This is a genomic window from Vagococcus teuberi (assembly GCF_001870205.1).
In the GTDB taxonomy this organism is placed as follows: Bacteria; Bacillota; Bacilli; order Lactobacillales; family Vagococcaceae; genus Vagococcus; species Vagococcus teuberi.
In genome coordinates this window covers 112,501-227,843 of sequence record NZ_CP017267.1, presented here as the reverse complement: position 1 = coordinate 227,843, position 115,343 = coordinate 112,501, and the positions used below count along the sequence as shown (strand labels likewise).

94 protein-coding genes and 7 pseudogenes (1 of these 101 running past the window's edge) are annotated in these 115,343 nt (G+C 34.1%); 10 read left to right on the top strand and 91 right to left on the bottom strand.

Annotation, left to right across the window (positions count from 1 at the left end; genetic code table 11):
- Nucleotides 1–82: 82 nt before the first annotated feature.
- Complete coding sequence (locus tag BHY08_RS01065) at nt 83–547, top strand: DUF1694 domain-containing protein (protein ID WP_071456105.1); 465 nt, start codon at nt 83–85, stop codon at nt 545–547.
- 32 nt (nt 548–579) lie between these two features.
- Here BHY08_RS01065 and BHY08_RS01060 read toward each other — a convergent pair whose 3' ends face one another.
- From BHY08_RS01060 to BHY08_RS00980, 17 genes and pseudogenes are all read right to left on the bottom strand, one after another.
- Nucleotides 580–1,956 carry an aldehyde dehydrogenase gene (locus tag BHY08_RS01060; protein ID WP_071456104.1) on the bottom strand — a complete coding sequence of 459 codons (1,377 nt, stop codon included), beginning with the start codon at nt 1,954–1,956 and terminating at the stop codon, nt 580–582.
- Between the two features lie 99 nt (nt 1,957–2,055).
- Nucleotides 2,056–2,898, bottom strand: coding sequence for a Cof-type HAD-IIB family hydrolase (locus BHY08_RS01055; protein ID WP_071456103.1), 843 nt, complete (start codon nt 2,896–2,898; stop codon nt 2,056–2,058).
- 82 nt (nt 2,899–2,980) lie between these two features.
- Nucleotides 2,981–4,456: a glycoside hydrolase family 1 protein gene (locus BHY08_RS01050; protein ID WP_071456102.1), complete on the bottom strand. Its 1,476-nt coding sequence runs from the start codon at nt 4,454–4,456 to the stop codon at nt 2,981–2,983.
- Nucleotides 4,457–4,499: 43 nt separating this feature from the next.
- Nucleotides 4,500–6,386, bottom strand: coding sequence for a beta-glucoside-specific PTS transporter subunit IIABC (locus BHY08_RS01045; RefSeq protein ID WP_071456101.1), 1,887 nt, complete (start codon nt 6,384–6,386; stop codon nt 4,500–4,502).
- Between the two features lie 130 nt (nt 6,387–6,516).
- Complete coding sequence (locus tag BHY08_RS01040) at nt 6,517–7,356, bottom strand: PRD domain-containing protein (protein ID WP_276325583.1); 840 nt, start codon at nt 7,354–7,356, stop codon at nt 6,517–6,519.
- 205 nt (nt 7,357–7,561) lie between these two features.
- Nucleotides 7,562–9,844, bottom strand: coding sequence for a bifunctional glutamate--cysteine ligase GshA/glutathione synthetase GshB (gshAB, locus tag BHY08_RS01035; RefSeq protein ID WP_071456099.1), 2,283 nt, complete (start codon nt 9,842–9,844; stop codon nt 7,562–7,564).
- Between the two features lie 125 nt (nt 9,845–9,969).
- The gene (locus BHY08_RS01030) at nt 9,970–11,916 is read right to left on the bottom strand and encodes a PTS fructose transporter subunit IIABC (RefSeq protein ID WP_071456098.1); all 1,947 of its coding nucleotides are present in this window, start codon (nt 11,914–11,916) and stop codon (nt 9,970–9,972) included.
- A gap of 11 nt (nt 11,917–11,927) precedes the next feature.
- On the bottom strand, nt 11,928–12,848 hold the full coding sequence (gene pfkB, locus BHY08_RS01025) for a 1-phosphofructokinase (RefSeq protein WP_071456097.1): 921 nt from the start codon (nt 12,846–12,848) through the stop codon (nt 11,928–11,930).
- Complete coding sequence (locus BHY08_RS01020; protein WP_071456096.1) at nt 12,845–13,597, bottom strand: DeoR/GlpR family DNA-binding transcription regulator; 753 nt, start codon at nt 13,595–13,597, stop codon at nt 12,845–12,847. The genes pfkB and BHY08_RS01020 overlap by 4 nt, the downstream gene beginning before the upstream one ends.
- A gap of 103 nt (nt 13,598–13,700) precedes the next feature.
- Entirely contained in the window at nt 13,701–15,395 is a 1,695-nt protein-coding gene (argS, locus tag BHY08_RS01015) for an arginine--tRNA ligase (RefSeq protein ID WP_071456095.1), read from the bottom strand.
- Between the two features lie 227 nt (nt 15,396–15,622).
- A pseudogene (locus BHY08_RS01010) lies at nt 15,623–16,496 on the bottom strand (ornithine carbamoyltransferase).
- Between the two features lie 102 nt (nt 16,497–16,598).
- Nucleotides 16,599–17,081 (bottom strand): arginine repressor, encoded by a 483-nt coding sequence (locus tag BHY08_RS01005; protein WP_084657143.1) that lies wholly within the window; start codon nt 17,079–17,081, stop codon nt 16,599–16,601.
- 86 nt (nt 17,082–17,167) lie between these two features.
- Nucleotides 17,168–18,679 (bottom strand): phosphohexomutase domain-containing protein, encoded by a 1,512-nt coding sequence (locus BHY08_RS01000; RefSeq protein ID WP_071456094.1) that lies wholly within the window; start codon nt 18,677–18,679, stop codon nt 17,168–17,170.
- 247 nt (nt 18,680–18,926) lie between these two features.
- Nucleotides 18,927–19,862 carry a hexose kinase gene (locus tag BHY08_RS00995; RefSeq protein WP_071456093.1) on the bottom strand — a complete coding sequence of 312 codons (936 nt, stop codon included), beginning with the start codon at nt 19,860–19,862 and terminating at the stop codon, nt 18,927–18,929.
- An 11-nt stretch (nt 19,863–19,873) separates the two neighbouring features.
- Nucleotides 19,874–20,866, bottom strand: coding sequence for a tagatose-bisphosphate aldolase (lacD, locus tag BHY08_RS00990; RefSeq protein WP_071456092.1), 993 nt, complete (start codon nt 20,864–20,866; stop codon nt 19,874–19,876).
- A gap of 21 nt (nt 20,867–20,887) precedes the next feature.
- Nucleotides 20,888–22,048 carry an SIS domain-containing protein gene (locus BHY08_RS00985; protein ID WP_071456091.1) on the bottom strand — a complete coding sequence of 387 codons (1,161 nt, stop codon included), beginning with the start codon at nt 22,046–22,048 and terminating at the stop codon, nt 20,888–20,890.
- A 19-nt stretch (nt 22,049–22,067) separates the two neighbouring features.
- On the bottom strand, nt 22,068–22,790 hold the full coding sequence (locus BHY08_RS00980) for a GntR family transcriptional regulator (protein WP_071456090.1): 723 nt from the start codon (nt 22,788–22,790) through the stop codon (nt 22,068–22,070).
- Nucleotides 22,791–22,961: 171 nt separating this feature from the next.
- Between BHY08_RS00980 and BHY08_RS00975 the strand changes: the two genes are divergently transcribed.
- A complete protein-coding gene (locus BHY08_RS00975; RefSeq protein ID WP_071456089.1) occupies nt 22,962–23,999 on the top strand; it encodes an FUSC family protein in 1,038 nt (345 codons plus the stop codon).
- A 48-nt stretch (nt 24,000–24,047) separates the two neighbouring features.
- Here BHY08_RS00975 and BHY08_RS00970 read toward each other — a convergent pair whose 3' ends face one another.
- The 17 genes and pseudogenes from BHY08_RS00970 to BHY08_RS00895 all read right to left on the bottom strand — a co-directional run bounded on the left by BHY08_RS00970 (nt 24,048) and on the right by BHY08_RS00895 (nt 40,644).
- Nucleotides 24,048–25,973 (bottom strand): heparinase II/III domain-containing protein, encoded by a 1,926-nt coding sequence (locus BHY08_RS00970; RefSeq protein ID WP_071456088.1) that lies wholly within the window; start codon nt 25,971–25,973, stop codon nt 24,048–24,050.
- Nucleotides 25,974–26,045: 72 nt separating this feature from the next.
- Nucleotides 26,046–26,321, bottom strand: coding sequence for a preprotein translocase subunit YajC (gene yajC, locus BHY08_RS00965; protein WP_071456087.1), 276 nt, complete (start codon nt 26,319–26,321; stop codon nt 26,046–26,048).
- Between the two features lie 3 nt (nt 26,322–26,324).
- Nucleotides 26,325–26,777: a PTS sugar transporter subunit IIA gene (locus BHY08_RS00960; RefSeq protein WP_071456086.1), complete on the bottom strand. Its 453-nt coding sequence runs from the start codon at nt 26,775–26,777 to the stop codon at nt 26,325–26,327.
- Nucleotides 26,778–26,792: 15 nt separating this feature from the next.
- Complete coding sequence (locus tag BHY08_RS00955) at nt 26,793–27,608, bottom strand: PTS system mannose/fructose/sorbose family transporter subunit IID (protein ID WP_071456085.1); 816 nt, start codon at nt 27,606–27,608, stop codon at nt 26,793–26,795.
- Nucleotides 27,598–28,377, bottom strand: a complete 780-nt coding sequence (locus BHY08_RS00950) for a PTS mannose/fructose/sorbose/N-acetylgalactosamine transporter subunit IIC (protein ID WP_071456084.1) — start codon at nt 28,375–28,377, stop codon at nt 27,598–27,600. Before BHY08_RS00950 ends, BHY08_RS00955 begins: the two co-directional genes overlap by 11 nt.
- An 18-nt stretch (nt 28,378–28,395) precedes the next feature.
- Nucleotides 28,396–28,896, bottom strand: a complete 501-nt coding sequence (locus tag BHY08_RS00945; RefSeq protein ID WP_071456083.1) for a PTS sugar transporter subunit IIB — start codon at nt 28,894–28,896, stop codon at nt 28,396–28,398.
- A 12-nt stretch (nt 28,897–28,908) separates the two neighbouring features.
- Entirely contained in the window at nt 28,909–30,087 is a 1,179-nt protein-coding gene (locus BHY08_RS00940; protein ID WP_071456082.1) for a glycoside hydrolase family 88 protein, read from the bottom strand.
- Between the two features lie 131 nt (nt 30,088–30,218).
- Entirely contained in the window at nt 30,219–32,867 is a 2,649-nt protein-coding gene (locus BHY08_RS00935; RefSeq protein ID WP_071456081.1) for a sigma 54-interacting transcriptional regulator, read from the bottom strand.
- A 21-nt stretch (nt 32,868–32,888) separates the two neighbouring features.
- A complete protein-coding gene (locus BHY08_RS10880; RefSeq protein ID WP_157093614.1) occupies nt 32,889–33,032 on the bottom strand; it encodes a hypothetical protein in 144 nt (47 codons plus the stop codon).
- Nucleotides 33,033–33,141: 109 nt separating this feature from the next.
- Nucleotides 33,142–33,834, bottom strand: coding sequence for a hypothetical protein (locus BHY08_RS00930; RefSeq protein ID WP_245729983.1), 693 nt, complete (start codon nt 33,832–33,834; stop codon nt 33,142–33,144).
- A gap of 130 nt (nt 33,835–33,964) precedes the next feature.
- Nucleotides 33,965–34,978, bottom strand: coding sequence for a sugar kinase (locus BHY08_RS00925; RefSeq protein WP_071456079.1), 1,014 nt, complete (start codon nt 34,976–34,978; stop codon nt 33,965–33,967).
- Nucleotide 34,979: 1 nt separating this feature from the next.
- Nucleotides 34,980–35,627: a bifunctional 4-hydroxy-2-oxoglutarate aldolase/2-dehydro-3-deoxy-phosphogluconate aldolase gene (locus BHY08_RS00920; protein ID WP_071456078.1), complete on the bottom strand. Its 648-nt coding sequence runs from the start codon at nt 35,625–35,627 to the stop codon at nt 34,980–34,982.
- A complete protein-coding gene (locus tag BHY08_RS00915; protein WP_071456077.1) occupies nt 35,627–36,814 on the bottom strand; it encodes an MFS transporter in 1,188 nt (395 codons plus the stop codon). Before BHY08_RS00915 ends, BHY08_RS00920 begins: the two co-directional genes overlap by 1 nt.
- 69 nt (nt 36,815–36,883) lie before the next feature.
- Nucleotides 36,884–37,675 (bottom strand): gluconate 5-dehydrogenase, encoded by a 792-nt coding sequence (locus BHY08_RS00910; RefSeq protein WP_071456076.1) that lies wholly within the window; start codon nt 37,673–37,675, stop codon nt 36,884–36,886.
- A 14-nt stretch (nt 37,676–37,689) separates the two neighbouring features.
- Nucleotides 37,690–38,520, bottom strand: a complete 831-nt coding sequence (gene kduI, locus BHY08_RS00905; RefSeq protein WP_118251024.1) for a 5-dehydro-4-deoxy-D-glucuronate isomerase — start codon at nt 38,518–38,520, stop codon at nt 37,690–37,692.
- A 1,036-nt stretch (nt 38,521–39,556) separates the two neighbouring features.
- A pseudogene (locus BHY08_RS00900) lies at nt 39,557–40,189 on the bottom strand (DUF421 domain-containing protein).
- A gap of 14 nt (nt 40,190–40,203) precedes the next feature.
- Nucleotides 40,204–40,644, bottom strand: coding sequence for a DUF3290 family protein (locus BHY08_RS00895; RefSeq protein WP_071456074.1), 441 nt, complete (start codon nt 40,642–40,644; stop codon nt 40,204–40,206).
- Between the two features lie 809 nt (nt 40,645–41,453).
- On the opposite strand from BHY08_RS00895, the pseudogene BHY08_RS11135 reads away from it, so the two are divergent.
- A pseudogene (locus BHY08_RS11135) lies at nt 41,454–41,549 on the top strand (IS6 family transposase); the annotation flags it as partial.
- Nucleotides 41,550–41,661: 112 nt separating this feature from the next.
- Here the strand turns inward: BHY08_RS11135 and BHY08_RS00890 are convergent.
- From BHY08_RS00890 to amaP, 4 genes are all read right to left on the bottom strand, one after another.
- Complete coding sequence (locus BHY08_RS00890) at nt 41,662–41,859, bottom strand: CsbD family protein (RefSeq protein WP_071456073.1); 198 nt, start codon at nt 41,857–41,859, stop codon at nt 41,662–41,664.
- Nucleotides 41,860–41,935: 76 nt separating this feature from the next.
- The gene (locus BHY08_RS00885; protein WP_071456072.1) at nt 41,936–42,517 is read right to left on the bottom strand and encodes an Asp23/Gls24 family envelope stress response protein; all 582 of its coding nucleotides are present in this window, start codon (nt 42,515–42,517) and stop codon (nt 41,936–41,938) included.
- A 40-nt stretch (nt 42,518–42,557) separates the two neighbouring features.
- A complete protein-coding gene (locus tag BHY08_RS10635; RefSeq protein ID WP_233541947.1) occupies nt 42,558–42,713 on the bottom strand; it encodes a DUF2273 domain-containing protein in 156 nt (51 codons plus the stop codon).
- A gap of 30 nt (nt 42,714–42,743) precedes the next feature.
- Nucleotides 42,744–43,304, bottom strand: coding sequence for an alkaline shock response membrane anchor protein AmaP (gene amaP, locus BHY08_RS00880; protein ID WP_071456071.1), 561 nt, complete (start codon nt 43,302–43,304; stop codon nt 42,744–42,746).
- A gap of 173 nt (nt 43,305–43,477) precedes the next feature.
- Between amaP and BHY08_RS11200 the strand changes: the two are divergent.
- Nucleotides 43,478–44,001: pseudogene (locus tag BHY08_RS11200) on the top strand (DDE-type integrase/transposase/recombinase); the annotation flags it as partial.
- A gap of 261 nt (nt 44,002–44,262) precedes the next feature.
- Here BHY08_RS11200 and BHY08_RS00870 read toward each other — a convergent pair.
- The 10 genes and pseudogenes from BHY08_RS00870 to BHY08_RS00820 form a co-directional block, all read right to left on the bottom strand.
- On the bottom strand, nt 44,263–44,988 hold the full coding sequence (locus tag BHY08_RS00870; RefSeq protein WP_233541946.1) for a TraX family protein: 726 nt from the start codon (nt 44,986–44,988) through the stop codon (nt 44,263–44,265).
- 198 nt (nt 44,989–45,186) lie between these two features.
- Entirely contained in the window at nt 45,187–45,576 is a 390-nt protein-coding gene (locus BHY08_RS00865; RefSeq protein ID WP_071456068.1) for a DUF1093 domain-containing protein, read from the bottom strand.
- A gap of 336 nt (nt 45,577–45,912) precedes the next feature.
- Nucleotides 45,913–47,721: an FtsX-like permease family protein gene (locus BHY08_RS00855; protein ID WP_071456066.1), complete on the bottom strand. Its 1,809-nt coding sequence runs from the start codon at nt 47,719–47,721 to the stop codon at nt 45,913–45,915.
- Nucleotides 47,722–47,738: 17 nt separating this feature from the next.
- The gene (locus tag BHY08_RS00850) at nt 47,739–48,491 is read right to left on the bottom strand and encodes an ABC transporter ATP-binding protein (protein WP_071456065.1); all 753 of its coding nucleotides are present in this window, start codon (nt 48,489–48,491) and stop codon (nt 47,739–47,741) included.
- Nucleotides 48,492–48,757: 266 nt separating this feature from the next.
- Nucleotides 48,758–49,123 (bottom strand): annotated as a pseudogene (locus tag BHY08_RS00845) (IS30 family transposase); the annotation flags it as partial.
- Between the two features lie 447 nt (nt 49,124–49,570).
- Entirely contained in the window at nt 49,571–54,253 is a 4,683-nt protein-coding gene (locus BHY08_RS00840; protein WP_084657141.1) for an Ig-like domain-containing protein, read from the bottom strand.
- A 444-nt stretch (nt 54,254–54,697) separates the two neighbouring features.
- A pseudogene (locus BHY08_RS10630) lies at nt 54,698–55,141 on the bottom strand (IS30 family transposase); the annotation flags it as partial.
- Nucleotides 55,142–55,601: 460 nt separating this feature from the next.
- Nucleotides 55,602–56,138, bottom strand: coding sequence for a hypothetical protein (locus BHY08_RS00830; protein ID WP_071456062.1), 537 nt, complete (start codon nt 56,136–56,138; stop codon nt 55,602–55,604).
- 74 nt (nt 56,139–56,212) lie between these two features.
- Nucleotides 56,213–56,500, bottom strand: coding sequence for a nucleotide pyrophosphohydrolase (locus BHY08_RS00825; RefSeq protein ID WP_071456061.1), 288 nt, complete (start codon nt 56,498–56,500; stop codon nt 56,213–56,215).
- Between the two features lie 80 nt (nt 56,501–56,580).
- Nucleotides 56,581–56,865, bottom strand: a complete 285-nt coding sequence (locus BHY08_RS00820) for a hypothetical protein (protein WP_071456060.1) — start codon at nt 56,863–56,865, stop codon at nt 56,581–56,583.
- A 184-nt stretch (nt 56,866–57,049) separates the two neighbouring features.
- Here BHY08_RS00820 and BHY08_RS00815 point away from each other — a divergent pair, with 184 nt between their 5' ends.
- A complete protein-coding gene (locus tag BHY08_RS00815; protein WP_071456059.1) occupies nt 57,050–58,015 on the top strand; it encodes an IS30 family transposase in 966 nt (321 codons plus the stop codon).
- A gap of 272 nt (nt 58,016–58,287) precedes the next feature.
- Here BHY08_RS00815 and acpP read toward each other — a convergent pair whose 3' ends face one another.
- The 5 genes from acpP to BHY08_RS00790 form a co-directional block, all read right to left on the bottom strand.
- Complete coding sequence (acpP, locus tag BHY08_RS00810) at nt 58,288–58,527, bottom strand: acyl carrier protein (RefSeq protein WP_071456058.1); 240 nt, start codon at nt 58,525–58,527, stop codon at nt 58,288–58,290.
- A gap of 66 nt (nt 58,528–58,593) precedes the next feature.
- Nucleotides 58,594–59,598 carry a phosphate acyltransferase PlsX gene (gene plsX, locus BHY08_RS00805; RefSeq protein ID WP_071456057.1) on the bottom strand — a complete coding sequence of 335 codons (1,005 nt, stop codon included), beginning with the start codon at nt 59,596–59,598 and terminating at the stop codon, nt 58,594–58,596.
- A 45-nt stretch (nt 59,599–59,643) separates the two neighbouring features.
- Nucleotides 59,644–61,683, bottom strand: coding sequence for an ATP-dependent DNA helicase RecG (recG, locus tag BHY08_RS00800; protein WP_071456056.1), 2,040 nt, complete (start codon nt 61,681–61,683; stop codon nt 59,644–59,646).
- 57 nt (nt 61,684–61,740) lie between these two features.
- Complete coding sequence (locus tag BHY08_RS00795; protein WP_071456055.1) at nt 61,741–63,417, bottom strand: DAK2 domain-containing protein; 1,677 nt, start codon at nt 63,415–63,417, stop codon at nt 61,741–61,743.
- A gap of 45 nt (nt 63,418–63,462) precedes the next feature.
- Complete coding sequence (locus BHY08_RS00790) at nt 63,463–63,825, bottom strand: Asp23/Gls24 family envelope stress response protein (RefSeq protein WP_071456054.1); 363 nt, start codon at nt 63,823–63,825, stop codon at nt 63,463–63,465.
- 218 nt (nt 63,826–64,043) lie between these two features.
- On the opposite strand from BHY08_RS00790, the gene rpmB reads away from it, so the two are divergent.
- Nucleotides 64,044–64,232, top strand: a complete 189-nt coding sequence (rpmB, locus tag BHY08_RS00785; RefSeq protein ID WP_071456053.1) for a 50S ribosomal protein L28 — start codon at nt 64,044–64,046, stop codon at nt 64,230–64,232.
- 44 nt (nt 64,233–64,276) lie between these two features.
- Here the strand turns inward: rpmB and BHY08_RS00780 are convergent, their stop codons facing one another.
- The 14 genes from BHY08_RS00780 to BHY08_RS00715 form a co-directional block, all read right to left on the bottom strand.
- The gene (locus tag BHY08_RS00780; protein ID WP_071456052.1) at nt 64,277–64,927 is read right to left on the bottom strand and encodes a thiamine diphosphokinase; all 651 of its coding nucleotides are present in this window, start codon (nt 64,925–64,927) and stop codon (nt 64,277–64,279) included.
- Nucleotides 64,927–65,580, bottom strand: a complete 654-nt coding sequence (gene rpe, locus BHY08_RS00775) for a ribulose-phosphate 3-epimerase (RefSeq protein ID WP_071456051.1) — start codon at nt 65,578–65,580, stop codon at nt 64,927–64,929. The genes BHY08_RS00780 and rpe overlap by 1 nt, the downstream gene beginning before the upstream one ends.
- 15 nt (nt 65,581–65,595) lie before the next feature.
- Entirely contained in the window at nt 65,596–66,480 is an 885-nt protein-coding gene (gene rsgA / locus BHY08_RS00770; RefSeq protein ID WP_071456050.1) for a ribosome small subunit-dependent GTPase A, read from the bottom strand.
- Nucleotides 66,481–66,657: 177 nt separating this feature from the next.
- Entirely contained in the window at nt 66,658–68,550 is a 1,893-nt protein-coding gene (pknB, locus tag BHY08_RS00765; protein ID WP_071456049.1) for a Stk1 family PASTA domain-containing Ser/Thr kinase, read from the bottom strand.
- Complete coding sequence (locus BHY08_RS00760; protein ID WP_071456048.1) at nt 68,547–69,299, bottom strand: Stp1/IreP family PP2C-type Ser/Thr phosphatase; 753 nt, start codon at nt 69,297–69,299, stop codon at nt 68,547–68,549. Before BHY08_RS00760 ends, pknB begins: the two co-directional genes overlap by 4 nt.
- 17 nt (nt 69,300–69,316) lie before the next feature.
- Nucleotides 69,317–70,687, bottom strand: a complete 1,371-nt coding sequence (gene rsmB, locus BHY08_RS00755; protein WP_071456047.1) for a 16S rRNA (cytosine(967)-C(5))-methyltransferase RsmB — start codon at nt 70,685–70,687, stop codon at nt 69,317–69,319.
- Complete coding sequence (gene fmt / locus BHY08_RS00750) at nt 70,680–71,624, bottom strand: methionyl-tRNA formyltransferase (protein ID WP_071456046.1); 945 nt, start codon at nt 71,622–71,624, stop codon at nt 70,680–70,682. Before fmt ends, rsmB begins: the two co-directional genes overlap by 8 nt.
- On the bottom strand, nt 71,617–72,108 hold the full coding sequence (def, locus tag BHY08_RS00745; RefSeq protein ID WP_071456045.1) for a peptide deformylase: 492 nt from the start codon (nt 72,106–72,108) through the stop codon (nt 71,617–71,619). The genes fmt and def overlap by 8 nt, the downstream gene beginning before the upstream one ends.
- Before the next feature lie 23 nt (nt 72,109–72,131).
- On the bottom strand, nt 72,132–74,558 hold the full coding sequence (gene priA / locus BHY08_RS00740; RefSeq protein ID WP_071456044.1) for a primosomal protein N': 2,427 nt from the start codon (nt 74,556–74,558) through the stop codon (nt 72,132–72,134).
- A gap of 57 nt (nt 74,559–74,615) precedes the next feature.
- Nucleotides 74,616–74,924 (bottom strand): DNA-directed RNA polymerase subunit omega, encoded by a 309-nt coding sequence (gene rpoZ / locus BHY08_RS00735; protein WP_071456043.1) that lies wholly within the window; start codon nt 74,922–74,924, stop codon nt 74,616–74,618.
- Between the two features lie 3 nt (nt 74,925–74,927).
- Entirely contained in the window at nt 74,928–75,542 is a 615-nt protein-coding gene (gene gmk, locus BHY08_RS00730) for a guanylate kinase (RefSeq protein WP_071456042.1), read from the bottom strand.
- A 93-nt stretch (nt 75,543–75,635) separates the two neighbouring features.
- A complete protein-coding gene (locus BHY08_RS00725) occupies nt 75,636–76,523 on the bottom strand; it encodes a YicC/YloC family endoribonuclease (RefSeq protein WP_071456041.1) in 888 nt (295 codons plus the stop codon).
- Between the two features lie 9 nt (nt 76,524–76,532).
- The gene (locus BHY08_RS00720) at nt 76,533–76,751 is read right to left on the bottom strand and encodes a YdbC family protein (RefSeq protein WP_071456040.1); all 219 of its coding nucleotides are present in this window, start codon (nt 76,749–76,751) and stop codon (nt 76,533–76,535) included.
- Complete coding sequence (locus BHY08_RS00715; RefSeq protein WP_071456039.1) at nt 76,748–78,427, bottom strand: patatin-like phospholipase family protein; 1,680 nt, start codon at nt 78,425–78,427, stop codon at nt 76,748–76,750. Before BHY08_RS00715 ends, BHY08_RS00720 begins: the two co-directional genes overlap by 4 nt.
- A 124-nt stretch (nt 78,428–78,551) precedes the next feature.
- Between BHY08_RS00715 and BHY08_RS00710 the strand changes: the two genes are divergently transcribed.
- Complete coding sequence (locus BHY08_RS00710) at nt 78,552–78,935, top strand: hypothetical protein (RefSeq protein WP_071456038.1); 384 nt, start codon at nt 78,552–78,554, stop codon at nt 78,933–78,935.
- 29 nt (nt 78,936–78,964) lie between these two features.
- Here BHY08_RS00710 and acpS read toward each other — a convergent pair whose 3' ends face one another.
- The 5 genes from acpS to BHY08_RS00685 form a co-directional block, all read right to left on the bottom strand.
- Nucleotides 78,965–79,315, bottom strand: coding sequence for a holo-ACP synthase (gene acpS / locus BHY08_RS00705; protein WP_071456037.1), 351 nt, complete (start codon nt 79,313–79,315; stop codon nt 78,965–78,967).
- A 119-nt stretch (nt 79,316–79,434) separates the two neighbouring features.
- Complete coding sequence (gene cshA / locus BHY08_RS00700) at nt 79,435–80,979, bottom strand: degradosome RNA helicase CshA (RefSeq protein WP_071456036.1); 1,545 nt, start codon at nt 80,977–80,979, stop codon at nt 79,435–79,437.
- 121 nt (nt 80,980–81,100) lie between these two features.
- Complete coding sequence (locus BHY08_RS00695; protein WP_071456035.1) at nt 81,101–82,474, bottom strand: UDP-N-acetylmuramoyl-tripeptide--D-alanyl-D-alanine ligase; 1,374 nt, start codon at nt 82,472–82,474, stop codon at nt 81,101–81,103.
- Between the two features lie 51 nt (nt 82,475–82,525).
- Nucleotides 82,526–83,575 (bottom strand): D-alanine--D-alanine ligase, encoded by a 1,050-nt coding sequence (locus BHY08_RS00690; protein ID WP_071456034.1) that lies wholly within the window; start codon nt 83,573–83,575, stop codon nt 82,526–82,528.
- Nucleotides 83,576–83,668: 93 nt separating this feature from the next.
- Complete coding sequence (locus tag BHY08_RS00685; RefSeq protein ID WP_157093612.1) at nt 83,669–84,442, bottom strand: hypothetical protein; 774 nt, start codon at nt 84,440–84,442, stop codon at nt 83,669–83,671.
- A gap of 331 nt (nt 84,443–84,773) precedes the next feature.
- On the opposite strand from BHY08_RS00685, the gene BHY08_RS00680 reads away from it, so the two are divergent.
- Nucleotides 84,774–85,439, top strand: coding sequence for a class A sortase (locus BHY08_RS00680; RefSeq protein WP_071456032.1), 666 nt, complete (start codon nt 84,774–84,776; stop codon nt 85,437–85,439).
- Between the two features lie 49 nt (nt 85,440–85,488).
- On the opposite strand, the gene BHY08_RS00675 is transcribed toward BHY08_RS00680, so the two are convergent.
- The 5 genes from BHY08_RS00675 to BHY08_RS00655 form a co-directional block, all read right to left on the bottom strand.
- Complete coding sequence (locus BHY08_RS00675; protein WP_071456031.1) at nt 85,489–86,430, bottom strand: 3'-5' exoribonuclease YhaM family protein; 942 nt, start codon at nt 86,428–86,430, stop codon at nt 85,489–85,491.
- Nucleotides 86,427–89,195, bottom strand: a complete 2,769-nt coding sequence (locus tag BHY08_RS00670) for an ATP-binding protein (RefSeq protein ID WP_071456030.1) — start codon at nt 89,193–89,195, stop codon at nt 86,427–86,429. The genes BHY08_RS00675 and BHY08_RS00670 overlap by 4 nt, the downstream gene beginning before the upstream one ends.
- Complete coding sequence (locus BHY08_RS00665; protein ID WP_071456029.1) at nt 89,192–90,406, bottom strand: metallophosphoesterase family protein; 1,215 nt, start codon at nt 90,404–90,406, stop codon at nt 89,192–89,194. The genes BHY08_RS00670 and BHY08_RS00665 overlap by 4 nt, the downstream gene beginning before the upstream one ends.
- 100 nt (nt 90,407–90,506) lie before the next feature.
- Entirely contained in the window at nt 90,507–90,854 is a 348-nt protein-coding gene (locus tag BHY08_RS00660; RefSeq protein WP_071456028.1) for a YlbF/YmcA family competence regulator, read from the bottom strand.
- A gap of 68 nt (nt 90,855–90,922) precedes the next feature.
- Nucleotides 90,923–93,079: a PBP1A family penicillin-binding protein gene (locus tag BHY08_RS00655; protein WP_071456027.1), complete on the bottom strand. Its 2,157-nt coding sequence runs from the start codon at nt 93,077–93,079 to the stop codon at nt 90,923–90,925.
- 169 nt (nt 93,080–93,248) lie between these two features.
- On the opposite strand from BHY08_RS00655, the pseudogene BHY08_RS00650 reads away from it, so the two are divergent.
- Both BHY08_RS00650 and BHY08_RS00645 read left to right on the top strand, forming a co-directional pair.
- A pseudogene (locus tag BHY08_RS00650) lies at nt 93,249–94,162 on the top strand (RluA family pseudouridine synthase).
- 15 nt (nt 94,163–94,177) lie between these two features.
- Entirely contained in the window at nt 94,178–94,765 is a 588-nt protein-coding gene (locus tag BHY08_RS00645; protein WP_211267921.1) for a histidine phosphatase family protein, read from the top strand.
- A gap of 410 nt (nt 94,766–95,175) precedes the next feature.
- Here BHY08_RS00645 and BHY08_RS00640 read toward each other — a convergent pair whose 3' ends face one another.
- From BHY08_RS00640 to BHY08_RS00575, 14 genes are all read right to left on the bottom strand, one after another.
- Nucleotides 95,176–96,471 carry a CHAP domain-containing protein gene (locus tag BHY08_RS00640; RefSeq protein ID WP_071456026.1) on the bottom strand — a complete coding sequence of 432 codons (1,296 nt, stop codon included), beginning with the start codon at nt 96,469–96,471 and terminating at the stop codon, nt 95,176–95,178.
- A 359-nt stretch (nt 96,472–96,830) separates the two neighbouring features.
- Nucleotides 96,831–97,427, bottom strand: coding sequence for a nitroreductase family protein (locus tag BHY08_RS00635; RefSeq protein WP_071456025.1), 597 nt, complete (start codon nt 97,425–97,427; stop codon nt 96,831–96,833).
- A gap of 126 nt (nt 97,428–97,553) precedes the next feature.
- The gene (locus BHY08_RS00630) at nt 97,554–98,705 is read right to left on the bottom strand and encodes a cation:proton antiporter (protein ID WP_071456024.1); all 1,152 of its coding nucleotides are present in this window, start codon (nt 98,703–98,705) and stop codon (nt 97,554–97,556) included.
- A gap of 322 nt (nt 98,706–99,027) precedes the next feature.
- Nucleotides 99,028–101,160, bottom strand: a complete 2,133-nt coding sequence (locus BHY08_RS00625; RefSeq protein ID WP_071456023.1) for a coiled-coil domain-containing protein — start codon at nt 101,158–101,160, stop codon at nt 99,028–99,030.
- A gap of 125 nt (nt 101,161–101,285) precedes the next feature.
- A complete protein-coding gene (locus BHY08_RS00620) occupies nt 101,286–102,989 on the bottom strand; it encodes an IS1182 family transposase (protein WP_071456022.1) in 1,704 nt (567 codons plus the stop codon).
- A 139-nt stretch (nt 102,990–103,128) separates the two neighbouring features.
- Entirely contained in the window at nt 103,129–104,883 is a 1,755-nt protein-coding gene (cydC, locus tag BHY08_RS00615; protein ID WP_071456021.1) for a thiol reductant ABC exporter subunit CydC, read from the bottom strand.
- Between the two features lie 2 nt (nt 104,884–104,885).
- Nucleotides 104,886–106,616, bottom strand: a complete 1,731-nt coding sequence (gene cydD, locus BHY08_RS00610) for a thiol reductant ABC exporter subunit CydD (RefSeq protein WP_071456020.1) — start codon at nt 106,614–106,616, stop codon at nt 104,886–104,888.
- Between the two features lie 16 nt (nt 106,617–106,632).
- Nucleotides 106,633–107,637 carry a cytochrome d ubiquinol oxidase subunit II gene (gene cydB / locus BHY08_RS00605; protein WP_071456019.1) on the bottom strand — a complete coding sequence of 335 codons (1,005 nt, stop codon included), beginning with the start codon at nt 107,635–107,637 and terminating at the stop codon, nt 106,633–106,635.
- A gap of 1 nt (nt 107,638) precedes the next feature.
- The gene (locus BHY08_RS00600; RefSeq protein WP_071456018.1) at nt 107,639–109,045 is read right to left on the bottom strand and encodes a cytochrome ubiquinol oxidase subunit I; all 1,407 of its coding nucleotides are present in this window, start codon (nt 109,043–109,045) and stop codon (nt 107,639–107,641) included.
- 123 nt (nt 109,046–109,168) lie between these two features.
- Nucleotides 109,169–110,512 carry a glutathione-disulfide reductase gene (gor, locus tag BHY08_RS00595; protein WP_071456017.1) on the bottom strand — a complete coding sequence of 448 codons (1,344 nt, stop codon included), beginning with the start codon at nt 110,510–110,512 and terminating at the stop codon, nt 109,169–109,171.
- 15 nt (nt 110,513–110,527) lie between these two features.
- A complete protein-coding gene (locus BHY08_RS00590) occupies nt 110,528–111,763 on the bottom strand; it encodes a peptidase U32 family protein (RefSeq protein WP_071456016.1) in 1,236 nt (411 codons plus the stop codon).
- A 12-nt stretch (nt 111,764–111,775) separates the two neighbouring features.
- Nucleotides 111,776–112,696, bottom strand: coding sequence for a peptidase U32 family protein (locus BHY08_RS00585; RefSeq protein ID WP_071456015.1), 921 nt, complete (start codon nt 112,694–112,696; stop codon nt 111,776–111,778).
- A 113-nt stretch (nt 112,697–112,809) separates the two neighbouring features.
- Complete coding sequence (locus BHY08_RS00580; protein ID WP_071456014.1) at nt 112,810–115,266, bottom strand: ATP-dependent Clp protease ATP-binding subunit; 2,457 nt, start codon at nt 115,264–115,266, stop codon at nt 112,810–112,812.
- On the bottom strand, nt 115,263–115,343 hold the final stretch of the coding sequence (locus BHY08_RS00575; protein WP_071456013.1) for a CtsR family transcriptional regulator. It continues 399 nt past the right edge of the window; only the last 81 of its 480 coding nucleotides appear in the window; its start codon lies beyond the right edge, outside the window; it ends in the stop codon at nt 115,263–115,265. The genes BHY08_RS00580 and BHY08_RS00575 overlap by 4 nt, the downstream gene beginning before the upstream one ends.

The following is a 115,343-nucleotide window of genomic DNA, read 5'->3' as shown; positions in this document are numbered from 1 at the left end:
TATTGCAACGTTTTTTCACAAATTTTTTCTAATGAATTATATGTTATACTTAAAATGATTGAGCTATAAAGGAGTGGTCAACATGGCGAAAGATATTCAAGACTATCTAGACAAAGGGATGTACGGCACCCCTCAACTAAAGCCTGACGAACAAAAAAAATATCTCGGAACATTTAGAGAACGCGTTGTATTTATTTTGTTCTTATCCGAATTAAGTTTGAATTCGTTTGAGGAGTTTGCAGTCAATCAATTCAAACAATATCCAGGTGGAACTTTACTTGTTAATGCATTAGTGAAACCAACGATTCAGAAAAAATTGATTCATCTAACTCAAGAGAACGAAGTGTTGCTAAAATTAGTCGATACTGAACATACGACACTAGCTGATGATTCTATCGCAGTTGTTTATTCTCTTAATCACGCTATTAATAAAGAGGATATTGAGATGCCTTTTAAAAAAAGAACACCTAGTGCTTCTACTGCTAAAAATACCAACCAAACTCATTCAAGTGGAGGATTTTTTAGTAACTTATTCTCAAAAAAATAGTACCCTAAATCGAAAAAATTTAGGGTACTATTTTATTTTAATACGCGTTTAATCCATTTAAGATGTTTATCTGTATATGGTGGATAAATAAACGGTGTATCTAGTTTAGTTGAGGCTAATACTGCTCGTTTATGAGAAAAAGTATCAAAACTATATTTTCCATGATAATTTCCAATACCTGATGTTCCGACTCCTCCAAAAGGCAAGTGGCTCGAGACTAAATGAAAAATAGTATTATTGATGCTAACTCCACCTGAAGACGTTTGGTTTAATATCGTTTCTTGTTCTTTCTTATCACGACTAAAAATATAGAGAGCGAGTGGTTTTGGTCGCTCATTAATATGATGTATCACATCATCTAATGACTGATAAGATATAATTGGCAACAAAGGACCAAATAGTTCATCTTTCATCAATGGTGATTCCCAACTGGCATCATATAATGTTGGGGCAACATAACAAGAAGAAACATCGTATTCTCCACCACTAATTAATTCTGATGCTGATTCATTCATTAAATGAACCAATCGCTTAGTGTGACGCTCATTCACAATACGTGAAAAACTGGGACTTTTTTTAATATCTTTCCCATAAAAACGATGCAACGTTTTTTGACATTCTTCTATAAATTCTTTTTTTACTGCTTCTTCTATGACAACGTAATCTGGAGCGACACATGTTTGACCGGCATTCATCATCTTGCCATATATCACGCGTCTAGCTGCTAAAGATATATCTGCTTGAGATGTAATAATTGTGGGACTTTTTCCTCCAAGTTCCAGCGTGACTGGTGTTAAGTGTTCTGATGCTGCCTTCATCACACTTTTTCCAACAGTTATACTCCCTGTAAAGAAAATATAATCAAACGACTGCTCTAGTAATTCCATCGTGGTTTCTTTCTCTCCTAAAAAAATATTCACATAAGATGAAGGAAACAAATGATGAATCATTTTTTCTATCACTTTCGAAAAAGTTGGTACCAGTTCAGATGGTTTTAAAATAGCTGTATTACCTGCAGCTATTGCCCCAACTAGTGGTTCAATTAATAATTGAAATGGGTAATTGAATGGTCCAATAATCAATACGACACCATATGGTTCACTGACAACACGACTTTTAGAGGGTTGTAAAAACAATGGTGTTCGTTTCTTTTCATCTTTCATCCATTTACGCAGTGATTTTTGTGTCATGCGAATACTATGTAGAACAAAACCAATTTCTGTCGCATATGTTTCTAATGGGTGTTTTCCTAAGTCTATTCTTAACGCATCGATAATTTCTTGTTCGTATGATATAATTCCTAATCTCAGCTTTTCAAGTTGTTCTAAACGAAAGGTTAACGTCTTTGTTTGTTGGGAATAAAAGAACTCACGTTGCTTTTTATATGCTGATGGAATTGTGCCTGTCATGAAATATCGTCTCCTTGCTTTCAATAGTTATTACTCATAGTGTAGCAAATAAAAAAGAAAAAAACTGTTTTTCGTTTTTTTTCTTTAAAAGTTATTTAATTAAACCCAACCATTTCTCTTTAAGCTCTTCGCAATGCCATCATCATCAGCACTATCTGTTATTTCAGAAGCTATTTTTTTCAAATTATCTGTGGCATTGTCCATTGCAATACTGTAATCAACCGCCTCAAACATGACTATATCATTATCTCCATCACCAAATGCGATGGTTTGTTCTTTAGTCATGCCAAGTTTATTTAACACATACTCGATAGCTAGCTTTTTATCGACACCTTTCACCGCAATTTCTCCGCTTTCAGGTCCAAATAATTCAACCGTTGAATGATACATGTAACACTCATCACCGAATTTATCCGCAACGTCAGAAAATGATACGGTGTTATTGATAAAGGAGATTTTATTGACATTAGTATAGTCTACTTCATCATTTTTATGTTCTTCTAATACTGCTTCAAACCAACTGACTTTTTCTGCTAATCCATCATAATCCTGATTTGTCTTCTCAGCAATCGTTTTTATTTCTTCTCGAATTTTACGAACACAATTATCACTGCCATACAAACCGTCATTTGTTTCTAAGTAATAACCAATGTCATGCTCTTTAAAGTATGACAGAACTTCTCTGACAATCCTTTCATCCATTGTTTGATGTTTGACCACTTCATCATTAATCACAATGTAGCCACCACCAGCACCAATAATGCCATCAAATCCGACTTCTAAAATACTATCCAAAATTTCTGGTTTAGAACGACCTGTACAAATATATGTTAAATTCCCTTTATCTCTAAATGCTTGTATACTCTCTTTACTTGACGGTAAGACTTGTCCACTACTATCACACAATGTGCCATCAATATCAAAAAAAGCTATTTTTTTCATATTTATCTCCCCTTATTTAATCTCTTGTAAAAAAATCAAGTCTAGATAAATTATCTAGACTTGTTTCATTTATTATACCATTTTATAAGTTTTCACCATTAGATTCAATGACTTCTTTATACCAGTAGAATGAATCCTTACGATATCTTTCTAAACTCCCATTCCCTTCATCGTCTTGATCAACGTAGATAAAGCCATAACGTTTACTCATTTGTGATGTTCCACAACTGATTAAATCAATACATCCCCAAGTTGTATAACCCATCAAATCAACACCATCTTTAATGGCTTCTTTCATTTGTTCAACGTGTTGACGAATATAATCAATTCGGTAATCATCATGAATTTTACCGTCTTCTGTCAACTCATCTTTCGCTCCTAAACCATTCTCACAAACAAATAATGGTTTTTCATAACGGTCATATAATTTCATTAATGAAATACGTAATCCGATTGGGTCAATCGGCCAATCCCATTGTGATAATTCTAAATGTTCATTTTTAATTGGGCTATCGAAAGATCCGGCAAGTTTAGCTGCATCTTCTCTGGCTTCTGTTACGTGAGACATGTAGTAACTAATTGCAACATAATCAACAACACCTTCTCGGAGGATTTCTTCATCTCCTTCTTCCATTACAACGTGAATATCATTGTCCGCAAAGTATCTTGCCATATAAGTTGGGTACTCTCCACGTGCTTGAACGTCTGGGTAGAACATATTTAATTGGTTAGATTTTAATGCTTGTAATTGGTCTTCTGGTTTTGTTGTTAAAGCATATGATTCGATTTGATTAATCATACAACCAATTTGTGCATCTGGAATAATTTCTTTACACGCTTTAACTGCCAACGCACTTGCTAAAAACTGATGATGTGATGCTTGATAGGTTGCTTGTAATTTATCTTCTGGTGCGATTAAATCCTCTAAAACGCCTGCTCCAGTATACAAACTATTTAAGTTCATGTTCATTTCGTTAAACGTAATCCAGTATTTTACTTTTGCCTTATAACGAGTTAAAATCACGCGAGCATATTTTTCAAATAATGGAATTAATTCACGGCTCACCCAACCATTGTATTTTTCTGTTAATGTAATTGGCATTTCATAGTGAGACATTGTGACAAGTGGTTCAATACCATATTTAGCACACTCATCAAATACTTTATCATAGAATGCTAACCCTTCTTCATTTGGTTCTGATTCTAATCCTGTTGGGAAAATTCTTGCCCATGAAATAGAGATACGGAATGTTTTAAATCCCATTTCTGCCATTAAAGCAATATCTTCTTTATAACGATGGTAGAAGTCAATTCCCCAACGTTTTGGGAATAAGTATTTTTCTGGGTTTTCTTTGTATTCAGCTAATTCTTTCGATGTCACGTTAAATGTAAAGTTATCTACTTTACCTGTTGCATATGGGTCTTTATAAGCGGCATAATCAGATGTTGATAGACCTTTTCCGCCCTCATTATATGCTCCTTCAATTTGGTTGGCAGCTGTTGCGCCACCCCATAAAAATCCTTTTGGAAATCCTGCTTGTAGTTGTAGTTGTTTCATTAATAATTCCTCCCATTTTTTGTTTGATCTATCTATAATTTATTTAGCTAACAACAATTAATACATCTTCTTGCCCGGCAGTGACGGTATCTCCTTCGCCTAGTGCTGGAACAATGTCTAAAAAGTTCGGTGTGTTCGTTACAATAATTGGGGTAAACAAACTATATTCAGCTTCCTCAATTACCCTTCGATCAAATGATAATAATTTATCGCCATGTGTTACCACATCACCTTCCTTAACAAAATACTCAAATCCTTTTCCCTCTAACTCAACAGTATCTAATCCAACATGAATTAATAATTCCACGCCATCATTTGATACTAAACCAATTGCATGTTTTGAAGGAGTTGTCATAGTGACTGTGCCATCAAATGGCGCATACACAAAATCTCCTGAAGGAGTAACACCAATTCCTTTTCCAACGACACCTGAAGCAAACGTATCATCTGGACAAGTTGTTAATTCTTTCACTTCACCTGTTAATGGTGATAAAACTTTATGAGATTTATCTTTCGTAACAGTTGGTTGAGCAACTGGTGTTGTCAAAGCATCTGCAGTAACGTCTTTTTTATCGCCTAAATCAAACGGTACTAACATCGTAACGATAAGTCCTACAAAGAAACTTGATAATACTCCCACAACTGCCCATAAGAAGTTATTTGTGCCATTTTCAATATAGGTTGGTAAAGCTAATAATCCTGGAACCGCGAAACTGAATGTTTTGACGACAAACAATCCATATATTGCCCCACCAACAGCTCCACCGGCCATACTGGCATAGAACGGCTTTTTAAGTTTCATTGTTACCCCATAGATAGCTGGTTCAGTAATACCAAATAATGCTGGAATAAAAGCGGAAAACGCAATTTGTTTCATTTTTTTATCTTTTGTTTTAATCAATACGCCAAGTGTCGCACCTGCTTGCGCTAAGTTTGCCACTAAATTTAATGGTAATAACATAATGTCATATCCTAATTTCCCAAGACTGGCAAACGTTCCTGGGAAAAACGCATAGTGCATTCCTGTTACAACGATTAATGGCATCAACCCTCCCATTAAGGCTCCGGCAACGGGACCTGCTACACCAAAAAGTTTCGTAAAGAACATCTCTAAGTAAGTTCCAATAAAGGTACCAAGTGGTGCGATAAATGCTAATACTAACGGTGCTGTAATTAATAATGTCAGTAACGGAACAAAAATAATGGTCAATGATTTCGGTACGATTTTTTTCGAGTATTTTTCAACATAGCTCATTAACCAAACACCTAAAATAATCGGTAAAACAGATGAAGCATAATTATTCATAGGGATATTTAAAAATCCTAAAAACGTCACACTGCTTACTTCTCCAGCATCAGCAAGAGCCATGATTTGAGGATACATCAAGATACCGGCCAACGCTCCAGCTAGTGATGGATTTGTTTTAAATTTATTAGCGGCTGAAAATGCTACTAAAAATGGTAAGAAGTGGAAAGTCGCATTAGATATTGCATCTAATATCATATATGTCTGACTTTCAGCATTTAGCATATTAGCCCAAACTAGAATAGCCATGATTCCTTTTAGCAGACCACTACCTGTAATGGCTGCTAAAATTGGTGTAAAGATACCTGAGATAACGTCAAATAGTTTATCTAGAATGTTTCCTGATGATGACTTAGTACTGTCATCATCGACGATACTTCCATGAGTGATTTGATCAACTTCATTAAAAACATTAGCTACTTCACTACCAATAATGACTTGGAACTGACCACTTTGAAATTGCGCTCCCATCACGCCATCTAATTGCTTAATTGCTTCGATATTAATTTTTTTACTATCTGCTACATTAAATCTTAACCTTGTAATACAATGCCAATTTTGAGTGATATTTTCCTTGCCACCCATTTCTCTTACAATACTTTCTGCTAATTGACGATTATCCATCGCTTTTTCCTCCTAGGATATCTATTTAGAATTAAATTGTTTGAAAATAAAAAACCTAAACAAACAGCCGCAACACATACTAGTGCTTACGAATTGCTTGTTTAGGTTTATGCCAATAATTGTTGCACGCCTATTCCAATGCTTGAGTGTCAGAAACCACTCGTTCTATATGTATAATTAAATAAATCAATTCATCATTGCTCACGTCTATATTATAGTCAGAATTCAACATTTCTTTAATTACCAAACTACATGCATAACTTTTAGGGTATTGCTCTTTGATAATATCAAATAATTTCTCATTCTCATTACTTTCTTGTACCTTATTATGCAAATGTCTGTTCATAAAATAGCGTATGTGCGTGACAAAACGCGAATAATTCAAACTATCTTTTTTCAATGATACATTAAACAACGTCTGAATACTTTTGACGATACTTTTTAAAATCTTCGTAATAAAAATAGTTTCATCCATTGATTCCACACCATCTTGTGCATTGACAAAATGAAGTGCCATAAACGCAGCTTCCGATGATGGTAATGATATCTCTAACTCTGTTTTGATTTGTTCTAATGAATATTTTCCTAATTCATGCTCTTTTGAATACAAGAAGGGAATTTCCCATTGCATCGTATTTTCAGGTAAATCAATCCCTTGTTTTTGTCGATCAATCGCACATTGGATATGATCGGCTAATGCTATCATTAAGCTACCATTTAACTTTTTATTTAACTGTCCTTCCCCATATGTCACAATTTTTTCAGTAACATCAAGAACATCTGGTTGAATACTTTCAATAATAGCAACCATATTTTGATTATCTTTGCTTAAAAATGTCTTAGTTATCAGTGATTTATCTACTAAGTCATTCTTTTTCTTTTTAAATCCAATACCTTTACCAAATAACACAAACTCTTCATCATGCTCATTTACTGCTAATACTAAGTTGTTATTCAAAGACTTAACTATCGATAGAATTTAAATCACCTCATTTAAGGAACAAAAAAAACACCAAATCAAAGTAGTCCTTCTACAATGGATTTGGTGGTGCCTGATCGTATCAGTTACACTCCGTCTGTTCTATAAATAAACTATAACACCATTAGAAAGCGGTGTCAACTATAAAAGATAAAAAAATCTAGGTTTGAATCTAGATTTTTTTAATAGATAGTAGTTATTTTTTTAATTCTGGATATAATAACAACAACACATCCATCGTGAGTCGTTGTCCTGCACCGGCATAAGGATAAATATGCATATGCATTGCTGGATTGAAGTTCGCTTCAATAATCCCATATGTTTGAGTATCTTCTTTATTACCATTGATTGAACTATCAGGAATAATTAAATCAATACCACATATTTTAGCTCCTAACGCTTCTACAGCGGACTCAGCTATCTGTTTATAATGTTCATTCATCTCTTCTGTCACATCTAGTGAATCGCCACCTGTACTAACGTTGGAGTTTTCACGAAGATAAACACGTTGATCTTTTTCAGGAATGCTTGCTTTAGTTAATTTTTGCTCTTTCAACATCAACTGTTCAATATCACCTAACTGAATTTCTTCTAAAGGCGCTCTATGGTGTGTCCCACGTAAACTGTCTTTATTTTTTTCAGCTACTAATTCTTCAACAGTATGTTCCCCGTCACCAAGGACATTCGCTGGTGTTCGCAACATAACCGCACGCGTTTTTCCATCTAATACAAAGAATCGATATTCAGTACCAGGTAAAAATTCTTCAACTAAAATGCTATTGTCTTCACTAAATGCAATTCGAACCGCTTCATCATAATCTTCCTTTGTCGCACCATCTTTGAAAATAGAAATACCTAAACCATAATTCGTTGTTTTAGGTTTTACAACAATCGCACTATCTTTAAAAATCGGATAAGAAATAAGCGCCTCATCTACTGTTGAGAATTCTTTTCCTAAAGGAACATGGAATCCTGCTTTATCCAATACTTTTTTAGTGACTGTTTTATTCTCCATCATAAGAGGGACAACATAAGAATCACGACTCGTCATATTCGCATTTTTAACATACTCGACTTGCCCGTTTAATGATAATTTTAAAAACTGATCTGTTCTATCTAACACATCAACTTTGACACCTTTTTGTATCGCATCAAACATAAAAATTTGTGTTGATAATTCCATGTCTCGGTAACCAGCTAACTGATATGGTTTAGCATATGCTTCATCATAATATAAATCAGCAAAATAACGACCTAAGTCTTCGTTTGTCCAACTTTTTTCTGCCATTAATTCTAACATTTGTCCTGCTAATGTTTTAGTTGGATGATCCATAACATGTTTCATTTCATTAAGTAACTCCGTACAGTCAAATGGTGTCGTTAATTGCTTGTTTAATTCGGTTATTTTTTCTAGCAACCAAGACCCTTCTTCATGTAAAAAGGTCTTATCTAAAGGATGCTCTAATGACACTTTATTGTTATACTCCGTTCCTAAATCTAACATATGAGTCGCATCTGTTGATTCTTCATCTAAGAACAACAGTGTTAGTAAGAACAAGTGCAAGAACCTCAATGTTTCTTTTGAAATACCAATACGTTCAAATGGATCTAAGTCAATATTTCGAATTTCAATATAACTTACACCACGAGTTAAAAGTTCCTCTACTTTATCACTGCCACGTAAACGAACAGACGAATAAAATTCTTTCGTTTCGATTAACTCACCCTTATCTACTAATTCTTCTAAATCAGATACATATTGATCAATTGTTTGATAGGACACAGCAATCTCTGGCCGATTTGTATAACCATACTCGCTATTTCTAATACTACGAACAGGTTGTTCTGTTTCTTTATCTGTAAAATATCTTTTATCAGCAAACGGACTTGCACCAAATAAATAAGTAATTAGCCAACGATAGCGTAAATATTGACGAGATACTTTTAAGTAAACATCCGTTCTAAACGCCACAAAGTCAGTGTAATCTGTTTGCAATTGGAACAAACTCATTAATAAATCATGTGAGAACTCAAAATTATAATGAATACCACTCACCATTTGTTTTCTCTTACCATAGACTTTCGCTAAGTAACGACGGTAGTTAATATCTCCTTGATGTTCTAATTTTGCAATTTTAATATCACGATCATCTTCTGGTAAATCAGGTGGCATACTAATTGGCCACAATCTCTCGCCATCTTCCATCGAACGCATCACAACGTCATGTAAGGCTTCTAATTGCTCGATAGCACCTTGATCTGTATCAAACACTTGAGTGATTAATTCAGTTTGTGTTTCACTAAAATCAGTTTGGATGTATGGATGAAAACTACGACTTCCTAAAGAAGACGGATGATCAGTTGTTGCCAATTCACCATTAGCATCGACACGCTGACTTTCTTTTTCTAATCCTATTTTAAAACCAGAAAGAACGGATTGGATTCTTTCATCTGTTAAATATGTTTGTAAACTTTTCATTGTTATTGACCTTTTCCCTTTGTCATTTCTATGAAATATTATATCATTCTATGTTTTGAAACCATAATTTTTTGTTTATCCCACATAAAAAAGCCAGCCATCAAATGTGATGACTGACTATAACATTAAGCATTTGCTTTTGCATGTTTTCTCTTAAGTAATGTTCCTAAAACAAGGGCACTAATGAACGCTCCTAAAATAATGAATAATAGATACATTAATGGATTACTTACTAATGCAATAACGAAGATACCACCATGTGGCGCCATTAATTTAATTCCTAATGACCCAACTAAACCACCTGTAACAGCAGCTCCAATCACAAAACTTGGAATCATACGTAATGGGTCAGATGCAGCAAATGGAATAGCTCCTTCAGTTATAAATGAGAATCCCATGATTAAGTTTGGTAATGCTGATTCTTGTTCTTTTTTAGTAAATTGATTTTTAAATAACATAATCGCAATAAAGATTGCTAACGGTGGAACCATACCACCAGCCATCACTGATGCCATTACCACGCTACCACCACTTTCAACAGTCGCAGCAAGTGTGCCTGTACCAAATAGGTAAGCTGCTTTATTGATTGGACCACCCATATCAATAACCATCATACTTGCAAGTAACGCACCTAATAAGGCAGCATTACCACCTGAAAGGTTTGCTAAAAAATTGTTCAGTGCATTATTAATAGCTGACATTGGAATATTTACAAACAACATCAAGAATCCTGTAATTAGTAAACCAAACACTGGATAGAACAGGATAGATTTAATACCATCTAATGCTTTAGGTAATCCTTTGAAGATAAATTTCAAGAATACAATCACATAACCAGCCAAGAAACCGCCAACCAACGCTCCTAAGAACCCTGATGGAATAGTATCTGTCAATTGTCCAAAGGCAACACCACTTGCAGACATTGCTCCAGCAGCAAACCCAACAATTAAACCAGGTCTATCAGCAATACTTGATGCAATAAAACCAGCTAACACGGGTAACATAAAACCAAAAGCAGTGTCCCCAATTGTTTTAAAGTAAGCAGCAATCGGATGATATGATCCTAATTGACTTAATTGGTCTTGTGGCACACCTAGCATTTGGTCAATTAAGAATGCTAAGGCAATCGCAATACCTCCACCGATAACAAACGGTAACATGTGACTAACACCATTCATTAAGTCTTTATAAATTTTAGCACCAACTGAACCAGAGCTTGATTCTTCTCCTTCCGATTCACTTGCATTGGCTGAACTATGGTAAACAGATGCACTACCGTCAGTTGCTAAACGAAGTAATTCCTCTGTTTTCTTAATGCCATCACTTACTGGACGGTTAACTAATTTTTTACCATCAAAACGTGCCATTTCAACATTTTTGTCAGCTGCGACAATAACTCCTGCTGCTCGAGCAATTTCCTCATCGGTTAATTTATGTTTAACCCCTTCAGAACCGTTTGTTTCAACTTTAATGTTAATGCCCATTTCTTTGGCTTTGTTCTTCAGTGCATCCTCAGCCATGTAAGTATGAGCAATACCTGTTGGACAAGCTGTAACTGCCACAACAAATGGTGCGTCTTCTACTTCTTCTACCACTTCTTTTTCTTCTTCATCTAATTTTTTCTCTGCTTTATCAATGATTGATAAGACTTCATCTGCTGTATTAGCTGCCTTTAAGTCAGCAATCATCCCTGGGTTTAATAACAAACGAGATAAACTAGCTAAGGCTTGTAAATGTGTGTCATTAGCGCCTTCTGGAGCTGCAATCATAAAGAATAGATAAGTTGGTTGACCATCTAATGCTTCATAATCTAATCCTTCTTTGCTTCTTGCAAATAAAACAGTTGGTTTAACTACTGCTTTGTTTTTCGCATGAGGCATGGCAATACCATCACCTAAACCTGTTGTTGTTTGTGCTTCTCTGGCTAGGATGCCTTCTTCAAATACTTCTTTGTCGTCAATGCGACCTGTGTCGTATAATTTGTTGACCATTTCTGTAATAGCACCTTTTTTATCAGTGGCTTTTAGGTCTAAAATCATACACTCTTTAACTAATAAGTCATTAATTTTCATTTTACTTCCCCCTAGTATTCTTTTATGACGTCAATTTCAACACGTGCTAATTGGTGTTTAATTTCGTCTTCTGTTGCTAAATCTGCACTAAATGCTGTTGCACTACCACAGGCAATTCCTGTTTTAAAAGCTGTCACAGCATCACTACCTTGACTTAATTGACTAACAAACCCTGCTACAACAGAATCTCCTGAACCAACTGAGTTAACTAATGTACCTGTTAATCCTTTTGCTCGGTAAATACCTGTTTCATTAAATAAAATTGCTCCATTGGCACCCATTGAAATAATGACATTTCTAGCACCTTGTTGAACAAGTTTTTCCCCATAAGGTAGCATGTCTTCAATTGTTTTAAACTCAACATTATAAAGATCTGCTAACTCATGTTCGTTTGGTTTAATTAATGATGGTTTGTATTTTAAAACATCAAATAAACTTGCATCACTAATATCCACTACAAATGGAACATGTTGTTCGTGAGCCATTTTGGATAATGTCACATAGATGTCTTTTGGCACACCCATTGGTAAACTACCTGATAAAATCAACCAATCCTCTGGTGTTAAACTACTAATTTGAACAGTTAAATCGTCTAAATCATTTTGCGTAATAGATGGACCTAAACCATTGATTTCTGTTTCTTCTTCACCTTTTAACTTAATGTTAATACGTGTGTCACCAGAAACATGGATAAAATCATTTTGAAGACCATGATTAATCAGTTGTTCTTCAATAAAAGTGCCTGTAAATCCACCAATAAAGCCAAGATTTCTTGATGGAACACCTAATTGAGCCAACACTCTAGATACGTTGATTCCTTTACCCCCAGGAAACTTGTATTCTTTCGTTGTTTTGTTCAATTTACCTTCTTCAAATCCAGGTACATTGATGACATAATCAATTGCTGGATTTAGTGTTAATGCGTAAATCATTTTGTTACCTCCTTTATAGTTGCAACCCCTTGATACTGTGAGCGTTGTTTCTTTGTTAACTGATTCGTTATGATAATCCCTGTATCAATTGACTCGATTTGAGAAAAATTTAGTTTATCAAACTTTGTATCATCAACTAAAAAATAAACTTGTTGTGCTTGATGAACCGCCGTACGCTTCATCATGGCTTCTTCTGGATCAGCTGTCGTTAAGCCATAAACTGGGTGAACGCCATTCGCACCTATGAAAGCCTTATCAAAAAAATACCGCTTCAACTGCTCGCCACCAAACTGACTCACTGATGCTGTTGTGTTCTTTCTAATATTTCCACCGATTATAATCGTATCAAAACCTAAATCAGTCGAAACACACGCATGATGAACGGAGTTTGTCACGATTGACACATTTTTTTCTTTTATAAGTGATAATAATTCCAAAGTTGTTGTTCCAGCATCAATATAAACAACATCACCTTCTTTTATTAATGATGCAGCATATTGCGCAATTTCTTGTTTCTTTTGAACGTTTCTGGAAGATTTTTCTTTCATCGTTAATTCCGGTTCTAAACGAAACGTTAACTTAGCTCCGCCATGAATTCGTACTAGCCAACCTTCTGCTTCTAATTCTTGCAAATCTCTACGAATAGTCGATTCAGAAACACCCAGTTCTTCAATCAACTCACGAACTTTAATTACTTTTTTTGCTTTTAACTCATCTAAAATTTTTGCTTGTCTTTCCTCAGTCAACATAACTCTCACTCCATACCTGTATTATACAATCACAAACAGTCAAAATCAATCAAAAACCGTCAAAAATTATATAAAAAAAGAAGAGGTTTCCCTCTTCTTTCTGTTACATGTTATCTGGTGATTGAATACCAAGTAAGCGCAATCCTTCCTTAAGTACCACGGATACTGAATAGACTAAAGCAAGTCGTGCATCTTTTTGACTGTTATCTTCTAATATTTTAGTTTTTGAATAATACTTATTAAATTTTTGAGCTAAATCAATCACGTATTTAGCCACTACTGAAGGCTCATATTTACGATAAGCTTCTTGTACTTTAGATGGGAAATTATATAAAGCTTTCACAACTTCCCATGATTCATCATCTGATAGTGAGTAATTTGCCTCACTAGTTGGAGCGATCCAGTCAGCTTTTCTTAAAATACTTTCACATCTTGAACGAGTATACTGGACGTATGGTCCTGTTTCTCCTTCAAACTGGATAATATGGTCTAAGTTGAAGTCAAAATTATTTAGACGATCATTTTTAAGGTCATGGAACACAACTGCCCCAACACCCACTTGATGTGCTACTTCTTCTTTGTTTTCTAATGTTGGATTCTTTTCATTGATAATGTTTTGTGTTGCATTAATGGCTTCATTCAACACTTCTTCTAACAGAATAACATTTCCTTTACGTGTCGATAACTTTTTACCATTTGATGTAATCAAGCCAAATGGAATATGTTTAATGTCATCTGACCACTCGTAACCCATCTCTTTTAGCACGGCTTTTAATTGTTTAAAATGAATAGATTGCTCGTTTCCTACAACATAAATTGATTCGTCGAAATCATAATTTTCTTTACGATACATAGCTGCCGCTAAATCACGTGTAATATAAAGTGTTGCGCCATCTGATTTTCTAATCAACGCTGGATTTAAATCATATTTTTCAAGATTTACAATATCTGCACCATCATCAGAAACTAATAATTCTTTCTCAAGTAAACTATCAATAACTGGTTGCATTTTATCATTGTAGAAGGCTTCACCATTATATGAATCAAACTCAATCCCTAACATATCATATACTTTTTGGAATTCTTTTAGTGATTCTTCACGGAACCATGTCCATAATTCGATAGCTTCAGTATCACCATCTTCTAGCTTTTTAAACCATTCACGTGCTTGATCATCAAGTTCAGGGTATTTTTCAGCTTCTTCATGGAAATGAACATATAAAGCAAGTAACTCACTAATTGGGTTTTCTTTGACTTTTGCTTCGTCTCCCCATTTTTTATAAGCCACAATTAATTTACCAAATTGTGTTCCCCAGTCACCAACGTGATTGATTTTAACCGGTGTATAACCCACTTTGTCAGCTAATTCAGCTAATGAATTTCCAATAACCGTTGAGCGTAAATGTCCCATTGACATTGGTTTGGCAATATTTGGTGAAGACATATCAATCACAACATTTTTTCCTTGACCAAGTGTTGAGTCACCATAATGATTTTTCTTAGATACCACATCGTTTAATACCGCATTACTAACTTCAGATTTTTTAAGGAAGAAGTTAATGTAACCACCCATTGGGATGATTTGTTCATAATTTGTTGTATCAATATCTTTTGATAATTCTTCTGCGATCATATTCGGTGCTTTTCTTTGGATTTTAGACAAAGAAAACACTGGGAAAGAATAGTCTCCATGATCACTTGCTTTTGGTTTTTCAATCAGATTTAAAATATCCTCATAGCTTAATTGTTCACCCAATACTGCTGCTAAGTCTTTAGCAATCATCTCTTTAAAATTCATAAAGTGAATCCTCCTCGTATTAATAAAAAAACGTCATCCTATTAAGTTTTGTGTCTTAATAGGAGACGACATAAATAGTCATAAATGAAGCCTTATTTTTGAAACTTATCATTTCTTTATAGTAATCACTATTACTCCATGAACATTATCCATATCGGGTTTATTATAGCAAGAATTACCTTAAAAATCTAACTAAAAAATCAATTCCATTTTTTGTTCTGTCGTTATCAAACTTTTGGTATAAATAAATTACCTAGAGTAGCTGCCATAATAGCTTTAATAGAGTGCATGCGGTTTTCTGCTTCTTCAAATTGGCGGCTATATTCACTTCTAAAAATATCATCTGTTATCTCCATCTCTGTGATACCAAATGTATCAAAAATCATCTGGCAGTACTTAGTTTTTGTATCATGAAAAGCTGGTAGACAATGAAGCACAATTAAGTCACCATTAGCATTACCTGTTTTTTCAATCATATCTCTGTTGATTTGATATGGCATCAATAATTCTACACGTTCTTTGAATTTATCTTCCTCACCCATAGAAACCCAGACATCTGTATATAAAACATTTGCACCACGCACAGCTTTGGCTACATCATCGGTAATCAGTAATGCACGTCACGTACTTCATATCCAGCACGGTCACGTGTTAAACCCAAAATTTTCTTTTATTGTCATAAAATCGGCAATCATCTGTGTTGGATGCCACTCATCAGTCAAGCCATTCCAAACCGGGACACCAGAATATTTCGCTAAATCTTCCACAATTTCTTGGCTAAAACCACAAAATTCAAACCCGTCAAACATATTCCCCAATACAATTGCTGTGTCTTCCACTGATTCTTTTTTACCAAGTTGAATATCATTACTCTGGGTGTGCTCCTAAATCAATCGCAGCTGTTGTAAATGCTGCTCTGGTTCTAGTAGATGTTTTTTCAAATAACAAGGCAATATTTTTTCCTTCCAAATAACGGTGTGGAATATTTTGTTTCTTTAATTGTTTTAAGTGAATACTAAAATCAATCAGATATTCTAATTCTTCTTTGGTAAAATCCTTTTCTGCTAAGAAACTACGACCTTGAAATAAAGATAAACTCATTGCTATCTCCCCTTTTCATTAATCTGAGTTTTAACATACGTCAACTATATAAGAATCCACTTTGAAACAACTTAAACTCTGTTACAAAGTGGATTATGTTTATTATTTTTTCTCTGGTACAAACTGTTTGAAGTAATCATTCACGATTTCAGCATCTTCTTTTGATTTTGATAATATTAAAATTGTGTCATCTCCCGCAACACATGCAACTATCTCAGAAAACGACTGTCTAAAGCTATCAATCAATACACCTAACAGTTGACCATTACCAGGTAACACTGTCAACACATTGATAAATTCTATTTGAACCAATGATACACCTGTTTCTCTGATGACATTTTTCAAACGTTCTTCATCTGTCAATTTCTTTTCTGTAGACGTATAATCATCCAAAATACGATAATACGACCGACCGCTAGAATTATGACTTTTTATAATATTTAACTCACGCATATCTCTTGATATAGTTGACTGAGTTGTACGGACATTTTCTTTTTCTAGACATTTAATCAACTCAGATTGATTTTCAATGTTATTCTCTGATATTACTTTTTTTAAAATAGATTGTCGTGTCTCTTTATTCACGTTAACTCTCCTTACTATCAGGCTTTGACGTATAAATTATAGTAAGAACTTACCTTTATACGTCATCTATCCTACTAGATAGTGACTTACCCCTCAAGTTCTTTGTTTAATTGGTCTGTATTTAAAAAATCGTAACGAGAGAAAAATGATAGTAATGTTTCTAAGACTGCTTTATTTTTACCATCGACATCATTTTCTACTTGAAGAACGAGTAATGGCTCATGCAAACTCATTCTTAGTAAAAACCATCCTTGACCAAAGTGATCAAAAACTGTCGTACGAATGCCTTCTTCATTGTCCATATCAATGATAAATCCTGGTGTTTCTGCCACTAAATCATGCATCGCATCAATGATTGATTCACCTAATAATTTATAATCTGCTCCACTTATTTTGAAACGTACTTCAGTTGTTTCAGCTGGTTGTTTTAAGTCAGCAATTAAATCACTTAATTCTAAATTTTGTTGTTTTAATTTGGGTAGTAACATTAATATTTTAGCTACCACATATGCCCCATCATCTAAAAAGTAGTTCTCCTTAAACGCAGCATGCCCACTTGTTTCGATTGATAATGGCACATCAATCCCTTGTGAGTTTAGCTCAATCCCTTTATTTATCACATTACGATACCCACAAAGGTAGCGCACTTGTTTTCCATTTAAACCTTCAATAAATGTTTTTAAGTGACTTGATGTAGGAGAATTCGTCACAATCGTTGCTCCAGGATAGTCATTTAATACAATCGTTGCTAATACCGCTATCAGATTATTTCGGTTAATGACTTCACCTGATTTGTCCACTACAGCAGCACGGTCCACATCAGTATCAAAAATCACCCCTAAATCAGCATGGTTTGCTAATACGGCTTCTTTAATACTTGCCATTGCTTCTTTATTGTCAGGATTAGGAATATGATTTGGAAAATGACCATCAGGATCTAAAAATTGGCTTCCAGTTGTATCTGCCCCTAGTGTTTCTAATACCTTCTCGGCAAAAAATCCACCTGCTCCATTTCCAGCATCTAGCACGATTTTAAACCCTTCAAGCGGTTTATCACTTTGCGTTTGGGCAATAATTTTATCAACTAAATCTTTAGAGTAAGCTGATAACACTTCTTTTTCTTCTACATGGCCTACAACGTTTGTTTTTTCAAACGTTTCTGGGGCATGTTCTAAAATAAACTCAATATCTTCATGCTCTGCTCCACCATCTTTAGTAAATAATTTAATACCATTATAGTAAAACGGTAAATGGCTAGCTGTAATCATGATGCCACAATCGGCATTAAATTCTGGAAATTGTGTTGCCATAAACATTGCTGGTGTTGTAGATAGACCAACATCAATCACGTGAATATCTTCAGTCATAAACGCATCAATTAACCATTGTTTGATTGACTCACCTGATAAACGACTATCTTGACCAATCGCGATGGTAATCGGTGTATGTGTGACACCTTTTTCCTGTTTCAACCAAGTGATAATCCCTTTAGCGATTCTCTCCACCTGTTGTTGTTCAAGATTTGCTGTATATCCTTCTGCTGTAATGGCAATCCCACGTATGTCAGATCCATTTTGTAATTGATTCAAGTCTGTCATAAATACCCTCCTATTTACGATAAAGTAAGTTTTACATATCTACTCTACCTATTTACAACATTATATCATCAAAATGACGTAATAAACGACATCTCTTAAAAATTTTAAAGGGCTTTAATTTCTTTCACAATCAAGTCCAACCCCTTAGTCAAATCTTCTAAAGACAAACAAATAAGCAACAAAAAACCGTCCGATTTTGTTGCTTATTTGTAATTATTTTTATACATTCACATCTTTTGATATAACATTATAATTTATAGACATTGACTTGGTTAAATAAATCATCAAATTTAGTTTTATCAACACATCCCGTTGTGTCTTCCATCGCGTTCAACATACCTAATGTCATCGCATATTTCAGCACGTCCTCAATTGATTTCCGCTTTGATAAACCAATTGCTAACCCTGCCACAGTTGAATCCCCACTTCCCACAGGGTTTTTTACTGGGATACTAGGAATCTCTACTCGGTAAAACGACTCATCAAACTTTGCAAATGCACCATCTTTACCTAATGACACCATGATTAATGGCACACCATCAAATAATGAATGGCTTAGAATGTCTGACAAATTAGTATAATCAGTTGATACTTCTTCCCCTAATAAGGCTTGTAACTCATCACTATTAGGTTTAATCGCATAAGGTTTAACAGGTGATTCTAAAGCACTTTTTAAACTTTCTCCTGATGTATCGAGGATAACCTTTATATCTGTGTTAGATAACAATGACAATAAGCGACTGTAATAATCCTTTGATACCCCTTTTGGTAAACTGCCGGATAATGTGGCAACATCACTAGAAGTTGCCAATGTCAAAAATGTTTCTTCAAATGATGTCAGTTCCTCAGTTGAAATAGTTGGGCCTGCTTCTAGAATCTCTGTTTGTTGATAGTTATCATGCAATATCGCAATACAATTTCGTGTGTCACCTTGTATATTGGAAAAGTCATGCTTAATCCCTTCACTCGATAGGTTCTCTCGAATAAACTCACCCAACACGCCACCTAACAGTCCAGTACTAATAACTTCTGCTTCCATTTGATGAATCACTCGTGTCACATTTAATCCTTTACCACCCGCTGTTTTTCTTACCTTATCGCAACGATTGATATCGTCAAGTACCAATGTACTTAATGGATAAGAAATATCAACGGACGGATTCATTGTTACTGATACAATCATTTTTTCACCTACTACGCTAATTTATTATGCCAAGATGAAGCTGTCGCATTTAGAGCCTCATTTAGCTCATCCATATTTTGTTTACCTTGTGTGTTTAACCACTCAATAGCAGCTTTTTTTCCTTCTTTGACAAATACTTCGACACTATCTTTCCATGTTGCACGGCCACACAGAACCCCATTAAATGTTGACTCTGCCTCTTTTGCAAAATACAACGTGTCTTGGAATAATTTCGCACTCACGCCTGCACTTAAAAAGATAAACGGCAAGTGTGTGCTGTCACTTTGTTCTTTGAAATAGTTTAGCGCTTCTTTTTTTGTGTATACTACATCAGTTGCCTCTTTAGCGAATCCTTCCACATAATTCATGTTCACTGGTACTTCTACTTTTAATACATCCACTTGATAACGATCTTTTGAGAATTCTTTCATCATCTCATTGACTTTATGCGGTTTAACTCTGGCGTAATCTTTTCCTTTTGCATCATCTATCAGAGCGTCATAAGTTAATACTTCAAGATAAAACGGCATATCTTCAGCCACGCATTCTGACCCGATACGTTCAACAAATGCTTGTTTACGCTCATTAATCTCATCAGACTCATCCACATCATAATAAAGCAAGAATTTCACCGCATCTGCACCTGCTTCTTTCAATCTAAGTGCTGACCATTCAGGCAATAAATCAGGGAAACGCCCTGGTTCAGTCGCATCATATCCTGTTTTTTCATAAGCTAATAACAATCCTGCATCATCTACTTTTACTTTTGAAGCAGGCAAACCGTATTCTGGATCTAATAAAATCGAAGAAGAATAAGGGGTTAGATATTCAGAAATAAGTTCTTTAAATTCGACAATCGCCTTTTCAACATCTCCATTAAATCCTTGTTCTGACAACATACGTTTCAATGCCCCACGTTGGTCAATAGCAAGAGCCGCGATGATGCCGTCTTTTGTCGATAAATGAGTCATACGCGCTAATTTGTTTTCACTGATTTTTTTCATGATAATAATCCCTCTTTCGTATTAGTTAAATGGATGAATCGTAACACCTTGAACAACGCGATTAACTGTTCCTGTGGGTGATGGTGTGTCTGGTTTATTCTTAACTTTCACTGATGTTAATAAGGCAATGATTTGTGCAATCATCACTAAAGGCAACGCTAAAAATCCGTCTGCCAATTGATAATCATTTGTGAGCGATATATTTTTTCCGCTATATTGTGTTTTATTTTGTGATAAAGCAATTGTTTCGACTGCTATAGCGTTTCCATTAATTTCTTCCAAAATATCCACATCATACTGACTAGTGTATGTGTCATTGCTAACGAACCCAAATACTAATGTTTTATCATCCACAAATGATTTAGGTCCGTGTCTAAACCCTAATGAAGAATCAAAAACTGTCGCGATTTTTCCTGCTGTTAATTCTAGTAATTTCAACTGAGCTTCTCTTGTTAAGCCTGATAGACTCTCAGATCCTAAATAAACCACTCGATTGAAATCTTGCGCTACAACATTAGACAGCGTATCTTCCATTGTGACTACTTGTTTTCCCATATTTACCATCGTTGATACAATCAGTTCGTGATCAGTGTGAACCAAATCAAAGATTAATAAAGCAGCCAAGGTCATACAAGAAAAACTTCCTGTCATAGCAAACCCTTGATCATTCGAACGAGTTGGCATTAACATAACAAAAGAATTTTTATCATCTTTAGCATTAACTGCAAGTTTTCCCTCAGGAGCACAACTAATAATCAAATGCTTCACATTTTTTACAACTTGATTGGCTAAATCTATCGTCGCGGCACTTTCAGGACTATTCCCACTTCTTGCAAAAGACACAAGTAACGTTGGAGAATCTTCTTTAAAATAATTTAAAGGCGCTGACACGATATCAGTTGTTGGGATAGCTTCAAAAATAAAATCAGATGTATTCCCATAACGTGTTAAATGTGGTTTAACAACATCTCCCACGTATGCAGACGTTCCTGCTCCTGTAAAAATCACACGAATTTTTTCAGTTGTTTCTTTTTTAAACCCTTCTAAAAAAGCCATTAAACTTTCTTTATGAGAATTAAAAATTTCAAGTGTTTCATTCCATAATTCTGGTTGTTGCTTAATTTCATTTGTAGTAATCACTGCACCTATCTCTTCTAACTGTTGGTTGGTCCAATCTAACATGTAAAGCACTCCTTATTATTTAATTTTTATGGTGTAATACTTTGTATCTAAATTGATCGGCTCTTGCCACACTTAATGTGTATTCAATGATTTCATTTTCTTGATTCACTGTTTTTCTGACTAAGTTTAAGGCAGCTGAACCTATTGGGACTTCAATGTATTCGGCATCTTTATCACTCACAATGCTGGCATAAAATTCTTCTTCTGCGTATTTTATTCGTTGATTATATGTGTCATAAAACACATCATACATTGGCTTTTCTTCCAACATCTCACTTGTTAACCCTTCAAAACGTTTGTATGGTAGATACGTTCTTTCTAACATCATTGGCTCCCCATCGGCTAATCTTAATCGTTTAATTTTAACTAACTGACTTCCCTTATGTACTCCCAGTTGTTCACTTAAATAGTTATTACTTTCAACAACTAAAAATTCTAAAATTTTGGTTGAGGGTTCTTTTCCTAAAGACTTCATTTGTTCTGTAAAACTGTAGGCTCCTGTTAGGTTTAAAATGCTATCTGATACACCAGAAACAAACGTTCCTTTACCATGTTTTTTATAGATAAACCCTAAATTTTCCAATTCTTGTAAAGCTAATCTAACGGTTGTTCGACTAACACCGTGAATCTCTGCTAACTCTCTTTCTGATGGTAATAAATCATGTGCTTGATGTTCTTTTTCAATAGATTCTTTTAATTCATCAACTAGTTGACCATATAATGGTTGCTTCTTATTTTCCATGTTCCCCTCCTAATACCACTTTCAATACCAACTGGTAGTAACCACTTATATTATCAATTATTTGTTATTAAATGTCAAGGGGGACATGGATTTAAAACAGACTTATTTACTCTAAATGGAGGATAAAACTGGTTATTCTGCTATAATATAACCTTGAAAAGGAGTGTTTTAATGACGTACTTTAAACATCTATTTAACACAAGAAAAACAAACGATTCCTTTCTCTGTCCTTTAGGAGCTGGATTGGCCATGTTTATCACACTTTTATTTGCTATCGCATTAGATAATACTTTGATTGTGACAATTGGTATTATGGGGACCTTCTCTTATTTGCATTTTCAATATACATCGGTTAAACAAAATTTTATTTATATATTAGGACACGGTGTTAGCTTGTACTTAGCATTTACACTAGGCATACTATCTAGTTATAAAACGGAAATGATTCCCTTCTTAATAAGCAACATCTCTTTTATCGGTTTTATTACAACGAAATTATTTAATGTTCCAAAACCTGATTACTTTTTTATTTTAATGTTATTTGCTACAGGAACTAACTTAAAGAATACTCATAATGTATTACAAACAAGTCATTATTTATTATACGGTATTTTAGGAGCTATTATTTCTGGTATCATTATTTCGTTATTATTAAAATTACCATTAAACCAACAAGTAAAAACTAATAATAAACTGAGTGTACAAGACAAGTATTATATTATGATCTATAAAGACCCTGATATTATATTAAAAGCATTGCATTTTTCTTCTATCATTTTCTGTTCAGCTTACCTTTCAACTCTGTTTAATGAGCAAAACGGCTATTGGATTTTAATTACTTCTGTCGCTATTTTAGGTGGAGAAAACATGGACGATATCAAAATCCGTTCCCACCAAAGATTGATTGGTAGTGTTGTCGGTTTAGTACTAGGTGTTATTTTAATTAACTTACATTTACCAAAAATCATTATCTATTTATCAGTTGTGTTACTAAATATTGGTGTTGTATCTTTCATACCAAGAAATTATGCCATCGCCAATTTTTTTACTAATCCACAAATCTTATTATTAAGTACCTTGAACTCTACCTCTGTCAACCTATTAATCGTACCTTACTGTTTACTTACTACTCTTATCGGTGTCTTCATTGTGTTAATACTCATGTATTTATTTGATTACGGGCTATCTATTTCAAAAAAACAATACTAAAAACCACCACTTTATGGCTTAAAGCATAGTAAAGTGGTGACTTGATTTTTAAAACAATCTCATATAATTCTCTTCATTGTTTCTATCTATTTTCACAACACCGAATTGTCCATAGACTGGATGTCCATCTATTTTATATAATTTGTGACCTGAATAAGTGTCTTCAATCATCGAATAAATCAACCACTCTTGTCCATCTATTGTGATTGCCATTCCGTAACATTTTTCCTCTGAGCATAACTTATTATCAGTTTTTTGTACTGTGGTTTCTTTGACTACAGCATTACTGTATTTAGTCAGAACAGTATATTGAGTTGGTTGACTACTTGTTACTACAATTTTTTCATTAACAACTAAATCATTGTATGTTGGGGCAAAAAAACTTTCTTCTACATGCATTGATTCTTCACTGAAATAGGCATAATATCGCTTATTTTTTATATCCAAGCTAACATGATCCTGTTCTTGTCGTGCTTTTATCTTTGGATTTAAATTAAAATAGCGCGTCATATTAGAAAATGCATTCTCTCCTATATCAACAACCTGATCTAAAATGATAAAACTATCTAATTCTTTTATGTATAATACTGTCCGCACGACTTTAAAATCTCCATTAACTTGAGTGTCGATGTACGCACTTCTTACGGCCCAAAAACAATCATCTTCATAGACACGGTTAGATAAACTTGTTGGAACAGCTTCAAACCCCCATGAATCCACGACCTCACCAAATGAATGACTATTTATCACAACGGTATTGTGTTGCGGTGCTTCTTTTAATAAATATCTAAGCGGTGACTCGACGTAAGTTAGACGTCCGCTATCTACCAAGATATTATCACCACCAAGTGTGACATCAATGTGGCATAAACTAAGATGCCCATGCCCGCTCCCTAATGGGCCATTGTATAAATGGGCGTAAGATGACGTAGAATGCCAATCATCATGGTAATAATAATTTCCTGTGAAATGATCCGTCATTATCTTAGGAAATTTCTCATCTACACACTGAGTTATATTTTTTTCCCATGTTGAATAATCTATCTCGCGGTGACTAAAGTAAAGAAGTAAATAATCAACCGTTACATGATTGGCAAAAAGCGGCGGCAAAGATTGTTGGTAGAGTAGCGATAAAGTTTGCATCACATCAGCTATTCTCATCTCATCTGTGTCCCCTTGTAAAATAGTCGTTCCTTCTGGTGTCACAAAATGTGGCATAAAATGATACATAGACAAAATCTTTTCTTCTAATAATGTTTGTACGGGATGATCTTTTAGTACGTCACTTTGGTGGATACACACAATACTTCGTAGCACTTCCATAAAATATAATGGCGACTGTTCCCAGTGATTACCAGATGGTTGGACTTGTAGGTGTAATTGATGTGTTAAACGACTAAGCATGCGTTGGTACACACTTGACTCACACATGTCACTCGCACGATGAGAGATGATAAAAAATCCAGCAACAATCAATATTCCCCAATTACTCAAATCATACTTCTCGATATAGGCATCATCCAAATAGTTTAATTGTTGATAGATACTCTGTTTTATTTTTTCATTATCAGACACCCTGAGTAACAATTCTTGGTCCAAATAGCGAATCATAATCTCCCAATACATCAAACGAATTCCTGTATCAATGGTTCGCCAATTTTCGGTCGTTTGATTTTTAGTAATCCAGTCTAATACTAAGTCTTTTCCTTTTTGTAGATAACAAATATCACCAGAAATATCAAAACTCAGACACAAATCTAGTAAATATTCTTGACGATTAAGCATATAATTCCACTCTTCATCTTCAAATGGGACATGTGTCCAGTCAATGCCATCAACAAACGCAATAATGTCACGGCATGGTTCCATATCATATGGGTGAATAAATTGAAATTTGTTTTCTAATAATAACTGACTATTCGCATGCATCAACATGATATTTGGCTCTTGTTTATCAAAAAATGTCCTCTTCATTCTCTCGTCTCCTCTAACAAAAAGAAGCCACGTTTATCTATATAATAGAGTTATCGTGACTTCTTTGCTTGATTATTTTTCTTCGTTGTATCGACCAATTAGTGAGTGTTTATCTACTCGAATAATGGTATCTTTAGCTATTTTTAGATGAACAATATGTTCGTCAATTCGACTAATTTTTCCAATAATCCCACTATTCATCATGACTTGGTCACCAACTGATAATTCATTTAAAAAAGATTGCATATCGACTAATTGCTTTTGTTGATATTTTTTCTTTGCAAGGGGTAAAACAACGACATAAAGTATGACAAGCAGTATGAGTAAGATAATCCCGACTGTTTTCATGTTTTAGATACCTTCTTCTGCAGTAACCGATACATCTTCCACTTTTTCTTCAGAAATATCAGGCATTACCATCAACATTTCTTTGCTTTCAGCCATACTATTTGATAACTCAACAGAAACATTATCTGTCGTTAAAATACTCATGCTGTTTTTCATGTATAAATCTAAAATGAGATTTAAGGACACACTAGATAAGATGAATTGATTTTTTTTACCTAGTTCTAATAACAAACGTGTTGCGATTTGATGAGGTGCGCCCCCTGTCATATCAGCAAAAATCAAGACATTGTCATTTTCTATTAAAAAGGCTGTTAATTGTTGTTCGTACTCTCCATGAGTTAAATTGTGATCTAAATCAAAATAGTGTAACTGTTCATTACTTCCTGATAATAATTTTAAGGCTGAACAAACACCTGACGAGAAATTCCCATGACCGACTATGCATACTTTAAACATTTTTATTCCACCCTACTATTTTAAGATTCCTAGCATTGATAAAGCGATACCTAACACAATAAGCAATGCAATCAAACGGTATGTTGACCATTTGTATTTTCTGATTAATACATATACCCCTGCTGTAACTAAAACTGGTAAAAGATTTGGTGCGATTTTATCAAACACTGTTTGAAGTGCCACAACTTGATCTTTTCCTTCAACTTTTGTCACATATTCAAGTGCCAAATTAGCTTTAACAAATGATACAGATAATCCTGAAATAACCGTAACACCAATTGTTGTCGCAATTTTTGCGATACTTGCCATTTTTTCACTCAATGTATCAATGACATTTGTTCCTAGTTTGTAACCTAAGTAACCCATCAACATACGTAAACCAAATGTGATACCAAACATACACACGATAAAGAAGATAGGACCAGCTATTAAACCATCTAAAGCCATACCTGCTGCAATTGTTGAGAATAATGGTGCTAAACCAAATTGAGATAATGAATCCCCAATCCCCGATAAAGGTCCCATCAACGCAAATTTAATGGCACGTGTGTCTTCTTCATTTTGACCATTATCATACATTGCTAATTGCATGCTTGTAATAAATGGAACTAACTGAGGGTTTGTGTTATAAAACTCTAAGTTAGAAATAGTAACGTCTTTTAATTTTTCTTCATCATCTTTGTAAATTTTTCTAAGAGAAGGGAAAAGAATATTAGCATATCCTGTTCCTTGATAATTTCCATAGTTAAATCCATTTTGTAACACATATGAACGTAAACTTGCTTTAAAATAATCTTTTTTTGTTAATACTGGTTGTTGGTTAGATGCCATCTTCGATTACCTCCTCTTGTTCGTCTACTTGTTCATTACCTTTGTTATAGAAGTTGTTTAAAGCAAGGATTGCACCAGCAAACGCTAACCCAATAACTGGCATTGCTAAATAAGAAATACACACATAGCCTAATAAAATAGCTGGAATGAATTCTTTTTTCACCATAACGTTTAAAATCATCGCAAAACCAATAGCTGGTAACAAGCCACCTGCAACAGATAATCCTGAAATAAGTGCTTGAGGAATAATATTAACAAAAGCACGTAATACTTCAATACTCATTGTCGCAACTAAACCAATGATAAAACCAAATACCCCAAAACCGATAAATGTTAAGTTTGATGTTAATTTAAATGATTTGTAGTTTCCTTCTTGGATAGATTTTGTTGCCCAAGAAAGTGATCCGGCATTTAATGAATAGATAAATGTAATCACAAATTGAATCATCACAGCAAATGGGAATGATAAAGACAATGCTGTTGGCACGTCCATTCCTGTATCTTTTAAAGCAATTGCCATAATAGTCCCAACAACACCTGGTCCGATTGGGTTAGGTGGAACAGTTCCTCCAGCCCCAACACCAAATCCCATAAAGGCTAATTCAGCTGTCGCTCCCATTAATAACCCCGTTTGAACATCACCTAAAATAAGTCCGACACCAAATGATAAAAAGATTGCACGGTTAGTATAAATACCAATTAACTGACCGATTAAACAAAATGAAACAAATAACCCTACTAATAATGCCTGTACGAATGTTGCATCCATTTATTTTACCTCCAACGATTAATTTTCTTCGACGTATTTGTTTAAATCTAACCCACCACCAGCGTCGCCGCCCATTGGTGTTGTTTGTGTATTGAAATGTACCCCGTGTTCATTGTGTAATGTTTTCAAGGCGGCTAAATCCTCTTCACCAAGTGAAATGTAATTAGTTAATTGTTTTTTACCTTCTGCAAAGTGAATGTTCCCAACATTTAATTCTTTGATTGGTATGCCTCCTTCAACTAAACGTAAAACATCTTTAGGATTTTTAGCTACTAGGAAAATCGATTGTTTAGGTGATGCTTTATGAATCTTGTCGCATGTTTCTTCAATACTGAAAAAACGCATTCCGATTGATTTAGAAATCAATGATTTCATCAATGTTTGTTGGATGCTACTTGTAGATACCTCGTCATTAGCCACGATGACTAAATTTGCCCCTAATGAATTAATCCATAATTGTCCTTGTCCGTGAATCAAGCGTTCGTCGATTCGCACCATTTTAATGTTTGGTTCTGTCATTGTTTTTTCCTCCTACCAGTATAATGTCCAATCTTTATAAAAACGAAGTAAGGCTTCCATGTAGAAATAGTCTCCCCAGATGTTCGCTTCATCCACACCTTTTCCTGAATGCCATGAGTAAACACCATGAGTTAATAAGCCATTTTCTTTTTCTAAGTCTGTGTAAGTATAATTTTTAATCAAACTACCCAACATTGCATGAGAAGCGTAACGATACGTCATTGCTAATTCATCTGATTCTGGCAAGTATTTCAACATTTCATTCATGCCACATACCGCAATCGCTCCAGATGAAGAATCTCTTGATTGACCACTACCATCAGTAAAGATTAAATCCCAATATGGAACTAAATCCTCTGGTAAACGATTTAATAAATAGTTTGTAACAGCTTTGAAGTCCTCTACAATGTAATCATTGTGTGTTTGATAATATTGAAGTGCCATACCATACACAATCCATGCTTGTCCTCGTGCCCAACTTGAATCGTCTGAATACCCTTGACGAGTCACGCCTTTTAATGGTTCACCTGTTTTAGGGTCGAAGTAGAATGTATGGAAACTTGAAGCATTTTCTCGAATCGCTGTTTTTAATGTTGTTTGATAGTGCTTGTCCGCAATATCTGAATACGTCATATCTCCCGTTTCTTCTGACGCCCAGTAAAGAAGTGGGATGTTTAACATGCAATCAACGATTAAACGGTAATTATCTTCTGCACCTAACTCGCCCCAAGCTTGAATGAATTCACCTTTTTCTTGGTATCTAGAAATCAGTTGGTCTGCTGCTAAAATGCTAGCTTTTTTAGCTTCTTCATTTCCTGTTAATTTGTATGCGCTCACACAAGACGGGATGTAAAGAAACCCTAAATCATGATGGTCAACTTCTATTTTTTCTTCAATACGATGTAAAAAATCTGTGACATGTTTGTCAGCTAATTGGTGATATTTTTCGTCACCAGTGTATTCATAAGCTAGCCATAACATCCCCGTCCAAAAACCATTTGTCCACTCGATATTTTTCATTTTCTCATAAAAACCATTTTTAGTAGCAGGACTTGGATAGGTTTCACCAAATTTTTTAATGTTCTCATCTACTAAAGCCACTGCATGATCTAATGCACCTGTGATGTCTTTTTTAGATAATAATCCTGATCCATAATAACGTTGTGCATTTAATAAATCTTCTTTTATCATCGCCACTTCTCTCCTTTATTAGTCTCACTTTATATATAGCAAGTAGCGTGCCAACTTTTTAAAACGCTTTATTGATAACGTTTTAAAAACGAGACATTGGATGTGTAACCAAAAAAATTGGATTTACTTTATTAAAAAGTAAATCCAATTAGATTTGCTTGAAACAATTGATGCAAGTAGGATATTTCCCCTAAATCAACTGAGACATGATAGACTGACTCAAACTTTTCCAGTCCTTGTTTAATAACATTTATAAAATACGAGTGATTTTCACTAAACTCTTCTTCATCCATTAAAGTGTTTTGAACATACTCTCTAGTAATCACACGCTCAATCATACAACTGATATGAATATATAATGCTGTCTTTAGATTATTCGGAATTTTTATATCAAAAGCTTGTTCCCAATAATCAATCATCGCTGAAATTAACTCAATGGTTTTTTCTGGATTTAAAATACTTAACATCGTAACCAAATTTTCTAATGACAAAGTTTTCATGACACCATTATTCAAATGTTGAATGTCTAATGGGGCCAAATACAGCTCAAATATGTTTGCCAAATGCTTGTACCCATCCTCAGATACCACATCATCAATCCCAATATATTTCACACCGTCAACTTGCGGATCAGCAGTGCCTAAAATACCGATAATATCATAACGATTAAACATCGTAGTATTGGTTTTCATTTTTTTCAGATGTGCATAATCGGATAAAACAAGTTGAATTGGCGTATTTTTAGGTAAATTTTCAGAAATTACTTCTTGTAATTTCTTGGCTGTCCCCATACCTGATTGGCACGAAATAATTAATGCTGGGACTTTTTTCTTATCTGGTTGGAACATAGAGTAGGTTGAAAAATGCTGACGAGAAGATTCTTTCCCAATCATTTCAATATGTTCATTATTCACAATTCTAAAACCAACATCTAATGCTAGTTGAGTTGAGACATTGTTGATAATCACAATCGACCCATCTACTCGGTGCTCGAGTGCTTCTTTTAAGTCGTGCGTATGACCAATATCAATTAATATAATTGTTCCATTTGCTGTTTCATGCAAGGAAAGGTAACGTTGCAGCTTCACGATAATCTCATTAAAACTCACATCTAATGACATATCAATTCCTTGATACACCTTTTGACCAATCATAGCATTCGTTGTTTCCGCTAGACTAGATGCCGTGCTTTTTCCGTGGCAAATAATGACACCATTGATTTGTTCTTTGTGTTTCAATCGGCGATAATAAGTAAAAATCATATTTAAAATCAAATAGTCCCACTCATTTAATTCAATATGACCGATATTTGACATCTCTTTAAACAAATAAACAAATAAATCAACGGTATTCGTAACATACTCTAGCTTTTCTTTAAACAATTGATTGTACTGTTTTACTCTATCGACTGCATACTCACTGTCTGATTCTCTAGCTAACAACAGCTCGATAAATAATAATAAAATGTCACGTGTTTCTGGCAATACTTCGATTTGGTGCGTTTCATACATCACACGACAAACCTCATCAATCATGGATACTAACTTGATTTTTAATGGCTTGTCTATCAACGCCCGGTTATTAATTGATTTAAACTGTTCCTCTATTTTTTCAAACGACACATTAATCCAGTAATGCGAATTGAGTTCTTCTCTCAAATATTGTTTGCCAATGCTATCAAGCTCTCCGTATAATACATCAAAAAACGTCGCAATAGACCGATAACTTGGGTCAATGACCGTCCCAGTTGGGGTGATTTTTATTTTATCTTTTGGCGTTAAATCAATTGCTCGAAACGCTTCTTTTTTCATATTATCAGGTAAATCACTAATCGAAACCGTTAATTCTTCCCCTAACCCTTGACGAACAAAGGCATTACCACAAATGTAACGGATTAAATTTTGTAATTCTCCTACGTTTCCAACAAATTTATAAGCTAATAAAAAATGAAACAGTGCATCTTCAATTAAAATATCTTTTTTCAGTAACAAAGCTTCTTGTCGAAAAAAATGATACAAGAATTCACGTTTTTCTCTAATACCACGACTTTCTAGTGACGGCACTTTTGCTACTATCGGAATACGTCTTGTGAATGTATCCAGCAAGTAATCATCCAATGTTTCGGTTGTCGCAAACATTAATCTCACATCTGCATGTGACCATATTTCATTTTCTCCTACTGGCTTGTATTTTCCCTCATCGATAAAATAAAATAGTTTCTCTTGATTTTCTGGTGTTAAACGATGGACTTCATCTATGAATAACACACCTTTATCAGCTAATACTAATAGTCCCTTACTATCCTCATCGGCCCCTGTGAAACTTCCCTTTTTGTGTCCAAATAATTTAGAAGATAATAATTCTGGATTATCTGCATATTCTGCACAGTTAAACGTAATTAAAGGTGCTGTTTCATCTAATAAATCCATTTGTTTTGCATAATCGTAAAAGCGCTTAACTAAATATGTTTTCCCAGAACCTGTTGGCCCAGTTAAAAGAAACGGCATTCCTTTTGGTGGATAACTTAAAGCAATTTTTCCTTGCTTAATCACATGATTCAAACTACTTTGACTGCCAATCAACTGATCAAAGACATCGGTTTTATCTGCCAATAATTCCTCAAAAGAGTCATAAACAGATTTAGATAATTCTTGATTTAAAAAATCTGAGACCAATTGTTTTGGCAAATAATAGACTGGTTTAGAATTAATTTTGATTAATTCACCTTCTTTAAACAAGTTGTTTAGATGGTGATTAACAATATTTGTTTCTTGATTCATTACCTTCTTTAAACAAGTTGTTTAGATGGTGATTAACAATATTTGTTTCTTCCCTGTCACCCCAGATATATGATGAGTTGTTGCAAAGTCACATGATTCTTCATTTAATGTATCGACTAATTCAAATCCTTGTTCTAAAAGCAGTAAATAATTCACTTTATTCATCCGTATCATCCTATACTCTGACTTTCTAGTTAAAAAATCCACAAGATAAATATCTTGCGGATATAAGCTTTGGTAAAAAAATTATAGTTCATCTCAATCTGTTTGTAAATTATAAATCAAACTCTTGGCTATATTCTTTTCCAAATACTTCAATTTGTGTTAACGCTGGAAACGGTGAGTCATCCTCATGTTTGATGAGATTTTTTAATGTCACACTCGTCACAACAGTTGATGGAATATCAAAAAACTGACGATCAAGAGCATTCGTTGTATCAAGTACATATTCATCTCCTGTCGATAACTCTAAAGTCACACGTGTCCAGTAACTATCATGTGGATAATCTCCACGTAACACAAGCGCTACTTTATCAATTAACACTTCGCGTGCGAAATCAATCGTAATTTGTGCATCCGCTCGTTGATTAATTCCCCATGACTGATATGGATATGACCCATGATTTTCATTTGCGACAATTCCATCAATGGCATTTCTAGCAAAGAATGTTGAGTCATTACGTGTTTCCACATTTGCATAGGCATGAGGATAACCTTTCGAATCATCTTTTTGATCATGCGGATTTTTAGCTAAATTTCTGTAGGCGTTGATTTCATCTATTGTCGGTAACCACGCTTTAACAAAATGTCTAGTTCCTTTAAACACGTTTGGCGAATAAGCTAAACCTAACTTTTCATCTAAAATCACTTGATAGCGCCACTTGGTACCCTCTACATAAATCAAACTAGGCTCAATCGCTGCATCCATCTGTACCCAAACTAGTTGATTTGGTTCACTTAAAGTCAACTCAAAATAATCTCCTAATTGATAGGGATAATTCTTAAAAACTAAGTACGTCTCACCTTCTCTAGAACGTTCTTGTTTTATGGTTTCTTTATTTTTTAACGATAAAGTTAACTTGTTCTCATCCTTTCGATTAACGATTTATTTTACTTGAATCACTATTGATAAACTGCTCGACTTCGTCTTTTGAAATATATAGCGAATCTCCTGAATAGGTATGCTTTAATACAGACATACCCGTAGCAAATTCTATGCTGTGTTGTGGGTCATCTTGTGTGAGTAACCCATGTAGCATACCAGAAGAAAATGCATCTCCCCCGCCAATTCGGTCAACAATATATGGTATATGGAAATTTCTTGATTGATACAGCTGACCATCGTGCCACAAATTACCTTGAATATAGTTTTCATCAGTTGATACCACGTCACGTGTTGTCGAATAAATCACTGAAATATTTGGATACATCTCTTGCATTTTTTGACTATAATAAGTCAATTCATCGACAGTTGAAGCTGCGTCCTCAAGCGGTGTGACACCGAGTAGATTAATGGCATCTAATTTACCTGCAGAAAAAATATCAACAAATGGTAAGATTTTTTTATAAACATCTGATGCTTTTTCTAAGGACCATAATTTTGCACGATAATTACTGTCAAAAGAAACTGTTACCCCTCGTTCTTTTGCTCGTTTCATCAAATCACATGTTATAGTCACTAAATCATCACTTAAAGCAGGTGTGATACCAGACACATGGAACAAGTCTACTCCGTCAAATATCGTATTATCTGCCCACATCGTTTCTGTTAGTTCTGCTAAACTTGAGTGCTTTCTGTCATATACCACACTTGTTGCTCTAGGACCTGCTCCTACTTCAACAAAATAAGCACCTAGTCTGTCTCCAGAATAATAAACATCTGAGGTAGCCACACCATATTTACGAAAATGCTGTAATGCTCCTTGACCTAATGGGTTTTTGGGAACCACCGACAAAAGTGACACATCATGAGATAACCCACTTAGACCAATACTCACATTGGCTTCACTGCCACCATAATGGAAAAAAAGTCGTGAACTATCTTCTAAGTGTTGACCTTTTTCAGTTGAATAACGAATTAATATTTCACCTAATGTGACAACTTTTCCCATGCTAGTTCCCTCTTATTTCATATAGTTTTTTCACGTAAGTCTGAGCATTCTCAGTCACCACGTCATAATTATCTCCAGTTAATCCTTTAGTTAAATTGCTGCCAATTCCAACTGCAAGCACACCATTATCAAACCATTCTTGCATGTTATCTAAACTCACACCACCAGTTGGCATTAAATTCACATGAGGAAGTGGTCCTTTCACGTCTTTAATAAAGCGTGGTCCCACAATATCTCCAGGAAACACTTTAATAATATCAACTCCATAAGCTAATGCTGTATTAATTTCAGTAATAGACATACATCCCGGTAAATAAGGTATCTGATACAAATTACATATTTGAGCTACATCGGCAGCAAATGATGGACTCACGATAAAATCGGCACCTGATAAAATAGCTAATCTAGCTGTCGTTACATCCAAAACGGTACCAGCACCAATTACAACCGAATCATCTTCTTTGTATTCTTGTACTAAGTCTTCAATCACACCACTCGCATTTGGTGTCGTATACGCCACTTCAATGGCTTTAATATCACCTGCAACTGTTGCTTTTGAAATATTAACACCATCTTCTTTTGAGTTTCCACGAATCACGGCTACTAACCCACATTGTTGTAATTTTGATAATACTTGTACTTTTTTCATCAAATTTCCTCTTTTCTTTGATTAACAAATTGGTACCAAAAGACACCTAATAACATCATAAAAATGGCCAATATAATAGCTGCCATGCCCCAGAATATAGTATATATTTGGGCAAGATACCCTGTAACGATTGGCATGGTGATACCACCTAATCCACCAATCACTAATATCCAACCTAGTGACATTGGATGTTTTTTAATGGATGAGCCTGCTATTGTCATAGCTGTTGGGTAAATCCCTCCCATTGAAATACCTAAACCTAACACTGATACTAAAATCATGGTGACACTGTTACTTGCAAGTAATAGCCCATAAAAAATGGCACTACCAATACTAATAAGAGTAATCAATGTTCCCCGTGACAGGCGACTACCTAAGAAAACACAACCTAATCGACCAATTAAAATCCCTACCCATAATAACGACGAAATCATTTGAGATTGTTGGATAGTTAATAAATCAGACTGAATAAAATATGTCACCAACCAGCCTGTGATAGCAGATTCTGCACACAGATAGAAAAAGATAATGATAATCGTATTCCAAAACAGTGAATCTTTAAAAAACGAATAATCTTTTTCTTTAGTTGTTTGATCTTTCGCTAAGATATCTCCTTCAATTGGCATATTAAAAAACATCATTTGAGAGACTACAATCAATCCTATAATTCCTACTAATAACCAACGCCATCCATTTAAACCAAATAACTGACCGAATAGAATCACTAAAAATGGCGACAATAACGCCCCGATTGCAAATAAACTATGTAAAAAATTTAATGCTGAAGGGTTACTATCTGTAATATCATTGACCGTCTTATTGTTAAAATTTGAAATACTTCCTCGACTAATTCCGGTAAAGAAAAAAGCACATAAAAGTATCCACGGTGTTCCTACACCAATTATTAATAAAAAACCAATAATTACAAAACTACTTAAAAACAAAATCGATTTTTTTCGGCCATAATACAGCGGTAATATTCCGGCCACAAAACTTGCAATCAAATTCCCAGCCTGATGACTTGATAACAACATCCCACTGACTGTTTCGTTTAATGAATAAGCGTCACTCAATAACGGTAAAATCGAACCAAATACCATTGAGTACAATCCATTAACAAAAAATATAAAGAAACAACACCATAAAATATATTTATCTACTGCATTTAATTGTTTATAAAACGACATTTTTTCTACTCTCTACCATCTTTCTATTTAAAATAAAAAAGTAGCACGAGAATCGTGCTACTCGCGTGATTAAGGTTGTTTTCCTATATACGCTAAAATTCCACCGTCTACATATAAAATGTGTCCATTAACAAAATCAGATGCTTTAGATGCTAAGAAAACTGCTGATCCTTGTAAATCTTCAACCGTTCCCCAACGTGCAGCTGGTGTTTTGGCAATAATAAAGTCATTAAATGGATGACCTTCTTCACGTAATGGAGCTGTTTGAGGTGTTGCAATATAACCAGGGCCAATTCCATTACATTGAATATTATGTTCACCAAACTCGGCACAAATATTTTTCGTTAACATTTTTAGTCCGCCTTTAGCAGCTGCATAAGCACTAACTGTTTCACGTCCTAATTCACTCATCATTGAGCAAATGTTAATAATTTTTCCATGACCTTTTTCAATCATGCCCGGTAACACAGCTTTCGACATAATAAATGGACCATTTAAGTCAATATCAATAACTTGTCTAAAGTCCTCTACTGACATATCTAACATTGGCATACGTTTGATGATTCCAGCATTATTTACTAGGATATCAATTGTTCCAACCTCTTCTTCTATTTGTTTAACTGCTGCATTCACTGCTGATTCATCTGTTACATCAAACACATAACCTTTTGCATCAATTCCTGCTGCTTTATAGTTTTCAGCACCTTGAGCCACTGATTCTTCACTAATACTGTTATAAACAATCGTTGCGCCTGCTTCATGTAAGGCTTGAGCGATACCAAAACCAATACCGTAAATCCCGCCAGTTACTAAAGCCACTTTGCCATCTAATCTAAATGAATCCATTGAAAATTTTGTCATAGTTTACACCCCTATTATTTTAAGTCATCCATAGCGACCATATCCATGTCACCATATGTGATGTTTTCGCCACACATTGCCCAGATAAATGTATAATCTGCCGTTCCCACACCTGTATGGATTGACCAACTTGGTGAAATAGTTGCTTGTTCGTTACCCATTACTAAATGTTTTGTTTCATCTGGTTTACCCATAAAATGGAAAACTTTTGTATCTGGATCCATATCAAAGTATAGATAAGTTTCCATACGACGCTCATGTGTGTGACATGGCATAGTGTTCCATGATGAACCTTCTGCTAAGATAGTGTATCCCATTTGCAATTGACAGCTTTCACAAACGTTTGGATGAATATATTGATAGATTTTACGTTTGTTTAATGTTGTTGATTCACCAGTTTCCATCGGTGTGATATTATCAATGCTGATTTTCACATTTGGGTAAATTTTATGTGCTGGTACTGATACACAATAGAATTTCGCTGGATTACTTGCATCATCTGATTTGAACTGTACTTGTTTTGTTTCTTTACCTATATAGTAACCATCTTGTTTCTTCATAGGTTCTTCTGTACCATTGATAATGATTGAACCAGGGCCACCAATATTAATCACGCCTAATTCACGACGCTCTAGAAAATAATCAACACCTAATTCAGTTGATAGTCTAATTTCTAATGTTTCATTAGTTGGTGTTACACCCCCAAAAATCATACGATCATTATGTGTGTAAGTTAGTAATACTTCTCCTGGGACAAATAACTTTTCAACTAAAAACTCATCTCTTAGTTGTTCTGTTGAAAAATGACGAATCATCTCTGGACTGCTTCCGTACCTTGTTTCCATCTTCATGCTAAATTACCCCTTTTCTTATTCGGAAATAACATTTCTTATTAAGAAATCTATAAACTGATTATAGCGACTTCCTCAAAAAAATGCAACCCTTTTCATCAAGAATATATATTCATGAACTCTTTGTACTAATATAAATAGAAAAAAGATATACAAAATGGCTAATTCTTCTGCTTTAACAGATAAACAATGGTACATAAAAGAAAACAGGCAAAATTTATAAACAAAGAAAATTGTTGTAGAACTAGCCATTAGAAATCTGAACACTAATTTGTTGTTCACTCATTTCTCTGTTAGATGAAAAGACAAGGTAGTTAATGAGTTAGGTTTTGCATTAATTGCAATAAACATAAGAAAATTAACTGGCTATAGGTAGTTGAAAAGTATGAATGAACTCAGAAGGAGCTGCACCAAAAGTATTAGAATAGAAAAAATCCCATGAAATCCGTTAATTATAACGTTGATTTCATGGGACTTTTTATTTTGATAGTTAAGTGATTTTTATTTAAAAAGTTACTTTTGAGTCAGCCTATTTCTCCATGGGATGAAATTGAACATATGCTTTAAACAGCATAAACCATTACATAGAATCGGAATGTGTCTATCTATTGTTTTAACTTTACAACATAATCGTATAAAACAAAAAAATTTTTTAAGCTTAGCTAAAACTGGAAAGGGTTTTTTATTTTATAGCATTGATTTGTTTTTAAAACGGTTTTTTATTGTATTTTTTATAAACGCTGATTGTAACATTAAGCTAGACAACTAAAAAAATCATTTGTGATACACTCAAATTGGATTTCCAACCAAAGTAAACAAGGAGAGTGATCACAGTGACCTATACACATCTGACTACAGACAAGCTAGTTTTAATAGATTATTATTACCATCAAAAGTTGAAATTTAATCAAAACAAACTACTAGGCTATTAATATAGCTAACAGCTTTTGACTTCCATATTTTAATGAAGTAGGTTGATAGATTAACGAGATTTTATCTTATTCTTAGATTTGCAACACAACCATACTATCTATATTGGATAAGGGAAAAATTTTAATTCGCCAGAAACATATTCACCAACAAATATTTGATTAATATTTTTCAATCCAGCTTTATTTACTTCTGAGTTTAGCCAATCTAGATCTTTATGAATCATTTCAAGTATACCCATATCAGGTTGTCCATCAATAATCACAGGATATCTAGTTGATTCATCACCGTATTCTGTAATTGTTAATTGTCCATTTTGTTCTATAATAGCTCGTTTAACTTGAGACACATCACTAATCCCATTTTCTCTCAACTTTAACATCAATTCACGCCCCTGTATTCCCTGCTTCATACATTGACCTACATTAATCATCCTATCTTTAATTAGTACTGAGGTATTTCCATCAACAATTACTTTCATAAAATGAAAATTTTCTTTTAAATATTTAACTATCATAACCAGTATTGTCAAAACTAACAAAACAACGAGAAATTGTCACACTGTAACAGATTCATTATAAATAACGCCTCCTATAATTCCCCCCAATACATAATTTTGAATCTGATCCATTGGAGATGATGGAGCTAAGTTACTTTTTCCCATAAGATTAATCTGAAATACGAGACAAATAATGCCTAAAATAAACTTAATAACAATTCCATTCACATTCATTTATTTTTAACTCCCTAATTTTTTTTGATAATTTCTCCGTTTAACAACGTAACTTTTTTCAAACTAAATGCAGACTTATCAGCATTTAGTTCAACCGAATAATAGGATTCATTCAATTTTATAATCGTGCTATCATTTAATTGATATGAATTTATATATATATTATTTTTATCAATTTTTTCCTTTTCTGATAAAACATTAATAAAATTTAGAACTTCAGAAACTTGATGTTTTTGATTTAAGGATTGAGAATAATCCATGTATTGCATACAAGAAATTAATAATAGTGACAAAAAAGCTATAACTGCTAGATCTCTACACTTTGTTTCAAATCTTTTTTTTAAGAATACAATAATAAGAATAATAAGGCCAAATAGTAAAAACATACCTATGTATAGAATAATGTTATTTATACTTACTTGATTTTCAAGAATATCAACACTGTAAAAATCCATAAAAATTTCACTCCTTCATAAAATTAACTTATTGCTAAAAACTGCTCACGATGCGTGGGCTCTTATTTTAAAACATAGTCTTTCAACTGATTTATTATCCTCTCAATTCTTTAGTATTCTCTTCACATTTGATGCAAGTTTAATCTTTAATAGTTACTTTGATATTAATATTTTTTAAAGGATGACCTATGAATAAAAGCAGTAATAACAATACACACATTCCTTGTACAACATCTATTAAAATCATTGGTCACTTCTTTTTGATGCGTTCTACAAATGAGTTAGCAAAAATTACTCCCAACAATTTAGTTAGTACAATGGACACGCAGCTAAGAATGAAAGTAACACACGTTTTTTTCTTAATATATCCAATTTGAGATTGTAGAACTAGACATTTTACTGCCAAAAGGCGCAATAAGTTGATGTTTATCCTTTCATTGTTCCTCGTATTTCATTCTAATCAACAGGATATTATTTCCTTTTACCTACCTACATCCGTTAGTTTAAGTTTAGAATTATATATACCTACATTGTACTAATATTTTTAAAAACGCCCATGTCAATACTTCAAAGGCTAGCGAGAAATATGGTTATGTTGCAAAGGTTAATGAAGTGCGATGTTTCGATATAATAACTCTAAATAAAATTATTGAAGGAACGATGATGAAGTAATATTTTAAGAGAAAACAATACAACTATCGAAATACTATTGAATCCATTGACGTATATTGACGTTTACTGCCATTTTCCTTTAAATTATTGTGATTGTTCTATTATAGTAATGAAAAAACAGCATTAGAGTTAGCCACACAACGATTAAAGGATTTGAGGTTGCTTCGGCACTATATAAAAAAAGTCGAAGAGAAATTAACCTCTTCGACTTTTTCCCGTGGGATGAAATTGAAATCTGCTTAACACAGAATAGCCCATTAAATAAAATTGGGATACGTCTGTCTAATTTTTTAACTTTGCAACACAAACAATATCAATTTGTTGATACTTCTGCTTAGCTTTAATTTATTTGTTATCAAACTTTTCTTTAACGTCACCAATAACTTCTTCTGTTTTGTCTTTTATATCAGAACTAACTTCTTTAATTTTACCTTCAACTTGTTTTAAAACGCCTTCACCTTTTAATTCTTCATTGCTTGTAACATCACCAGTAGTTTCTTTTACTTTGCCAACTACTTTATCTATTTTTCCATTATTCGTCATTATAATAACCTCCTATTCTTAATTACAACACTGTTATACTATTTTCTAATTCTCACTACCTACTGAGGTTAGCCATCTACTTTACTCTTGAACCCATAACATTATCCTGAACATTTGATACTTGATCGCTTAATTTATCTCCAACATCTGAAGCAGTTTCTTTTACGTTATCTGTCTTTTTAGAAATAAAATTACTCGTATTTTCTGCAGCTTCTGATAACTTATCTTGTACTGTTGTATTATCTTCTTCATATTGTTCTTTGGATTTTACATCCACAACATTTACATTTACCTCTACAACATTTAGACCTGTCATCTTTTTGATTTCTCTAGAAGTGATTTCTTTTATGCTATCATAAACGTTATTCATATTTCGACCGTATTCACAAACAATATCTAAATCGACAGCGACTTGTTCTTTACCAACTTCTACATCAATACCCGATGTAACATCATCTGTATTGACAATTTTTCCTGCTAAATTAGATAAAAAACCGCCATCAACAGTTAATAATCCATCAATTTCTTCCAAAGCAATACCTATTATTTTTTGTATCACTTTATCATCAAACGTCAAATTTCCTTTTATTGTTTTATTTTGAGCCTGTCCTTTAGTATCTGTTGTTTTACCTTTTTTGTCTTCATTTTTATTACTCATTGTAATTCCTCCCTATATTTTATTAATTATATTAATCAATCTAAAAAATTTTAGATTGTAAATAAAACCCGATATAACATCCAAGTAATGTAAATATTAGGACAAATAATGTTTTAAAAAAACCGACTATTATAATTGATAAACTAATTAATAGCCCTATAATACCAAATAAAACAGTAAGTTTATAATGGTTCAAAAGTTCTTTTAACAAAGTTATCCCCCCTTTTTAAATAACTCGACTTTTATTAGAATCGCTAGATTTATAGTTCTGAAAATTTACTCGGACTGTCATATTTTCCTCTATGCCAAACAGGGTAAGCAACCTATGTTCAATATTCTTTGAAATACTTTCTTTTCTCTTAACTAAGTCATTAGTGGATTCGTTAATATTGGCTTCTATATTAACGATAATTTTATTTTTTTTAAGAATAGATGTTACTTTCGGTTCATCTAAAAAAGGCTCATTTTTTAAAATATTTAAGACAAAATTATCAATTGCTTTGTTTTGAACTGATAAATATCCAGAACTTTCTTTAATTTTTATTTGGTTCTTTTTAACAGGGATAAAAAGAAGAATGACTATGGAGACCAAAGATACACAAATCCAAAAAATACTTAACCAAAAAATAACACTTGATAGATAGGTATTAAAATATGGATAGTTTTGAATTTTAATCAAAGATAAAGGTAAACTAACAGCATATTGTGAGATAGTAATAGCAGAAAATAAAGGAATAATTAAAGTCAAGATTAGAACAGTCAAGAATATTTTTATACTAGTTTTCAAACTACTCACCTTCTTTCTAAATGTAATCGTTTAATTAATTGTACTATATTTAAAAAAAAAAAGAAAGTAATTTAAATGATAATTACGATGAAGGTGATCAATGTGTTATACAGTTTAATTCAGGATTATTTTTCGATATAATAACTTTAACTAGTATTACTGGAGGAACGATGATGAAGAAACATTTTAAGGGAAAACAAAACGACTATCGAATTATTATTGAAGTCGTTGACTGATACTACTATTTTTCTTTAAGTTATCGTGATTGCTCCATTATAATAGATAAAATACAGCATTAAAATTAGACAAACAACGATTTATTACATGGTAAATTATTGTATTATATTTGGAAAAAAAGAAATAGAAGTAAAAAGTTTAGTGATCCCTGGAAAATTGATGAGACGGATGTCAAGATGAAAGGGAAGCATTATTACCATTATCGTGCGATTGATTCAAATAGAAACACTCTAGATATGTGGTTGCGAAATCATCGCGATATAGTCTCTACTAAAGCCTTTATGAAGCGAATCATTCGAGTTTATGGTCAGCCAAGTTCCATTGTGACGGATAACTATGCTTCTTCACTCAAGGTAATTAAAGAACTAAAGGCAAAGAGGATTCTTGATTAAATAGTGAGTCATTTTATACTGTTGCAGCAACGATTAAAGGATTTGAGGTTGTTTCGGCACTACATAAATAGGCTGTACACTAAATTGTGTTAATAGACTAAAATTAGAAAGTAGTCTAATTATGTTACAAAATGTTATTAGTTAGATTTTCTACAGATAATGAATCTCCTTGAACCTCTCGTGACTTCTATCATGAGAGGTTCAAATACTATTTATTTTTTGAACAATGATAAAAAGGTTAAATTTAATCAAAAAAGACTGCTAGTATATTAATACATCTAACAGTCTTTTAATTTCCTTATTTTGTTTAAGTTTCGTGAACTGAAATGTTAATGATTATATAAAAAAGCAGATATTAGATAAAGTAAAACAATGTGTGCAGGATAGAAGATATAGAAGAAGTACTTCATCCCTTTACCTTTTTGTCCGTTGTACATCATAATAGGTATAATAGCAAATATCATAATCCATTGTATAGATCCCATAAATAAATAGAATAACGCTGCTATTATAATTATCAAAATTTGTATGTTTCGATTATTTCTAAAAATATATAACAACGGTATCAATAACACCATAATACCATTCTCAGCTAAAAATATTGCAGGCATAAATGCCATAATGAATGTCATGATACTAGGATTTTGTAAAATGGTTGGGTTAGATAAAGCAATACTTACTAGAATAGAAGAAATAAATGGTAATAAAATCAATAAAAAGCCACACAATATGTTTAATACATTCTTATGTTTCTTTCCAGAAGTGATTAAATCTATCCCCGCCATCATTAAAGTTCCGATAAATAAATCTCTAAAAATATTATTTATTAAAACCACTTGATCATAGTGTACAATTTTTTCCAAAAAGAATGTAAGGAAAGACATTAAAATCATTGAAATATAAAGTCTTAGCATGTATCTTTTTTTACTTTTGGTATGAGAAAAACCAACAACACTAACAAAAAAGAACAGAGTTGCTACTGGTCTTCCAAACCAATCTACCCAGTTTGGAATACCAAATGGTACAAACATTTGATGTATATGATCAATAAACATCAGTATAATACCTATAATTTTAATATCAAAAATGGATAACCTCTTAGTCTTTAAAATATTATTCAAATTAATTCCTCCTAAAAAATCATAAGTGTAATATATAACAAATTTAGTAGTAAATACAAATTTAAACCTATTATTTAGATTAAATAATAGGTTTTTCATCTACCAAATAAACAAAATTAACTAACACTCTTGTTATTTGTGTAATTTATTTAATACATTTTTGGGAATTTTAGTTTCTGATATCTCGTTAGGTCCTTTAGTAACACGTTTTTTACTTATTTCAGCTTTTACATATGAACCAGGTGTTAGTGGTTTTAATTGATCACTCTCTCCAGTTAAATCGTATTCCATTTTTTGTACACTTCCATCTTCTTTAACAAAATCAAAATCATAGCTGTAAGTTTTGCTTCCAGCAACTACACTTCCATCTTGATATGTTGCGTCTTTTATTTCTGGAATTTTATCTGAAACTTTGGCGTAAGCAACTTCACTTTTATATGTTTCAGCATAATATTTATAACCTTTATATCCTACAAATACCATTACTACTAGTAATACACTTAAAATAACTTTTTTTATCATAAAATATCGCTCCTTTATAATTCATATAAAATATTTTTTTAAATTAATTAAACCTTCCAGACATATATAAGAGTATTAATCCTATGATAGATAGGATAGTTCCATAAAACATCTGAGAGATCATGGAAATGTCACCCAATAACAAACGAAAAAGGAACCACTTCCTACCAAAAACAAACAGAAAAACACCTATTAAAAATATAAAGACTCCTAAAATAACTAAAGGATTATTTACATAGTTAGCATTCATTGAATTCTCCCCATTTCTTACCGATATTACATAATACCGTGTAGTATTTTCTAATAAAAAAATATATTTGATTGATCTATATTTTTTTAATAATCATCTAATTCTTTAGGTATAACGATACTGCTATATAAAACTACGGTTAATACATAATAAATAGTATATAAAAATATAAATATAGAAAAAGGTATCCAAATTCCTTCGTATGGATTACTTATAAACTCTTTGAACATTTGTAAACCAAACAGTACATGGATAATACCTAAAATTCCAGGTAAAAAGAATAAAACACCTATTTCTTGTATAACTGCTTTTTTTAGAAGTGATTGTCTAGTTCCTATTTTACGTAACATTTGGAAACGTGCTTTATCAGTATTAGCAGATGATAAAATTTTAAACATTAAACAACTTGCTAACATCGTTAAAAATGCTAATCCTAAAAAGAATCCCATAAATTGAAATCCAGCAGAGATAGAATTTATTGTTTGATATGTTTCATATTTTTGTGATACATTATCCATTTCATTATTCGAATTCATACTTGGGTTATTACGATTATTTTCTAAAACTAATTTTTTGATTTGTGGCAAACTGTCTTTAAAGTTAACTACTTTGATTAGTTCTAGGTTTGTCTTAGGTAGATTTAGTATGTTAAACTCCGCATTAGAGATAAATTTTATCTCTTTATTCCTTTGGTCGGGTGTCATATATTTTTTTAAAATGGTAATCCCATCTTGATTTTCCTTTAATTGATTTCCAGTATATTCATTAATTTTTTGACTATCTATATTTTTATCTTGTAATGGCTGCTTATTAAATTCATCTGAATTATAATATAAAGTATTCGAATCTTCTTTTTGACTATATTTTGCATCAAAATTTATATCTAAATCATTTATTTGTTTTTGATTTATTTTATCTGAATTATTTAATACCAAGTCATATGTTTCACTATTGTTAGCTATTTTAATTGGCTGAGATCTAAATGCCAGACCAACGGTAATAGCCCCCATCGCTAATGCAAATAAGATAGACACCATTGTTAAAATTTGAGTGTATTCCCTGATTCTAAAAGTTAATTGTGATAGTGTAAAGTTTGTTAGTTTTTTCATTGATATGGAATCAATATTTTTCATTAAACTCAAAACAACAATAGCAATCGCATGAAACAAGCAATAACTTCCTATTACTATAGTGACAAGTGCTACCTCAATTGAAAATAATTTATATGTTTGAATATTATCCAACATATAATATCCAAGACCTAAACTTAAAGATCCGAATATTGCTTCAAGTATAGAGAGAATTGGACGTCTCACTAATTTTTTCGTAGTTGATTGTTCGTTTAATAATTGTAAAATTTGTTTACTCATAACAGAACTCGAATTAATAAGTGATGTTATGATAAATAAAATACTAAAGATTGAAAGTGTCCAAACAATAGCTAGTAAGTTAAATGGTGAAAATCCTGTAACCACTATTTCTAATTGACTCATTAAAAAATAATTAACAACATAAGTAAGACACACGCCTAATAAAATACCGATTAATGTAGCAGATAACCCTATAATAAATGTCTCTAAAAAGATTATTTGAGCAATTTTTTTAGTTTTTGCACCTAACATCATGAGCATGGCATACGTTCTTTGTCGTAATGTCATCAAAAAAGAATTGGCGTAGAGTATGTATACAATTGTAATAATAGTTAATAAAATAGTTCCTAGTTGAAAAATCAGCGTTGCCATACTGATACTGGTATTTCCTTCTAAAAAAGCTTTATTTGTTGCAAGACTTTGAAACATGTAAAAAATAGCTGAGGCAATAATTAAACCCGAGAAGAGAATCATATAATCTCGTAATCGACTCTTTATACCTGTCATAGATAATTTCCAAATCATCGTTTTTTCTTTCCTTTCTATTGCTCTAAATTACCTAAAGAGACTAAAATTTCTCGGTAAAATTCATCGCGTGATTTTTCTTCACGATTTAATTCTTGGTGTATTACACCATCTTTTATAAATAAAATACGTTTACAGTAGCTAGCCGAGAATGGATCATGCGTTACCATTAAAACTGATACATTATCCTCATAATTTAGCTCATTCATCATATCGAGCAAATCTTTTGCACTTTTAGAATCCAAAGCACCTGTTGGCTCATCTGCTAATAAAATGTTAGGATCAGTGACTAGTGCTCTCGCTGCAGCGACACGCTGTTTTTGCCCGCCAGACAAAGCAGTAGGGTATTTGTCTAAAATGTCACTAATTCCCAAATGATGTGCTACAGTATTTATTTTATTTTTAATGATTTTAGGCTTTAAATTTTGTAATGATAGAGGAATCGCAATATTTTCTGAAGCAGTCATGGTTTCTAATAAATTGAAATCTTGAAAAATAAACCCAATCTTTTGTCCTCTAAAATCAGCTAATTTATCTCCTCTTAGTTTCATAACGTCTTCACCAGCTATTTTTACGTCACCGTTAGTTGGTTTATCAAGAGTGGACAAAATGTTTAATAAGGTTGATTTTCCTGAACCAGATGCTCCCATAATCCCAATGAATTCCCCTTCTTCTACATCAAACGTTACATCGTTTAAAGCAATTGTTTGTTTTTCATTGTTTTTTCCATATACTTTTTTTAAATTTTTTACACTTACTACTAATGCCATATACATTCCCCTTAAAGTTAGATTTAAATAATAAAACCAAAGATATATATAGACCTTACACTAAATAAAAAAAATAATATATAGTACTTTAGTATGATTTATTTAAAACAACGTAGTTTAAGGTGAATACAAGCTATTTTTTTATATAAAAAGCTTTATAATTTAAAATAAATAGAAATACAAGCAGGTTTTTAGTCAGAATCATTAATTATTTTTTTAACGATATTTTATTGGTATTTTTTAAAATTTTCATTGACCAAATGAAGCTAGATAAAATATCGTTTGTCTACATAACTCAAAAATACTTCCAATGGTATTTTATAATTTAATGATTTTCTAGGAATATTATTTCTTGTAGATGCAATAGATTGGATAAAACATTCCTCAACTTCGTTTAAATCCATTTGTTTAGGCAATAAATCTTTACGTAATAACTCATTAGAGTGTTCATTTAAGCCTCGTTGTGAGGGTGTTCCTGGATTGGCAAAATAACTATCAATATCATTTAGATTGCTGATTGATTTCCAATCAGAAAATTCTTTACCACAATCGAATGTGATTGATTTAAATAGATAGCATGGAAACTTTTTAAACCAATTATTTAAACTATTTTCGATATTTTTCGCTCGTCTGTAGTAAGATGTGCATAGATAGGTCATTTGTGTTTATTCTCCTTGATTTCTTTGGTTGGAAAGACAATTTGAGTGTATCACAAATGATTTTTTTATTTATCTAGCTTAATTTACAATCGGTGTTCAATTTGCTTAAAATAATCTGTCTTTAAATCACCAAAAAAGATCTAGAAAACCAAATGCTTTCTAGATCTTAAATTCTAACGTATCAGTCCTTAACAACAGTAATTGACAAAGAGATAATATTTTCATTCTTAAATCCCTATTTCTTTATTTTAAAAACTTTAAAAAAACTTAGACGAAACGAGTATACTACGGATTTAAATCATTTAATAATGTAAAAATAAGAATTTTCTTCCCACACGCTAATTAATCTCATTTCATGTTTGAGACTTTTTATCAAAATTATTATCCATCAGCACGAATTAGTATACAGCGCTGTTTAGTTTATTTATTCCGTTTCAATTTCCACCCTAACAATCCTCCTGCTAACGTTAATAATAATAGTCCTGTACTTAATAATGATTTATTATCATATTCACCTGTAGATGGTAATTTTTGTTTACCTACTGTCCCTTTTCCAATCACTTTATTGTCTTTATCCTTGATTGTGATTTCATCGCCACCAACCCCTTTGCCGGATACTACTTGCTCTCCTTCTGTTGGTTGGTTGATTGTCGGTTTATGGGCGTCTTTATCGAATGGTTTTTCAGCCACCGTTGTGGTCCCTGGGGTCCCTTCTTTTCCATCGGTCATTGGGATAACGGTTAATTCTTCCCCTTTTTCTAACGGACGATCGGTTTTAACAGTAAACGTGCCATCTTCTGCTACTGTCCCTGTTCCAATCACGTTATTATCTTTATCCTTGATCGTGATTTTATCGCCACCAACCCCTTTGCCGGATACTACTTGCTCTCCTTCTGTTGGTTGGTTGACGGTTGGTTTATGGGCGTCTTTATCGAATGGTTTTTCAGCCACCGTTGTGGTCCCTGGGGTCCCTTCTTTTCCATCGGTCATTGGGATAACGGTTAATTCTTCCCCTTTTTCTAACGGACGATCGGTTTTAACAGTAAACGTGCCATCTTCTGCTACTGTCCCTGTTCCAATCACGTTATTATCTTTATCCTTGATCGTGATTTTATCGCCACCAACCCCTTTGCCGGATACTACTTGCTCTCCTTCTGTTGGTTGGTTGACGGTTGGTTTATGGGCGTCTTTATCGAATGGTTTTTCAGCCACCGTTGTGGTCCCTGGGGTCCCTTCTTTTCCATCGGTCATTGGGATAACAGTTAATTCTTCCCCTTTTTCTAACGGACGATCGGTTTTAACAGTAAACGTGCCATCTTCTGCTACTGTCCCTGTTCCAATCACTTTATTGTCTTTATCCTTGATCGTGATCTCATCGCCACCAACCCCTTTGCCGGATACTACTTGCTCTCCTTCTGTTGGTTGGTTGACGGTTGGTTTATGGGCGTCTTTATCGAATGGTTTTTCAGCCACCGTTGTGGTCCCTGGGGTCCCTTCTTTTCCATCGGTCATTGGGATAACAGTTAATTCTTCCCCTTTTTCTAACGGACGATCGGTTTTAACAGTAAACGTGCCATCTTCTGCTACTGTCCCTGTTCCAATCACTTTATTGTCTTTATCCTTGATCGTGATCTCATCGCCACCAACCCCTTTGCCGGATACTACTTGCTCTCCTTCTGTTGGTTGGTTGATTGTCGGTTTATGGGCGTCTTTATCGAATGGTTTTTCAGCCACCGTTGTGGTCCCTGGGGTCCCTTCTTTTCCATCTGTCGTTGGGGTCACCGTTAATTCTTCCCCTTTTTCTAACGGACGATCGGTTTTAACAGTAAACGTGCCATCTTCTGCTACTGTCCCTGTTCCAATCACTTTATTGTCTTTATCCTTGATCGTGATCTCATCGCCACCAACCCCTTTGCCGGATACTACTTGCTCTCCTTCTGTTGGTTGGTTGATTGTCGGTTTATGGGCGTCTTTATCGAATGGTTTTTCAGCCACCGTTGTGGTCCCTGGGGTCCCTTCTTTTCCATCTGTCGTTGGGGTCACCGTTAATTCTTCCCCTTTTTCTAACGGACGATCGGTTTTAACAGTAAACGTGCCATCTTCTGCTACTGTCCCTGTTCCAATCACGTTATTATCTTTATCCTTGATCGTGATTTTATCGCCACCAATCCCTTTGCCGGATACTGCTTGATCTCCTTCTGTTGGTTGGTTGATTGTCGGTTTATGGGCGTCTTTATCGAATGGTTTTTCAGCCACCGTTGTGGTCCCTGGGGTCCCTTCTTTTCCATCTGTCGTTGGGGTCACCGTTAATTCTTCCCCTTTTTCTAACGGACGATCGGTTTTAACAGTAAACGTGCCATCTTCTGCTACTGTCCCTGTTCCAATCACTTTATTGTCTTTATCCTTGATCGTGATTTTATCGCCACCAATCCCTTTGCCGGATACTGCTTGATCTCCTTCTGTTGGTTGGTTGATTGTCGGTTTATGGGCGTCTTTATCGAATGGTTTTTCAGCCACCGTTGTGGTCCCTGGGGTCCCTTCTTTTCCATCGGTCATTGGGATAACAGTTAATTCTTCCCCTTTTTCTAACGGACGATCGGTTTTAACAGTAAACGTGCCATCTTCTGCTACTGTCCCTGTTCCAATCACGTTATTATCTTTATCCTTGATCGTGATTTTATCGCCACCAACCCCTTTACCGGATACTACTTGCTCTCCTTCTGTTGGTTGGTTGACGGTTGGTTTATGGGCGTCTTTATCGAATGGTTTTTCAGCCACCGTTGTGGTCCCTGGGGTCCCTTCTTTTCCATCGGTCATTGGGATAACAGTTAATTCTTCCCCTTTTTCTAACGGACGATCGGTTTTAACAGTAAACGTGCCATCTTCTGCTACTGTCCCTGTTCCAATCACGTTATTATCTTTATCCTTGATCGTGATTTTATCGCCACCAACCCCTTTACCGGATACTACTTGCTCTCCTTCTGTTGGTTGGTTGACGGTTGGTTTATGGGCGTCTTTATCGAATGGTTTTTCAGCCACCGTTGTGGTCCCTGGGGTCCCTTCTTTTCCATCGGTCATTGGGATAACAGTTAATTCTTCCCCTTTTTCTAACGGACGATCGGTTTTAACAGTAAACGTGCCATCTTCTGCTACTGTCCCTGTTCCAATCACGTTACTATCTTTATCCTTGATCGTGATTTTATCGCCACCAATCCCTTTGCCGGATACTGCTTGCTCTCCTTCTGTTGGTTGGTTGATTGTCGGTTTATGGGCGTCTTTATCGAATGGTTTTTCAGCCACCGTTGTGGTCCCTGGGGTCCCTTCTTTTCCATCGGTCATTGGGATAACAGTTAATTCTTCCCCTTTTTCTAACGGACGATCGGTTTTAACAGTAAACGTGCCATCTTCTGCTACTGTCCCTGTTCCAATCACTTTATTGTCTTTATCCTTGATCGTGATCTCATCGCCACCAACCCCTTTGCCGGATACTACTTGCTCTCCTTCTGTTGGTTGGTTGATTGTCGGTTTATGGGCGTCTTTATCGAATGGTTTTTCAGCCACCGTTGTGGTCCCTGGGGTCCCTTCTTTTCCATCTGTCGTTGGGGTCACCGTTAATTCTTCCCCTTTTTCTAACGGACGATCGGTTTTAACAGTAAACGTGCCATCTTCTGCTACTGTCCCTGTTCCAATCACTTTATTGTCTTTATCCTTGATCGTGATCTCATCGCCACCAACCCCTTTGCCGGATACTACTTGCTCTCCTTCTGTTGGTTGGTTGATTGTCGGTTTATGGGCGTCTTTATCGAATGGTTTTTCAGCCACCGTTGTGGTCCCTGGGGTCCCTTCTTTTCCATCTGTCGTTGGGGTCACCGTTAATTCTTCCCCTTTTTCTAACGGACGATCGGTTTTAACAGTAAACGTGCCATCTTCTGCTACTGTCCCTGTTCCAATCACTTTATTGTCTTTATCCTTGATCGTGATCTCATCGCCACCAACCCCTTTGCCGGATACTACTTGCTCTCCTTCTGTTGGTTGGTTGATTGTCGGTTTATGGGCGTCTTTATCGAATGGTTTTTCTCTCTCTACTGAAACTGCTTTAATTTTAGCGACACCTTCCGTAATTTGGCTAAGAACGTCTTCTCCAGTAGCATCAAAAGTACTCTTTCTATATTGTGACAATAAACTATCAACTTCTTTTAAAGCTTTTTCTTTTGCACCTTCTTTAGCATCGGTAACTGCATTTATTTCTGCCTTTTTAGATTTGGCCTCATCTTCAAATTGTTTAAACCCTGAATCTTGATTTGTAAAATCTTCGCTAGCTTGCTCTAATTTTGCTTCAATTGTTTTCTTATATAAACTATTTACATCAGACAAGCTATCAAAGTCAGTTACTTCACTTAAAGATTTCATATCGTCTATATAACCTTTTTCTACAATAGATATAGACTTTTCAAAGGTTTTATTTTTTTCTTCTTCCGTAAAGTTACTTAGATTCATTATGCCTCTTCTATTGCTCTCAACATCCTGCTTAGAAAAAAGAAAAATCTCATTTCTATTTGGATTAATGACTAGAGAAGTTCCATCGATAAAATGGATAACCGTATTACCGTCTTCAAAAGCTCTTTCATTGCCAAATGCCTCATCCCCTGAGAAATCAACTCTTAACTTAACAGTGGGCTGCCCTATAATATTAGTTCCACCTATTATTTTTGCCTTAGAATTGGTCTTAGTACTATTTTTTCCATTATTTAATTGGAACTCGATATAATCTACATCAGTAGCTTTTTTACCATTAATTTCATAGAGTAGGTTTAAATAAGAATTACTACCATCTGTCTGTGCTGTAGATCCTGATTCACCTATCAATATTGGTGGATAATAGAGTTGTTTATAGTTTACTACAGTATCTGCATGAACAGTAATAGAAGATAATCCTGACAAAGTGTTTATATTACTAGAAATTGACTCTAAACCAATCATCGTCGTGATAATTGCTGCATAAACCCATACTTTTTTTACTTTCCTCCTTTTATATCTATGTATCTTATCTTGAGGTTTAGCATTTAAAAAGTTCACTATCTTCTTCCTTTGTTTATCATTCATAAATTAACACTCCCTATTTATATATTTTTTCACTGTGCTGATTAGTTTAATATCAATACAAAAAAGAATCATTTTTTTATTTATATTTGCTTTTTTATAACTTAAACAACACAATATAAAACACAATATACGCTTTTTCAACAATAAATAACCTTATAGATGTTATACTATCACTATATATATATATGCCATTTATTTTATATAAATAATACATTTTAAGTTTTAAAAAGTAAAGAATAAAGACCTGATTTCAAAAAATGTACTTTTTTTAGTTATTTTACGTCTGATAAATATACAAAAATTTATTATAAATTATATAGGTTTTACGGACTTCGTTTATTGTAAAAAAATAGAGGTAAGTAGCGTACCCAAAAAAGTTAAGCTGTATATTTTTTGACATAGATAAAAAATTCATCTGCCTTTATTCTTTTACATTTCCATTTGTCAAATTAATCTAGGTAATATACCATTGTCTACATAACTCAAAAATACTTCCGATGATGTTTTATAGTTTAATAATTTTCTAGGAATATTATTTCTTTTAGATGCGATAGATTGGATGAAAGATTCTTCAACTTTGCTGAAATCCATTTGTTTAGGTAAGCCATCTTTACGTAATAACTCATCATAACGTTCATTTAAACCTTGTTTTTATGTTGTTCCTGGATTAACAAAATAACTATCAATATCATTTCGATTGCTGATTGATTTCCAATTAGAAAACTCTTTACCACAATCGAATGTGATTGTTTTAAATAGATGGCATGAAAACTTTTTAAACCAATTATTTAAACTCTTTTCGATATCTTTTGCCCGCCTACCTATTGGTTTTAACGTAATAATAACTTTTGATAGTCTTTCAAAAAATGTAATAACAACAGTTTTATGGGCTTTCAAAACAAAAGGTTGACTCAAAAGTATCAGAATAGAAAAAATCCCATGAAATCCGTTAATTACAACGTTGATTTCATGGGTTTTCTATTTTTATAGTTGAGTGATTTTTATTTAAAAAGTTACTTTTGGATCAGCCTCTTCATTATTAAAGAGTTAATAGACCCTCTTCAAAAGCTTTGTAAACAGTATAGATATTCTCTTTTGCTCGTTTCAATTGTTTCGCAAGGCAGTCAATAAAGAAATAGGTATTTTTTCATAAATAACGCATATTTTTTCTTATTTTTTATAATGCATTGACTTATTGATGTTCTTCCTGAGAATAATAGCAATAAATAACTTCACATTTTACTAAAAAAGAGCGTATTGGTACATTAGCTACTATAATCATGTAGCAATTTACACCAATACCCTCTTCAAATATAGCATTATTTAAATACTTGATTATTTCAAAAGTCTATTTTCCCTCAAAAACAACTTTTTCTGGTAGTTTATAATTCCCAATACTTTCTCCATCAGCAAGTAAGGCCTCTTCAAAATCTGCAATACTCAAATCAATTTTCCTTGAAAGATCAAACACAATATGTAACATATCATGAAAATACATAGAATTTCCTTGTTCAAAGTACTCTTTATATTCTTTTGAGGTATTACCAAACCCTGTTTCTTCTTCAAACTTACGCGATTCTTTTAAATAAATTGAAAAGTTTTCCTTTGTATAAATCGCAAAATGATTAAAGATTTCAATGGCTAAACATAGGTCTTGATACCACAAGTCATAACTTTTTTTAGCTAATCCACCTTTTGCTTCTATTAAATGAAATTTATCATCACGTAAATACTGTGTGATTAGCATCTCAATATTTAAACTAATACCTGTATATGATACATTATTAAACTGGAATTGTTTTAAATCTTCCAGCTCACCAAGCAAACTTTGTGGGGTGAATTGTCTGTTTTCCATACTCTTATACACTTTTTTTTGTTCAAACATACTATTTCCTCCTACAGCTTTATTCTACTCCTTCATTATAACCCACTACTAACAAATCAACTACTTATATCTTTTTATTTAACCGGATATTTTATCGCATTCTTAACTAATTTCTTTTCAATAATATCATCTATATCAAACCCTAATTTATCAGCTAAGGTGTATGAGTAAATCAATACATCAGCTAGTTCTTCTTCTAACCTTTCTGTCTGCTTTAGTGCTTCTTCATTATCTAACCATTGAAACAATTCTAGTAACTCACTTGCTTCTAAAGATATAGAAATTGCGAGGTCCTTTTCTTTACTATTATGATGCCAACCTCTTTCATTTCTAAATGCATTTATTTTATCCATTGAATTCATTATTTACTCTCCTTATTCTGTCTTTTTTCTATTATAACAAATAATAAAAAAGCCTAGACAAATTTACTAGACTTTCTCAATTAATATTTAACTAAAACTTTTCCTTCTTTATCTTTTACTAAATGTACATCGCATATAAAAACACCTTGTGGAGCAAAAAAAACACTAGTTAACACAATTGTCAGTATATTCAATGAATCATTTTCTTTGATATTTAAATCACGAATGCCATCTACTATCTTTTCTTTTAATTCTTCTAAAACGTAAGATAACTTACTTTCATCACTTAGTTTCTCTTCTACATTTTTTAAGAACAAATCATAATTATCTTTAGTTACAAATAGATGTTCTAACTCATTTATCATATTTCTTCCTCCTAATAAATAATTTATGTAACAACTGTAACTCTAAGTCATGACAAAAAGTAGATGAATATTTGAAAGTTTATAGGAACGCCGATTGTAAAATTAAGCTAAACAACTAAAAAAATCATTTGTGATACACTCAAATTGTCTTTCCAACCAAAGAAAACAAGGAGAGTGATTACAAATGACCTATATACATCTGACTACAGACGAGCTAGTTTTGATAGAATCTTATTACTATCAAAATAAAAAAGGAACATACATTGCGAAACAATTGAAACGAGCAAAACAGACTATTTATACTGTTTACAAAGCTTTTGACGAGGGGCTAGCTGCACTAAATTACTATAAAAGATACAAAAATAATAAAAAGAATTGCGGCAGATGTCCTATTTCTTTATCTGATAATGAAACAGAATACATTAAAAAGAAGGTTGTTCAAGGATGGACTATAGATATCATTATTGGTCATGCTAAGTTTACTATTTCATGTTCTCTCAGTGCTCTTTATAGATTATTTAAGCAAGGACTGTTTGATTTGACTGTATTACCTATGAAAGGTAAAAGGAAAGCAAATGGTTATAAAGAAAAAAGAGACAAACAAGCCTTTAAAAGAACCATCCATCAACGTCATAAGGATTATCAACTCTTTAATAATGAATTGTGTCACCTTGAAGGTGACACAATTGTTGGAAAAGATCATAAAATTGCTGTTATCACACTCGTTGAAAGACTATCGAAAGTGAATATTACGTTAAAACCAATAGGCAGACGAGCAATAGATATCGAAAATAGTTTAAATAATTGGTTTAAAAAGTTTCCATGCTATCTATTTAAATCAATCACATTTGATTGTGGTAAAGAATTTTCTAATTGGAAATCAATCAGCAATCTAAATGATATTGATAGTTATTTTGCCGATCCAGGAACACCCTCACAACGAGTTTTAAATGAACACTCTAGTAGTTTATTACGTAAAGATGGCTTACCTAAACAAATGGATTGCAACAAAGTTGAAGAATCTTTTATCCAATCTATCGCATCTAAAAGAAATAATATTCCTAACAAATCATTAAACTATAAAACGCCATTGGAAGTATTTTTGAGTTATGTAATTTGTCATCTGTATTTAGGTGCGAGAACGATATGATACTGACATTTCCATGTTGTGAGTAATAAACTTTGATTACCCTTTTTCATAAGTCACCTACTATATGATTGATAAGTTGTGGGCGGAAAACCTAATCTATCTTATCATTTTAGGAGGATTTTTGAATACCATGCTAAAAGCTCTCTAGAACCACCCGCATAGCAGGTGGTTTTCAAAACATATAAAAAAAGATCTAGAAAACTATAAAGCTTTCTAGATCCTAAATTCTAACGTTTGAACTCTTACCAACACTAGTTGACAAAGAGCCCCTATTATTGGTTTGCAACGATATAATCAACTGCTGCGCCAACTGTTTCAATTTTTTCTGCATCTTCATCAGAAATTTCTGCATCAAAGACATCTTCTAATTCTAAAACAAATTCCATAATGCTAATTGAATCTGCATCTAAATCTTCTTTGATATTTGTTGTTTCATTCACTTTATCTTCATCTACTTCAAAGTGTTCAACGATAATTGATTGGATTTTACCAAATACTTCATCTCTAGACATGTAAGTTCCTCCTTTTATTAAGCCACTCACTCTACTTAGTATTTTACTTGTAAATGCTTTTTTTGTCTATGCTTGATGCTCATCAAAATAAGCAACTAAATTATTTACTACATCTTTTTCAAGCATCGTATGGATTTGTCTAATTGTGTGTCTCACCGCATCTGGCCCTGTTGAGCCATGTGTTTTAACAACAGGTGCTTTGACACCAAACAAGACAGCTCCGCCATGATTTGAGTAGTCCATTTTTTGTTTTAATTCTTTTAAGCTATCTTTTAATAGCAATGCACCCATTTTGCCTTTTAATCCACTATCTAAAATTGATGATTTTAAATTACTCATAATGGCTTGAGCTGTTCCTTCAATGGATTTTAACACGGCATTTCCAGTAAACCCATCTGTCACAACCACATCTGCGACACCATTAAATAAATCTCTTGCTTCAACATTTCCAACAAAATTTAAACTTGGTTCTTCTTTTAATAATTCAAATGCTTTTTTCGTTAGCTCGCTTCCTTTAGTATCTTCCGTCCCATTGTTTAAAAGACCGACACGAGGATTTTTCACGCCACGAACTTGACTAGCATAATAAGAAGCTAAGATACCATATGTTAATAAATGTTCCGGTTTATTATCAGCGTTTGCTCCCATATCAATAAAATCAAATCCAGCCCCTTTTCCACCTGTAAAAACTGGCATCGTTGTCATCAGTCCTGGACGTTCAACTTGTTTGATACGTCCAACAACAAACAGCCCAGCTGCTAAAAGAGCCCCCGTATTACCTGCAGAAAACAACGCGTCTGCTTGTTTTTCTTTAACAGCTTGGGCAGCTAAGACCATTGAGGATTGTTTTTTTCGTCGAATCGCTTTAACTGGCTCATCATCGCTTTCAATTTTTTCATCTGTGTGAATAATCGTAATATTTTTATCGTCTGTCACATATTCTTTAATCGCTGATTCTTTTCCAAATAATAAAAATTCAATATCTGGAAAATCTTTTTTGGCTAACATCACACCTTCAACAATGGCTTTTGGTGCGTTGTCTCCGCCCATAGCATCTACGGCTATTTTCATGATAAGATTCCTCACTTTTTTACAATTTAGGTTTATTATAGCATGTTAATCTAAATGATTTAATTGATATGTTGTGCTCTTGATACTCTTAGCTAATGGTGCAAACGATTTATCCTGTACCCAATCAGGCGTTTTCCAAAGACTGATGGCTTCTTCTCTTGCTGTTTCTAACATAATAAAATCAGCTACCATATCCCCAACTTTAAATTCAGGCAAACCAGATTGTTTGGCGCCGAAAAAGTCTCCAGGACCTCGCATTTCCAAATCTTTTTGACTCAATACAAAACCATCTGTCGTTTCAGTCATGATTTTCATTCGCTCTTTACCTTGCTCACTCTTTGGATTAGCTATCAACACACAATAAGACACTTTTTTCCCACGTCCAACACGTCCACGTAACTGATGAAGCTGGGCTAAACCAAAACGGTCTGCATCAATAATAACCATCATGGTAGCATTCGGGACATTTACTCCAACCTCAATAACAGTTGTTGAAACCAATACTTGTGTGTCGTTGTCTTTGAACTTTTGCATGATGGCGTCTTTTTCATCAGCCTTCATCTTGCCATGTAATAAATCAACATGATACGTCGGAGAGAAAAAGGTAGATAAGTGCTCGTAAATTTCCGTTGCATTTTTCACATCTAACATCTCTGACTCTTCAATCAACGGACAAATCACATACGCTTGTTGCCCTTGTCTTACTAACTCACGCATAGTTTCTAAAATACTATCCAATTGTTTTGGCAATGCCCAACGTGTTTCGATGGGTTTTCGTCCGGCTGGTAACTCATCAATAATCGAAACATCCATTTCGCCATAAGTTGTGATGGCCAACGTTCTAGGAATTGGTGTCGCTGTCATAAACAACACATCTGGATGATTGCCTTTTTCTCGTAATATTTTTCGCTGATTCACACCAAAACGATGTTGCTCATCTGTGATGACAATACCCAAATTAGAAAATTGTACTTCTTCTTGGATTAAGGCATGTGTCCCAACTAAAATATCAATTTCACCTTCTGCTAGTTCAGCTAATATTTGACGACGTGCTTTCGCTTTTGTCGAACCAGTTAATAACGCTACTCTAACTGGTGTATTTTCAAACAATTCACTTAGACTTTCCATATGTTGTTCTGCTAAAATTTCTGTTGGCACCATTAATGCTCCTTGATAGGATGCCGTGTAAGCGGCAAACAAAGCAAGTGCTGCTACCATTGTTTTTCCACTCCCTACATCTCCTTGCAGTAAGCGATGCATGTGATAGGGACTTCTCATGTCAGCACAAATTTCGTTGACAACTCGTTTTTGAGCATTCGTTAATTCAAACGGTAACGTCTTAATAAACTGTTTCAATTCATCCACATCATATAAAATAGGATTACCATGTTCTTTGGCTGTTTCTTCTTCTTTTAGTTGAATCATCTTTAATTGGAATAAGAAAAATTCTTCAAAAGCTAGTCGCCTTTTTGCTAAACGATTTTCTTCAATTGATTCTGGAAAATGCATGGCTCTAACAGCTTGTTGTTTAGGCATCAGCTTATATTTGTCCAATAAATAATCCGGTAAGTTTTCTTCAACCAACTCACCGTACCCTTCAAACCCCTGTTTAATCAGTTGAACCAGTGTTTGTTGTTTGATATGTTTATTCACACTATAGATGGGAGTAAACTCTTCTTCTTGCTGCTGTGTCGCCATTATTTTTAGGCCTGTTAACGACTTTCTCTTTGCGTCCCATTTACCAAAAACTGCAATTTCCTCTGACGAACGAATTTTATTTTTTAAAAAGGGTTGATTGAAAAACGTCACAGTTATAACAGCCTGCTCCACCATCATTCGAAAAACTAAACGGCTTTTTTTATGCCCATAGTAATTGACTACCCCATCAGAAATGGCAATACCTTTTAAGACTACTTTTTCTTGATCACTAATTTCTTCTAACTTTTTTTCTTGGATATCGTCATAGCGAAACGGATAATGTGTCAGTAAATCATTAATCGTTTCTATGTGTAATGTTTTGAGTGTCTCCACACGCTTTGGGCCAACACCACTAAGTGTCGCGACACTATCACTTAACTGTTTCACTTTGACTCCTCCTTTTTAACTGTAAAAAAAGTCAAACCAATGTTTGACTTTTTTATCTTATTCAGCTGCAAATAAATATGGATAAACTGGTTGATCTCCTTGATGAATCTCAACTTCTAAATCACTATCCATTTCAAGCAACGCTTCTTCTAATAATGATGCTTCTTCACTTGTTCCATCTTCACCAATTAAGATTGTCACAATTTCAGTGTCATCATCAATCATTTGTTTTAATGTTTCTAAACTTGCATCAAAACGACTTGGCATTGATACCACAATTTTCCCTTCAACCATGCCCAAGTTATCGTCTTTTTTAATTTCAACGCCATCAATGCTTGTGTCACGAACAGCCGTTGTGACTTGACCGCTTGTTACACCATCAAGCATTTCTAACATGTTTTTTTGATTTTCTTCAAGTGATACTTGATCATTAAATCCTAATAGTGCCGTCATTCCTTGAGAAATTGTTTTTGATGGAATCACGATCGTTGGCACATCACTCACTTCAGCGGCTTGATCAGCTGCCATGAAGATATTTTTATTATTAGGTAAGATAATCACGTTTTCAGCGTTCACTGATTGGATGGCTAACATAATATCCTCTGTGCTTGGATTCATTGTTTGTCCACCACTAATCACGTGATTAACACCCATGCTACTAAACAAGTCTTGAACCCCTTTACCAGCAGCAATTGAAATAATACCATAAGGTACTTTTTCTTTTGGTTCTTCTACAGCTGGTACACTTGGAGTATCAAGTAATGATTCATGTTGCAAGCGCATATTATCCACTTTGATTTTGATTAATGAACCAAATTTTTGACCATAATTCATGACTTCACCAGGTTGCTCTGTATGAACATGAACTTTGATGATTTCATCATCGGCTACAACTAATAATGAATCACCAATTTCATTTAAGTAATTTCTAAATGTGTCATAATCAAACGTACTATCAACTGTTGGTCCTTCACCAATTTTTACCATGATTTCTGTACAGTAACCAAATTTAATGTCTTCAGTTGACATATGGCTTTGAACACTGCGATGATGTTCAGCATTAACCATCTCTTCCATTTGAGCTGGTGATGGTTGATAAATTTCACTTTCAACTACTTTGCCAGATAAAGACTCAACGAAACCTTCATAGATAAAAACAAGTCCTTGTCCACCACTATCGACAACGCCAACTTCTTTTAAGACAGGCAACATATCAGGTGTTTTAGCTAACGCTTTTTTAGCACCTTTAAGAGCAGCTTCCATGACTTCTAATGCATCATCACTCTCTTTTGCTTTTTTCTCAGCGGCAATCGCAGCACCTCTAGAGACAGTTAAAATTGTTCCTTCAACAGGTTTCATCACTGCTTTATACGCAACTTCTACACCATTTTTAAACGCATCTGCTAAGTCTTGTGCGTTTAATTCTTCTTTATCTTCAATTTTTTTTGAGAATCCTCTAAATAATTGTGACAAGATAACGCCAGAATTTCCACGAGCACCCATTAAAAGGCCTTTAGATAAGATTGCGGCTAATTCTCCAACATGTTCCGTTGTTGCCTCTCTAACAGCTTTTGCTCCACTAGTCATCGATAAATCCATATTTGTTCCCGTATCACCATCTGGTACAGGGAAAACATTTAAAGAATTGACAAATTCTGCGTTTTGGTTCAGTCTGTTGGCGCCGACTTGTACCATTGCTTGAAATTGCCCTCCGTTGATTGCTTTTAGTTCCACTAAAATGTTCCTCCTCGTATGTTTAACACTTAATAGCACATGATTTTATTCAGGTTGCACACGCACGCCTTGGATAAAAACATTTACTGAATTTGCAACAACGCCAAGCATTGTTTCAAGATTGTATTTGACTTTTTCTTGCACATTACGACTTACTTCAGAAATTTTTGTTCCGTAGCTTACCATAATGTACACATCTACTGCTACACCGTTTTCTTCTTGGCGTACTACTACCCCACGAGAATAGTTTTCTTTACCTAAAATATCATTTAAATTGTCTTTAATTTGATTTTTGCTTGCCATACCAACGATCCCGTAAATATCTGTGGCAGCACCACCGACAACTGTTGCTATAACATCATTTGAAATTTCAATGGTTCCAGCTTGTGTTTTAATTTTTACAGCCATTTTACTACCTCCTCAAAGTCAGTATTACCCATTATCATTCTTTAGTTTATCATAAAGACGATTTTTATTAAAGAATAATTATCTTTAAACGCTTATAACATCACTCTTATTGTAACTTTATCATATTTTTTATTGCTTTTTGTTTCTTTTTATGATAAATTATTTTAGTATGATTAATAGAATCGTAAAAATGCCAGCAAAGCAAAGGAGGGAATATCATGGCAAAACAATGTTATATAACTGGTCGTAAAGCAAGAACTGGTAACAACCGTTCTCACGCAATGAACGCATCTAAACGTACTTGGGGAGCTAATCTTCAAAAAGTTCGTATTTTAGTTGACGGTAAACCAAAAAAAGTTTGGGTTTCTGCTCGTGCTTTGAAATCTGGTAAAGTTGAACGCGTTTAATAAAATAGATATTAAAAAAGCAACCTAACTAGAGGCTGCTTTTTTTATTTGTCTTTAGATTGAATGACACACATGATGCCACTTGAAAACGAAAACCTTGTCGTTTTACCAACGAATTCATTACTTGCATAGGAAGTTGGTTGCATCACATCAACATCATCTAAACGATACTTCGCATCATATAAAGATAAATGTGTCATAGGTGTTAAACAAACATATGCTAAATATTTTTTATCTGGCTCTTTTTCAAGAGTATAATCTCCTGGCAGAAAATAAGAAATCGTATTTTGATTGTCTTTTATCACAAGCCTTGTAGTGACTGATTTAAAGCGATCTTGCAATGGCAACCATAGATTAGCTAGAAAATGATCTATTCGCCCACCAGTGCCACCTATTAGGATGATTTTAGCGTCTTCTGATAGTTCACTAGCGACAGAAATACCAATTTCAGTATCCGTTTCATCTTTTTCAGCTGGGTATTGTGTCACTTTTTCTACATGTTCTTTAACATAAGAAAGTTCTTCAGAACTTAGTGAGTCAAAATCACCTACCGCCACATCAACAGATAAGCCATGACGAACACCTTCGTAAGCTCCCCTATCAACCCCAATAATATGACTTGCTTCATCAAATATATCCATGCTTGGCCATAATGATTTATCACTACCGGCCAACACAATAACCGACTTTTTCATTACTTACCTGCTTCTTTTAATTTTTTAATCGGCTCAGCGACATCATCATATTTATAAACATATGATCCGGCCACTAACACATCTGCTCCTGCTTTGACACATTCTTTTGCAGTCTTATCATCCACGCCACCGTCAACTTCAATTTCATAAGTGTATCCATTAGCTTGTCGTAACTCTGCTAGTTCACTTACTTTATCTAAACATTCTAAGATGAATTTTTGACCACCAAATCCTGGATTAACTGTCATCACTAAGACTAAATCAACCATTGATAAAACAGGTTTAATCACTTCAACTGGTGTTCCTGGATTAATGACAACTCCAGCTTTTACGCCACTCGCTTTAATTTGTTGAATGACACGGTGTAAATGAGTCGTACTTTCAGCATGAACTGTAATAATATCAGAACCAGCTTTTACAAACTCATCAATAAAACGTTCCGGATCTACTATCATCAAGTGAACATCAAAAATTAAATCAGTCATAGGACGAATAGATGAAATAAGTGCTGGACCGAACGTAATATTTGGAACAAATTGTCCATCCATTACATCAATGTGAATATAATCTGCTCCAGCTTTATCAACACGTTTAACATCTTCTCCCAATTTTGAAAAATCTGCGCTTAATATTGATGGTGCTATCTTTACCATAGTTTTTCCTCACTTTTATTTATTTTTTTTATATACTGGTTTTCGGTTATTAATCTCATCATAAAATTGTAAATAGTGATCATATCGACTAGCTAATATTTCACCAGTTTCAACTTTTCTCTTCACTTCACATTTTGGTTCATGACGATGTTTGCATTCTCTAAATTTACAGTAAACCGACGCTTCAACAAATTCTGGAAAACGTTTCGGCAATTCATCTAATGTCATTTCTAAGAAATCAATCGAACTAAAACCAGGAGTATCTGCTACTAATCCGTCAAATAAATCAATCAGTTCAACATGTCTCGTTGTATGGCGACCTCGTCCCAAACTTTCGGAAATCTCTCCTACTTTTAATGATAAATCTGGTGATAATTGATTTAACAAAGTTGACTTACCTGCCCCTGATTGTCCCATAAACACCGTTAACTTATCTTTAAAAAAATCTGTTAAATCTTCTAAAGATTCTTTCTCTGCAAGTAAAACAGGGTAACCAATCTGTTCATAGTCTTTCTGGATTTCTATCATCTCTTGCTTCACATCATCACTAGCTAAGTCCATCTTCGTAACATAAATAATAGGCGCAATATCTTTTTCAGATAACGTAACCAAAAATCGATCCAATAGATTAGTAGAAAAATTAGGTTCCACACAGCTCGATACAACGACACCTTGATCAATGTTAGCAACAGGTGGTCTAACTAAATCATTTTTTCGTTCATAAACATCTAAAATATAGCCATCTGTTTCATTTGTACTTTCAAATTCTACCCAATCACCAACAAGTGGTGTAATATTTCGATTTCTAAAATTCCCTCGCGCTCGTGTTTGATAACGCTTGCCTTTATAGTCAATGTAATAAAAACCACTTAACGCTTTACAGATTTGTCCTTTAGGCATTTACTTCCTCCTTTGATAATCACATTATTCTATGTGTTATTGTACCATATTTTTACACCCTTTTTCTTTTTTTATACAGACTTATATAGACAGAACATACATTACACAAATACAAAAAAGCAATTATCGACATCATTACTACGATATCAATAATCACTTTTTAATCATTCTAAATATCTATTCTTTTTTCTCTTTTGGTTCACTTTGACTTGGCTTGGTATTTCCATTATTTTGATTTTGTTGATTATTATTTTGGTTTCCTTGATTTTGATTAGTTTGATTTCCGTCTCCAGAATGTTGTGTCGTTTCAGTAGAATCTGTTGTGTCGCTTGAATGTTCTGTTGAACTACTTGGTTCAGTTTTCACAGGTTCAGGTCCTAATGAATAAACTACTGTAATATAATCACCTTTTTTAACTGGTGTTCCTCCAGCGGGTGTTGTGTATAGAACTTGTCCTTGTGGAACAGAGGAACTATAATCCTGTCCTTCACTTCGTAATAACAATCCTTCACTATCAATATATCTAGCTACTTGGTCTCGTGTGTATCCTGTCAAATAAGCAAGCGAAAAGCTATCCGGACCTTTACTAATAGTTAATGTAATTTTTTCATTTTCAGGAACAATTTCTGTTCCAGGTTGAATACTTTGTGACATAACATTATCTTTTTCGACATCACTAGAAGCTTCCTGTTTTTCACTAATGTTATTTTCTTTAAATCCAAATTTTATTAGCGCTTGTTTTGCTTCATTTTTTGACATTCCCTCAACATCCATCATCGAGACAGATTTTTTACCCGAACTGATATACAGAACAATTTCTCCCTTTTGCTTGATTTTAGATCCAATAGGTGGTTGTGTTTTAACAACACGTCCTTCTTCTATTTTATCATCAGAAATTGTCTCTATTTTAGGATTAACTTTAATTTTCTTTGCTTCTAATGCCTTAATCGCTTCAGACTGTGGCATGTTTTCTATATTAGGAATAGTCACCTCATCTTGCTTAGTTCCTAATGCGAATAATCCAATACCTATCACAACTAGTATACCAAGAATAGCAGCAATTGCCTTTCCTCTTTTTTTCGATCGAGGTTTGTCATTTGATGTTTCATCATTTTGACTATGTAAATCCAAATCAGATTCTTCTAATGGCATTTTTGATACGACTGGTTCAGGTTCTTTAACAGGAGTTAACATGATTGTCTCATCTGTCATAGAACTTGGTGCGTAAACTGGTTCATTTGCTCTTTCAGGGCTTAGAGAAGTACTCAAATCTGAATACATGTCATTGACTGTTTTGTATCGATCAGACACTTCTTTCGCTGTTGCATGAAGCACAACATTTTCTAATGCCTGAGGAATACTTGGATTATATTGACGGACTGATGGCACATCTTTTTGGAAGTGTTTCAATGCGATTGAAACAGCTGATTCTCCTTCAAAGGGCACCTGTCCTGTTAACAACTCATAGAGAATAATCCCTAAAGCATAAATATCTGATTGCCTAGTCGACATACCACCTCTTGCTTGTTCTGGTGATAAATAATGAACAGAACCAAGCAGTGTATTAGTTTGAGTTAAAGATGTCTCAGATAACGCGATTGCAATACCAAAATCAGTAATTTTCACATTGCCTTGTTCATCAACTAAAATATTTTGCGGCTTCAAATCTCGGTGAATAATGCCATGTTCATGGGCAAGTGAAACAGCTGACAAAATTTGTTCCATCATATAAACAACCGTATCTAATGGGATTGGGGAATAGTTACGAATATAGTGTTTTAAATCTGTTCCTCGAACATATTCCATGACAATATACTGCATGCCATTTTCTTCACCAACATCATAAACACTCACAATATTGGGATGAACCATTTCTGTTGCTGCTAGTGCTTCACGTTGAAAACGTCGAATTGCATTTTGGTCATCTTGAAAATCAAAACGCAATACTTTAATTGCAACTTCACGATTCAAAATCAGATCTCGAGCCAAATAAACATTTGCCATACCACCGCTACCAATATTACCAATTATTTCATAGCGTCCCCCTATTTTTGTTCCTATGTTTATCATGGTGTATCCTCCTGTAAGTCATCGTCAAAATCGATTATTAACACCGTAATGTTATCTGTTCCACCTGCTATATTAGCCAGTTCTATCAATTTTTCCACTCGATTTTTTAATAGTGAATCCGTCAACATAACTTCTTTAATTTCGTCATCGGTTAACATATTTGTCAATCCATCAGAGCATAGTAAAATCATGTCCTGTGGCTTAAATGAGATAAGAGAAATATCTACTTCCACTTCACCTGGTACGCCGATTGAACGAACCAAAATATTTTTCTTAGGATGATTTTGTGCCATTTCTGCTGAAATTTCACCTGTTTTTATCAATTCATTCACTAATGAATGATCATCTGTTAATTGCTTAATTTCCTCATCACGAACAATATAAGCCCGGCTATCGCCCACATGCGCTAAAATTAATTCATCTTCTAAAATAACCGTGGAAACGATGGTTGTCCCCATACCAAACATCTCTGGGTTTATACTTCCTTGATCAAAAATTCGTGCATTTTCTTCTTGTATATGATCGACTAACCAATCACACACATCATCTTTTTGAGTTAACATGGTTTCTTCCCAAACTTCGCCTAATCCAGTAACAGCAAGATAACTTGCTGTGTCTCCAGCTTGATGTCCACCCATTCCGTCAGCTACAATAGCTAACGTAATATTTTTTTTATTTTTATAGACACCAACAGTATCTTGATTATTTTTTCTCTTACGTCCTACACTCGTTTGGAATTCAATTTGCATGTTTACACTCCCTTAATCTATGTTTTTCGTTTGAAACAACTGATGAAAAATCCATCTGTATGGTAATGATGTGGGTATAATTGTAACTGTTTCTGGTGATAACTTTTTTCTAGTTCCTCTGATCCAGAGACATCTATCAACTCAAATTCAGGGTGTTTGTTTAAAAACTTCTCTACCACATCTTTATTTTCTTCATGAGTTAACGTACATGTACTATACGTAATTATACCGCATTGTGATACTTTTGACACAATACTTTCTAAAATTTCTAATTGAATCCGTTGCAAGTTCATAAAATCTTCAGGAGTTTTATGATATTTAATATCTGGTTTTCGACGTAATAATCCTAAACCTGAACACGGTGCATCAATTAGCACTCGGTCAAAACAATCATCTGGAAAGTTATTTTTCACTTCTCTTGCATCTAGTAATATCGCCTCAACAACATCTTCAACATGTAATCTTTCTGCATTTAACTCGATCAATTTTATTTTATGTTGATGGATGTCTAATGAAATCACTTTACCACCTTTATCCGCTTCTAAGAAAGTGGCGATGTGTGTTGTTTTCCCACCAGGTGCTGCACAGGCATCTAGCACAGTATCATTTACATTGATTTGCATACTTGGTGCCACTAACATAGAACTTTCATCTTGAATGGTCATTTTTCCTTCTTTAAACAATGAGCTACTTGCTAAAAATCCTTTTTCAGCAACCACTCCATAAGGTGAAATCTGACTTTCCTCTACTTCTAATCCTTCCTCTCGCAACACGTTAATCGCTTCATCTCTTGCAATGACTCGTGTATCTATTCGTGCACTCACATGGCTTGGTGTCAAAAGTGATTCTCCTAGTTGTTTTGTCTCTTCAAATCCAATATCGTCTATCAAACGTTTGGTTAACCATAAAGGCATACTAATTTCCATTGATAAACGTTCTACATCATCTTTAATATCATCTATAGAAGGCACTCCATGACGTTGAATGTTACGCAATACGCCGTTAACAAATTTTCCAATACCAGGATTTCCTTTTGCTTTAGCAATCGTCACAGCGTCATTAAAAATACCATACTCAGGAACTTTATCCAGATAAAGCATTTGATACATTGATAGGTATAATAATTGTTTTACCCACATATCGACTTTTTTAGCTTTTTTAATAAAAGGAGCTAAATAATACTCTAATGTCAATTGACGACTGATTGTGCCATAGACAATTTCTGTCATCAAACGGGCATCTTTATCAGATAGCTGATGGCGTTTGATTGCTTCATTGATTAAAACATTTGAATAAGCTTGGTTATTGGCAATTTTCGTTAGTAAATCTAACGCTGTATAACGAGCTGTATGTTTAATGTGTTTTGGTACTTGTTTTTGTTTACTCAAGAACGTCTCCTACTTCCACTGTTTTTCCGATTCCATTTAGAAAATCTGTCACACTTAATTGGCCTTTTCCTGCTGGTTGGATAGTATTTAATTGTAAAATACTTTCCTTGCCACAAGCTATTTGCAAGCTATGTTTATCTTTAAAAATAATCGTCCCTGGAGATTTGTCTGTGGTTTTATCTTGTACTGGTTGCACGTCCCACAATTTCCACCTTTTGTCTTGATACATCGCGTAAGCTACCGGCCATGGACGCATTCCTCTAACTTGGCAGTCGATTTCTTGGGCTGTTTTATTCCAATTAATTCTTTCTTCTTCCCGTGAAATATTTGGAGAAAAACTAACGAGTGATTCATCTTGCGGCGTTGGTGTCATCTTGTTAGCTAATAAATCTGGCAATATTTTTAACAACAATTCTTTCCCTAATAAGCTTAATTTTTCAAACATTGTTCCAACATCATCTGTATCTAATATAGGAATGGCTTCTTGGGCTAAAATATCTCCTGCATCCATTTTTTTAATCATTTCCATAATTGTGACACCCGTTTCTTTGTCACCATTGATGATTGAATAGTGAACAGGTGCTCCTCCACGATACTTTGGTAATAATGATGCATGGACATTAATCGCACCAAATTTAGGAGCCTTTAACAAGCGTTCAGGTAAAAATTGACCGAATGCTGCCGTGACGATTAAATCTGGATTAAGAGCGATAATCTCTTCTATTTCAGTTGATTGACTGATTTTTTCTGGTTGATATACTGGTAATTTTAAATCAAGAGCTGCTTGTTTTACTGGAGGCGGAGTTAACACACGTTTTCTTCCGACTGGTCTATCTGGTTGAGTTACAACACCAACCACATCATACCCTTCACTCACTAATCCTTCTAAAATTGGCACTGAAAACGCCGGTGTTCCCATAAATATTATTTTAGTCATAACCATGTTCCTCCATGTAATCAATTAATTCATCTGGTGATAGTCTTTCTATTATTTTATCAATAAATAGCCCACCATCCAAATGTTCTATCTCATGCTGCATCACACGCGATAAATAATCTGAGGCCTCAACCTCAACTTCATATCCTTCTCTGTCAACAAATCTCACTGTAATATCATCAAATCTCTCCACTGTTCCATAAACTTCCGGAAAACTTAAACACCCTTCGACATCGATGGTTTTTCCTGATTTTTTTATAATTTCTGGATTAATCATCTCAAAGATACCTGATTCGTCATCTATATGGACAATAGCCACTCGAGATGATACGCCAACTTGGTTAGCTGCAAGTCCTATTCCATCCTTTTCAAGCATAATGGCATGCATTTCATCTAATAAATCTATCAACTCATCATCAATTTCTGTCACTTTTTTTGTCGGGGTAGTTAATACAGTGTTAGGATATTTTATTATGTCTCTCATGTCAAACTCCTTTATTTTAAGCACTAAATAAAATGCTGTGGTTCCATATCGATACTAACGCGCAAGCCGCTTCTAATATCTTTTTGACTCTCTTGTAATATTTCTTCTAGTACTCGCCCTAAATTTTCTTCAAATCGATATTTTATAACCGTTTGATAAAAGTAACGACGATTCATCCTTGCCATTGGTTTTGGTGTTGGCCCTAAAATGACGGCTTGTGGGGTTAAGGCTTGTTTGATTTTATTTGCTATCTCGTGCATTTTTTTTGCTGCTTGAAGCTCTTCTTCATGGCTCACCACAAGTTGTACGGTGTAATAGTAAGGTGGGTATTTCCCTTGTCTTCGCAAATTCATCTCATGATGATAAAATGCTTCGTAATGCTGATTTTTTGCTAAAGTAATCGCGTAATGTTCTGGGTTAAAGGTTTGAATAATCACTTTACCTAGTTTTTCTCCACGTCCGGCACGACCACTTACTTGTGTTAATAATTGAAACGTCCGCTCACTTGAACGAAAATCGGGTAGATTTAATGCTGTATCTGCATTTAACACACCAACTAACGTCACATTCGGAAAATCTAGTCCTTTTGCTATCATTTGTGTGCCAAGCAAAATATCTGCTTCTTTGGCTTCAAATTTTTGTAATAGCCGTTCGTGACTCCCTTTTCTACGTGTTGTATCAACATCCATGCGTAAAATTCTAGCATCAGGTAATAATTGTTGCAGTTCTTCTTCGACTTTTTGTGTCCCTGTCCCATAATAACGAATTTTTTTACTATCACAAATTGGACAACATTGTGGAATACCTTCTTCATGGCCACAATAATGACACTTCATTGATTTTGTATCCATGTGAAGCGTTAATGAGATATCACAGTTTGGACAAGGCAACACATAACCACAATCTCGACACATCATAAAGGAAGAATACCCACGACGATTTAACATCAAAACCGACTGCTCTTTTTTCTCTAGACGCTCAGTCAATTCAGTTAATAAAGGTGCTGAAAAACTACCTGTGACACCTTGTTTCAACTCACGTCGCATGTCTACCACTGATACAGTTGGTAAAACAGCATTGTCCGAAGCTCGTTTGGTTAACTGCAACAAGTGATACACATTTTTTTGTGCCCTTGCTCGTGATTCTAAAGATGGGGTCGCACTTCCAAGTAACACTGGACAATGATGATACTCCCCACGCCAAATTGCTAAGTTTCTAGCATGATATCTCGGTGATTCATCTTGCTTGTAACTTGTTTCATGTTCCTCATCAATAATAATTAACCCGATATTTTCTAAAGGAGCAAATACTGCCGATCTTGCTCCAACAACAACTTGAGCTTCTTTACGTTCTATTTTACGCCATTCATCGTATTTTTCACCTTGAGATAAGCCACTATGTAACACTGCGACTTTATCACCAAAGCGTCGTTTAAATCGCGTCACGGTTTGAGGCGTTAAAGAAATTTCAGGAACTAACATAATGGCTGTCTTTCCTTCGTCTAAAACATTTGAGATTGCTTGAAGATAGACTTCTGTTTTCCCACTACCAGTGATCCCTTCTAATAAAAACACCTCATTTTTATTTTCAGACGTAGCTTCTGTCACTCTATCTAGCGCAACTTGTTGCTCATCATTTAAAACTAGTGCTTCATCTTGCTGAAATACTCTATTTTTATAAGGGTCGCGGTACACTTCTCGTTCTTCTTCCAACAGCCAACCTAATTCAACTGCTTCCTTAATAACTTGTCGTGATAAATCATGCTCTTCAACTAATTCTTTCACTGAAAACTCACCTTCTTGAGCGTCAATAAAAAAATTAAGTAATCGATGCTTTTGATGTGCATTTTTTCTAGTATTTACTTGAATATCTAATAGCATTTCTCTAGGTAAATTGGCTTGCACGACTTTCATTGTTTTAACTTTATTTTTAGTCGTCACTTCATAGCGAACATCGACACAACCTGCTTGTCTTAACCGGTGTAATTCTGACAAATAGGATGATTCCTTGATTTCTTCCCAATCTCGTTCTCCAAGTCCTAAAAAAACCTCTTCTTCTATGCGTTGTGGCACATCTTTTATCGCTACTAACCACTTTTTGTATGTCGAACGCATCACACTTGGTAACATCGTTTGCAAGCACGTAATTTTAAATGCAAAGGTGGTTTTTGCCATTTCATCTGCTAGTTGAAGTAATTCGTCATTAACAACTGGATGCAAATCTAAAACACCTACTAAAGGTTTTAATTGATCACTATCTTCTGTTTGATTATTTAAGAAATCAACTCCTACAACAAACCCTTGTATGTGGCGATTTCCATTTCCGAACGGTACTTCAACGCGCACACCAACTTCAACTGCCTCATCAATTTCTTGTGGCACAAGGTAGGTAAATGGCTGATCTGTTTGCATGGTTGGAACATCAACTATCACGTGTGCTATCTTTGACATTTTTTCACCTTCTATCGAATAAAAAAACCCAAGAGGTCTATCTCTTAGGTTTTTTATTTACATTTTTTTCTCAAATTGGATACGTGCTTCAAGTTCTTGATGTTCACGGCGTTTTAATGCTTTTTTTTCTTCTTCTTGTCTTCTAAGTAATTCTCTTTTTAGCTCTGGGTTTGGGTCAATAACCACATCTCCCACAGCGATTTCTTCTAACGCACGGCCAACATTTTTAACTGAAACAAATTTATCTGGTTCAATCATTGGTTGAGCACCTTCGTCTAGTTCATGTGCTCTTTTACTTGCTAAAATAACCAATGAATATTTTGAATCGACTTGCTCTAATAATGAATCTATTGATGGATATAACATAGTTTATAACTCCTTTAACATATTTTCATAACGATCAATCACATGGTTCACACGGTAATGCTCGCTTTCAATAATTTTTTTAATCCGTTGCACTGCTAATTCAACCTCATCGTTGACTACCGCATAATCATAATGACGCATCATTTCGATTTCTTCTTTTGCTTTAGTCATTCGTTTTTCAATAACTGCTAACTCATCTGTTCCACGATTAACGATTCGTGCTTTTAATTCACTAAAATCTGGAGGGGTTAAAAAAATAAAGACACCATCTGGTATTTTTTCTTTGACTTTCATGGCTCCTTGCACTTCAATCTCTAAAAAGACATCTTTACCTTCGTCTAGTGTCTTATTAACATAATCAAGTGGTGTACCATAATAATTTCCAACATACTCAGCATATTCTAACATCTTACCTTCAGAAATTAACTGCTCAAACTCGTCTTTTGATCGAAAGAAATAATCCACACCTTCGACTTCACCTTCGCGTTTATTGCGTGTTGTCATTGAAATAGAATACTCAAATTGATTGTCATCTTTTTCAAATAACGCTTTTCTGACAGTCCCTTTTCCTACGCCGGATGGACCGGATAATACAATTAATAACCCTCGTTCTGGCATCGTGTCGTCCTCTCACTTACAATTTTCTTAGTTTACCTTCTATAATGCACCCTAAACTTTGTTTTTGCAAGTATCTATGAGAATTTTTATCAATTATTCAATATTCTGAACTTGTTCTCTAATCTGTTCAATCAACGTTTTCAATTGAATCACACTAGATTTAACATCTAAATTAGTTGACTTTGATCCAATTGTATTGACTTCACGATTCATCTCTTGGATTAAAAAATCTAGTTCTTTCCCAACTGGTCCTTCTTTTCTTAGTAATTGTGCCATAGAATTCAAATGCACATTCAATCGATCCAATTCTTCAGAAATATCACTCTTATCCACTAAAATAGCCACTTCACTTAATAACCTAGACTCATCAATAGGAGTATCGGTCATCAAGTCCATCATTTTTTGTTTCAGTTTATCGTAATATTCTTGTTTTATGGTCTCTATTTTTCTTGATATCCTTGATATCTCTTGCTTAATTAAATCAATGTATTCATAAAAAAACGATTGAAGGCCCTCACCTTCAATTTGTCTACTTACATTTAGTGCTTCTAGCGCTTGCTTAAATACGGCTAATAAATCTACTTCAATATCATTTATCACATCATTTTTTTCTACTACCTCAACTAATGATGGATGTAATATCCCACCTTCTAAAAAGCGTTCTGCAGAAAAAGGTTGTTCTTTGTAGCGATGAAATTCAGCCTCACTTAAATCTTTTACTAGTCTATCTAATACTTTCCAGTTAATCGTTAACTCTTGAGATGATGAGCTTTCCCTTGTTAACGTGACGAAGCATTCTACTCTTCCTCTAGATAATTGATTTTTTAGTACTTTTTTCATCTCCATTTCAAGATGATTATACTCTCTTGGTAAACGAACTTGTGTATCTAAAAAACGGTGGTTGACTGATTTTATCTCAACCACTATCTGATAATCTTCTCTTTGACATTCTCCATGCCCATAGCCTGTCATACTCTTCATATTTTACCCCTACATGTTAGTTAGAGTTTCTTTTAATACAGCAAACTCTTCGTTAGTTAACGTTATGCCTTTTCCCATTTTTTCATGATTGGGTGCCCAATCACGTAAATCAAATTTTGCTGGTCGATTATTCCAGCTAATAAGATTTAATTCTTTTGTCCATCCTTTATTATTTTCAGATAATACGGCAATTTCTTCCAAAATTTCATAAGAAAATTCTTGACTCATATTTTTCTCTCCTTTAAAAAATGAATAAATAACGCTTGTAAGACTGGTTTCCAACTAATATCAAATAGCCTACCAATTATTTCTACTTTTGTTTCAATCAAATGATAATTATATGTCAAAACAGTTTTTTCAGACAGTGGGACAGTTTGTTTCACATAATCTGCTAACCATTCACTAAGTGATAAAAGCATTTGATCGTTGACGTCATCATTTTTCTCATTAAATACTGTGACAATTTCATCTGATAATTCATCTATAGCATATACTCTTGAAGGATCTACCGATAATATACGGGCAGTCTCTTCTAACAAATAAATGCTAAATAATTCTGGTTGAACATGATGTTGAACCATCCATCGAGGGGTTACTTTCTTACCTAACTGTTTAATAGCTTCTTGTGATTTAAGATACATTAAAAAATGTTTAGTTAATTTCACCGCTTCTTTTTTATAGTTATTTGGTTCTAGAGCATACCAATTTCCCTCATATCGGTGGAAAGTTCTCATTGTATCCAAATAGCCTAGTTGCATATTCCAGATAGCTCGTTCTTTATCAAATAATAACACCGTGCCTAATCCCCATTTACTACTAATCGTAATCTCACAAATATCACGAGGGGTTTTTACAGGTTTAATAACACCCGGCCCTTTCACATCAATTACAATTAATTCTTTTGCTCCATGATTAAGCAAGATATCTTTAGGTATATTATTACGATAACCACCATCTACATAATACTGTCCATTGATTTCACATGCCCTCATCGCAGGGTAAAATGATGATGTAGCTAATAGCCATTTACTTAATTCATCCTTTGGTACATCTTTTAATGACTTCACTGTCTCTTCCATTTTTGGTGCATGAGTTGTCACAAAATAAAAATCAATTGGTTTTTTATCTGGATCAAACATTCGGTCTTCATCAATCATCATTTCAATCATATGGTACAAAGGTGTACTATCAGCGCCGTTTTCTTTTAGTGCGGATAAAGTAAGATTTTTGACACCTTGAATCAAGTTTTCTCTTGTTTTATTTTCTTTATCACCAAGCGATAAGTTTAATATTTTATTTGTCGCAATATCACGCCACATATCTTCAGCGTCATGTAAATTACCTTGTACCATAAACGCTCCATTTAATGCACCTACTGATGTTCCACTGATCATACTATAGGTAACACCTAACTCTTTTAACGCGCGCCATGCACCTATTTGATAAGATCCCCTAGCACCACCACCACCTAAAACAATTCCAGTATGATAGTTTACGTGATAATAATACCCTGGTTTGGGATGATTTTTTCTAACAAAACCTAAATCTAACAATTTATTTTTGACCAATGAAACATCCGAAAAATCAGGTAAATACACTTCTGATAAAAGACGACTCTTGGCAATCTCATCAAGCAACATCATACATTCACTAAATCCAAATAAGTAGGACGTACTCACAATATTTGTTACACAAAAAATATTATCCTTAATTTCACCATCACACACAGCCAATAATTGATTTCCTTTATACCATCCAACTACTAGATAATCATCTCGCAATGAAAGACTATTTTTATAAAGTGCTTTTAATGCTTTTTTATGACTATTTTGAAATGGTAACCACTCTTTAGTTTGATAACGACTTAATTTATATAAATCTGATGGAAGCCACTCTTTTAACATTCTTTCACCACCTTTTCACGTTTTTTCACAAATATTCCATTGTTTTCACTACTATTATTTGTTTGACTAACCTATCTCTGCTCCGTATAATAAAAGAAAGAAAGACTTAAAAGGAGAATGACTGATGATAAAAAAGCAACCGTCTACAAAGCCTAATAAAGAAAATCATGTCAAAAAGTTTACTCGTTTTATCTCCCGTTCATCACAGAGATTTATTTCTTCTTTTTTAGATGATGAGTCAGAAAAGGAAAAGCATTTAGCTCTTATCCAGCAACAAATCAGTAAAGCCATACTTCAAAAGAGTCTGGTGGTTCTTCAATATCAAGAGCCATCACAAGCTAGTTATGAAACACTTGTTGGCAGAATTTATCAACATGCGATTAATCGCAATGCCTTAGTCATTAAATTACAAAAATCGAATGAAATCCGTATGATTTCAGCTAACTATATAAGGAAAATATCCATCATCCACCCTAATCATTCTCAAAATTTATCAATTAGTAAATAAACGAAACGACAACAGTTGTTTCGTTTATTTTATTTTTCTAAAATAATCTGAGCAAAGGCTACTTTGTCTGTATGAGTAATGGACACATGAACCTTCCCTTCAAATATAGACTGATACACTATTGGTCGACCACTTTCTTCTGATAACACCTCAATATCTTGAAATCCTACTTTTCCAATTCCTGTCCCATACGCTTTTGAGAAAGCTTCTTTACACGCAAAACGCCCCCCTAGAAATTCTGTTTGTCTCTTTATTTTTAACGTTTCAAATATTTCCAACTCATGAGACGTTAGCACACGAGAAATAAATTTTGGATTATTCTTTATAATATCTTCTATGCGATAGAGCTCTACAGCATCTATACCAATTCCTATAATCATAATTGGTGCTCCTTTTCGATGATAATGTTATTATAACGACATTAAAACAAAAAAGCGAATAGAATCATTTTATTACAAATAAAAAATACCAATCTAATCTTATTAGATTGGTATAACTATTATTTATCGTTGTTACGAATAACAAATCCACGGCCACCATCTTTTTTCTGTGATGGTTTGTTGTTTGATTTGTTGTTATTATTTTTTTTAGGTGCATCAGAATTGTTATAGCGTTTTTTCTTGTTATATTGCTCTTTTCCGCGTCCGCCACCTTTATTATTGTTACGACGGCTATAGTTACCACCTTTACCACGACCACCATTTTTATTATTACCACGACGGTTTGGTAATGGGCGTTCTGGTGTAATTTTTACAGGGACTTCAGCTGCATCATCTTTAGAAATTTGTTTAATTAACAACGCCACTAAATCTTCTGCTGTGTAGTCTTCTAATAAATCACTTGCTGCTAATTGATATTTTTCTAAACCATTAGCTGCTAATAAATCTTTAATTTCAGTAATCGCTGCACCAATTTGTCCTTCTACTGCTTCTTTTTTAGAAGGTGGACGAAGTGGTGTCATACGTTTTTTCGTTAAGTCTTCAATGACATGTAGATAACCCATTTCATTAGGTGTAACAAATGTTACTGACATACCTTCTTTACCAGCACGACCTGTACGACCGATACGGTGAACATAACTTTCTGGATCTTGTGGAATATCATAGTTGTAAACATGACTCACACCAGAAATATCTAATCCACGAGCTGCCACGTCTGTTGCAACTAAGATATCTAATTCGCCATTTTTAAAGGCCTTTAAAATACTCATACGTTTGTGCTGTGGTAAGTCTCCATGGATACCTTCTGCTTTATAACCACGCATTTCAAGTCCACGAGCCAATTCGTCGACGCGACGTTTTGTACGACCAAAAACAATTGTCAACTCAGGTGATTGTACATCAAACAAACGAGTCATAATATCAAATTTCTCAAATTCTTTACAACGAACGTAATATTGATCAATTAGGTTAGCTGTCATTTCTTTTGCTTTGATACGAACATGTTCAGGGTCTTGCATGAATTTAACCCCAATACGTTTGATTGAATCTGGCATTGTTGCTGAGAATAATAATGTTTGGCGTTCTGCTGGAACTTTTGAGATGATGGCTTCGATATCATCTAAGAATCCCATATTTAACATTTCATCAGCTTCATCTAATACAAGTGTTTCCACTGTATCTAGTTTCAACGTACGACGGTTAATATGGTCTAATAAACGGCCAGGAGTTCCCACAACAATATGTGGTTTGTTTTTTAACGCACGAATTTGTCGACCAATATCTGCTCCACCATAAACTGATTGAACTTTAATTTTTTTCTCTTTACCTAAACGGTATAATTCTTCTTGTGTTTGAATAGCTAATTCACGTGTTGGTGCAATAACTAATCCTTGTAACTCAGGTCTATTAGGGTCAATTTTATTTAACATCGGTAACCCAAAAGCGGCTGTTTTACCAGTACCTGTCTGTGCTTGACCAATAACGTCTTTTCCTTCTAAAGCTAATGGAATTGTGGCACTTTGTACGGGCGTTGCTTCTTCAAACCCAATATTTTCGATTGCTTGTAATAAGCTTTTTTCTAACTGTAATTCACTAAATTTCAAATGATATCCTCCTAGTTTGTTGCTATATCGACTGCTTTTCTTTTTATATAATGAAAAAAAATGAAAATAGGCATTCGTATAATACTATCATATTATCCAATAATTAACAATAAAACCTTGTCTATTCGTGACTTTTTAATAAAAATTCTACCACTTCACTCAGTCCCATTCCATTGCTTGCTTTCAGAAAAACAGTATCTTTTGGCTGCATTTTTTCCGATAAATGTGTCATCATTTCTTTTTTTTCTGTTTTTCGGTAAAAATGAATAGACCCTTGTGGCATTCTCTCATGTAACAAATTGTAAAGTGATTCCATTTGTTCACCATACAAATATACTTGATCAATTTTTTTAGGGGAAATATGTTCTGCGACACTTTCATGCATTTGATTTGAAAGCTCACCCAACTCTAACATATCTCCTAATACAATGAATTTTCTACCTTCTAATTTCAAAGCTGAAAATGTATCCAATACTAATTTCATTGCAGTTGGATTAGCATTATACACGTCACTTAAAATATCAATGCCGTCATTTGTTTTTAACCACTCTGTTCTGTTTTTAGTTAAATCAAATGTTGCCAGCCCATTTTTCATTTTTGAAACTGGCACATTGAAAAAGTGGCCAATCAATAATGCAATTAAAGCATTTTTTACGTTATATCCACCTAAAACAGGAATTGAAAATACCTCTCCTTCAAATAGATTGGTTTCAAACTGTGTGTCAACTTTCGTTTCTGAGAGGATAGATGCAGATAAAGTCGCTTCTGTTCCAATACCAAAAGTGTCAACCGTTTGTGGTATATCGATAATCATTCGTTTTAACAATGGCTCATCATTTGGGATAATCAAAACGCCATCCTCTTTAAGTCCTGCCGTAATCTCCATTTTTGCTTCCGCAATACCAGCTCTAGAACCTAAATACTCAATATGAGATTCGCCAATCAATGTAATCGCAGCGATATCTGGTTTTGAGATATTAGATAGCACTTCGATTTCACCTTTATGGTCCATTCCCATCTCTAAAACAAGCATTTCTGTGTCTTCTGGCATCGATAAAATCGTGTAAGGCAAGCCAATATGATTATTATAATTTCCTTGTGTTTTATATGTTTTATAGTGTTGCGACAATACTGCTTCTGTCATATCTTTTGTTGTCGTTTTTCCATTACTTCCTGTTATACCGATTACCTTTGGATGAACTTTTTCTAAAAAGTATTGAGCTAATTTTTGTAACGCCACTAATGTATCTTCCACTTTGATGTAGGATACACCCTCTGACAATTCTCTTTCTGATAATACTAAAAACGCACCACTTTCAATGGCTTGTGGAATAAAATCATGACCATCTCTTGCTCCTTTAAGAGGAACAAACAAACTATTTTCAATCACTTTTCTAGTATCAAATTCTACCGACTCAACACATTGGTCCTCATGTTGTATTGCATGATTTACCCCATTAACCGCTGCAACAATCTCACGTACTGATAAATTCATGGTCTTCCTTCTTTCTATCATCAACAAAAAAAGTTGAACATGTGTCCAACTTTACAACTGTTCAACTTCAATTTGTTGTTTTTTTTCAAAACGTAATTTAGCTAGTTGGATTAATTCCTCTAATAAATCGCCATAATTTAAGCCCATATTTTGCCATAACAAAGGATACATACTAAATGGTGTGAATCCTGGCATTGTATTCACTTCATTTAAAAAGACTTCATTGTTAGCTGTTAAGAAAAAGTCACAACGACTTAGCCCACTGCCGTCTAATGTTTGGTATGCTTTTCTAGCATAGTATTGCAATGTTTCTTGCAACTCACCTGATATATCAGCTGGAATTTGTAACTCCACTTTATTATCCAAGTATTTTGACTCATACGTGTAAAAAGCAACATCTTTAACGATTTCTCCAGCTAAAGTTGTTCGGATTTCATCGTTACCAAGAACCGCTATCTCTAATTCACGAGCTTCGATTCCTTGTTCGACAATGACACGACGATCAAAACGAAACGCTTCATCTATTGCTTGAATTAATTCATCTCGAGATTCTGCTTTACTAATTCCAACACTTGACCCCATATTAGCTGGCTTAACAAACATTGGATAAATCAAACTGCCTTCACATTCGGCTAAAATCTCTCCTTGATGGTCTTTATAACCATTTTTTGTTACAGCCACATACGGTAACTGCGGAATACCTACTTGTTGGAATAATTGCTTACCGATGATTTTATCCATCGCACACGCGCTAGCTAACACACCTGCTCCTACATAAGGCATATTAAGAACTTCAAATAATCCTTGAATAGTTCCATCTTCTCCATTTGGTCCATGGAGTACTGGGAATATCACAGCATTCCCCTCTTTTAAATCACTTGGCAAAATCGGTTGTGCATTAGCAATCGTTAAACGTAAATCATCTTCATTTAAAGGCGCTTCATTATAAATGCGTCCTTTTAACCAGTTACCATCCTGAGTAATATATACTAATTGCACAGAGTAATAGTTGTAATAAATCGCTTGTAAAATTGAAAATGCTGACAGTATTGAGACATCATGTTCAGCACTTTTTCCACCATATACTAAAAAAATCTTCATGGTCGTCCTCCTCAATTTGCTAGGATTTAATTATACTCTAGAATGTAATAAAATTCTATTCCTTATTTTTCATCTGTTATATAAAAAATCCAACTAAAATACTATTGGGTTCTTTATGTGAGTAAAATGCCACGCCATCTTTTGATGTTTATAAGTTAGCACACCTACTTTTTCTTCCATAAACAATTGATTGCTCTCGATTTTTCGTAAATTATCTTCAACAACATGTACTGGAATTCTATACTCACCCTCATCTAGACCAACCTGAGAAAACTCAAATACCGTGCCTTCTTGCATAAGGCTTTTTAGTTCTTTTACTATATCATATGGTAGAGGATTAATAGTTGTACATCGTTTTGAAAATATCGACCGGTTGGCATTCAATTGATACAATACCTTGTCCGTAATTTTCTTAGCTAACGATTGATAAAACTCATCAATATTTCGATAATATACTTTCATAACCTCTTGCTCTGTTTCGAAGAATGCATAATTATTCTGCAATTTATAAAAAAACGGCGAACGCAATTGCATTTTCATATGAGATAAATACAATATTTCCGCAATTTCATTAGCTGTTAATCGCTTTAAAGTATCATATTCCTCAAAATCAAGCCACTTTATTTCCTGACGATTATTATAATTTAGATTACTAAAATAACGATCCACTTGTTCTTGTCCACGAATGACCCTAAAACCTGTATGTGCTTCATACTCCCCTTCAATTTCACTAGCACCAAGCAACAACAAATTTTTAGGGCGATGAACAGTATAACGATCAAAGTCCTGATGACCTAGTCCTTTTGTTAAAACAGAGTTACTAATGCCATCTAAATGAACATATATATTTTGTCGCAACACTTTCACCTAACTTTCTTTTACTTGTCTATTTCACTAATATAACTATACCATTTTCCTACAACAAAATGAACAGATAACCACCTGTAGTTTAATTACGTTTAGGTTACAAAAAGCACTTCTTTTTTTTGAAAAACGACATAATAATGTAACATTTTATAATCTTCCTTTCTTTATTTTTTTATTAATTATGGTATGATAATTGTTAGAATTATAAAAAAAGGAGGCTACTCTTATATCTAAAAAACAAGACACGACACAAAATAGACGATCAACCAAACATAAAAAATCTCAAAAAACAATAGGACAAAAAATTAAAAACTTCTTTTTTAATCTCATTATGGTGATTCTATTTCTTTTAGGCGTTGCATTAATTTTTAATAACCAAATTAAAAACTTTTTAGTAAAAGAAAATACTGCTCAATATAAAGTTAATAAAATTACACGAGAAGATGTCGTCAAAAATGAAAAGAAAGATGCAACATTTGATTTTGACCAAGTTGAGTCTTTAGACTTTAACACGGTAACAAAGTCTCGTGGCCGTGATGTAGGAGATGTTATTGGCGGAATCGCTATCCCTAGCGTGGATTTAAATTTACCAATTTTAAAAGGTGTGTCTAATTACGTCATTTCAGTCGGTGCCGGAACAATGAAACCTGACCAAACAATGGGTAATGGAAATTATGCTCTAGCAAGTCATTATATGTATGATCCAACCCTTTTATTCGCACCACTAGTTCGAGTAGAATTAGGATCCTCTATTTATTTAACCGACTTAGAATATATTTACGAATATAAAGTCACAACGAAAGAGTACGTTGAACCAACTCGTGTTGACGTCATCGAAGACGTTCCGGGAAAACGACAAGTCACATTAGTCACATGTGATACTTCAGGTGAGCACCGCCTCATTTTACAAGGTGAGCTAGTTAAGAAAGTTAATGGTAAAAAGGCACCTAAAGATATGCATGATGCCTTTGAATTAGCTCAAAATAATTATTATTAAGACAAAATAAAAACTTTTCAGCGTAGAACTAACCACGCTGAAAAGTTTTTTATATATTTGGCAAGTAAAAGTTACGATTATCTAATCCAAAAATACGCTCAGTATACTCACCTGGATTAATTTGTTTTAAAGAACCTAGCATCATCTGAATTGACGCATCTAGATTATCTAAATGATGTAGGACTTCTGCTTCCATAATTTTCGGTCTAACAGGAGAACCATATTCTAACAGACCATGATGAGCTAATACCACATGTTTTAAAACTAATACTTCCTCATCTAATTCAGGTATGTTTAATTCAATACATGCTGTTGTAATTTCCTCATCAATCAAGACAATATGTCCCAATAAATTACCAGCTAATGTATACTCTGTTGCAACTGGCCCTGACAGTTCATGGACTTTCCCTAAATCATGCAACATCACCCCTGCATATAATAAAGATGGATTCAACTCAGAGTATTCATTTGCCACTGATTTTGCCAATCGTAACATCGTTAATGTATGAAAAGCAAGACCTCCGGCAAACGCATGATGATTACGTTTTGCAGCCGGATAATCAAAGAATTCTTTTTGATATTTACTAAAAATATGACGGACAATTCGATGCCATTTTGCTTGCGTAATATCTAACAAATAATCATTGAATTCTTGCTTCATCTCATCAATATCAATCGGTGCTTTTTCCATGTATAATGATGGATCTGTTGGCTCACCTTCTTTAGCCAAACGAAGATGCATAATTTTCACTTGTGGCATATTTTGATAAAGTTCACGCTTTCCGTTTAACAACACAACATTTCCTGTAGTAAATGTCGCAATGTCTTCATCTGACGCACCCCAATACTTGCCATCTATTGTGCCTGAGTTATCTTGAAAAGTAAACGCGATAAACTTTTTACCATTTCTAGCGACTCGAACATCTGCTGTTTTGAGCAAAACAAATGTTTCAAACGTTTCATCTACTACTAAATCTCTCAATTTTTTCATGCTGTTTCTTCCTTTCCAATAACCAATACAGACTTATCTTTTGTTTCAAAATAATCCCTCATGGTTGTATCAGACGTTAAACAGATTACTTGGTTATCTTTACCTAACATATCTAATAACTTAAACAGTGTTACTTTACGTGTGTCATCAAAGTGCAACCAACCATCATCAATAATAATCGGTGAGCCATAATCTTCACTATGCAAGTGAATAAAGGCTAAACGAAAGGCCATATACAACTGGTCTTTTGTCCCTGTTGATAATTGGTCGATTTTCCACTGCCTTTGATGATTGTCTACAATAATTAGTTGACCATCTTCAACTAGAACTTTGTGATACGTTTTATTAGTTAGTAAATTGAAGTAACCTGTGACAGTACCTAAAAGCGTTGGAAGCTGTTGATCTGATAAATATTGGAATAATCGTTGCACTAATTCTTCAGAAAAACGTAGCGTTAACCATTGTTCCGTCATTTCTTCAATCTTAGATAATTGAGTTGCTCTCTCTTGGCGTAAATCATCCAATGACCCATTTTTTTCCATTTGTTTCATATCATAATCAATCTGTTGCCACTCGGTTTGATAAGCCTTTTCTTGATCTTTATGCTCATCTTGTTCCGCTTTTAATTTCATTAAACTTTTATTAATTGACAATAAGTTATAATTCTTAGACAAATCAAACACATTTTCTAATTGACGTTCTAACTCATCAATACGATTAGCATTTTGACCTAACTGTTCTTGACGATTTAACCATTCTTTTGCTACATCAATTGGTGTTGATTCATGCTGATTGGTTAATTCATTAATCAATGTTTGGCAAGCTGATTTTTGATGTCTAATAGAAGCTAATTCACTTTGGATATTATTTGTTTCGCTACCTTCCAAACGGTTGATGGCTTCTTTTTGTGTATCAGCAAATTGTTTAACTTCTTTAAAGCTCTCACGTATGTTTTTACCTTCTAAAGGAATCCAATCTTTGGCAAATGAAAGAGACTCTTTATATGACGTAATGGCTTTATCAATTGTTGCAAGTTGTAATGTCATCTCTTGCTCATTTTTTTGGATATCGCGTAATTGACTAAAAACTGGTAAAGTCGTTAACCACATTGATACTGTTTCATCCATAGGGAAACCATAAGCTGTCACCCATTGTTCTTTTTGTTTATTTACTAACGCTTCTTGTTCATTGAAAATTGCTAAGTTTTTTTCTAAATCATTTAACTCATCAGCCAATTGATCGGCTTCATTTAGTTGCTGTTTATATATAGACTTCGCTTCTTCAGGTGTTACAGGATGATATTTGGGTACTTTATTTGCTTTAATAAACCCAAACACACCTAAACCGACAAATGCCGCTACAATAACGTACAACCATGACAATCCTAAAACAATGGCCAACAATAACATCATGACTGCAATCGCAAGTGACAAACCAGAAAACATTTTGATTGTAAATGAATCAAAGAATGGTGCCTCATCTATCTCACCATCTTCTGAGTGACTCATTGATGGAATAGATAACTGATTTTCTGATTTAGATAATTCTTTATCTAGATTTCGTTGTCTAATTGACAAGCGACTTTTTTCATTAGATAAAATGACTTGTTTTCTAAGTAACTCTTCCTCTGCTTCAGCTAGCTCTTTTAACGACTCTTCTTCTTTATCTTCAATCACCACATCAAGTAAGGCATTTGACAAACGATACTTATCGTACAACTCTTTTTTACTAGATGTGTAAGCATCCAACTGTTGTTGCAACACTTCTTGACGCTCACTGATAGATTGAACACTTAATTGATCATCTAACAATTGGTCAAATAATTCTTGATTTTCAAGATAAAATTGAACAGCTGGCGTGATGTCTTTAATGATATCACTTTGATTTTCTAATAATTCCGTTTCTTTTTTCGTTAAGAATTTATATTCTTGCAACGCTTCAGACACACTTTTAACTGTCGTTTTTGGTGCTTGTTCTGTGCTACTTCCACCTGTTTCTTGATTTAGCGTCTGCCATTCAGTATAAAGTGGGAAATATTTTTGTTGCTCCAGTAATGTTTTTTCAAGAGACATACTATCTTCAAGCTCTTTTTTCTCTTTTTCTAATAGTTTTTCTAACTCAAGTCGTCGATTCCATTTAGCACGATAAGTATTTTCCTGTTCCTCAACCAATCTAATGCTTTGTTCTAAGCGATTAAATTCTTTCAATTGTTGATTTAATAAAGGAATTCTACCTGATGGCTTATAAATTTGTTGTCTATCCTTTAAAAAATCATTTGAAATAGCTGTCAGCCTTTCACTGCCTGTCAAGCCAACCGTTAGGAGCAAACGCTGTAATCTCACTTCATTCAACTCATTTAGATCAATCAGTTGTTCTTGTTGAAAACTAAATACTTCATCAAATACTTCTTTCGTTAGTGGCGTTATCAACGACATCAATAAGTGCTCATCACCTACTCGACCATCCTCTAATCTAACATATGCTTGACCTTTATTCTTTTCTTTGAAACGTTCGATATATAACTCTCCATGAATAGGATGATCCACAATAATATGACCACCATACGTTGCACCTTCTACTGGAGTGAAATCACGTACCATGTCTCTTTTCTTAGGAAACCCAAATAAAATCGTGCGAATGAAATGATAAAGCGTAGATTTTCCAGATTCATTGTCACCAAAAATGAGCTGATTATCTTCCTTAAGATTGAAGACTTGATTATTAAATTTTCCAAACCCATTTATATATAATCGTCTTATTTTCATTGGCCTACTCCATTTTTAAAAATCATTTTATCTTTTACTAACTGACTACTTTCTTCAACAATCCGCTGAATGTCTTCTTCATCAAATATTATATTAGTCCCCACAATTGGCTGTTGGGTAATGTCCTTAGCGACTGAGAAAAACTCATTTCGTTGTAGAAAATGCTGAGACAAATCATCAATTAAACTCGCTTCAAAGCCCATAATTAATTGATTTGATTTAATTGGTTCAATCACAATATCTACTAACCAAATATAATACGATGTTTTGCGTAGTAGTTGACGTTGTAAGTAGCTTAGTATTTCTTCTTTGTGTAATAATAATTCACTAATGCCTTCTTCTGATGATGGGCTTAGCTTCACAACTAATAACGTGACTTCTTTCATGTATCTAGCTGCTATAATTTCTTTTTCTATTTTTGCTAATTGTTCTACTCTTGTTGTTTCTTTTAATGAGATATCTTGTTGTACCCATGTTGCTTTACTCACATCAATAAAACGTTGAGAAACACTTGATCCACTCACTTCAACAAAACTAACACCTTTAGTGTCTCGTTCTTTTCTTGTATGTCCTTGAGGTGTTCCAGGATAAATTGTTAATGGTTTTTCCATTAATTCTTCACTCTTATGAATATGCCCCAATCCCCAATAATCATATGTTGATTTTAATTGTGATAAAGAAAACGGTGCGTACTTACCTTCTTGTCCAATTTCGCCATGATAAAAACCAATATGATAATCCGTTTCAGTACTTCTTTCAGGAAATTCCAACGCCTTTTGGTCAGTAATCCACTGATGTTCATAAGAAAACCCACTAATCGAAACACTTTGACCGTTCTTTAAAGTCAGTACTTTTGTCGTTACTTCTTCTTTGTCAAAAAGTACGACATTTTCTGGCCAGTCAAACCAGTAACGACTCTTAGTATAGTAATCATGATTGCCAAAAGACATCACCACTGTAATGTGATGCTCTTCTAATTTTTTAAACTGATCTATAATAAATTTTTGTGTATAGATTGATGATGTTGCTTGATGAAACGTATCACCTACCACTAATAAAAAATCGACTGAACTTTTAATACACAAATCAATAATTGCTTCAAACACCTTATAATTTATTTGTTGTATCTCTTTTTGGAACGCTACATCTTCTGTAGTAATCCCAGAAAAAGGTTGATCTATATGTAAATCTGCCATATGAATAAATTTCATGCGCCACACTCCTTTTACTATCATCACATATTAAAGAAAATAAGTTCTATAAAAAATATAGGCGGTTAAGCACTTGCTTAACCACCCATCATTGTGTCGATTAATCTAACGTATATAAATCTTGAACTGGTTGCATAATGATGCGGTTTAAGTCATTAACAATCATGCTAAAAGCTTGTTCTTTTTGCATTAAATCTTGGATTAATGCTTCACCTTGAACTTTTTCTGCCATTTCTTGTGCTTTTTGAGCATCCTCGTCAGAAAATTCTTCACCTTGCATTTGTTTTTGTTGTAAGGTCATTTGTAGTTCTTGGAATGCTTTAAATAATTCAAATGCTTCTTGATTAGCTTTTACTGCATCAAAAGCACTACTTAAAGCTAAAAATTCATCCATTTGACGAATTTCGCGTTCGATTTGATTGGCACTATCATAAATATTATTTGACATATGTATGCTCCTTTAATAGAAATTTATTCTCTTAATATTGTAACATGTTTCGCTAAAAAAACCTACTCTTATTGGGTTACTCTGTCCCAAATACCTTGCCAAGCTTCGCCAACTTTATCTAAACCTTTTTTGATACCTTCTCCTACTGTGTCTGCACCTTGTTTGATTTTTCCACCCACATCATTTAATGTATCACCAATTCCGTCTAGTTTTCCATTAGTCGTCGTGTTATTTTCTTGGCTACCAATATATTCTTCAGTTTGTGTGGCGTCTTTTACTGGAAACGGCGTGTTGGGTGAGGCTCCCAGTATACTTTGCATCTCTGTTCTAAACACATTTGAAATGTAACTACTATCATTACCTGGTAAATAATGATCTGGTCCACTCTTATCAAAACCAATCCACGTAGCTACCACCACATCTGGTGTGTACCCAATCATCCACTGATCTTTTGACATACCATCTGCATTTATATTTTCAGTCGTTCCTGTTTTACCGGCTATTTGATAACCGTACGGCTGAGCAGCGGCTCCTGTTCCTGAACTATATACACCTTGAAGCATACTTGTCATCTCTTCAGCCACTTCAGGTGTTGTCACACGTGTTGATTTTGGTTTTTGATTCTCATATATAATCACACCATGTGAGTCTTCAATTTTTGTAATAAAATGTGTTTCTTTTCTAACTCCCTCGTTAGCAAATACCGTATATGCACTTGCCATGTCGATTGGTCTAGCTCCTTTTGTTAGCCCACCTAACGCAAGTCCATAATACTTATCTTCTTGGTCTAGCTTAATACCAAACTGTTCAACTTTTTTATATCCTCTATCAATGCCGATCTCATGCATTAACCAAACTGCTGGAGCATTTAAACTATGTATCAAGGCATTCGTCATAGATGTTTCACCACTATATGTGCGAGAGAAGTTATGCACATCATAATAAGATAACTCTTCATCTTTTAACATATCATCTGGTTTGTATCCTGCTTCTAAAGCTGGCGTATAAACAGATAGAGGTTTCATCGTAGACCCTGGCGATAATTTTGAATCAGTCGCACGATTCCAGCCACGATACGTGTACTCACCACGTCCTCCAATAATCCCCATCACACCACCAGAGCTAGGGTTAATCGCCACAGACGTTCCTTCTACAATGGCACCGTCTGACGCTGCAGGAGGAAACAAACTATCATCTGCAAACGTTTTGTCCATGCCTTGTTGATACACTTGATCTAAAGCTGTATATATTTTGTAACCGCCATTCGAAATTTCCGCATCTGTTAAGCCTGTTTTATCAGTCGCTTCAGAAATGACCGCGTCAAAGTAATAAGGATATTTATATGATTCCTTATCGGGTACATAGGTATCCGTTAAATAAATCGGTTCTTTCATCAAACCATCTGCCGTAGCCTTATCTAATTTTCCATTATCAACCATCACAGATAGCACTGTGTTACGGCGATTGACTGCATAATCCATATGATCAATCGGATTGTATAAACTAGGACCTTTCAACACACCGACAAGTACAGCTGCTTCATCAATTGTTAAATCTTTAGCATCTTTACCAAAATATTTTTTTGATGCATCTTGAATTCCCCAAACCCCACTACCAAAGTACGATTTGTTTAAGTACATTTCTAAAATTTCATCTTTTGAATACTCTTTTTCCAACTCTATTGCTAAAAAGAGTTCTTTTGCTTTACGCGTATATGTTTGTTGTTGGTCTAAAAAGGCATTTTTTGCTAACTGCTGTGTGATAGTACTCCCACCACCACCGCTATTATTTCTTCTAATCACTTTTCTAGCTGCGGCTCTTAGAATCCCTTTCACATCGTATCCTTTATGCTGATAAAAGCGGCGGTCCTCTGTAGAAATCAAGGCATCTACCACATACGGTGAGATGTTATCTAACGTTACAAACGTTCCGCCATTTTTTCGAAGCTTACCTGCTTCATCACCGTCTTTATCATAAATCGTCGTGGATTGTTCCAATCCTGCTTTTAACCCAGAAACATTCATACTCTTAGCTAAATAAAACAGATAAATGCTTGTGACTAAGACAACTGTTAAAGCTGTTAATAAAATTATTTTATTGATATGGTATTTCTTCCATATTCTTTTTTGATGTACTCGAAATGTTTGCCAATGAGGTTTTAACCATGCACCAAACCTGATTAGCCAGGATTTTATCACTTCTAAATACTTCTTAACTTGTTCCATGATAATGTCCTTTCTATTAAATTTTATGTATTTAGTGTATCATATTATCATAAATAACTGATACGTCTAAAGACTTATCTTCATAAGTCTATTAAAAATACCAAACAAACATTAAATTACTACGTGATATTTTTTAAAAAACGTTTAAATTAGAAAAAGGAGTCTACTTATGCAGCTGTCTATCACTTTACCAGAAGGAACACATGAAAAAACGATTCGTGACCTATTAGAAAACGATTGGCTCATCCCTAGGAAAGTCCGACATTTTTTAAGAACACGAAAAAATGTGTTAAAAAATAACCAACCTGTCATGTTCCATGAAACAGTAATAGCCGGTGATACAGTGACGATGATTTTCGAAGATAGTGATTATACAAAGCCCGAAATTTCCTTAGGGAATAAAGATTCGGTCAATGTCTTATGGGAAGATGATCATCTCATCATTGTCAACAAAGCATACGGTCAAAAAACTCATCCGAATCAACCGCAAGAGTCAGATACCTTACTAAACGACTTGGCTGCTTATTTAGCTCCAAAAAATCAACTTCCTTATGTTGTACATAGGCTTGATAAAGAAACAAGTGGGGCCATCGTTTTTGCAAAACATCCTATCATTTTGCCTATACTTGGCAGATTATTAGAACAAAAGAAAATCAATCGCTATTATGAAGCAGAAGTAAGTGGGATTATCAAAGAAAAACAATTTACTATTGATAAACCTATCGGACGTCATCGTCACGATAGACGAAAACGCGTAGTTGATACAAAAAAGGGAGCACATGCTAGAACCCATGTGTCGGTAGTTGAGGTTTTGAAAAATACAACTCATATCGAATGTAAACTGGATACCGGACGAACTCACCAAATTCGTGTGCATTTAGAGAACATCCAACACCCTATCGTTGGTGATCCTTTATATAATTAGAGAACATCCAACACCCTATCGTTGGTGATCCTTTATATAATCCGTCATCCACCTCTCCTAGACTACAGCTTCATGCAATATCGCTTCACTTAGTACATCCTTTTACTAATGAAGACATTGTTGTTCAAGCAACCCCTAGCTTATATGAAATAAAATAATAGAAAGGACTGTTTATTTTGGCTAAAACACTTTATCTAATGCGACATGGACAAACTCTTTTTAATCAACTTGGAAAAATTCAAGGTTTTTGTGATTCACCTTTGACAGATGAGGGGGTTCGACAAGCTCATATTGCAAAAAGATACTTTGAAGATAACCATATCGAGATTGACGCTTTTTATTCATCAACGCAGGAACGTGCATGTGACACGTTAGAAATCGTTGCTGGACACGATAACTACAAACGTTTAAAAGGATTAAAAGAATGGCATTTCGGACTATTTGAAGGTGAGAGTGAAAGTTTAAACCCTAAAATCAAACCAAATGAAATATCATACGGTGATGCTTTTGTTCCGTATGGTGGTGAATCAGCCGATGATGTCCAAAAACGTATGATCGATACGTTAACTAAAGTAATGAAAGAAGATAACTCTGATACAATTTTAGCAGTTAGTCATGGTGGAGCTATGTACTTATTTATTCAAGCTTGGTTAGATTTTAAAACAGTCTCTACTATTAGTTTTTCAAATTGCTCAATCCTAAAATTTTCATTTGATAAAGATACTTTCACTTTTATCGAATCCATCAATCATGAATTTTAAAAAGTAAAAAAGGCTGATCTAAAAGTATTGGCTGTGCAGTAAATCGTATTGATGGACAATATATTGATAAAAAAGTCTCAAAAATGAAATAGAATTAAGTGGAGTGAAGGAAGAAATTCTCTTACTTTTTTGTTTAACGCCGGTTGTAAAATTAAGCTAGACAACTAAAAAAATCATTTGCGATACACTCAAATTATTTTTCCAACCAAAGAAAACAGGGAAAGTGATTAAGCGTAATACCTATGTTATGAGAAGTTTTTATAATTTTAGGCTACGACTATAAATTCAATTTGCTTAAAATAATCTGTCTTTAAATCACCAAAAAAAATCTAGAAAACCAAATGTTTTCTAGATCCTAAATTCTAACGTTCGAGCTCTTACCAACACTAGTTGACAAAGAGCTTTTATTTTTAGCGATGGATATAAGTGTAACCAGATGCGCTAATTGTTTGTGTGTTTGGTCCAGTAGGTGATGAAAATCCTGTACCACCTTGTGAAATCGTAATAGTATTGTTAGCTGGATTATATGAATCAACATAAGCAACATGTCCATATGAACCATCTGCTGTCCATTGTCCTCCAACAGATTGACCTGCAGCGAATACGACAACTGCCCCTGTTGCTGGAGTTGAGTTTACTGTGTAACCATCTGCTGCTGCTGACGCCCCCCATTGAGCACCATTACCCCAATAAGTTCCTACCCAAGGAGCAACACTTTTAACATACCATGTACATTGACCAACAGCATACATATTACCTGAGCCTGAATGATCTACTCCTCCACCATTAGACGAAGTACTTCCTGATGGTGCACTAACTGGCTCCGAGTTTCCTGAAGAAGATGTACTATCAGTAGTTGGTTTTTCAACTGGTTTACTTTCTTGTACTGGTGCTTCAGAAGGAGTAGCCGTATTATCTGATGAGTTATCAGTTTTTTGATCTTCAGCTGGTTTCTCAGCTTTTACTGCCGTTGCTTCAGCTGGTTTTTTAGATGAATCTTGTTGAGCTTTTAATACTTTTATTTGAGCAGCTTTTGCTTCTTCTTTTTGTTTGTTTAATTTAGCTTTATCACTTTCAGCAGTTGCTTGTTCAGCAGCTAAACTTGTTTTCAATACATTTAACTCAGCTTGTTGAGCAGCAAGAGCATCTTTTTGACTTTGTAACTCTTTATAAGTAGCTGCCATTTCGTTGATTTTTTCTTCATTTTCTTGAATACTTTGTTCAACTGATTTTTGATCTTGCTTTTGTTGTTTAACTAAATCGTTGTTAGCATTAACAATTGTGCTCATAGCATGCACACGGCTAATAGCATCTGATAATGAATCAGCTTCTAATACTGCACTAACAAAGTTAGTACTTTGATCATTTGTTTGTGCATCTCTTGCTTGTTTTTGAATCGACTTTTCACGTTTTGCAATTCTTACTTTAAGTGTACCAATTTTTTCTTGTAATTTCTCAGTATCATTACTTAGTTCAGTTTGTTTTGCTTCTAATGATGCTACTTTTTCATTAACAGAAGCTACGGTTGATTCTAATGCATTGATTTCTGCTTGAGCTTTATCTTGTTGTCCTTTTAAGGCATTAATTTTTTCATCTTGTTGTTTAATTTGAACATCAACAGAATCTGCCAATACGATACTTGGACTAGCAACAGCTGTTAATGCAATTGAGCAAACCATAATGGTTGATAAAATATTTTTCTTCAATTTTTCTTCCTCCAACGAACTTATCTAAATTTATATAAAGTAATTTCTATTTTAATAATTTCCCTTTTCTTAACGACCTATTCATTCTAACATAGCCATATGTCAGATAGATAAAGGAATTGTTACAAAAACATTTCATTCCACTCGCTCTATCAGATTAATATATTTTTATAGACCATTTACGATATATTATTGTTCATTTTTAATGCATTTGCTCAATTGAACAAATGATAAAAAAAGTCACCAGCAATATGCTAGTGACCTAAGGAGTTGTTTATTCATTTTGCTGATATCTATATAATAAACCTAAACTATATGTATTTTTTTGTTCAATATAGAAATTTTTATGATTCTCTTTTTTATTTAAACACTTTAAATCTATCGTTGTTTTCCATATATTCTTTTTCTAAGGCTGGTGATTCAATCGATCCAATAACTAATTGTGCACGTAATTTCCAATTTGCTGGAGTATCCCATTCTTTAGCAACCGATTCATCAATAATTGGATTATAATGTTGCAAATTAGCACCAATATTTTTTTCAGTTAAAGCAGTCCACACGTTTGATTGAGTTAGACCACTCGCTTGTTCTGACCAAATTGGGAAATTCTCTGCATATAGCGCAAATTGTTCTTGCAATCCTTTTACAATATCTGTGTCCTCAAAGAATAAAATAGTTGCTTTTCCTTTTGCGAAGCTTTTTAATTTTTCTTTTGTATTTTCAAATGCTTCTGGAGGAGTTAATGGTTCTAATAATCCTTCTGTCATACTCCATAATTTTTCATGTGCATCATCGAATAAAAACACTACTCGTTGTGTTTGCGAATTAAATGCAGTCGGTGACTCTCTCACTACCTCTGTTACTAAGTCTACAATTTCATCATTAGTTAGTGGTGTATTTTTTCCTAAATCATATATCGAACGACGTTGTTTTAATAAATTTACAAAATTTGACATGTGTTAATCAATCCTTTTTTATTTATTTGATGTTTATACTATAACAACTAACATTAAGTAAGTAAAATTATATGCTTACTTGCTATAAGAAAAAAACAGCCGAAATATTTCGACTGCTTAGTTTAATTATTTTTTTGAATATAATTTCATAAAGTAATGTTTTAACATTGGGGGAGCAATCAATGTTGTCAGAATAACTGAAATAATCACTGTTGTGTAATATTCTTGAGAAAGTAGCCCTGCAGCTAATCCTGTTGTACCAATAATTAGTGCTACTTCACCTCGTGATACCATACCTGAACCAACAGAAAGTGAAGAGTGGTTATTAAACCCTGTCATCTTAGCCCCTAAGAATCCACCAAATAGTTTAGATAAAATAGCTACGATTGTACAAGCAACTAAGAATCCCATTTGGCTTAGTACCCCATCAAACGAAATACTTATGCCTACACTCACGTAGAAGAATGGTACAAATAAAGCATTTGCAATCGGATCAACCGTTTGCTCAACTTCATGTTGAAAAGAGGTTTGTGAAATAAATAAACCAGCTAAAAATGTTCCAATAATTCCTGCCATACCTAACATTTCACCAAAATAGGCAAAGCCAAATGCAACGATTAATGCTGCAGCTGTTACAGGTGCTGTTACTTTGAACCTTGAAAATAATTTCAAGAACTTAGGTACAATATAAATACCTACTACAAAAGCCACAACAAAGAAAAGAACTTTTTTCAGTAGTAACATCGGAACTGATGCGCTTGATGTATCTTCCCCCATAAATGACATGACAAAAGCTAAAAGTGTCACAACTAAAATATCATCTACCACAGCTGCTCCTAAGATGGTGGTTGCTTCACGAGTCTGCATCATTCCCATTTCTTTTAACACTTGCACGGTAATACTGACACTTGTTGCTGAGAAAAGGACACCTAAAAAGATTCCTTCATTGAACGAAAATCCAAATAATTCTCCCATTGCAAATGCACTTGCAAATGGTACGATAATCCCCAAGACCGCAACAGCAACTGATGGTTTCCAGTTTTTCTTTAGCTGTTCTGCGTCTGTTTCAAGTCCTGCAAGAAACATCAGTAACAATACACCTATTTCTGAAAACTCTTGAAAAATAGCTGAGTCATTTACCCAACCTAAAACTGCTGGTCCAATTACTATCCCAATAAGTAATTTTCCTAAAACTGCTGGTTGGCCAAGCTTTACAGACAAGTGACCGGCTACTTTCGTTGAAAATAAAATTAATACAATTGTAAATAATAGTTCCATATGTCATCCCCTACTCTTTTTTCTACCTACAATAATAAATCTATCAAACTATTTCATCCCTTGTAAAGATTTATCGTATTTTTTAATGCCGATATCATAAAAAACCCCTTTTATAAAAAAGCATCTTACTTTTTTCGCTCAATATAGTTGTAATATTATAAAACAGAAATAGAACATATTAATTCTTATCCATAATAGTTGACTGATAGATAAAAAAATTGTGTTAATAGATTAATGCCTATTAACACGATTCTTTACATATTATCTGATGACTAGCTACGGTTTAATCATTAATAAAAAACTTAATAGAGAGGTATTTAATTTAAGATTCATAATCTAAAATAGTTTTTAAATGCCGACTAATAAGAGCATATGCTTGAATTTCTCCCCACACTTCTTCAGTCATAACGTACTTACGAGATAATAGTTTAGGTGATTTGACATTATCATCAAGTTTTTTATAGAAGCGGTCAAATTTTTTCATCTTTGGATCAGCCCATTTTTTAAATTTGTTATCTTTATCTGCTAGTTCATCCCAGCGATCTGATAGCTCTTCAAGTTGTTCTTCAAAAGCCACATATTCTTTTTTACGAATTTTTTCTTTTCCCTCTTCGTCCTCTGTTTCACTTAAAATAGTATCGACATCATCCATTACTGTTTCTTCATCGTAACCTAGAACGTCGTCGTCATACTCTTCATCATAATCATAATCATAATCTTCGTCATAATTATAATCTTCATCATAATCATAATCTTCATCATAATCATAATCATAATCTTCGTCATCATTTTCAACAGTGACTTCTTCTTCATCTACATAATGATAACCTTGATCGAGAGGATCTTCCAATTGAATTAAATCTAACGTATCAGAATTCTGTACGTCAAGATTATCATCATCCACCATGTCTACCCGATCAAAAACAGGTTGTGTTGGTATTTCTATCTCAGGTAAAACATCATTTTCTAAAGATATGGAAGAAAATGTTCTATCTGCTATCGATGCTGTCGAGTAACTAGATTGTTTCAATTTAGCTAGTTCTTTTTCTAAGTCAAACACTCTATTAGCCGCTACTCTATAATTATTTTCCAATCGACTATAATTGTCTTGCCACTTAGACTGAGTTGATTCTTGCGAGTCCATCAATTGATTCACTAAATTTTGTTGTTTTTCTAAACGTTGAGATAAACGTTGAATTTCTTTATTTTTTGAATAAGTTAAATCATCAAACTCTTTTTCTTTTTTAGAAAATTGGTGCTGATATTCTTGAACAGCTTGTTGGTGTTCAAATGTTAATCGTTTCATTTCTTGTTCTTTTTGATGTAACTCATCGCTCAATTGTTGAACCATTGTTTGTCTTTCAGATAATAATCGATTTAATTTATCTTGTTGCTCTTGTAATCGTTCTTTCTCGGCAATAAGTTGCTTTCGTTGCATTTGAGCTTCTCTAATAGCTATTTGACTTTCTTGCTCTAGCTGAGAGAGTTCAGACTCCTTTTCTTTTAATTTTTTCGTTGCATCTCGTAAAGATTCTTGAACTTGCTCCTCAAATTGTTGATTTTCAGTAATTACCATACGCAATTCTTCATTTTCAATCTGAGCTTGCTGATGTTTTTGTTTCCAAGCTTCCATACCTTGGTCTAATTCAACTGTTAGCTCACTAACTCTATTTTTCAACTCAAGTACTTCTGATTTTTTTAATTGTAATTGCTGTCTGAAATCAATTTCATTTTCCTGATAAGAAATAATTTTTTGTTTTAAAGCGTCATTTTCTTGACTGATATGAGAAATTTTCATTTCGTATTCGCGTTGAGTCGTTTGTAAATCCATTTCAAATGATTTCGTTAATTGTGAATTTTCTGCAATTTTTTGCTCTAATTCATAGATTCGTTGTTGTTTATCCAGTAAATCTTCACTATCCTGAACAGTACGTTCTCTTATAAATAAGTCCTGAGCAACAGATTTGTCCTTAACTATATGAGTACTATTACTTATCTCATCATATCTATCATAATCCATCGCAACATTAGACGCTCCTAACTGATTAACTGTTTGGTTTTCAAGAATACCAAATTGGTCATACGCCTCATTCATTGCAGTTTTAAACAATTTAGGTGCGTTCGTTTTAATATTTCTAATTTGAGTATTTGAATACAGTCTACTTGCATCAAACGTTACCAATAATTCTACTTTTTCACGCGTTGTATAGTCTAAAAAAACACGTTCAATTGGATACAATGAAAATGTGTTTTCCCAACTAGATAAAAATAATTCTACTGCTTTACTAATAATTGATTGGGATAATTTCACTTTACGATTTGACCATTTTAACAATAATTGATTCTTCTTTGTTGCTATGTTCTGAACAGGTAATAAAATAACGCTCTGTTCATCTGGCTTTTTTGTTTCATCTTGATACAGTTGAACATCTATATCAAACTCCTCTAAAGGCATAACTTCAAACTCCCTCCACTATTTAGCTTATCATATTAACGTGTACCATCATTTATCTCAATTAGATACTCGCATTAATAGTACCTTTTCTGATGTGAATTGTAAAGTTGTTTTATTATAATAGACTAACATTTCTGTATCTTTTGTTTAGTTTTTATAAATAAAAGAGGCTGACCCAAAAGTCTCTTTACAGAAAACAAGCATTCCAAAATGAAACCTCTCATTTCAGAATGCTTGTTTTTTCGTGATTTCTTACTAATATCCTTCCTATTTTTTCTCAGTTTTCTTAAATTTAGTGCCATTAACGCAAATCCCAGCTCCTGTGAAATCTTATCTTTTCCTCTTACAGAGAATCGATTGAATGCCAAATTAGCCTTCAGATTTCCAAAGGCTGGTTCAACATCTATTTTTCTTTGACGATATATTTCTCCTGTGACATCCTCTTTCAAAAGCTCTCTTACGTGAGCTTTAAAATATTCCCAATTCCCATTTCTTTGAATCACTCGATTTTTACTACTCTTCGCACGAGTACATAATGCTCTAACTGGGCAATTTAAACAAGACTCACATTCATATATTTTAAGTTGTCTTTTGAATCCAGATTTATCCGTTCGAGTAGAGTAATTTCTAAATTTGACTTCTCGATTATTCGGGCAAATATAAGTATCTGCCAATTCATTATAAATCCAGTTATCTGGAATGAATGGATTTTGTTTATATTTTTTAGTGTGTTCTTTCTGATACATTGTATAAGTAATTAATGGAGTTCTTTCAAAATCATCTAAAATTGCTTGATAGTTTTCTTCACTACCATAACCTGCGTCAGCCACAATGTATTTAGGTAAGTCAAAATAAGATTTCTTGATAGTATCTAAGAAGGAAATCATTGTTTTAAAATCCGTTGGATTTGAAAATGTTTCATATGCTAAAACGTATTGATGATTGGTTGCAATTTGAACGTTATATCCAGGTTTTAACTGACCATTCATCATGTGGTCATCTTTCATTCTCATAAAAGTGGCATCATGATCTGTTTTAGAGTAGCTATTTCTACCGTTATAAATATCATGTTGTTCTTTATATTTTTGCTTTCTATAGATAAAGTCAGAAAAAGCTTTCAATGCTTTTTTAGGCTCTTTACGCTCAGAACGAAGTTCTTTTCTCTCTTGAACATCTGAAGTATTTTCAATTTTAGTGCTTAAATCACTTACTTTCATTTCCAACTCATCAATGATTTGTTTTAAATTTCCTGTGTTTAACTCATCATCTTCTGAACAAATAGATGGAATAATTTGCTCTTCTACAAGTTGTTGATAATAGGACTTTGACTTTTCTCTCAAAGATTCTTCATAACGTTGTGTACTCTTTTTCCAAACGAAGGTATATTTATTTGCGTTGGCTTCTAACTTTGTTCCATCAATAAAAATAGCTTCTTCATCAATTAATTGTTGAGAAACAAGCTGATTTCTAAATTGAATAAAACATTCTTGAAGTATCGGTTGAACCAGTGGGTTCACTCTGAATCGATTAATTGTTCTGAAGTTAGGTGTCTGTGATTGCGTTAACCACATGGCACGAATGCTATCTTTAGACATAGCTTCTATCTTTCTGCCTGAAAAAATAGATTGAGTGTAGCCACACAGAATAAGCTTCAACATCATTTTTGGATGATAAGACGAAGTTCCCATTCGATGCTCAAAAACTGAGAACACATCCACAGGGATGCTTTCTACTAACTCATCAATCGCAAAAGCGATATCATTTTCTTCTAAATAAATATCTAAATTCAGTGATAAAGTAACCTGTTTCGTGTTATAATTCTTATACATAAATAGCACTCCTTTTTAGTTGGTTTCGTCACTTTAATTATATAGGATAGTGCTATTTTTTACGTCAAAAAAGGAAGAAAATCGAAAAAAGATTTTCTTCCTTTTAGTTTATTCTAGAGACTTTTGGGTCAGCCTCTTTTTACTCATAAACATCCATTTCATATAGTTGTTTGAAATGCTCGTTTGTTTCTAACAGCTCTTTTGGACTGCCAGACATATCAATTTTTCCATCTTCAATGAACACGACTTCATCAGCATGATGAATCCCAACTAAATGATGGGTAATCCAAATCACTGTTTTATCTTTTAACACATTAAATACTGTTTCAAGTAATTGTTTTTCTGTTAGTGGATCCAAACCAATAGTTGGTTCATCAATAATAACAATTGACACATCTTGTAATAAGATTCTAGCTAACGCGATACGTTGTTGTTCTCCACCTGAGAATCGTTTTCCGCCTTCTTCAACTAATGTGTCCATCCCCTGTGGCAAACGCTCCACAACTTGTTTTAGGCCTGCTGCTTCGATCGCTTTTAATACGTCTTCATCTGTCGCATCTAAGTTACCTAAACGCACATTATTTTTTAAACTTGTATTAAACAGGTATGGGTGTTGATTTAGAACGCCAAAATATTTAGCTTGTTGGCCTTCCATCTCTTTAATATCCACACCACCAACTAACACTTTACCTGATGTTGGAAGTAAATCTCCGCGAATAATCTGAGTTAATGTCGTTTTACCTGTCCCACTTTTTCCTAATAATGCGACAACATCCCCTTCTGGTATCGTTAGGTTAAAATGAGATAGTAACTCTCGTTTACCTTGAGAATATTTAAAACTAACATCTTCTAACTGGATTGTAGTCGATTCTAAAGTAATTGAGTTTTTCGCCACTCCAGCGTCAAGTTTATCCGGATCTGGTAGTTTGGATAAACGCTGAACAGTATCTTCATAAATAGGTAACTCTTTAACTGAATCACTCACTGGCCCAAAGGCATCTAGTAATGGGAAAAATGACAACACAAATGCCGCAATCCAATTTAGTGCGCCGGGGTTTCCTTGACTAATAAAGTATGATCCTGACCAAATAAAGAGACAAATAGCTATCACACCAAAAATAAACTGCTTTATAATCCCTTCAAGTCTAGAGTAACGATTTAATTGATAATCTTCTTCTCTTACACTTGATTCAGCATCATTATATTGTGTTAAAAACTCTTCATAACGACCGCTGTATTGCCAGTCAGCTACTCCTAGAACAGCATCTGTTAAATCATTATATAGCACATGTTTTTTTGCTTTTTTACGGTACACTCTAGCATTATTAACTAAGATTGCTGCTAGTGGCAATACCACTAGAATTAAAGCAAATAAAATTAACATTAACCCAGCAAATGGTAGAGAGAAGTAACCTAATCCTATCACAATAAAGAGATATAAAATATAAGACGTACAGATTGGAAAAATCGTTCTTAAGTAAAGATTTTGGATATGGTTAATATCTTCTGATAATATCCCAAGTAAACTACCTGATTGATAATTTTCTTTTGTATCTGTTGCCTCTGTTTCTAATGAACGATACAACCTGACACGAATATCAGACGTCATTTTTAACACCCAGTTATGACTTCCTAAACGTTCGATATAACGAAATGTTGGTCTGGCAATACCAAATGCACGTGTTAATACAATTGGGACATACACCATTAGTATATTTTCAGGTTTTGCGGCCGAACGGCTAATCAAGTAGCCTGAGGTAAACATCAATGCTGCAGCTGAAAAAAACGTTAGAAATCCTAGGAATAAAACTAAGGCCAATAGCTTCTTATACTTCTTGAAAAAAGGTCTAACCCACTTATCTTGTTTTGTTAATAATAAGTGATCTTGTTTCATTTCTATAACCCTCCCTTCAATTGGTCAACAAAGTGTTGGTAGGCACCATTTTTAGCACGTAACTCATCATAAGTTCCTTGTTCCACAATTTTTCCATCTTCCATTACCAAGATATAATCCATCTCTCTCATCCAATGCAGACGATGCGTTGCAAAAAAGACAAGCTTATCTTCAAATAATGGTAACATGGTTTCTTTTAGTTCATACTCTGTTTCCACATCCAAATGGGCGGTAGGTTCATCAAATAGTAAAACTTTTCGTTCTTTATCAAGCAATGCTCTGGCTACTGCAATTCGTTGGTATTGGCCTCCGCTTAGTAAGTGGCCTCCTTCACCAATCACAGTATCCCAACCTTCTGGTAATTCTTCAATGACATCTATCAAACCTGCTTGCTTGATAGCTTCAGCACATTCTTCAAAACTTGCTTCTGGATGATAGAATGTAATATTTTCTTTTAATGTGCCATGGAAAATATAAGGATCTTGAGGAATATAAAATAATTGATCTTGCCAAACTTTCTTTTGCAAATTACTCATAGCAGAATCATTAATATGAATGCTTGGCTCTGTTGCTTCTAAAAATCCGCCTAGTAGCTTAATCAATGTTGACTTACCAGAACCTGATAACCCCACAATTCCTATTTTCCCACTCCCTTGCCAATCAAATGAAATATCCGTTAAGGTTGTTGCCTCTTGTGAGCCATTGTATTTTAACGACATATTTTTTAATGATAATTTGTCTAAATCATTCCATGAACCTTTTAAGTCCATTGTTTCATCATTTGTTAATTCTTTTTGATCTAAAATTGAAAAAATAGATTTTAACGTGTTTCCACCATCTAATGTCGCATGGTAGTCATTTGAAAAATCTCGTAAAGGTAAAAAGAAATCTGGTGCTAGCACTAAGGTTGTTAAAGCTGGTAATAATAAAATTTCTCCATTCATTAACTTAAACCCTAAAAAGACCGCCACAATTGCCACTGATAAAGTTGTAAAAAAATCTAGTGCAAATGTTGAAAGTATCGCAATTTTTAACGTACTCATTGTTGCTTTTCGGTAATCTTCACTAATGTCGTAAACATTTTTTTCATATGTCTTACTTAACCCTAAAAAATAAAGCGTTTCGATCCCTCTTAGAGAGTCTAAAAAATGATTACTTAATAACTGAAACCCTTCATATTGTCTATCTGCTTTGGCTCTTGCAGCGTATCCCAAAATAATCATAAATAAAATGATAACGGGAAAAACGATTAATAATATGACTCCTGAACGCACATCTTGCGTAAATACAAACACTAAGATAATCCATGGTATGACCATCATATTGGTTAATTTCGGTAAAATTAACGTAATATAGTTTTCTACTTGGTCAATCCCTTCAATCGTCATAGTAACCATGTTACCAGTCCCTTCTTTTTGAACAAAGTTAGGACCTAAACGAAATATTTTCTGTAGCAATTGTTGTCGGACTTTTCTTGCTTCTTGATACGCGTACTTATCAAGAGATTTATCTCGTACATACAACACTAGCTGTCTACCAAAAAAACAAGAAAAAAACCAAATAAGCGACATCGTTTGCGCTGCGACAGCTTCTCCGTTCCACAACGCACTGATACCTTTTGATAAAAAATAAGCCTGTCCGATAATTAATAAGGCTTGTAGGATTCCTAATCCTACAAGCCCAATTAAGACTGACCTAATTTTATCAATACGAAATAAATTCTTATCAATCAATCAGGTACAACTCCTTTTATCTATCTATCTTGACACGTTTGGTAAATTGTTTATATGCCCAAGCAATGTAAAGTAAGACGATTGGTAATAAGACAACTGTAACAATTGTCATTACTTTCAATGTATACGGTGTACTTGATGCATTTTCAATTAATAAACTAAACTGTGAATCTTTGGCGATCATAACACGTGGGAATAACCCATTAAATAAGAATGCTACAATCCCAACGAAGACTAATCCAGTTGAAATAAAAGATAATCCTTCTTTGTCTTTATAAGTGCCATAAGCAGAAAGTGCTGCAAAAACAACAATTAAAACTAAAAGAATCAATGAAGATGTAAAACGTTCAGTAAAGAAATCTGTTTTCAAATAAGCTAAGATAGCAAAAACAACTAATCCAGCAAATAATACTGGGTATAATTTTTTAGCAATAGCTAATGAACGTTCACGCACCGCTCCTTCTGTTTTTAATCGTAAGTAGTTTAATCCGTGTAAGAAACTAACTAAAGTCACTGCCACTCCACCAACGATAGAAAATAGGTTCACGTAATCAGTAAATGATGCATTCATCACGTTTTTAGATGCATCCATTGGTAGACCCATTACTAAGTCAACAAACATCATACCAAATAGAAATGGGACAATCACACTACCTAAAAACAATGCCCATTCCCAAGTATTACGTTCTTTCGCATTTTCAGAACTACTTCGGAACTTAAATGATACCCCGCGGATAATTAATCCTACTAAAATAAATAATAAAATTAAGTAGAATCCACTAAATAGTGACGCGTACCATTCCGGGAAAGAGGCAAACATTGCCCCACCAGCTGTAATTAACCATACTAAGTTACTTTCCCAAATAGGTCCAATTGTTTCAATGACTTGGTCACGTTCACGTTTATTACGTGCAACCAATTTAACTGACATCCCAACACCAAAGTCAAATCCTTCTAAGAAGAAGAATCCTGAAAATAAGACACCAATTAAAATAAACCATAAAAATTGTAAATTACTCATTTTACAGAACCCCCTTTGCAAATGGATCTATACCATCTTTTTTCGCTTCAGATGGATCCACATAGTAAGGCCCTTTTTTAACAGCACGTTTACAGAATACAAACATCACATAACCTAATACACTGAATAATAAGAAGTAAACAATGTTACTAATTAATAATGATGTTGCTGATACACCAGGAGACACACTATCTGCGATTGTAAATAGTCCATAAACAGTCCATGGTGAACGTCCTAATTCAGTTACTAACCAACCGAATGTGTTTGAAATGAATGGGAAACTAATGCCTGCTACAAATAGCCATAGTAACCATTTCATATTTTGAATCTTGTTTTTATGAAGCAAGAATAGTCCCACAATAGCCATTAATGCCATTAGTGTACCAAAACCTGCCATGAATCTGAATCCCCAGAAAAGAGTCTTAACTGGTAAATAGTAATCCATCTCTGAACCAAATTTGGCATCGTATTCGTCATGTAGATTTTTATTTGCTTGGTCCATCCCGATGTACTTCTCTTCTCCACCTAAAAGTGTTAGTAAGTATGGCACAGAAATTTCCCATTTTGTTTCTTTATCTTTCGTATCGATTGATGCAATAATGTTCCATGGTGCAGGAGAAGTTGTATCTTCATAGATACCTTCCATTGCTGCAAATTTCATTGGTTGATCGTTTGCAACAGCGATCATTTGTTGGTGACCAGCACCAATTGTTAAAATTGAACCAACTAATCCTAAAATCAATCCAATGTTCATTGATTTTTTAAAGAATTCCATGTCTTTGTTTTTAAGCATTTTCCATGCTGATGAACCTGCAATCACAAATCCACCGGTTACAATTGCACCAAATAATACGTGAGGGTATTCTACCCATAATTGATGATTTTTTAGTAAACCAACAAAGCTTGTTAATTCTGCACGACCAGTTGCTTCGTTGATTGAATAAGAAACAGGATTTTGCATGAATGAGTTCGCTGCAAGAATCCAAAGGGCTGATAGTGCTGTACCGATTGAAACTAACCAAATAAATAATAAATGCAGTTTTTCGTTAAACTTGTCCCAACCAAACATCCATAAACCAATAAACGTTGATTCCATAAAGAATGCTAATAGTGCTTCAACTGCTAAAGGTGCTCCAAAAATATCCCCCATAAAACGAGAGTATTCAGACCAGTTCATTCCAAATTGAAACTCTTGGATAAGCCCTGTTACAACCCCTACGGCAAAACCAATTAAAAAGATGTTACCCCAGAATTTTGCCATATCTTTATAGATTTGTTCTTTTTTAACAACATACATTGTCTCCATTACCGCAACAGCGAATGCCATCCCGATAGACATTGGCACGAAAAAGAAATGGAAGACAGTTGTCATACCAAACTGGAACCGTGCCAAAAATTCGATATCCATAAATAATCCTCCTTATATAAATCTATTTAACAAACTCATTATACCCGATAGGTCAAGTAGTTTCAAAACTTTTTCAACTCGTTATCAAGTAATAATAAATTTAAACAACGTTTTTTACACACATTATCTCATTGTGACAAATTCTTCTGCTCCTGTTGGATGGATGGCAACAGTTTGATCAAAATCAGCTTTAGTTGCACCCATTCTTACAGCAACCGCAAATCCCTGTAGCATCTCGTCAACACCCAATCCAATACCGTGTAATCCAACAATTCGTTCTTCTTTTCCGACACACACAAGCTTCATCCAACATTTTTCGCGAACTTCAGTAATCGCAAACTGCATTGGTGTAAATCTAGACGTATATATTTTAACATCCTCACCATATTGTTCTCTAGCTTCTTTTTCTGTTAAACCAACTGTTCCAATCGCTGGATGTGAAAATACAACTGTTGGAACGGTATGATACTCTAAATATAAATTATCTTGATTGTTAAATAATCGTTCGGATAATCTTCGTCCTGCTGCAATTGCTACAGGTGTTAAATTAATTTTATCAATGACATCTCCAACAGCATAAATACCTTCTTGTGTGGTATTTTGATACTGGTCTACTTTTATTGCACCTTTATCCGTTAATTCAACATCTGTCACATCAAGGTTTAACCCATCCATATTTGGCACTCGACCGATTGCCCAGACAATTTCATCTACCTCGATTGATTTTCCATTTTCAAAGGACAAAACGTAACCAGAAGCTGTTTTTTCAACACTCTTTGGTACACTATTTGCATGTAAATTCATGCCACTTTTCTCATAACTTTCAGTCAACCCTTGAATTAATAAGTCATCGAATTCACGTAAAAAGGTGTCACGTCTAAATGCCAAATGAGTCGTTGCTCCTAAGCCATGTAATACGCCAGCGATTTCCACTGCAATATAACCAGCTCCAACTACCGCTACACGTTTTGGTAGTTCTGTTAACTCAAAAAAGCCATTTGAATCAATACCATATTCTGCACCGGGAATATTCGGACGAATAATTTTCCCACCTGTCGCAATTAAAATATGAGGAGCAGTAAATGTTTCTCCATTTACTTCGACCACATTTTTTTCTTTAAATTTAGCGTAACCCTTAATATGAGTCACTCCATTACTTTCTAGCCCTTTTAAATACAAACCATTCAATCGTTTGATATACGTTTGGCGATTTTCGACTAAACGAGCCATGTCAAATCCGTCAACTGTTACATCAAAACCATATTCATAGGCTTGATGGTGTAGCATGTCATTCATTTGAGATGCTGACCACATCACTTTTTTAGGAACACATCCAACATTGACACATGTTCCACCAAGCTCGTTTCCTTCTATTAATAACACTTTAGCCCCATGCATACCTGCTCTATTAGCAGAAGCTATTCCACCACTACCTCCACCAATCACTATATAATCAAATGTTTTCATCCATTTTCTCCCTTCTTACTTCTGTTTACGAATCATATCACCAGGTTTAACTGGTTGTGCGACTGGCATCTTGACAATCATCATAGCATTTGGTGCTTTTTCAATTGATTCACCGTCTTCATTCCACATCTCTTTGATATCTTGTTCAAAGTGAGTAAATCCAGGTCCGTAAAATTCAATACGATCTTCGATTCTGAAATGATTTCGTTGTCTGATAGTAGCAATTTTAGTTTCGTCATCATATTCTAACACTTCACCAATGAACTTATACACTGGGATTTTCCGGCGTTTTCCAAATAATTGTTCCTCATCTGTTGGAATATGATAATAAAAACCAGTTGCTAATTCTCGTTGTGCCACTTTCCACAGTTCATCAATCCACTCTTGTTTACACACATAATTTTCCGGATCAGCCATGTAGCTATCAACTGCTTTTTTATAGACGTTAGATACTGTTGATACATAATGAATCGACTTCATGCGTCCTTCAATTTTTAGACTATCGACACCGTTTTTTACTAAATCAGGAATGTGTTCGATCATTGACATATCCACCGCGCTCATTGAAAACGGCTCACTCACTTCACCAGTGTCTGTTAATGAACGTCTTTCTTCACCAAATGGCATATCAAACAAATCATATTTCCAACGACATGATTGTGAACACCCACCACGGTTAGCATCTCTGTGACTCATATGATTTGATAAGGTACAACGACCTGAATAGGAAATACACATCGCACCATGAATAAAGGCTTCAATTTCAATATCCGTATTCTCACGAATTTTCGCTACCTCGTCCATTGAGACCTCACGACCTAACACCACTCGTTCTAGTCCTTCATTTTTCCAAAACTCTAATGTTTCAAAATTTGTCGCAGAAGATTGTGTCGACAAATGAATCGGTAAACCAGGTGCTTCGGTAATGCATACTTCAATTAATGCTGGGTCAGAGACGATTACCGCACTAATGCCAATATCTCGCAATTTTCTAAAAAACTCCCCAGCTCCTTTGGCATCTCCTTCATGCGTCACCATGTTAGCCGCCACATAAACTTTTGCTCCTCGCTCTTTAGCAAATGCGACACCTTCTTCCATTTCTTCATAAGAAAAGTTCCCAGCACGACTTCTTAGGCCATAAGCATTTCCACCAATATACACAGCATCTGCCCCGTAATGTATCGCAATTTTCAATTTTTCAAGTGTACCAGCTGGAGCCAGTACTTCTGGTCGTTTCAATGTATTTGTCATCTTTACTCTCTCCTATTTTATTTCCTCAGGATCTAAATAATAAAAGCCAGTATCCAAACTTCTTCCTTTTGGATGATGTTCCATAATCGTTTTTTGTAGCGATTTTGCCAAATCCTGTGTCCAAGTGTCTCCAATCAACGCTTTTTTAGCTGTAATAAAACTTGAAACAATACTCACGAAATCTTCCCCAGGAGTATACATACCATCTAATTTCCAATGTCTTAAACCAGCATCATATAATTCTTTTAATTCAAACATTAAGTCTACATCATTTGTGGCATAAATGTGTGTCCCATGCTTATCTTCGAAAATAGAATAATGTGTTTCTTCATCTTTAGGTTCAGATATAAACAACCCATCTTCTTTAGAAACATTGTCTTGTTGCTTCGTAAAATTAAAATAATTTGTAATCAATGGGCGTTTTGAGTGATGGATACAAGTCGCACCATACACTAAAACTTCAGTAAAGACTTGCGTATCTTTGGCAATTTGTTGCAACTCCTCAAACGGAATTTCTCTAGCTAAAATTGCACCAGTTGCCCCACGTTTGGCCCAAAAGTTTACTTGCCTTGAACTAGTCACCATTGTTTCAGCATTATATACATAAGGTAGTTTATATCCATCTCGTTGTAAGACATAAATCACACCAGGATCGCCTACAATAATATCATCTACTCCAATTGATTCTAAAAAACCCAAATATTCAGGAATAAGCTCCATTTTATCTGGATGCATAATCGCACTCACCGCAACACGAGCTTTTTTTCCTTTACTATGAGCTAATTGAACCAATTCAGTCATTTCTTCTCTTGCGAAATAATGCGGTAAACGTAACCCAAATTCCTCTTCTCCAAAACAAATTACATCAATATCCAATTCGACCAGTTGACGTGCCTGTTCTAATGAGTCCACTGTCGTACTTATCTCTATCATTCTAGACACTCCTATCCTTTATAAACACTTTTTATCCTAACATATTGCATAGATAAACCGCAAACTTTCACAAGGTAAAAGCGCTAGTTATTTAACTAACTAACGCTTGTTTGTTACACTTTTTCTACCTTTTTTACTTTTGTATTAATTTTCCCTTTTGATGCACCAAGAGTCACTATATCTCCTGTTTGAAGTTCACCTGACAAGAGTAATTCACTTAGTCTATCTTCGACTTCTTTTTGCAAAGCACGACGAATTGGACGAGCTCCGTATTCCGGATCAAACCCTTCACTACTGATAACATCAATAGCTGCTGAAGTTAATTTTAATGTAATATCTTGTTCTTTTAATCTCTCAACAACATCTTTAGACATGATTTTCACGATATCATGTAATTGTTGTTTATTTAATGAGTGGAATACGACCACTTCATCTACACGATTTAAAAATTCCGGTCTAAATGATTTTTTCAATTCTTCTAATATACGAGATTTCATCGCTTTATAATCTTTGGTTTCATTTGCTACACCAAATCCAACAGTCTTTTCATCTCGTAAAGAAGTAGCGCCGATATTTGATGTCATGATAATAATTGTATTTTTAAAATCTACTTTACGACCTTTGGCATCAGTTAAATGCCCATCATCTAGTACTTGCAACAACACATTAAACACATCAGGATGAGCTTTTTCTACCTCATCAAGTAATACAACAGAATATGGTTTTTGACGAATTCGCTCAGTCAATTGTCCTCCTTCATCATAACCAACATATCCTGGAGGGGAGCCGACTAAACGACTTGTACTATGTTTTTCCATAAATTCAGACATATCCACTCGAATCAAGGCATCTTCTGAACCAAACATCACTTCAGCAATTGTTTTAGCTAGTTCTGTTTTCCCAACACCTGTTGGCCCTAAAAACATAAATGACCCAATTGGACGATTAGGACTCTTCAATCCACTTCGCGCACGTCGAATGGCACGTGAAACAGATTCTACAGCCTCTTCTTGGCCGACAACACGTTCATGCATGACCTTTTCCAAATCAAGTAATCGTTCACTCTCTTTTTTCTCTAACTGTGTTAAAGGAATACCAGTCCATTGAGAAATGACAGATTCAATATCTTCTTCGGTCACTTTTTGTGTATAACCAGTTGATTCTTTTTCTTGTTTTTCAACTAATTTTGCTAATTTTTTTAAGGCTTTCTTTTCTATCTCTCGAATTTCAACCACTTCGGCAAAATTTTGTGAGATAATCGCTTCTTCTTTTTCCTTATAGATATCAGCTAATACCTGTTGTTGTTTCACTATTGGAGATGGTTTTTCCGCTTGATTCAAGCGTACTTTGGCAGCTGCCTCATCTATCAAATCAATAGCTTTATCAGGAAGCTGACGATCATTAATGTAACGAATAGATAATTTTACAGCTGCCTCAATAGCTTCTTGTGTAATCGCTACTTGATGATGCTCTTCATATTGTGTTTTTAGTCCTGATAAAATATCAATTGTTTCTTCTTCGTTTGGTTCATCCACTAAAATTTTAGCAAAACGTCTCTCTAATGCAGGATCTTTTTCAATATATTTTTGATATTCATCTAACGTCGTTGCCCCTATTGTTTGTAATTCACCACGAGCAAGAGCAGGTTTTAAAATATTAGATGCATCAATCGCACCTTCAGCTCCACCAGCACCAATCAACGTATGTAATTCATCAATAAACAAAATAACTTCGCCATCATGATAAATTTCATCCACTAATTTTTTCATGCGATCTTCAAATTCACCACGATATTTTGTTCCTGCAACTACTGCTCCCATATCAAGCATCATCACTCGTTTATTTCTCATATCTTTTGGAACATTGGCTTCAACAATGCGTTGTGCTAATCCTTCAGCAATTGCCGTTTTACCTACACCTGGGTCTCCAACTAAAACCGGGTTATTTTTTGTACGACGACTCAATATTTGGATCAGTCTTTCCACTTCGGTATCTCGGCCAACTAACGGATCCAATCGTTTTTCTCTAGCACTTTGAGTTAAATCTCTAGCCAATGACTCCAATGTCGGTGTCCCTTCATTTGTTAGTGATTTTGCTGTTTTACGAGACTTTCCATTCTTACTATTTTCATTAATACCAACTCTTTTTAAAATATCTTTGCGTAATTTTTTTAAATCTACCGTAAAGTTCTGTAGAATACGTGCTGAGAGCAAGGTATCTTCTCTAATTAAAGCAAGTAAAATGTGCTCAGTACCAATACTGGGTGCTCCTAGTCGTTTAGCCTCTTCTCCAGCAAAAGCTAACACATCTTTTGCTCTAGGTGAATATGGTAAAAGCTGACCTTTTTTGGTTTTATAGCTACCATATTGAACAACCTGCTCAATCTCTTCAAATATGGTTTCTTCGTCTATGTTTAATTTTCTAATTGCTTTTCCACCAACTCCTCTTGGCTCTTTTACTAGTCCTAATAATAGATCTTCAGTTCCAACAACATCATGTTTAAAATATCTAGCACTCTCTTGTGCTAATTCCAGTACATCATTTGCACGTTTCGTAAATAATTCGCTCATATATCTCGCTCCTCTTCTTCATAAGTTAAGCGCTCCAGCACATCAATCATCATATTCGCTCTTAATAGTTTTTCTTC

Coding starts and splice junctions, on each gene's coding strand:
- rpe (WP_071456051.1), bottom strand. CDS start 65,580: ATGGTAAAGATAGCACCATCAATATTAAGCGCAGATTTTTCAAAATTG.
- acpP (WP_071456058.1), bottom strand. CDS start 58,527: ATGTCTAGAGATGAAGTATTTGGTAAAATCCAATCAATTATCGTTGAA.
- BHY08_RS01000 (WP_071456094.1), bottom strand. CDS start 18,679: ATGACAGACTTGAATCAATTACAAAATGGATCTGACATACGTGGGATT.
- BHY08_RS00920 (WP_071456078.1), bottom strand. CDS start 35,627: ATGAAAAAAGTACAAGTATTATCAAAATTACAACAATGTGGGTTAGTA.
- BHY08_RS00725 (WP_071456041.1), bottom strand. CDS start 76,523: ATGAAGAGTATGACAGGCTATGGGCATGGAGAATGTCAAAGAGAAGAT.
- BHY08_RS00955 (WP_071456085.1), bottom strand. CDS start 27,608: ATGGCATCTAACCAACAACCAGTATTAACAAAAAAAGATTATTTTAAA.
- BHY08_RS00855 (WP_071456066.1), bottom strand. CDS start 47,721: ATGATTTGGAAATTATCTATGACAGGTATAAAGAGTCGATTACGAGAT.
- BHY08_RS00675 (WP_071456031.1), bottom strand. CDS start 86,430: ATGAAAAAATTGAGAGATTTAGTAGTAGATGAAACGTTTGAAACATTT.
- BHY08_RS01065 (WP_071456105.1), top strand. CDS start 83: ATGGCGAAAGATATTCAAGACTATCTAGACAAAGGGATGTACGGCACC.
- BHY08_RS01030 (WP_071456098.1), bottom strand. CDS start 11,916: ATGAAAATTAATGACTTATTAGTTAAAGAGTGTATGATTTTAGACCTA.
- BHY08_RS00945 (WP_071456083.1), bottom strand. CDS start 28,896: ATGACAGAACCAAACATTAAAATGGTGCGAATCGACGAACGCTTGATT.
- BHY08_RS00975 (WP_071456089.1), top strand. CDS start 22,962: ATGACGTACTTTAAACATCTATTTAACACAAGAAAAACAAACGATTCC.
- BHY08_RS10880 (WP_157093614.1), bottom strand. CDS start 33,032: ATGAATAAAGTGAATTATTTACTGCTTTTAGAACAAGGATTTGAATTA.
- BHY08_RS00600 (WP_071456018.1), bottom strand. CDS start 109,045: ATGGATATCGAATTTTTGGCACGGTTCCAGTTTGGTATGACAACTGTC.
- gor (WP_071456017.1), bottom strand. CDS start 110,512: ATGAAAACATTTGATTATATAGTGATTGGTGGAGGTAGTGGTGGAATA.
- BHY08_RS00825 (WP_071456061.1), bottom strand. CDS start 56,500: ATGAATTCAATGGATAAAATAAATGCATTTAGAAATGAAAGAGGTTGG.
- rpoZ (WP_071456043.1), bottom strand. CDS start 74,924: ATGTTATATCCATCAATAGATTCATTATTAGAGCAAGTCGATTCAAAA.
- BHY08_RS00840 (WP_084657141.1), bottom strand. CDS start 54,253: ATGAATGATAAACAAAGGAAGAAGATAGTGAACTTTTTAAATGCTAAA.
- kduI (WP_118251024.1), bottom strand. CDS start 38,520: ATGGAAACAAGGTACGGAAGCAGTCCAGAGATGATTCGTCATTTTTCA.
- BHY08_RS01050 (WP_071456102.1), bottom strand. CDS start 4,456: ATGAAACAACTACAACTACAAGCAGGATTTCCAAAAGGATTTTTATGG.
- BHY08_RS01060 (WP_071456104.1), bottom strand. CDS start 1,956: ATGACAGGCACAATTCCATCAGCATATAAAAAGCAACGTGAGTTCTTT.
- BHY08_RS00910 (WP_071456076.1), bottom strand. CDS start 37,675: ATGACAAAATTTTCAATGGATTCATTTAGATTAGATGGCAAAGTGGCT.
- BHY08_RS00760 (WP_071456048.1), bottom strand. CDS start 69,299: ATGCAAATTGAATTCCAAACGAGTGTAGGACGTAAGAGAAAAAATAAT.
- BHY08_RS00830 (WP_071456062.1), bottom strand. CDS start 56,138: ATGTTTGAACAAAAAAAAGTGTATAAGAGTATGGAAAACAGACAATTC.
- BHY08_RS00655 (WP_071456027.1), bottom strand. CDS start 93,079: ATGGAACAAGTTAAGAAGTATTTAGAAGTGATAAAATCCTGGCTAATC.
- yajC (WP_071456087.1), bottom strand. CDS start 26,321: ATGAAAACAGTCGGGATTATCTTACTCATACTGCTTGTCATACTTTAT.
- BHY08_RS00620 (WP_071456022.1), bottom strand. CDS start 102,989: ATGTATAAGAATTATAACACGAAACAGGTTACTTTATCACTGAATTTA.
- BHY08_RS00580 (WP_071456014.1), bottom strand. CDS start 115,266: ATGAGCGAATTATTTACGAAACGTGCAAATGATGTACTGGAATTAGCA.
- BHY08_RS01020 (WP_071456096.1), bottom strand. CDS start 13,597: ATGTTGACTGAGGAAAGACAAGCAAAAATTTTAGATGAGTTAAAAGCA.
- BHY08_RS00950 (WP_071456084.1), bottom strand. CDS start 28,377: ATGGATGCAACATTCGTACAGGCATTATTAGTAGGGTTATTTGTTTCA.
- BHY08_RS00885 (WP_071456072.1), bottom strand. CDS start 42,517: ATGAGTAATAAAAATGAAGACAAAAAAGGTAAAACAACAGATACTAAA.
- gmk (WP_071456042.1), bottom strand. CDS start 75,542: ATGCCAGAACGAGGGTTATTAATTGTATTATCCGGTCCATCCGGCGTA.
- cydB (WP_071456019.1), bottom strand. CDS start 107,637: ATGAGTAATTTACAATTTTTATGGTTTATTTTAATTGGTGTCTTATTT.
- gshAB (WP_071456099.1), bottom strand. CDS start 9,844: ATGAAAAGTTTACAAACATATTTAACAGATGAAAGAATCCAATCCGTT.
- BHY08_RS00585 (WP_071456015.1), bottom strand. CDS start 112,696: ATGATAGAGATAAGTACGACAGTGGACTCATTAGAACAGGCACGTCAA.
- BHY08_RS00820 (WP_071456060.1), bottom strand. CDS start 56,865: ATGATAAATGAGTTAGAACATCTATTTGTAACTAAAGATAATTATGAT.
- BHY08_RS00850 (WP_071456065.1), bottom strand. CDS start 48,491: ATGGCATTAGTAGTAAGTGTAAAAAATTTAAAAAAAGTATATGGAAAA.
- BHY08_RS00695 (WP_071456035.1), bottom strand. CDS start 82,474: ATGAATTTATCAGTACGTGAGATTGTTGCAGCGGTTAATGGGGTAAAT.
- BHY08_RS00870 (WP_233541946.1), bottom strand. CDS start 44,988: ATGTTTATTGATCATATACATCAAATGTTTGTACCATTTGGTATTCCA.
- plsX (WP_071456057.1), bottom strand. CDS start 59,598: ATGAAAATAGCCGTAGATGCTATGGGCGGAGACAACGCACCAAAAGCC.
- BHY08_RS00915 (WP_071456077.1), bottom strand. CDS start 36,814: ATGTCGTTTTATAAACAATTAAATGCAGTAGATAAATATATTTTATGG.
- BHY08_RS00940 (WP_071456082.1), bottom strand. CDS start 30,087: ATGATAAAAGAAGATTTATTAAATGCACAACGTTATTATGGATCAGGA.
- BHY08_RS00590 (WP_071456016.1), bottom strand. CDS start 111,763: ATGACAAATACATTGAAACGACCAGAAGTACTGGCTCCAGCTGGTACA.
- BHY08_RS00935 (WP_071456081.1), bottom strand. CDS start 32,867: ATGAATCAAGAAACAAATATTGTTAATCACCATCTAAACAACTTGTTT.
- def (WP_071456045.1), bottom strand. CDS start 72,108: ATGAGAGACATAATAAAATATCCTAACACTGTATTAACTACCCCGACA.
- BHY08_RS00925 (WP_071456079.1), bottom strand. CDS start 34,978: ATGGGAAAAGTTGTCACATTAGGTGAAATATTAATTCGTTATTCAACT.
- BHY08_RS00995 (WP_071456093.1), bottom strand. CDS start 19,862: ATGATTGTATCAGTAACAATGAATCCGTCCGTTGATATTTCTTATCCA.
- BHY08_RS00815 (WP_071456059.1), top strand. CDS start 57,050: ATGACCTATATACATCTGACTACAGACGAGCTAGTTTTGATAGAATCT.
- BHY08_RS00980 (WP_071456090.1), bottom strand. CDS start 22,790: ATGGAAAATAAGAAGCAACCATTATATGGTCAACTAGTTGATGAATTA.
- BHY08_RS00970 (WP_071456088.1), bottom strand. CDS start 25,973: ATGAAGAGGACATTTTTTGATAAACAAGAGCCAAATATCATGTTGATG.
- rpmB (WP_071456053.1), top strand. CDS start 64,044: ATGGCAAAACAATGTTATATAACTGGTCGTAAAGCAAGAACTGGTAAC.
- BHY08_RS00960 (WP_071456086.1), bottom strand. CDS start 26,777: ATGTTTAAAGTATGCATAGTCGGTCATGGGAATTTCTCGTCAGGTGTT.
- argS (WP_071456095.1), bottom strand. CDS start 15,395: ATGAATTTTAAAGAGATGATTGCTAAAGACTTAGCAGCAGTATTGGGT.
- BHY08_RS00720 (WP_071456040.1), bottom strand. CDS start 76,751: ATGAGTCAAGAATTTTCTTATGAAATTTTGGAAGAAATTGCCGTATTA.
- BHY08_RS00690 (WP_071456034.1), bottom strand. CDS start 83,575: ATGAAGATTTTTTTAGTATATGGTGGAAAAAGTGCTGAACATGATGTC.
- BHY08_RS01045 (WP_071456101.1), bottom strand. CDS start 6,386: ATGGATAATCGTCAATTAGCAGAAAGTATTGTAAGAGAAATGGGTGGC.
- lacD (WP_071456092.1), bottom strand. CDS start 20,866: ATGAAAAAAATCAGTGAAAACAAATTAGCGCGTATGACTCATTTATCG.
- cydC (WP_071456021.1), bottom strand. CDS start 104,883: ATGAAACAAGATCACTTATTATTAACAAAACAAGATAAGTGGGTTAGA.
- acpS (WP_071456037.1), bottom strand. CDS start 79,315: ATGATTATAGGAATTGGTATAGATGCTGTAGAGCTCTATCGCATAGAA.
- BHY08_RS01055 (WP_071456103.1), bottom strand. CDS start 2,898: ATGAAAAAAATAGCTTTTTTTGATATTGATGGCACATTGTGTGATAGT.
- priA (WP_071456044.1), bottom strand. CDS start 74,558: ATGTCAAAGATAGCACACGTGATAGTTGATGTTCCAACCATGCAAACA.
- BHY08_RS00780 (WP_071456052.1), bottom strand. CDS start 64,927: ATGAAAAAGTCGGTTATTGTGTTGGCCGGTAGTGATAAATCATTATGG.
- BHY08_RS00865 (WP_071456068.1), bottom strand. CDS start 45,576: ATGATAAAAAAAGTTATTTTAAGTGTATTACTAGTAGTAATGGTATTT.
- fmt (WP_071456046.1), bottom strand. CDS start 71,624: ATGACTAAAATAATATTTATGGGAACACCGGCGTTTTCAGTGCCAATT.
- BHY08_RS00630 (WP_071456024.1), bottom strand. CDS start 98,705: ATGGAACTATTATTTACAATTGTATTAATTTTATTTTCAACGAAAGTA.
- BHY08_RS00710 (WP_071456038.1), top strand. CDS start 78,552: ATGATAAAAAAGCAACCGTCTACAAAGCCTAATAAAGAAAATCATGTC.
- BHY08_RS00635 (WP_071456025.1), bottom strand. CDS start 97,427: ATGTCAAATTTTGTAAATTTATTAAAACAACGTCGTTCGATATATGAT.
- pknB (WP_071456049.1), bottom strand. CDS start 68,550: ATGATAAACATAGGAACAAAAATAGGGGGACGCTATGAAATAATTGGT.
- BHY08_RS00715 (WP_071456039.1), bottom strand. CDS start 78,427: ATGTTAAAAGAGTGGCTTCCATCAGATTTATATAAATTAAGTCGTTAT.
- pfkB (WP_071456097.1), bottom strand. CDS start 12,848: ATGATTTACGCATTAACACTAAATCCAGCAATTGATTATGTCATCAAT.
- BHY08_RS00790 (WP_071456054.1), bottom strand. CDS start 63,825: ATGGCTGTAAAAATTAAAACACAAGCTGGAACCATTGAAATTTCAAAT.
- BHY08_RS00665 (WP_071456029.1), bottom strand. CDS start 90,406: ATGAAATTTATTCATATGGCAGATTTACATATAGATCAACCTTTTTCT.
- BHY08_RS00890 (WP_071456073.1), bottom strand. CDS start 41,859: ATGACGAATAATGGAAAAATAGATAAAGTAGTTGGCAAAGTAAAAGAA.
- BHY08_RS00680 (WP_071456032.1), top strand. CDS start 84,774: ATGGTGATTCTATTTCTTTTAGGCGTTGCATTAATTTTTAATAACCAA.
- BHY08_RS00985 (WP_071456091.1), bottom strand. CDS start 22,048: ATGTTAGATTGGACCAACCAACAGTTAGAAGAGATAGGTGCAGTGATT.
- BHY08_RS00895 (WP_071456074.1), bottom strand. CDS start 40,644: ATGGATTTTTACAGTGTTGATATTCTTGAAAATCAAGTAAGTATAAAT.
- rsgA (WP_071456050.1), bottom strand. CDS start 66,480: ATGCCTAAAGGACAAATCTGTAAAGCGTTAAGTGGTTTTTATTACATT.
- BHY08_RS00670 (WP_071456030.1), bottom strand. CDS start 89,195: ATGAAAATAAGACGATTATATATAAATGGGTTTGGAAAATTTAATAAT.
- BHY08_RS00625 (WP_071456023.1), bottom strand. CDS start 101,160: ATGCCTTTAGAGGAGTTTGATATAGATGTTCAACTGTATCAAGATGAA.
- BHY08_RS00660 (WP_071456028.1), bottom strand. CDS start 90,854: ATGTCAAATAATATTTATGATAGTGCCAATCAAATCGAACGCGAAATT.